At 69.5% G+C, this 114,684-nt stretch carries 103 protein-coding genes and 1 riboswitch (2 of these 104 cut by a window edge); of the genes, 78 read left to right on the top strand and 25 right to left on the bottom strand.

Going from position 1 to position 114,684, the window contains the following annotated elements; all coding sequences use genetic code 11:
- Both AB0M87_RS01300 and AB0M87_RS01295 read right to left on the bottom strand, forming a co-directional pair.
- A protein-coding gene (locus AB0M87_RS01300) for an ABC transporter ATP-binding protein (RefSeq protein ID WP_365849144.1) crosses the window boundary here: on the bottom strand, window positions 1–520 show its 5' portion. The gene continues 1,412 nt to the left of window position 1, outside the view; the window shows 520 of its 1,932 coding nt (coding positions 1–520); it begins with the start codon at window positions 518–520; the stop codon falls past the left edge of the window.
- Window positions 517–2,298 carry an ABC transporter ATP-binding protein gene (locus AB0M87_RS01295; protein WP_365849143.1) on the bottom strand — a complete coding sequence of 594 codons (1,782 nt, stop codon included), beginning with the start codon at window positions 2,296–2,298 and terminating at the stop codon, window positions 517–519. Before AB0M87_RS01295 ends, AB0M87_RS01300 begins: the two co-directional genes overlap by 4 nt.
- A 209-nt stretch (window positions 2,299–2,507) precedes the next feature.
- On the opposite strand from AB0M87_RS01295, the gene AB0M87_RS01290 reads away from it, so the two are divergent.
- The 4 genes from AB0M87_RS01290 to AB0M87_RS01275 all read left to right on the top strand — a co-directional run bounded on the left by AB0M87_RS01290 (window position 2,508) and on the right by AB0M87_RS01275 (window position 6,229).
- Window positions 2,508–3,410 carry an ABC transporter ATP-binding protein gene (locus tag AB0M87_RS01290; protein WP_365849141.1) on the top strand — a complete coding sequence of 301 codons (903 nt, stop codon included), beginning with the start codon at window positions 2,508–2,510 and terminating at the stop codon, window positions 3,408–3,410.
- Window positions 3,407–4,186, top strand: coding sequence for an ABC transporter permease (locus AB0M87_RS01285; RefSeq protein WP_365849140.1), 780 nt, complete (start codon window positions 3,407–3,409; stop codon window positions 4,184–4,186). Before AB0M87_RS01290 ends, AB0M87_RS01285 begins: the two co-directional genes overlap by 4 nt.
- Before the next feature lie 152 nt (window positions 4,187–4,338).
- On the top strand, window positions 4,339–5,577 hold the full coding sequence (locus AB0M87_RS01280) for a sensor histidine kinase (RefSeq protein ID WP_365849854.1): 1,239 nt from the start codon (window positions 4,339–4,341) through the stop codon (window positions 5,575–5,577).
- Window positions 5,570–6,229, top strand: a complete 660-nt coding sequence (locus AB0M87_RS01275; RefSeq protein ID WP_365849853.1) for a response regulator transcription factor — start codon at window positions 5,570–5,572, stop codon at window positions 6,227–6,229. Before AB0M87_RS01280 ends, AB0M87_RS01275 begins: the two co-directional genes overlap by 8 nt.
- 76 nt (window positions 6,230–6,305) lie before the next feature.
- On the opposite strand, the gene glgX is transcribed toward AB0M87_RS01275, so the two are convergent.
- Window positions 6,306–8,546 (bottom strand): glycogen debranching protein GlgX, encoded by a 2,241-nt coding sequence (glgX, locus tag AB0M87_RS01270; RefSeq protein ID WP_365849139.1) that lies wholly within the window; start codon window positions 8,544–8,546, stop codon window positions 6,306–6,308.
- A 204-nt stretch (window positions 8,547–8,750) separates the two neighbouring features.
- Between glgX and AB0M87_RS01265 the strand changes: the two genes are divergently transcribed.
- The 6 genes from AB0M87_RS01265 (at window position 8,751) to AB0M87_RS01240 (ending at window position 15,114) form a co-directional block, all read left to right on the top strand.
- On the top strand, window positions 8,751–9,929 hold the full coding sequence (locus tag AB0M87_RS01265; RefSeq protein ID WP_365849138.1) for an Ig-like domain-containing protein: 1,179 nt from the start codon (window positions 8,751–8,753) through the stop codon (window positions 9,927–9,929).
- A gap of 178 nt (window positions 9,930–10,107) precedes the next feature.
- Entirely contained in the window at window positions 10,108–11,370 is a 1,263-nt protein-coding gene (locus AB0M87_RS01260) for an Ig-like domain-containing protein (protein WP_365849137.1), read from the top strand.
- Between the two features lie 19 nt (window positions 11,371–11,389).
- Window positions 11,390–12,157, top strand: a complete 768-nt coding sequence (locus AB0M87_RS01255; RefSeq protein ID WP_365849135.1) for an enoyl-CoA hydratase-related protein — start codon at window positions 11,390–11,392, stop codon at window positions 12,155–12,157.
- A gap of 221 nt (window positions 12,158–12,378) precedes the next feature.
- Window positions 12,379–12,903, top strand: coding sequence for an ATP-binding protein (locus AB0M87_RS01250; RefSeq protein WP_365849134.1), 525 nt, complete (start codon window positions 12,379–12,381; stop codon window positions 12,901–12,903).
- 190 nt (window positions 12,904–13,093) lie between these two features.
- Window positions 13,094–13,924, top strand: a complete 831-nt coding sequence (locus AB0M87_RS01245; protein WP_365849852.1) for a polysaccharide deacetylase family protein — start codon at window positions 13,094–13,096, stop codon at window positions 13,922–13,924.
- Window positions 13,921–15,114 (top strand): hypothetical protein, encoded by a 1,194-nt coding sequence (locus AB0M87_RS01240; RefSeq protein WP_365849133.1) that lies wholly within the window; start codon window positions 13,921–13,923, stop codon window positions 15,112–15,114. The genes AB0M87_RS01245 and AB0M87_RS01240 overlap by 4 nt, the downstream gene beginning before the upstream one ends.
- A gap of 9 nt (window positions 15,115–15,123) precedes the next feature.
- Here AB0M87_RS01240 and AB0M87_RS01235 read toward each other — a convergent pair whose 3' ends face one another.
- A complete protein-coding gene (locus AB0M87_RS01235; protein ID WP_365849131.1) occupies window positions 15,124–15,762 on the bottom strand; it encodes a GNAT family N-acetyltransferase in 639 nt (212 codons plus the stop codon).
- Between the two features lie 102 nt (window positions 15,763–15,864).
- On the opposite strand from AB0M87_RS01235, the gene AB0M87_RS01230 reads away from it, so the two are divergent.
- The 3 genes from AB0M87_RS01230 to AB0M87_RS01220 all read left to right on the top strand — a co-directional run bounded on the left by AB0M87_RS01230 (window position 15,865) and on the right by AB0M87_RS01220 (window position 17,604).
- Window positions 15,865–16,077, top strand: coding sequence for an EF-hand domain-containing protein (locus AB0M87_RS01230; RefSeq protein WP_365849129.1), 213 nt, complete (start codon window positions 15,865–15,867; stop codon window positions 16,075–16,077).
- A 110-nt stretch (window positions 16,078–16,187) separates the two neighbouring features.
- A complete protein-coding gene (locus AB0M87_RS01225) occupies window positions 16,188–16,838 on the top strand; it encodes an ANTAR domain-containing protein (RefSeq protein WP_365849128.1) in 651 nt (216 codons plus the stop codon).
- Window positions 16,839–16,848: 10 nt separating this feature from the next.
- Entirely contained in the window at window positions 16,849–17,604 is a 756-nt protein-coding gene (locus AB0M87_RS01220; protein WP_365849850.1) for an NAD(P)-binding domain-containing protein, read from the top strand.
- Window positions 17,605–17,656: 52 nt separating this feature from the next.
- On the opposite strand, the gene AB0M87_RS01215 is transcribed toward AB0M87_RS01220, so the two are convergent.
- Together AB0M87_RS01215 and AB0M87_RS01210 are read right to left on the bottom strand one after the other, a co-directional pair.
- Complete coding sequence (locus AB0M87_RS01215) at window positions 17,657–18,211, bottom strand: glycoside hydrolase family 25 protein (protein WP_365849127.1); 555 nt, start codon at window positions 18,209–18,211, stop codon at window positions 17,657–17,659.
- 256 nt (window positions 18,212–18,467) lie between these two features.
- Window positions 18,468–18,863, bottom strand: coding sequence for a hypothetical protein (locus AB0M87_RS01210; protein WP_365849125.1), 396 nt, complete (start codon window positions 18,861–18,863; stop codon window positions 18,468–18,470).
- Between AB0M87_RS01210 and AB0M87_RS01205 the strand changes: the two genes are divergently transcribed.
- A complete protein-coding gene (locus tag AB0M87_RS01205; protein WP_365849124.1) occupies window positions 18,837–19,850 on the top strand; it encodes a DNA topoisomerase IB in 1,014 nt (337 codons plus the stop codon). The two genes, AB0M87_RS01210 and AB0M87_RS01205, sit on opposite strands and share 27 nt — an antisense overlap.
- 49 nt (window positions 19,851–19,899) lie before the next feature.
- On the opposite strand, the gene AB0M87_RS01200 is transcribed toward AB0M87_RS01205, so the two are convergent.
- Window positions 19,900–21,570, bottom strand: a complete 1,671-nt coding sequence (locus tag AB0M87_RS01200; RefSeq protein ID WP_365849123.1) for an APC family permease — start codon at window positions 21,568–21,570, stop codon at window positions 19,900–19,902.
- Between the two features lie 422 nt (window positions 21,571–21,992).
- Here AB0M87_RS01200 and AB0M87_RS01195 point away from each other — a divergent pair, with 422 nt between their 5' ends.
- Window positions 21,993–22,766 (top strand): VOC family protein, encoded by a 774-nt coding sequence (locus tag AB0M87_RS01195; protein ID WP_365849121.1) that lies wholly within the window; start codon window positions 21,993–21,995, stop codon window positions 22,764–22,766.
- 23 nt (window positions 22,767–22,789) lie between these two features.
- On the opposite strand, the gene AB0M87_RS01190 is transcribed toward AB0M87_RS01195, so the two are convergent.
- From AB0M87_RS01190 to gcvT, 5 genes are all read right to left on the bottom strand, one after another.
- On the bottom strand, window positions 22,790–22,996 hold the full coding sequence (locus AB0M87_RS01190; RefSeq protein WP_365849119.1) for a hypothetical protein: 207 nt from the start codon (window positions 22,994–22,996) through the stop codon (window positions 22,790–22,792).
- A 133-nt stretch (window positions 22,997–23,129) separates the two neighbouring features.
- Window positions 23,130–24,497 carry an L-serine ammonia-lyase gene (locus AB0M87_RS01185; protein ID WP_365849117.1) on the bottom strand — a complete coding sequence of 456 codons (1,368 nt, stop codon included), beginning with the start codon at window positions 24,495–24,497 and terminating at the stop codon, window positions 23,130–23,132.
- A gap of 152 nt (window positions 24,498–24,649) precedes the next feature.
- Window positions 24,650–25,912, bottom strand: a complete 1,263-nt coding sequence (glyA, locus tag AB0M87_RS01180) for a serine hydroxymethyltransferase (protein WP_365849116.1) — start codon at window positions 25,910–25,912, stop codon at window positions 24,650–24,652.
- Between the two features lie 9 nt (window positions 25,913–25,921).
- Complete coding sequence (gene gcvH, locus AB0M87_RS01175; protein ID WP_365849114.1) at window positions 25,922–26,302, bottom strand: glycine cleavage system protein GcvH; 381 nt, start codon at window positions 26,300–26,302, stop codon at window positions 25,922–25,924.
- Window positions 26,303–26,390: 88 nt separating this feature from the next.
- Window positions 26,391–27,569, bottom strand: coding sequence for a glycine cleavage system aminomethyltransferase GcvT (gene gcvT, locus AB0M87_RS01170; protein WP_365849112.1), 1,179 nt, complete (start codon window positions 27,567–27,569; stop codon window positions 26,391–26,393).
- 145 nt (window positions 27,570–27,714) lie between these two features.
- Window positions 27,715–27,810: riboswitch (glycine riboswitch) on the bottom strand.
- 163 nt (window positions 27,811–27,973) lie between these two features.
- On the opposite strand from gcvT, the gene AB0M87_RS01165 reads away from it, so the two are divergent.
- From AB0M87_RS01165 to AB0M87_RS01115, 11 genes are all read left to right on the top strand, one after another.
- Window positions 27,974–28,747, top strand: coding sequence for an AAA family ATPase (locus AB0M87_RS01165; protein ID WP_365849110.1), 774 nt, complete (start codon window positions 27,974–27,976; stop codon window positions 28,745–28,747).
- 45 nt (window positions 28,748–28,792) lie between these two features.
- Window positions 28,793–29,536 (top strand): enhanced serine sensitivity protein SseB, encoded by a 744-nt coding sequence (locus tag AB0M87_RS01160; RefSeq protein WP_365849109.1) that lies wholly within the window; start codon window positions 28,793–28,795, stop codon window positions 29,534–29,536.
- A gap of 359 nt (window positions 29,537–29,895) precedes the next feature.
- Window positions 29,896–30,669 carry an enhanced serine sensitivity protein SseB C-terminal domain-containing protein gene (locus tag AB0M87_RS01155; RefSeq protein ID WP_365849107.1) on the top strand — a complete coding sequence of 258 codons (774 nt, stop codon included), beginning with the start codon at window positions 29,896–29,898 and terminating at the stop codon, window positions 30,667–30,669.
- 350 nt (window positions 30,670–31,019) lie between these two features.
- Window positions 31,020–32,018, top strand: coding sequence for an ABC transporter permease (locus tag AB0M87_RS01150; RefSeq protein WP_365849106.1), 999 nt, complete (start codon window positions 31,020–31,022; stop codon window positions 32,016–32,018).
- Between the two features lie 44 nt (window positions 32,019–32,062).
- The gene (locus AB0M87_RS01145) at window positions 32,063–33,814 is read left to right on the top strand and encodes an ABC transporter substrate-binding protein (RefSeq protein ID WP_365849104.1); all 1,752 of its coding nucleotides are present in this window, start codon (window positions 32,063–32,065) and stop codon (window positions 33,812–33,814) included.
- 95 nt (window positions 33,815–33,909) lie between these two features.
- Window positions 33,910–34,920, top strand: coding sequence for an ABC transporter permease (locus tag AB0M87_RS01140; RefSeq protein WP_365849103.1), 1,011 nt, complete (start codon window positions 33,910–33,912; stop codon window positions 34,918–34,920).
- Window positions 34,917–36,008: an ABC transporter ATP-binding protein gene (locus tag AB0M87_RS01135; RefSeq protein WP_365849102.1), complete on the top strand. Its 1,092-nt coding sequence runs from the start codon at window positions 34,917–34,919 to the stop codon at window positions 36,006–36,008. Before AB0M87_RS01140 ends, AB0M87_RS01135 begins: the two co-directional genes overlap by 4 nt.
- A complete protein-coding gene (locus AB0M87_RS01130; RefSeq protein WP_365849100.1) occupies window positions 36,005–37,276 on the top strand; it encodes a dipeptide ABC transporter ATP-binding protein in 1,272 nt (423 codons plus the stop codon). The genes AB0M87_RS01135 and AB0M87_RS01130 overlap by 4 nt, the downstream gene beginning before the upstream one ends.
- Before the next feature lie 107 nt (window positions 37,277–37,383).
- Window positions 37,384–38,775: a M1 family metallopeptidase gene (locus AB0M87_RS01125; RefSeq protein WP_365849099.1), complete on the top strand. Its 1,392-nt coding sequence runs from the start codon at window positions 37,384–37,386 to the stop codon at window positions 38,773–38,775.
- A gap of 55 nt (window positions 38,776–38,830) precedes the next feature.
- Window positions 38,831–39,493, top strand: coding sequence for a trimeric intracellular cation channel family protein (locus AB0M87_RS01120; RefSeq protein ID WP_365849098.1), 663 nt, complete (start codon window positions 38,831–38,833; stop codon window positions 39,491–39,493).
- 22 nt (window positions 39,494–39,515) lie between these two features.
- Window positions 39,516–40,355, top strand: a complete 840-nt coding sequence (locus tag AB0M87_RS01115) for a thioesterase family protein (RefSeq protein WP_365849097.1) — start codon at window positions 39,516–39,518, stop codon at window positions 40,353–40,355.
- 44 nt (window positions 40,356–40,399) lie between these two features.
- Here the strand turns inward: AB0M87_RS01115 and AB0M87_RS01110 are convergent, their stop codons facing one another.
- A complete protein-coding gene (locus tag AB0M87_RS01110) occupies window positions 40,400–41,026 on the bottom strand; it encodes a TetR family transcriptional regulator (protein ID WP_365849095.1) in 627 nt (208 codons plus the stop codon).
- Between the two features lie 104 nt (window positions 41,027–41,130).
- Here AB0M87_RS01110 and AB0M87_RS01105 point away from each other — a divergent pair, with 104 nt between their 5' ends.
- The 3 genes from AB0M87_RS01105 to AB0M87_RS01095 all read left to right on the top strand — a co-directional run bounded on the left by AB0M87_RS01105 (window position 41,131) and on the right by AB0M87_RS01095 (window position 42,822).
- Window positions 41,131–41,304 carry a hypothetical protein gene (locus AB0M87_RS01105; protein ID WP_365849904.1) on the top strand — a complete coding sequence of 58 codons (174 nt, stop codon included), beginning with the start codon at window positions 41,131–41,133 and terminating at the stop codon, window positions 41,302–41,304.
- Between the two features lie 14 nt (window positions 41,305–41,318).
- Window positions 41,319–41,594, top strand: coding sequence for a DUF4190 domain-containing protein (locus AB0M87_RS01100; RefSeq protein WP_365849094.1), 276 nt, complete (start codon window positions 41,319–41,321; stop codon window positions 41,592–41,594).
- A gap of 64 nt (window positions 41,595–41,658) precedes the next feature.
- Window positions 41,659–42,822: a cysteine desulfurase family protein gene (locus AB0M87_RS01095; protein ID WP_365849092.1), complete on the top strand. Its 1,164-nt coding sequence runs from the start codon at window positions 41,659–41,661 to the stop codon at window positions 42,820–42,822.
- A 64-nt stretch (window positions 42,823–42,886) separates the two neighbouring features.
- On the opposite strand, the gene AB0M87_RS01090 is transcribed toward AB0M87_RS01095, so the two are convergent.
- On the bottom strand, window positions 42,887–43,549 hold the full coding sequence (locus AB0M87_RS01090; RefSeq protein WP_365849090.1) for an N-acetylmuramoyl-L-alanine amidase: 663 nt from the start codon (window positions 43,547–43,549) through the stop codon (window positions 42,887–42,889).
- 226 nt (window positions 43,550–43,775) lie between these two features.
- Here AB0M87_RS01090 and mnmA point away from each other — a divergent pair, with 226 nt between their 5' ends.
- From mnmA to AB0M87_RS01075, 3 genes are all read left to right on the top strand, one after another.
- Entirely contained in the window at window positions 43,776–44,903 is a 1,128-nt protein-coding gene (mnmA, locus tag AB0M87_RS01085; protein WP_365849088.1) for a tRNA 2-thiouridine(34) synthase MnmA, read from the top strand.
- 179 nt (window positions 44,904–45,082) lie between these two features.
- Window positions 45,083–45,511, top strand: coding sequence for a hypothetical protein (locus AB0M87_RS01080; RefSeq protein WP_365849087.1), 429 nt, complete (start codon window positions 45,083–45,085; stop codon window positions 45,509–45,511).
- 195 nt (window positions 45,512–45,706) lie between these two features.
- A complete protein-coding gene (locus AB0M87_RS01075) occupies window positions 45,707–45,907 on the top strand; it encodes a hypothetical protein (protein WP_365849085.1) in 201 nt (66 codons plus the stop codon).
- A gap of 74 nt (window positions 45,908–45,981) precedes the next feature.
- Here the strand turns inward: AB0M87_RS01075 and AB0M87_RS01070 are convergent, their stop codons facing one another.
- The gene (locus tag AB0M87_RS01070; RefSeq protein WP_365849084.1) at window positions 45,982–46,305 is read right to left on the bottom strand and encodes a DUF427 domain-containing protein; all 324 of its coding nucleotides are present in this window, start codon (window positions 46,303–46,305) and stop codon (window positions 45,982–45,984) included.
- A 62-nt stretch (window positions 46,306–46,367) separates the two neighbouring features.
- Here AB0M87_RS01070 and AB0M87_RS01065 point away from each other — a divergent pair, with 62 nt between their 5' ends.
- Together AB0M87_RS01065 and AB0M87_RS01060 are read left to right on the top strand one after the other, a co-directional pair.
- A complete protein-coding gene (locus AB0M87_RS01065) occupies window positions 46,368–46,907 on the top strand; it encodes a TIGR00730 family Rossman fold protein (RefSeq protein WP_365849083.1) in 540 nt (179 codons plus the stop codon).
- A 42-nt stretch (window positions 46,908–46,949) separates the two neighbouring features.
- Window positions 46,950–47,639: an SDR family oxidoreductase gene (locus tag AB0M87_RS01060; protein WP_365849081.1), complete on the top strand. Its 690-nt coding sequence runs from the start codon at window positions 46,950–46,952 to the stop codon at window positions 47,637–47,639.
- Between the two features lie 12 nt (window positions 47,640–47,651).
- Here AB0M87_RS01060 and AB0M87_RS01055 read toward each other — a convergent pair whose 3' ends face one another.
- A complete protein-coding gene (locus AB0M87_RS01055) occupies window positions 47,652–49,025 on the bottom strand; it encodes a PQQ-binding-like beta-propeller repeat protein (RefSeq protein ID WP_365849079.1) in 1,374 nt (457 codons plus the stop codon).
- Window positions 49,026–49,131: 106 nt separating this feature from the next.
- On the opposite strand from AB0M87_RS01055, the gene AB0M87_RS01050 reads away from it, so the two are divergent.
- From AB0M87_RS01050 to AB0M87_RS01015, 8 genes are all read left to right on the top strand, one after another.
- Window positions 49,132–50,136, top strand: coding sequence for a methionine synthase (locus tag AB0M87_RS01050; protein WP_365849077.1), 1,005 nt, complete (start codon window positions 49,132–49,134; stop codon window positions 50,134–50,136).
- Between the two features lie 51 nt (window positions 50,137–50,187).
- Window positions 50,188–52,371, top strand: a complete 2,184-nt coding sequence (ligA, locus tag AB0M87_RS01045) for an NAD-dependent DNA ligase LigA (RefSeq protein ID WP_365849075.1) — start codon at window positions 50,188–50,190, stop codon at window positions 52,369–52,371.
- A 227-nt stretch (window positions 52,372–52,598) separates the two neighbouring features.
- On the top strand, window positions 52,599–54,731 hold the full coding sequence (locus AB0M87_RS01040) for a bifunctional diguanylate cyclase/phosphodiesterase (RefSeq protein ID WP_365849074.1): 2,133 nt from the start codon (window positions 52,599–52,601) through the stop codon (window positions 54,729–54,731).
- Between the two features lie 154 nt (window positions 54,732–54,885).
- Window positions 54,886–55,182: an Asp-tRNA(Asn)/Glu-tRNA(Gln) amidotransferase subunit GatC gene (gene gatC, locus AB0M87_RS01035; RefSeq protein ID WP_282511819.1), complete on the top strand. Its 297-nt coding sequence runs from the start codon at window positions 54,886–54,888 to the stop codon at window positions 55,180–55,182.
- A 3-nt stretch (window positions 55,183–55,185) separates the two neighbouring features.
- Window positions 55,186–56,685, top strand: coding sequence for an Asp-tRNA(Asn)/Glu-tRNA(Gln) amidotransferase subunit GatA (gene gatA, locus AB0M87_RS01030; protein ID WP_365849072.1), 1,500 nt, complete (start codon window positions 55,186–55,188; stop codon window positions 56,683–56,685).
- Between the two features lie 5 nt (window positions 56,686–56,690).
- Entirely contained in the window at window positions 56,691–56,924 is a 234-nt protein-coding gene (locus AB0M87_RS01025) for a hypothetical protein (protein WP_365849849.1), read from the top strand.
- Window positions 56,925–56,940: 16 nt separating this feature from the next.
- A complete protein-coding gene (gene gatB, locus AB0M87_RS01020; RefSeq protein WP_365849071.1) occupies window positions 56,941–58,449 on the top strand; it encodes an Asp-tRNA(Asn)/Glu-tRNA(Gln) amidotransferase subunit GatB in 1,509 nt (502 codons plus the stop codon).
- A gap of 129 nt (window positions 58,450–58,578) precedes the next feature.
- Window positions 58,579–59,829 (top strand): SLC13 family permease, encoded by a 1,251-nt coding sequence (locus AB0M87_RS01015; RefSeq protein ID WP_365849847.1) that lies wholly within the window; start codon window positions 58,579–58,581, stop codon window positions 59,827–59,829.
- Between the two features lie 23 nt (window positions 59,830–59,852).
- On the opposite strand, the gene AB0M87_RS01010 is transcribed toward AB0M87_RS01015, so the two are convergent.
- Entirely contained in the window at window positions 59,853–60,239 is a 387-nt protein-coding gene (locus AB0M87_RS01010) for a S4 domain-containing protein (protein ID WP_365849070.1), read from the bottom strand.
- A gap of 181 nt (window positions 60,240–60,420) precedes the next feature.
- On the opposite strand from AB0M87_RS01010, the gene AB0M87_RS01005 reads away from it, so the two are divergent.
- The 5 genes from AB0M87_RS01005 to AB0M87_RS00985 all read left to right on the top strand — a co-directional run bounded on the left by AB0M87_RS01005 (window position 60,421) and on the right by AB0M87_RS00985 (window position 67,400).
- Window positions 60,421–62,619, top strand: coding sequence for an MMPL family transporter (locus AB0M87_RS01005; RefSeq protein ID WP_365849069.1), 2,199 nt, complete (start codon window positions 60,421–60,423; stop codon window positions 62,617–62,619).
- Complete coding sequence (locus AB0M87_RS01000) at window positions 62,597–63,151, top strand: GNAT family protein (protein WP_365849067.1); 555 nt, start codon at window positions 62,597–62,599, stop codon at window positions 63,149–63,151. Before AB0M87_RS01005 ends, AB0M87_RS01000 begins: the two co-directional genes overlap by 23 nt.
- 35 nt (window positions 63,152–63,186) lie before the next feature.
- Entirely contained in the window at window positions 63,187–63,792 is a 606-nt protein-coding gene (locus tag AB0M87_RS00995) for a hypothetical protein (protein ID WP_365849066.1), read from the top strand.
- Between the two features lie 210 nt (window positions 63,793–64,002).
- The gene (locus AB0M87_RS00990; RefSeq protein ID WP_365849065.1) at window positions 64,003–64,176 is read left to right on the top strand and encodes a hypothetical protein; all 174 of its coding nucleotides are present in this window, start codon (window positions 64,003–64,005) and stop codon (window positions 64,174–64,176) included.
- Window positions 64,177–64,268: 92 nt separating this feature from the next.
- Complete coding sequence (locus AB0M87_RS00985; RefSeq protein ID WP_365849063.1) at window positions 64,269–67,400, top strand: AAA family ATPase; 3,132 nt, start codon at window positions 64,269–64,271, stop codon at window positions 67,398–67,400.
- Here the strand turns inward: AB0M87_RS00985 and AB0M87_RS00980 are convergent.
- The 3 genes from AB0M87_RS00980 to AB0M87_RS00970 all read right to left on the bottom strand — a co-directional run bounded on the left by AB0M87_RS00980 (window position 67,366) and on the right by AB0M87_RS00970 (window position 69,829).
- Window positions 67,366–67,542 carry a DUF6191 domain-containing protein gene (locus AB0M87_RS00980; RefSeq protein WP_365849062.1) on the bottom strand — a complete coding sequence of 59 codons (177 nt, stop codon included), beginning with the start codon at window positions 67,540–67,542 and terminating at the stop codon, window positions 67,366–67,368. The two genes, AB0M87_RS00985 and AB0M87_RS00980, sit on opposite strands and share 35 nt — an antisense overlap.
- 32 nt (window positions 67,543–67,574) lie before the next feature.
- Complete coding sequence (locus AB0M87_RS00975; RefSeq protein WP_365849060.1) at window positions 67,575–68,732, bottom strand: PQQ-dependent sugar dehydrogenase; 1,158 nt, start codon at window positions 68,730–68,732, stop codon at window positions 67,575–67,577.
- 104 nt (window positions 68,733–68,836) lie between these two features.
- The gene (locus AB0M87_RS00970; protein WP_365849059.1) at window positions 68,837–69,829 is read right to left on the bottom strand and encodes an aldo/keto reductase; all 993 of its coding nucleotides are present in this window, start codon (window positions 69,827–69,829) and stop codon (window positions 68,837–68,839) included.
- A 47-nt stretch (window positions 69,830–69,876) separates the two neighbouring features.
- On the opposite strand from AB0M87_RS00970, the gene AB0M87_RS00965 reads away from it, so the two are divergent.
- The 7 genes from AB0M87_RS00965 to AB0M87_RS00935 all read left to right on the top strand — a co-directional run bounded on the left by AB0M87_RS00965 (window position 69,877) and on the right by AB0M87_RS00935 (window position 80,407).
- Window positions 69,877–70,815 (top strand): 2-hydroxyacid dehydrogenase, encoded by a 939-nt coding sequence (locus AB0M87_RS00965; RefSeq protein ID WP_365849058.1) that lies wholly within the window; start codon window positions 69,877–69,879, stop codon window positions 70,813–70,815.
- Window positions 70,816–71,120: 305 nt separating this feature from the next.
- Window positions 71,121–73,967, top strand: coding sequence for an EAL domain-containing protein (locus tag AB0M87_RS00960; protein ID WP_365849057.1), 2,847 nt, complete (start codon window positions 71,121–71,123; stop codon window positions 73,965–73,967).
- 216 nt (window positions 73,968–74,183) lie between these two features.
- Entirely contained in the window at window positions 74,184–76,070 is a 1,887-nt protein-coding gene (locus AB0M87_RS00955) for an acetolactate synthase large subunit (RefSeq protein WP_365849056.1), read from the top strand.
- Window positions 76,071–76,091: 21 nt separating this feature from the next.
- Window positions 76,092–76,619 (top strand): acetolactate synthase small subunit, encoded by a 528-nt coding sequence (gene ilvN / locus AB0M87_RS00950; protein WP_365849054.1) that lies wholly within the window; start codon window positions 76,092–76,094, stop codon window positions 76,617–76,619.
- Between the two features lie 204 nt (window positions 76,620–76,823).
- On the top strand, window positions 76,824–77,825 hold the full coding sequence (gene ilvC, locus AB0M87_RS00945; RefSeq protein ID WP_365849052.1) for a ketol-acid reductoisomerase: 1,002 nt from the start codon (window positions 76,824–76,826) through the stop codon (window positions 77,823–77,825).
- A gap of 312 nt (window positions 77,826–78,137) precedes the next feature.
- Complete coding sequence (serA, locus tag AB0M87_RS00940) at window positions 78,138–79,730, top strand: phosphoglycerate dehydrogenase (RefSeq protein WP_365849051.1); 1,593 nt, start codon at window positions 78,138–78,140, stop codon at window positions 79,728–79,730.
- 86 nt (window positions 79,731–79,816) lie between these two features.
- Window positions 79,817–80,407 (top strand): TetR/AcrR family transcriptional regulator, encoded by a 591-nt coding sequence (locus tag AB0M87_RS00935; protein ID WP_365849049.1) that lies wholly within the window; start codon window positions 79,817–79,819, stop codon window positions 80,405–80,407.
- A 32-nt stretch (window positions 80,408–80,439) separates the two neighbouring features.
- Here AB0M87_RS00935 and AB0M87_RS00930 read toward each other — a convergent pair whose 3' ends face one another.
- The gene (locus AB0M87_RS00930; protein WP_365849048.1) at window positions 80,440–81,666 is read right to left on the bottom strand and encodes a helix-turn-helix domain-containing protein; all 1,227 of its coding nucleotides are present in this window, start codon (window positions 81,664–81,666) and stop codon (window positions 80,440–80,442) included.
- Window positions 81,667–81,822: 156 nt separating this feature from the next.
- Here AB0M87_RS00930 and AB0M87_RS00925 point away from each other — a divergent pair, with 156 nt between their 5' ends.
- The 5 genes from AB0M87_RS00925 to AB0M87_RS00905 all read left to right on the top strand — a co-directional run bounded on the left by AB0M87_RS00925 (window position 81,823) and on the right by AB0M87_RS00905 (window position 86,222).
- A complete protein-coding gene (locus AB0M87_RS00925; protein ID WP_365849047.1) occupies window positions 81,823–82,749 on the top strand; it encodes a proline dehydrogenase family protein in 927 nt (308 codons plus the stop codon).
- A 33-nt stretch (window positions 82,750–82,782) separates the two neighbouring features.
- Window positions 82,783–84,414 carry an L-glutamate gamma-semialdehyde dehydrogenase gene (gene pruA / locus AB0M87_RS00920; RefSeq protein WP_365849844.1) on the top strand — a complete coding sequence of 544 codons (1,632 nt, stop codon included), beginning with the start codon at window positions 82,783–82,785 and terminating at the stop codon, window positions 84,412–84,414.
- Between the two features lie 150 nt (window positions 84,415–84,564).
- Entirely contained in the window at window positions 84,565–85,212 is a 648-nt protein-coding gene (locus AB0M87_RS00915) for a DUF4291 domain-containing protein (protein ID WP_365849045.1), read from the top strand.
- 24 nt (window positions 85,213–85,236) lie between these two features.
- Window positions 85,237–85,770 carry a sigma-70 family RNA polymerase sigma factor gene (locus AB0M87_RS00910; RefSeq protein ID WP_365849044.1) on the top strand — a complete coding sequence of 178 codons (534 nt, stop codon included), beginning with the start codon at window positions 85,237–85,239 and terminating at the stop codon, window positions 85,768–85,770.
- Window positions 85,767–86,222, top strand: a complete 456-nt coding sequence (locus AB0M87_RS00905) for a hypothetical protein (RefSeq protein WP_365849043.1) — start codon at window positions 85,767–85,769, stop codon at window positions 86,220–86,222. The genes AB0M87_RS00910 and AB0M87_RS00905 overlap by 4 nt, the downstream gene beginning before the upstream one ends.
- On the opposite strand, the gene AB0M87_RS00900 is transcribed toward AB0M87_RS00905, so the two are convergent.
- Entirely contained in the window at window positions 86,188–87,063 is an 876-nt protein-coding gene (locus AB0M87_RS00900; RefSeq protein WP_365849042.1) for an alpha/beta hydrolase, read from the bottom strand. The two genes, AB0M87_RS00905 and AB0M87_RS00900, sit on opposite strands and share 35 nt — an antisense overlap.
- A gap of 291 nt (window positions 87,064–87,354) precedes the next feature.
- Between AB0M87_RS00900 and AB0M87_RS00895 the strand changes: the two genes are divergently transcribed.
- Complete coding sequence (locus AB0M87_RS00895; protein WP_365849040.1) at window positions 87,355–89,943, top strand: NACHT domain-containing protein; 2,589 nt, start codon at window positions 87,355–87,357, stop codon at window positions 89,941–89,943.
- Window positions 89,944–90,044: 101 nt separating this feature from the next.
- Complete coding sequence (locus AB0M87_RS00890) at window positions 90,045–90,461, top strand: hypothetical protein (RefSeq protein WP_365849038.1); 417 nt, start codon at window positions 90,045–90,047, stop codon at window positions 90,459–90,461.
- Between the two features lie 59 nt (window positions 90,462–90,520).
- Here AB0M87_RS00890 and AB0M87_RS00885 read toward each other — a convergent pair whose 3' ends face one another.
- Complete coding sequence (locus AB0M87_RS00885; protein WP_365849037.1) at window positions 90,521–90,664, bottom strand: hypothetical protein; 144 nt, start codon at window positions 90,662–90,664, stop codon at window positions 90,521–90,523.
- 207 nt (window positions 90,665–90,871) lie between these two features.
- On the opposite strand from AB0M87_RS00885, the gene AB0M87_RS00880 reads away from it, so the two are divergent.
- The 3 genes from AB0M87_RS00880 (at window position 90,872) to AB0M87_RS00870 (ending at window position 93,426) form a co-directional block, all read left to right on the top strand.
- Window positions 90,872–91,009 carry a hypothetical protein gene (locus AB0M87_RS00880; protein WP_365849035.1) on the top strand — a complete coding sequence of 46 codons (138 nt, stop codon included), beginning with the start codon at window positions 90,872–90,874 and terminating at the stop codon, window positions 91,007–91,009.
- 62 nt (window positions 91,010–91,071) lie between these two features.
- A complete protein-coding gene (locus tag AB0M87_RS00875) occupies window positions 91,072–92,112 on the top strand; it encodes a 3-isopropylmalate dehydrogenase (protein ID WP_365849034.1) in 1,041 nt (346 codons plus the stop codon).
- 225 nt (window positions 92,113–92,337) lie between these two features.
- Entirely contained in the window at window positions 92,338–93,426 is a 1,089-nt protein-coding gene (locus AB0M87_RS00870) for a branched-chain amino acid aminotransferase (RefSeq protein ID WP_365849033.1), read from the top strand.
- 51 nt (window positions 93,427–93,477) lie between these two features.
- On the opposite strand, the gene AB0M87_RS00865 is transcribed toward AB0M87_RS00870, so the two are convergent.
- Both AB0M87_RS00865 and AB0M87_RS00860 read right to left on the bottom strand, forming a co-directional pair.
- Window positions 93,478–94,668: an amidase gene (locus AB0M87_RS00865; RefSeq protein WP_365849031.1), complete on the bottom strand. Its 1,191-nt coding sequence runs from the start codon at window positions 94,666–94,668 to the stop codon at window positions 93,478–93,480.
- A gap of 11 nt (window positions 94,669–94,679) precedes the next feature.
- On the bottom strand, window positions 94,680–96,107 hold the full coding sequence (locus AB0M87_RS00860) for a cytosine permease (protein WP_365849030.1): 1,428 nt from the start codon (window positions 96,105–96,107) through the stop codon (window positions 94,680–94,682).
- A 155-nt stretch (window positions 96,108–96,262) separates the two neighbouring features.
- Between AB0M87_RS00860 and ureA the strand changes: the two genes are divergently transcribed.
- The 14 genes from ureA to AB0M87_RS00790 form a co-directional block, all read left to right on the top strand.
- The gene (ureA, locus tag AB0M87_RS00855) at window positions 96,263–96,958 is read left to right on the top strand and encodes an urease subunit gamma (protein ID WP_365849029.1); all 696 of its coding nucleotides are present in this window, start codon (window positions 96,263–96,265) and stop codon (window positions 96,956–96,958) included.
- The gene (locus AB0M87_RS00850) at window positions 96,955–98,619 is read left to right on the top strand and encodes an urease subunit alpha (RefSeq protein ID WP_365849027.1); all 1,665 of its coding nucleotides are present in this window, start codon (window positions 96,955–96,957) and stop codon (window positions 98,617–98,619) included. The genes ureA and AB0M87_RS00850 overlap by 4 nt, the downstream gene beginning before the upstream one ends.
- Before the next feature lie 67 nt (window positions 98,620–98,686).
- Entirely contained in the window at window positions 98,687–99,700 is a 1,014-nt protein-coding gene (locus tag AB0M87_RS00845) for an agmatine deiminase family protein (RefSeq protein ID WP_365849026.1), read from the top strand.
- A 37-nt stretch (window positions 99,701–99,737) separates the two neighbouring features.
- On the top strand, window positions 99,738–100,340 hold the full coding sequence (locus AB0M87_RS00840; RefSeq protein WP_365849024.1) for a TetR/AcrR family transcriptional regulator: 603 nt from the start codon (window positions 99,738–99,740) through the stop codon (window positions 100,338–100,340).
- Window positions 100,341–100,434: 94 nt separating this feature from the next.
- Window positions 100,435–101,748, top strand: a complete 1,314-nt coding sequence (locus AB0M87_RS00835) for an MFS transporter (RefSeq protein WP_365849023.1) — start codon at window positions 100,435–100,437, stop codon at window positions 101,746–101,748.
- 426 nt (window positions 101,749–102,174) lie between these two features.
- The gene (cimA, locus tag AB0M87_RS00830) at window positions 102,175–103,782 is read left to right on the top strand and encodes a citramalate synthase (protein WP_365849022.1); all 1,608 of its coding nucleotides are present in this window, start codon (window positions 102,175–102,177) and stop codon (window positions 103,780–103,782) included.
- 532 nt (window positions 103,783–104,314) lie between these two features.
- A complete protein-coding gene (locus AB0M87_RS00825) occupies window positions 104,315–105,289 on the top strand; it encodes a LacI family DNA-binding transcriptional regulator (RefSeq protein ID WP_365849020.1) in 975 nt (324 codons plus the stop codon).
- A gap of 82 nt (window positions 105,290–105,371) precedes the next feature.
- Window positions 105,372–107,057: an ABC transporter substrate-binding protein gene (locus AB0M87_RS00820; protein WP_365849018.1), complete on the top strand. Its 1,686-nt coding sequence runs from the start codon at window positions 105,372–105,374 to the stop codon at window positions 107,055–107,057.
- A 14-nt stretch (window positions 107,058–107,071) separates the two neighbouring features.
- Entirely contained in the window at window positions 107,072–108,178 is a 1,107-nt protein-coding gene (locus AB0M87_RS00815) for an ABC transporter ATP-binding protein (protein WP_365849016.1), read from the top strand.
- Window positions 108,175–109,155 (top strand): ABC transporter permease, encoded by a 981-nt coding sequence (locus AB0M87_RS00810; RefSeq protein ID WP_365849015.1) that lies wholly within the window; start codon window positions 108,175–108,177, stop codon window positions 109,153–109,155. Before AB0M87_RS00815 ends, AB0M87_RS00810 begins: the two co-directional genes overlap by 4 nt.
- Before the next feature lie 5 nt (window positions 109,156–109,160).
- On the top strand, window positions 109,161–110,210 hold the full coding sequence (locus tag AB0M87_RS00805; RefSeq protein WP_365849013.1) for an ABC transporter permease: 1,050 nt from the start codon (window positions 109,161–109,163) through the stop codon (window positions 110,208–110,210).
- Window positions 110,207–111,217 carry an ABC transporter ATP-binding protein gene (locus tag AB0M87_RS00800; RefSeq protein ID WP_365849012.1) on the top strand — a complete coding sequence of 337 codons (1,011 nt, stop codon included), beginning with the start codon at window positions 110,207–110,209 and terminating at the stop codon, window positions 111,215–111,217. The genes AB0M87_RS00805 and AB0M87_RS00800 overlap by 4 nt, the downstream gene beginning before the upstream one ends.
- Window positions 111,218–111,332: 115 nt before the next feature.
- Window positions 111,333–112,754: a GH1 family beta-glucosidase gene (locus AB0M87_RS00795; protein WP_365849010.1), complete on the top strand. Its 1,422-nt coding sequence runs from the start codon at window positions 111,333–111,335 to the stop codon at window positions 112,752–112,754.
- 51 nt (window positions 112,755–112,805) lie between these two features.
- On the top strand, window positions 112,806–114,684 hold the 5' portion of the coding sequence (locus AB0M87_RS00790) for a glycoside hydrolase family 3 N-terminal domain-containing protein (RefSeq protein ID WP_365849008.1). 1,187 nt of this gene lie beyond the right edge of the window; 1,879 of the gene's 3,066 nt are visible here — the first part of the coding sequence; the start codon lies at window positions 112,806–112,808; its stop codon lies beyond the right edge, outside the window.

Genomic DNA, 114,684 nt, shown 5'->3' with positions numbered 1-114,684 from the left:
ACGTGTAGCGCTCGTGGAAGTCCACGCTCAGTGCCTGGGCATGGCGGAAGATCCGGCCGCGGAGGTCGAGCAGGGCGCCCTGGTTGACCCGCGCCGAGACCTGCACGAAGGAGAACTGCAACACCCCGGACACCAGCGCGCAGCCGAGGTAACCGGCACCGAGCGCGATCAGCGGCCCGTTGTCGTGGTGGCGGAAGGCGGGCACCCCACGGTCGATGGCGTACGCGACGAGCAGCGGGCCGGCCTGGACCGCGGCCTGTTGGATCAGGACGAGGACCGCGGAGACGACGACCAGAGTCCGGTGCGGTGCGAGGAGCGAGCGCAGCAGGGCGCCCCTGGCTCCGGGCGGGGCGGGCAGCTTGTCCTTGTCGAACGAGTCGTCACCGGACCCGTCGGGCGGGGCTCCGGCGGGGGACCGGCCGTCGGTCCCCTCATCCCCGGGCGTGGTGCCGGGCCCGGTGCCGCCGGACTCCGACCCGGGTTCGGGGACCGGTTGCCGGCCGTCGACAGTGCTGGTCATCGGGTCTCGTCCCCTTCGGCGCCGGACATCAGCCAGGCGTACTCGGCGTTGCTGCGCAGCAGGTCGTGATGGGTGCCGACGGCCGCGATCCGTCCCTCGGACAGCAGGGCGACGCGGTCGGCGAGCAACACGGTGGAAGGCCGGTGCGCGATGACCAGTGCGGTGGTCTCCGCGAGTACCCGGCGCAGAGCCGCCTCGACCAGCGCCTCCGTGTGCACGTCGAGCGCCGACAGCGGATCGTCCAGCACCAGGAAACGGGGTCGGCCGACGACGGCACGGGCCAGCGCGAGTCGCTGACGCTGGCCGCCCGACAGACTCAGCCCCTGTTCACCGACCTGCGTCCCGGTGCCGAGCGGCAGTTCGTGTACGAAGTCCGCCTGAGCGGTGGAGAGCGCACGCAGCAGCGCCTCCTCGTCGGCTCCCGCATCACCCATCAGTACGTTCTCTCCGACGCTCGCCGAGAAGAGGGTGGGTTCCTCGAAGGCCACCGACACCAGTTCGCGCAGCTGCCGGCGCGGCATGGTGGTGATGTCCGCGCCGTCCAGGGTGATCCGGCCGCCGGTGATCTCGTGCAGCCGCGGTACCAGCGAGGTGAGCGTGGTCTTGCCGGAACCTGTGGCGCCGACGAGGGCCAGTGTCTCGCCGGAGCGGATGTGCAGATCGATCCCCGCGAGGACCGGCGGGGTGTCCGGGGCGGCATCGGGATAGCGGAATGCGACGTCCTCGAAACGCAGCCCGCTGCCCTCCGCGGGGACCGCGGCGGGGCCCGGCCCGGCCGGCTCGGACTCCTCGGCCACGTCCAGCACCTCGAAGTAGCGCTGGGTGGCGGTGGCCGCGTCCTGGCTGATGGCCAGCAGGAAGCCGATCGACTCCACCGGCCACCGCAGGGCCAGCGCCGTCGAGAGGAAGGCGACCAGGGTGCCCGCCGACAGATCACCGTCGGCGACCTGGACGGTGCCCAGCACCAGCGCCGCACCGATCGCCAGTTCCGGAATCGTGGTGATCAGGGCCCAGATGCCCGCCAGCAGACGGGCTTTGACCAGCTCGGTGGCGCGCAGTTCCTCGGACAGCTCGCGGAACGCCAGGGCCTGGCTGCGGTGGCGGCCGAAGCCCTTGATGATGCGGATGCCGAGCACGCTCTCCTCGACCACCGTGGTGAGGTCGCCGACCTGGTCCTGGGAGCGCCGGGCAACCTGGGAGTACTTCGTCTCAAAGATCTCGCACAGGATCACCAGGGGGACGACCGGGGCCAGCAACACCAGACCGAGCGACCACTGCTGGACCAGCAGAATGACGAACCCGACCACGATCGTCACCCCGTTGACCAGGAGGAACGTCAGTGGGAAGGCGAGGAACATGCGGAGCAGCATGAGGTCCGTGGTGCCGCGCGAGAGCAACTGCCCGGAGGGCCAGCGGTCGTGGAAAGCCACCGGGAGCCGCTGCAGATGCCGGTAGAGATCGGCACGCATGGACGCTTCGACCCCGGCGAGCGGCCGGGCGACCAGCCAGCGCCGCAGACCGAAGAGCAGCGCTTCCGCGATGCCGAGCCCGAAGAGCATCAGCGCGCCGAGCCGGACGCCGCCGGTGTCCCGGTCGGTGACCGGGCCGTCCACGATCCACTTCAGCACCAGCGGGATGACCAGCCCCAGACAGGATGCCAGGATCGCGACGAACGCCGCGCCGGCCAGCCGTCTTCGTACCGGGAGCACGTACGGCCGCAGCCGCAGCAGGGAACGGACTGCGGACTGGTGCTTGGTCGCTGCATGTTTCTCGGGCATCGATGGCGAGCCTACGGTTCAGCACTGACAGTGCCCACTGACTTTTGCGGCACTTCAGGCGACACTCCCGGGCGGAAGTCCCGGCGGCAGGCCTTGTGGGGGGAGGCGTGGCAGCCGCGGGTCGTAGCCGGGCATCAACCGATCGGCTGATGCCGGTTCGAGCGCGATGGCCGATGCCGCGGAGCGCCGCTTCCCGCGAGTCTGTGAGCATGGCAATCATCGAAGTGGACGGACTGCGGAAGGCCTACGGCGGCAAACCCGCCGTGGACGGGGTTTCCTTCTCCGTCGAGGTGGGGGAGATCTTCGGGATTCTCGGGCCGAACGGCGCCGGGAAGACGACAACCGTCGAGTGCATCGGCGGACTGCGGGTGCCCGACGACGGCACCGTGCGGGTGGCCGGATTCGATCCGGTCGCCGACCACACACGGGTGGCGAAGATCCTCGGCGCGCAGCTCCAGGAGAGCGAGCTCCAGCCGAAGATCACGGTGCGCGAGGCGCTCGAGCTCTACTCCTCCTTCTACCCGAGCCCCGCCGACTGGCGGCAGCTCGTCGAGCGCCTCGGCCTGGCGGACAGGACCGAGGCCCGCTTCGCCAAGCTCTCCGGCGGCCAGAAGCAACGGCTGTCCATCGCCCTGGCCCTGATCGGCAGCCCGAAGGTGGTGGTGCTCGACGAGCTGACGACCGGGCTCGACCCGCGGGCCCGCCGGGACACCTGGCAGCTGATCGAGGAGGTGCGGGAGAGCGGGGTGACGGTCCTGCTGGTCACCCACTTCATGGAGGAGGCGCAGCGCCTCTGCGACCGGATCGCGGTGATCGACAAGGGCCGGGTCGCGGCCCTCGACACCCCGGCCGGCCTGGTCCGCCGGTCGTCGAGTTCCACGGTCATCTCCTTCACTCCCTCGCAGCCGCTGGCCGCCGGCGATCTCGACGCGCTGCCCGGCGTCGTCTCCCGGCAGGAGCGGGACGGCGGGCTCGTCATCAACGGCACGGACGAGACCGTCAACGCGCTGCTCACCCTGCTGGCCAGGCATCACATCACGGCCCACCAACTCCGGGTGGCCGATGCCACGCTGGACGACGCGTTCCTCGACCTGACGGGAGCCACCGCATGACCACCCTGACCGCGCCGGCCGGCGCACAGCGGAGGGCCGGCGCATCGGCCACCGTGCTGAGGACCGAGACCGGGCTCTTCCGCCGCGAACCCGCCACCCTCTTCTGGGTGCTGGTGTTCCCCACCGCACTGCTGGGGATCCTCGGCTCCATCCCCTCCTTCCGGCACCACGATCCCTCGCTCGGCGGCGAACGGCTGGTCGACGCCTACGTCCCGGTCGCCGTGCTGCTCACCATGATCATGGCCGGGCTGCAGGCGATGCCCCCGGTGATCACCGGCTACCGCGAACGCGGCATCCTCCGCCGGATGTCCACCACCCCGGTCCGGCCGCACGCGCTGCTCGGCGCGCAGATGGGACTGCACGGCGCGGCTGCGCTGCTCTCCGCGCTGCTCTCGTTGGCCGTCGGCCGCATCGTCTTCGCGGTACCACTGCCGCGGCAGGCCTTCGGCTACGTACTCGCCTTGCTCCTGGCGATCCTGGCCGCGCTGGCTCTCGGAGCCCTGGTCTCCGCGGTGTCCCGCAACTCGAAGGTCGTCAACGCGATCGGCTCGGTGGTCTTCTTCCCGATGATGTTCTCGGCGGGAGTCTGGCTGCCGGTACAGGCCATGCCCGACTCGCTCGCCCGCATCGTGGAGCTCACCCCGTTCGGCGCGGCGGCCAGGGCCCTCGACCAGGCCGCCGCCGGTGACTGGCCGGGCTGGGCCCACCTGGGTGTGCTCGCCGCGTGGGCCGTGGTCCTGTCGGCCGGCGCCAACCGCTGGTTCCGCTGGGAGTGAGGACGGCTGTGCTCGGCTCCGGGCAGACTGGGTGCATGACACCGGAACCGCCCGGCGCCCGCTTTCCGGCGGCGGCCGGCCCCGTGCAGCAGTCCGGCCCCGTGCAGCAGTCCGGCCTCGAGAGGGCCGCCGGCGTCACGGAGGCCGCCGCCATGGGTGTCGAGCAGCGCTGGGCGGCGTTCTTCAGATGGGGGCCGTACGCACTTCTCCTGATCGCCACCCTGGTCGCCGTCTCGACCGTCCGTCTGGTCGGCATGACGGTCGGCGGGATGTACGCGACCGGTGGCCTGATCCTCGGCGCGGTCGCGCTGCAGCTCTGGTGGGGCGCGGCAGGCGCAGCCCGCCCCGGCCCTTCCGTCGCGGGCACCGTCTACTACTTCCTGCGCTGGGCGGTCGCCTTCGCCCTGACCTGGCTGAATCCGTTCTTCGCCTTCTACGCGGCCGTCGGGTACTTCGGGGCCGAGCGGCTGCTGCCCCGCCGGCTGGTACGGATCGGCCTGCTGGCGAGTGCGGTCACCATGGCGGGCTCCCAGTCGGGCGGCCTGCCGCCGCACGGGCCCATCGGCTGGGTGGTTTTCGGAGCGGTGTTCGCGGTCAACGTCGCTCTGCTGACCGTCTTCAGCCATCTCGCCGCCCAGGAGGACGAGCGGGCCCGTGTGCAGGCCGCCACCATCATCGAACTGGGGCTCACCAACGACCGGCTGCAGGCCGCCCTCGACGAGAACGCCGCCCTGCACGCCCAGCTCCTCGTGCAGGCACGGGAGGCGGGCGTCGCGGACGAGCGCCGGAGGCTGGCCGCCGAGATCCACGACACCATCGCGCAGGGGCTGACCGGCATCATCACCCAGCTCGAGGTGGTGTCGCTCGCCAACGGCCAGGAGACAGCACGGGAGCATCTGGCCCGCGCGCAGGAGCTCGCCCGGCACAGTCTGGGCGAGGCCCGCCGCTCGGTGCAGAACCTCAGTCCCGTCGCCCTGGCCGACGACTGCCTCCCCGAAGCCCTGAAGAAGCTCGTCGACGCGTGGTCGGCGGCGGCAGGCGTACCGGCGGAGCTCACGGTCACCGGCACCGTCGAACCGCTGCACGACGAGGTGGAGGCCACCCTGCTGCGTATCGCCCAGGAGGCACTCGCCAACACCGCTCGGCACGCCGGGGCGGGCCGGGCCGGCGTCACCCTCTCCTTCATGGACGACGAGATGACGCTCGACGTCCGCGATGACGGCCAGGGCTTCGACCCGCTCGCGGTGGCCCCGCGCAGCACCGCCGGCGGATTCGGTCTGGGCGGAATGCGCGCGCGGGCCGAGCGGATCGCGGGCACCGTGGTGGTCGAGTCGGAGCCGGGGTACGGCACAGCGGTGTCGGCTCGCGTACCTTTGGTGCGCCATCCCTGAAGGAGGAGTCACGGGACCTGAACGCATCACGCTGCTGATCATCGACGACCACCCCGTGGTCAGGGACGGTCTGCGGGGCATGTTCGCGGAGGCTCCCGGTTTCGAGGTGCTCGGCGAGGCCGCCGACGGTGGCCAGGGCGTCGAACTGGCCGAGCAACTCGACCCGGACGTGGTCCTGATGGACCTGCGGATGCCCGGCGGCGGCGGAGTCGCGGCCATCGCGGAGCTCGTCCGCCGGGGCGCCCGTGCCAGGGTGCTGGTCCTGACGACGTACGACACGGACTCGGACACCCTGCCGGCCATCGAGGCCGGCGCCACCGGGTATCTGCTCAAGGACGCACCGCGGGACGAGCTCTTCACCGCGGTCCGCGCGGCCGCCGCCGGCCGCACGGTGCTCTCCCCGGCGGTCGCCTCCCGACTGGTCTCCCGGGTCCGCACCCCCCGGCCGGCCGGCCACGACGCGCTGAGCACCCGGGAGCGTGAGGTCCTGCTGCTGGTCTCCAAGGGCACATCCAACCGCGACATCGCCCGAGAGCTCTTCATCAGCGAGGCGACGGTCAAGACACACCTCACCCACATCTACGGGAAGTTGGACGTCAAGGACCGCGCGGCCGCGGTCGCCGTGGCGTACGACCGCAAGATTCTCGGCTGAGTCCGTGCCGCCGACGACCTGACGTCAGCGACCGGCCTCGCGCCTGACCCTCAGCAACCGGCCTCCGCCCCTGACCTCAGCACCGGACCTTCAGCAGCAGCACCGACCGCGCCGGCACGGTGAGCGGCGCGTCGCCGGGGTGCAGGGTGCCCGGCGCCCGGCGCTGGTCCTCCAGGGAGGTGTCGACGAGGAGTTCGTAGGTGTCGGCCCAGGGCGCCCCCGGCAGCATGAAACTCGCCGGCCGCTCGCCCGCGTGCAGAATCGTCAGAAAGCTGTCGTCGGTCACCTTCTCGCCCCGGTCGTCCCGACCGGGGATGTCCCGCCCGGAGAGGTAGACGCCGAGGGTGGCCGTGGGGGTGTACCAGTCCCGCTCGGTCATCTCGCCGCCGAACGGGGTGAACCACGCCAGGTCCCGCAGACCGTCCGTGGCCTGCGCCCGGCCGGAGAAGAAGGCGCGGCGGCGCAGCACCGGGTGGGCGTGGCGCAGCGCGAGCAACCGCGCGGTGAGGTCGAGCAGCATCCGTGGCCCCGGCTCGTCGAGCAGCGACCAGTCGATCCAGCTGACCTCGTTGTCCTGGCAGTACGCGTTGTTGTTGCCGCCCTGGGTCCGCCCCATCTCGTCGCCGGCCACCAGCATCGGCACCCCGGTCGACACCAGCAGCGTGGTCAGCAGCGAGCGCAGTCGTCGCCGGCGCAGTGCGCCGATGTCCGGGTCGTCGGTCTCGCCCTCGGCGCCGGAGTTCCAGGACCGGTTGTCGTTGGTGCCGTCCCGGTTGCCCTCGCCGTTGGCCTCGTTGTGCTTGTGGTCGTACGAGACCAGGTCGCGCAGCGTGAAGCCGTCGTGAGCGGTGATGAAGTTGACGGAGGCCTGCGGGCGGCGGCCGCCCCAGGCGTAGAGGTCGCTCGATCCGGAGAGCCGGTAGCCCAGATCGCGTACGTCGGGCAGCGCTCCCCGCCAGAAGTCGCGCACCGCGTCCCGGTAGCGGTCGTTCCACTCGGTCCACAGCGGCGGAAAGGAACCGACCTGGTACCCGCCGTTGCCCACGTCCCACGGCTCGGCGATCAGCTTCACCCGCCGCAGGACCGGGTCCTGCGCGATCACCGCCAGAAAGGGCGAGAGCATGTCGACGTCGTGGAACGACCTGGCCAGCGCGGCCGCCAGATCGAAGCGGAAACCGTCGACACCCATCTCGGTGACCCAGTAGCGCAGCGAGTCGGTGATCAGCCGCAGCACCTGCGGCTGCACCACATGCAGGGTGTTGCCGCAGCCGGTGTAGTCCGCGTACCGGCGTGCGTCGTCCTGCAACCGGTAGTAGCCACGGTTGTCGACACCCCGCAGCGACAGCGTCGGACCGAGCTCGCTCGCCTCGGCCGTGTGGTTGTAGACGACGTCCAGGATCACCTCGATGCCGGCCGCGTGCAGGGCCTGCACCATCCGCTTGAACTCGCCGACCTGTTGGCCGTTGGTGCCCGAAGCGGCGTAGCCGGCATGCGGGGCGAAGTAGCCGACCGAGTTGTAGCCCCAGTAGTTCTTCAGTCCGCGCCGCAGCAGATGGTCCTCGTGCGCGAACTGGTGCACCGGCAGCAGTTCGACTGCGGTCACACCGAGCCGTACGAGATGGCCGATCGCCGCGGGGTGCGCAAGACCGGCGTACGTGCCCCGCAGCCCCTCAGGGATGCCCGGGTGCCGTTGGGTGAAGCCGCGCACATGGAGCTCGTAGATGACGGTGTCCGCCCAGGGGGTTTTGGGCCGGTGGTCGTCCTCCCAGGGATCGCCGGGCGCGTCGTCGTGCACCACCACGCCCTTGGGCACGTACGGGGCGGAATCCCGCTCGTCGCGTACGGTGTCCGCGATCTCCTGCTGCGGCCAGTCACGTACATGCCCGTACACGGCGGGTGGCAGCGAGAACTCGCCGTCCACGGCGCGTGCGTAGGGGTCGAGCAGCAGTTTCGCCGGGTTCCAGCGGGCGCCGGTCCACGGGTCCCAGCGTCCGCCGACCCGGTAGCCGTACCGCTGCCCCGGATGCACGCCGGGCAGAAAGCCGTGCCAGATCTCGTGGGTCAGCTCGGTCAGTTCACAGCGGGTCTCCTGGCCGTCCTCGTCGAAGAGACAGAGCTCGACGGATTCAGCACCGCCCGCCCACAGTGCGAAGTTGGTGCCCGCGACCCCGTCCGGCCCCACCCGGTAACGCGCCCCCAGCGGCGTCGGCGCGCCGGGCCACACGGGCCGTGGCGCCGGAACGTCCACGGTGGTCGCCTGCTGCACGGCCGCCGGTATGGCGGGCCGTACGGAATCCTGCTCGGCTTCGCTCGACACCTGTCGGCCTCCTGCGGCTCATCGGGACCGGCGTCACGAGGGCGCACGGCGTCCCGGCCGCGGCTCCCCTCGTGCACCAGGCGTGAGGTCCTTCCCTCTGTTCTGCCCGCAACAGACGTCGATCTCACGTTTCCCCGGAAGGGGGTGGTCGTTGAGCAGGTTGTGAGGAAACTGGCAAAACGGACGGGTGCGTGCATCGCGGCCATGCTGGCATGGGCGGCTCTGGCGACCGGGGCGGCCGGTTGCAGCTCCGGGACCACGGGTGACAGCGCCAAGGAGAGTTCGCCCGGACAGGTGATCCGGGTGGTTCCCGACGATGGGGAGAAGGGCGTCGCCGCGGACCGGAACGTCGAGGTCGCGGTGCGCGCGGGCAGACTGGAGCGGGTCAGCGTCGTCGGAGTCACGAAAGGGCGCAGGCAGCGGCTCCCGGGGAGCATCTCGGACGACGGCCTGCGCTGGAGATCGGCCGGTGGGCGGCTGGTCGGCGGTGCCGCCTACACGGTGGACGCCACGGCGACGGACGGCCACAGCCGGCGGGTGGCCCGGCGGACCGGCTTCACCACCCGTGCCCTCAAGCCGAGCTTCATCGGCTACTTCACGCCGGAGAACCGGTCCACGGTCGGCACCGGAATGATCGTGTCCTTCCGCTTCAACCGGCCCGTCGGGAGCCGCGAGCGCCGCGCGGCCGTGGAGCGCGCCATCAAGGTGACCGCCCGTCCGCCGGTGCCGGTCACCGGCCACTGGTTCGGCGGGAGCCGGCTCGACTTCCGCCCGCGCGCCTACTGGAAACCCGGCACGGCGGTCACCGTCGCGATGCGGCTGCGCCATCTGAAGGTGGCACCGGGCGTGTACGGAACCCAGCAGAAGACCGTCGGGTTCACCGTGGGCCGCTCCCAGACGTCCCTGGTCGACGCGGAGGCACACACCCTGGTCGTGCACCGCGACGGCGTACTGCTGACCACGCTGCCGGTCACCGCGGGCGCCCCCGACCACACCACGTACAACGGGAAGATGGTGATCTCGGAGAAGTACCCGGTGACCAGGATGAACGGCAGCACGGTCGGTTTCGGCGGCGAGTACGACATCCCGGACGTGCCGCACGCGTTGCGGCTGACCCGCTCAGGAACGTTCCTGCACGGCAACTACTGGGCGCCGCCGGACGTGTTCGGCACCACGAACACCAGCCACGGCTGCGTCGGCCTGCGCGATGCGCGGGGCGGCAGTCCGCACTCCCCGGCCGGCTGGTTCTACGACCAGGCGCTGATCGGCGATGTGGTCGAGGTGGTCAACTCCCACGACCGACAGGTCGCCCCGGACAACGGCCTCGGCGGCTGGAACCTCGACTGGGCCCGATGGCAGGCCGGTTCGGCGCTCGGCCACTGAGAAGCTTGCCCGACCCGCATGACCTGCGCAGGTGCCGCCGAGTTGGGACGGAACGGTGACATATCCGGGGGCCCGCGGACGCCTGCGGTGTGATTGTCTGGCGCAGGCGCGCGGAACCCGCGCGCGGGGGGTACGTGCTTCGGCGGGGCCGGGCCGTGCGCGAGGGGAGACCACCATCTTGAACGGGCGACCGATACCGGGGACATCGGCCGGTGGGCGGCAGCGGAAGTACCGGCAGCACGGCGGTTCCGGACTGCCGGCGCTGCTCCTGGTGGCGATGCTGCTGCTGGTCGGCGCGTGCGGCGGGAGCGGCAGCGCGGAGAGCGGCGGGGGCAAGACGAAGCCGGGCTCGGGCCGGACGGCGGAGGACACCGCGGCCTCGGAGGCGGTGGTGACGGTCGCGCCGAAGGACGGCGCGGACTCGGTCGCCACCAGCGGTGCGCTGAAGGTGACCGCGGACCAGGGCAAGCTGACCGCGGTCAGCGTCCAGGACGCCAAGGGCAACAAGGTCGACGGCCGGATCGCGCCCGGCGGACTCAGCTGGGAGCCGCTCCAGCATCTGCCCGCGGCCACCAGGTTCAAGGTGCACGCGGTCGCCAAGGACGCCAAGGGCCGTGAGTCGGCGAAGGACACGACCTTCACCACGCTGGTCCCGAAGAACACCTTCATCGGCCAGTACACGCCGGAGAACGGTTCCACCGTCGGTGTCGGCATGCCGGTCTCGATCCACTTCACCCGCGGCATCACGCATCCCGACGACGTCGAGAACGCCGTCAAGGTGACCGCCGACCCGCCGGTACCGGTCGAGGGCCACTGGTTCGGCAACGACCGGCTGGACTTCCGGCCGGAGAAGTACTGGGCGGCCGGCACCAAGGTGACCGTGAAGCTGACGCTCGACGGGGTCGAGGGCCGGCCGGGGGTGTACGGCAAGCAGACCAAAACGGTGAAGTTCACGATCGGCCGGTCGATGGTCTCCACGGTGGACGCCGACGCGCACACCATGAAGGTCGTCAAGGACGGCAAGCGGATCAGGACCATCCCGATCAGTGCCGGCGCCCCGGCGACGACCACGTACAACGGCCAGATGGTCATCAGCGAGAAGTACGCGGTGACCCGGATGAACGGTGACACCGTCGGTTTCGGGGGCGAGTACGACATCAAGGACGTGCCGCACGCGATGCGCCTGTCCAACTCCGGGACCTTCGTGCACGGCAACTACTGGGCGTCCACCGGCACCTTCGGCGCGGCCAACACCAGCCACGGCTGCATCGGCCTGCACGATGTGCGGGGCGGTTGGAGCAAGCAGACGCCGGCCGCCTGGTACTACAACCAGTCGATCATCGGCGATGTGCTGATCGTGAAGAACTCCCACGACAAGACGATTGCGCCGGACAACGGGCTCAACGGCTGGAACATGTCCTGGGCGGACTGGACCCGTTAACGGAAGTTAACCTGCTGGCATGACAGTCACTCTGGAAGTCTCCGAAGGCGTCGGCACCATCCGCCTTGACCGCCCCCCGTTGAACGCGCTGAACGTCGCCATCCAGGACCGGTTGCGGGAGCTCGCCGAAGAGGCGGCCCGCCGTGACGACGTGCGAGCCGTGGTGCTCTACGGCGGCGAGAAGGTGTTCGCGGCCGGCGCGGACATCAAGGAAATGCAGGCCATGGACCATGCGGCCATGGTCGTACGCTCCCGGGGCCTGCAGGACTCCTTCACCGCGGTGGCCCGGATCCCCAAGCCGGTCGTCGCCGCGGTGACCGGCTACGCGCTGGGCGGCGGCTGCGAACTGGCGCTCTGCGCGGACTTCCGGATCGCGGGCGAGAACGCCAAGCTCGGCCAGCCCGAGATCCTGCTGGGGCTGATCCCCGGAGCGGGTGGCACCCAGCGACTCTCCCGGCTGGTCGGTCCTTCCCGGGCCAAGGACCTGATCTTCACCGGCCGTCAGGTGAAGGCGGCCGAGGCGCTGGCTCTCGGTCTGGTCGACCGGGTCGTCCCGCCGGCCGAGGTGTACGAAGCAGCGCACGCCTGGGCCGCACGCCTCGCGCAGGGCCCGGCCATCGCGCTGCGGGCCGCCAAGGAATCCATCGACGCGGGCCTGGAGACGGACCTCGACACCGGGCTCGCGATCGAACGCACCTGGTTCGCCGGTCTGTTCGCCACCGAGGACCGTGAGACGGGCATGCGCAGCTTCGTCGAAGAGGGCCCCGGCAAGGCCAAATTCCGCTGAGTGATCACCGGTTGGGTGGATTAGCTACGCCTTAAGGCAACCTTAAGGCGTAGTCGATCACCACGGTCGGTGATCGACCGGGAACGGGCCGTCGTCGCAGCTCAACACGGTTGCAGCGGGTGCTGAACTGCCCTAGGCATATGCCAACCCGGGGGGAGTGCCCGCCGGATTCCCGGTCGTGGATTACCCGGGAACGGCCCCGGAAGGCGCTCCGGGCGGCCATGATGGGGGGCATGGCGGGTCTGGAGGGCGTGGAGCAACCGCGGCAGCGCGCTGCCGCGAACGCTTCGCGGTGGTTACCCATTGCCGAGGACGAACAGGGCCTCAAGGCGCTCGAGTTGTTCGGCAATCCCGCCGAGGGCGAGGTTCGTCTGCCGTCCCGCCCGGAGTCCGCGGCCACCGCGCGCCGGCTCGCCCAATGCGTCCTGCTCCGTCAGTGGGGGCTCTCCCCACAGATCACCGAACATGCCGTGCTGCTCGTCTCGGAACTCGTCGGTAACGCCGTCCGGCACACCGGCGCCCGCGTCTTCGGACTGCGCATGCTGCGCCGCCGTGGCTGGATTCGGATCGAGGTGCGCGATCCCTCCCGCGGGCTGCCGTGTCTGATGCCGGTGCGCCCGATGGACACCAGCGGCCGCGGCCTCTTCCTGGTGGAAAAGCTCTCCGACCGCTGGGGAGTGGACCTGCTGCCCCGCGGCAAGGACACCTGGTTCGAGATGCGCATCGCGGACCGCCAGCCTTCCTGAGGGCCTGTCGGGCGACCTCCGGTCCGGCGCCCGAAACCTGGCACGCACTTCCCCCAGGCCCCAAAAGGCCACGGGCGCCCCACCGAGGACGCTTCGGCGCCTTGCGACAGGCTCTGAGACGGCCGACCGGCAGCGCGGACGGCGCACCGGCAAAAATGACCGGTATGGCACCTTCGTCATGTCAATCAGTATGTTTGCGGCTATTCGCCCCTTAAATGGTTGGGTGACTGAGATCGACCGCCGCAGCGCGCTGCGGGCAGGAGCGGGCGCGGCCATCGCCGGGGCTCTCGCCGCGGGCTGTTCGGGTGGCAGACCCGCCGCCGCCCCGCCGTCCGCTCCCGCAACGCCCGCCGGTCCGTCCGGAGCGGCGAAGTCCGCCGCCCCCCGGCCCGCTCCCGCGCCCCGCGCGTTCGCCGGGCAGCCCGTGCAGATCGACCACGGCCCCCGCGACCGCCCCCGGGTGGCACTCACCTTCCACGGTCAGGGCGACCCCGCCATCGCCACCTCCGTACTTGCCGAGGCCGAGCGGGCCGGCGCCCGGGTGACCGTGCTCGCGGTCGGCACCTGGCTGGACGCATATCCGCGGATGGCCCGCCGGATCCTCGACGGCGGCCACGATCTCGGCAACCACACCCTTCACCACACCTCCATCTCGACGATGGGGGAACAACAGGCGTACGCCGAGATCACCGGCTGCGCCGACCGGCTGCGCAAGCTCACCGGCTCCATCGGCAGCTGGTTCCGCCCCTCCCGCACCCCGGACGCGACCCCGCTCGTCCGGCAACTCGCCGGCCGGGCCGGCTATCCGCACGTCCTCTCGTACGACGTCGACTCCCTCGACTACACCTCGCCCGGCCCCACCGCCGTCACCCGCAACGTCACCACCGCCGTCCGCAACGGATCCGTGGTCTCGCTGCACTTCGGCTACGCGGACACCGTTGCCGCGCTGCCTGCCCTGCTCGACGTCCTCGACCGCCGCGGGCTGCACGCGGTGACCACCACGGAGCTGCTGACCCCATGACCCCTGTCCCCGCAATCACCGGAAAGCGCACCGCGGTGCTGCTCTCCGCCGTCCTGCTCGCCGCTCTCTCCGCCTGCGGGTCGCCGGGGAAGAAAAGCGCCCCGCAGCACCCGAACACCGAGGCCGCGGCGCCGGCAGCCAAACAGAAGACGGTCCCCGCCGGACTGCCCGGCATGCCGCCGGTGCTCGACCCGAAGGACCTCTACACCGCCGACCGGCCGAACCGGCTCTCGCCGGTCGTCAAGGACTTCCCGTCCCTGGTCTACGTACCGAACACCAAGTCCGACACGGTGACCGTGATCGATCCGAAGACCTACAAGGTCGTCCGCACCATCCCGGTCGGGGTCCAGCCGCAGCACGTCGTCCCGTCCTGGGACCTGAAGACGCTCTGGGTCAACAACGACAAGGGCAATTCGCTGACGCCCATCGACCCCGCCACCGGCAAGGTCGGCAAGCCCGTCGACGTCCACGACCCGTACAACCTCTACTTCACGCCCAACGGCAAGTACGCCATCGTCATGGCCTCGCTCGACCGTCAACTCGTCTTCCGCGATCCGCACACCATGAAGATCGCCAAAACCGTCCCGGTCACCTGCTACGGCGTCAACCACGCGGACTTCTCCGCCGACGGCCGGTACTTCATCGTGTCCTGCGAGTTCTCCGGCGAGTTGCTCAAGGTCGACACCGAGAAGATGAAGGTGATCGGCCAGCAGAAGCTCCCGCTGGACGGTGCGATGCCGCAGGACGTCAAGATCTCGCCGGACGGCAAGACCTTCTACATCGCCGACATGAAGGCCGACGGAATGTGGGTGCTGAACGGGGACACGTTCACCACCCCGAAGCTGCTGCCCACCGGCAAGGGCGCGCATGGTCTGTACATCAGCCGCGACTCCCGGGAGATGTACGTCTCCAACCGGGAAGAGGGCACCATTTCGATCTTCGACTTCCCGAAGAACAAGCTCACCGAGAAATGGATCCTGCCGCACGGCGGCAGCCCCGACATGGGCGGGGTCTCGGCCGACGGGAAGGTGCTCTGGCTCTCCGGCCGCTACGACTCCGAGGTGTACGCCATCGACACCGCCACCGGGAAGCAACTCGCCCGTATCCCGGTCGGCGACGGCCCGCACGGCCTCGCCGTGTACCCGCAGCCGGGGCGGTACTCGCTGGGCCACACCGGGGTCTTCCGCTGACCGACCGACTCACCGCACCACCAACAGCGCCTCCGAACCCACCGGCCGGTATCCCGCCGCCTGGAACGCCCGCACGCTGCGGGCGTTCCCCGGCGACTGCTGGGCCCACACCACGCCGTCCTCGACCAGGTGCCGTGCCGCCACCGCGAGACGCGGCCCGAGACCTTGGCCGCGCGCCGCCTCGTCCACCTCGATCGCTGCTTCCCAGCGGCCCGCGACGCCCCGGCCGAGCACCAGCACCCCGCCGTCGGCGGTCCACACCCGCACCTCGTCGCGGAACGTCACCGACCGCGCCACCCTCGGATGTCCGGGGTCCTCGATCTCCCGCAACCGCAGCGGCGGCTCACCCGGCAGCGCGGGGGCGGCCGTCAGCAGATCGATGGTGTTCATCCGCCGGCCGGTACGCGCCATCAGCCCGGCCAGGAACCCCGGGTTCATCGCCGCCGCCAGCGGGTCCGACTCCGCGGCGGCGAGGGCGGCCCGCACCCACGCGGGATCCTCGTCCAGGAAGACCACCGCGTGCGCCGTGAAGGCCAGCACACCGGCGTCCCTGACGTTCGGCTGGGCGATCACCGTGGTGGAACCGTCCGGCGGGGGGAAGACCCCTCGGGCCGCCGCTGCGAGGATGTCTGCCAATGCGCTGCTCACGTCCGGTCCTCCCGTGTGTCTTCGGTCAGCACGAGTCTCCACTAATCTGACCTCCGACTAATCTGACCTCCGTCAGACAAGCACCAAGAAGGGGTGGACCCAGTGGCGGACATCGAAGAGGCGCGTAAGGCGTTCGGACGTCTCGATGTGGACGGCGACGGCCGGATCACGGCGAGCGAGTACAAGAGCGTCATGGCGCAGCTCGGTGACTTCCATGTGACCGAGACGGTGGCCCAGTCCCTCATCAAGTCCAAGGACGCCAACGGCGACGGCAAGCTCTCCTTCGACGAGTTCTGGGCCGCGCTCAACAAGTAGGCGCTCAACGCGTGGGCGCCGCTCTTCGGCAGGCGTGCCGGTGGGTGCCGTACGAGCCCGAACGGCGGTACGGCACCCACCGGCACGCAGGCTCGGTAACCTGGCCCGGCATGGAGCGGCAACATGAGTGGTTGCGCAGCGCCCTGCGCCTGGCGGCCGCCTCCGCCGATGAGGCGACGGCGCCCCACCTGATGCGTCAGCTGTGCCATGACTGCGCGGAACTGCTCCGGCTGCCGGAGTCCGGAGTGCGGCTCGCTGAACTCGCGTCGCCGGATGAGCACTCGGGTCTCGCAGGTGACCGCGCCCTGATCAACGTCGAGCTGCGGGCGGCGCGTCAGCGCCGGCCCGGCTTCACCGTCCGCGTACCCGCGGAAGGTCACACCCTGGTGACCCTGCTGCCGCTGCACGGCGGCGATGCCCGCCCCCGAGCCGTGCTCCAACTGATCAGCGGGCAACGGAAGTTGACTGCTGAGGAGGTCGAATCGGCCCAGCTGCTGGGGGGCCTCGCGATCCTGCTGCAGGCACAGAGCGAGGAACTGCGGCACCGGCGGGCGACCGCCGACCAGCTGAGCCGGGCGCTCGACAGCCGGGTCGTCATCGAGCAGGCCAAGGGCATGCTCGCCGAACAGCTGCGCACCGATACCGGCGAGGCCTTCGACGTGCTGCGTGGCCATGCCCGCTCGAACCGGCTGAAACTGGCGGATGTCGCCAGGGCGGTCCTGGACCGGCAGCTGACCCTGGGCGCCGGACCGCCGGGCTGACGGGCGCCGGATACGGGTCTGCCGCACCGAGCAGCATCCGGAATACCGCGCCCGCCCCAGGGGTTGCCGCCGACGCGAGGACACATCAGCACCCGGAGGGCAAGTCATGAAGATCGGCATCATCGGCGCCGGCCAGATCGGCGGCAATCTCACCCGGCGGCTCACCACCCTGGGACATCAGGTGTCCGTGGCCAACTCGCGCGGACCGCAGACGCTGGGCGCGCTTGCCGAGGAGACCGGCGCCACCCCGGTCACGGTCGCCGACGCGGCGCGCGGCGCGCAGGTCGTCGTGATCACCATTCCGTTGAAGGCCGTGCCCGAACTCCCCTCCGGGCTGCTCGACGAGGCCGCCGAGGGCGTCGCCGTGATCGACACCGGCAACTACTACCCGCAGCAGCGTGACGGCCGTATCGCCGCGATCGAGGAGGGGCAGCCGGAGAGCGGCTGGACGGCCGAACAGATCGGCCACCCGGTCATCAAGGCGTTCAACGGCATTTACGCCCACAACATCATCGACCAGCATCTCCCGCCCGGTGCCCCCGGCCGCTACGCCCTGCCGGTGGCCGGCGACGACGAGGCCGGCAAGCAGGTCGTACGGGACCTCATCGACGAGATCGGCTTCGACACGGTGGACGCCGGCGGCCTCGACGAGTCCTGGCGTCAGCAGCCCGGCACACCGGTGTACGGCCTTTCCGGCAGCGTGGACGACGTACGCAAGGCCCTGGAGGCGGCCTCGCCGGAGCGAACGGCCGCCTGGCGGGCGTAACGAACCGGTGGCAGGGGAGCGTTGCGAGGCGCCCTCTGCCACCGGCCCCCTGCTACCCGACCTTGGCCCACGCGCGCAGCGCGGCCTTGCTGGAGAAGTCGGCCACGCTCTTGTCGAGCGGATGGTCGGTGTACTGGTGGAATCGCCACTTCGCCTTGATGCGGGGCTTTCCCGCGGTCACGTAGTCGGCGATCCAGAGCCCGTCACCCGCGTACGAGGTGGTGTCGACGTTCAGCCAGAAGTTGCGGTTCGCGTACAGCAGCACCCGGTGATGCGGGCGCAGCCGCTTGACCTCGCGGATGAAGTGGTCCTTCTCGGAGTTGCTCGCGTGAGTGCCCTCCCCGGTGCTCTCCCAGTCCACTGCGAGCAGGTCGGAGCCCTGTTCCGGGGCTTTGCCGACGAAGTACTCGGCCTGGGTCGTGATGTTGCCCGGCCACAGAAAATGGTAGAAGCCGACGACACAACCGCCGTCCCGGGCCTGCTTGGTCTGCGCGGTCAGCCGCGGATTGACGTACGTGTGACCCTCGGTGGCCTTGATGAACACGAAGCTGACACCGTCGGTGTCGAACGACGTTTGGTACGTACTCACATCGATGCCGTGCAGCATTGGCATCGCCTCCTCGCGGCTCGTGGGGGTCCCTCGGTATTCCACTTACCCGTTCGGAAGGCAGAACCAGCACTCGAACGTGTTACCGGGCCGCCGTCCGCGTTCGTTCCACCCCTCGTTGGTGACGACGAGCGACCCGTTTGTGCCCTCCGAACCCGAACGAGTTCGCCGGTGCGGCTTCCCACCGCCCGGTACGGGCCTCTCCCGTGAACCACCTCCAACGCGACCCGCTCGTCGACCCGTTGGACATGGCGAGTCATCGGCACCGCCCCGCCCCGCCCCGCAACGCCACGATCGCCACTGTTGCCCCCAAAGCCCCGGAGACGCCCGGCAGATGGCCGGTCGTGGACCGGGTCGCGGTGACTACCGGATCCGTACCGATGGTGCCGGCGATCGCTCCCGCTCCGGCCGGGTCGCCGTGCGGAGTGAGGTGGCATGGGCGGTTACGTGACCGATGATCCGGGCCGGGACCGGCGTCCCCGCACGCAAGCCACGGTGACGGCGAATGCCGTGGGGGACCGGGGGCACACGCCTGTCGGAGCTCAAGGGCCGGGCAGGCTCGTGAGCAGACGTCCGATCTGGTGAATCGGATCGGTCCTTGTCGGTCGGAGGGGGCGGGCCCGCATTGCGACTGAGATCCAGTGACCCCCACCAACCGGGCTGGCGGCGGGTACGGCAGGGCCGGGGTTTCCGCTATCTCGACCGGCAGGGAGACACGCTCCGCGACAGGGAACAGCTGGACCGCCTGCGCGGCCTCGCCATCCCGCCGGCCTGGACGGATGTCTGGATCTGCCCCTGGCCCAACGGTCACCTCCAGGCAGTCGGCACGGACGCTGCCGGACGACGGCAGTACCTCTACCACCCGGAGGCGCGGACCCGCCAGGAGCAGGCCAAGCACGAGCGGGTCCGGGAGGTCGCGGCCGCTCTGCCGGATCTCAGGCTCCGGGTGGCCGCTCACCTGTCGGCGCGCGGACTCGGCAGGGACCGGGTGCTGGCCTGCGCCGCCCGTCTGCTGGATCTGGGCTTCTTCCGGGTCGGAAACGAGAGCTACACCCGCGACCACCACACCTACGGGCTGACGACGATGCGCCGGAATCACGCGCTCTGCCGACGGGGAGAGATCGAATTCTGCTACCCGGCCAAGGGCGGCAAGCAGCTGGTGCGCGCGGTGGTCGACGAGCAGGCGTACGAGACGGTGCGGGCGTTGCTGCGCCGGCGCGGTGGCGGCGACCAGCTCTTCGAGTACTGGGAGTCCCGCGCCTGGCACGAGGTGCGCAGCACCGAGCTCAACGACTGTCTGCGCAGCCTCTCGGGCGTGGACATCACGGCCAAGGACTTCCGGACCTGGCACGCCACGGTACTTGCGGCGGTGGGCCTGGCGGTGTCCGCACCTGTGGCGGCGCGGTCCGAGACAGCCCGGCGCCGGGCTGTTGCCCGGGTGGTGAGGGAAGTGAGCGACTACCTGGGCAACACCCCGGCGGTCTGCCGCGCCTCGTACATCAACCCGCGTCTCTTCGAGCTCTTCGACGAGGGCCGCACCATCGCTGTGGACCTCGAACGTCTCGGTGAGGTGGCGAGCTACGGCAGCCCGGCGACTCAGGGGCCCGTCGAAGAGGCGGTACGGAGACTGCTCGGGTGAGCCGCATCCGTACCGCCTTCTCGACGGGCCGCCGACCGGGAGTGCCCGGCTAGATCATTTCTCCCAGCTCGTCTTCCTCGATTCGGGCTTCCCTGCGGGCCTCCTCGACATGCTCCTCCACCTCGGCCGTCGGCAGCTTCGACCGCAGGGCCAGCACATAGACGATCGCTGCCAGAGCCAGGTTGACGACGAAGCCCCAGCCGAGCCCGATGTAGCCCCGGCCCCCGTCGTAATCGCCCACCCAGCTGATGATGGCCAGGCCGCCCAGCCACGGCACGACCCAGGGCGCGCCCGCTTTCCAGTCCATCTTCGGCGAGCGGCCCTTGTCGAGCGCCTCGAAGATCGCCAGAAAGACGAATCCGATGCAGATCGTCACGAACAGCTTCCAGTTCGTCTTCCAGCCGGCCCAGTAGACGATCAGATTCGCGGAGTACAGGGCGAGGAACGGAATGATGTCTCCGCCCGGCACTCGGAACGGCCGCTCCTGGTCCGGGATCTGGCGCCGCATGGCGGCCAGGACGAGCGGGCCGGCGCCGAACGACAGCACCGTCGCCGAGGTGATGAAACCGACCAGCTGCTGCCAGCTCGGGAAGGGCAGGAAGACGATCAGACCCAGCACGAAGGTGACGACCAGGCTCACCATCGGCGCCCCCCGCGATGTCGTCTTGGTGAGGGATTCCGGCGCGTTCCGGTTCTGCCCCATCGCGTAGGAGATGCGCGCGGTGACCGTGGTGTAGATCAAGCCGGTGTCCGCGGGAGAGATCACCGCATCGACGTACAGGATGTAGGCCAACCAGCCCAACCCGATCGCGCTCGCGATCGCGGCCAGCGGGCCGAAGTCGTCCGCGAACGAGAGGCTGAGCCAGCCGCCCGAATGCGTCAGGTCATGGCCCGGAACCGCACCGATGAAAGCGACCTCGAGAAGAATGTAGATCACCGCGGTGAGCAGCACCGAACCGATGATCGCGAACGGCACGTTCCGCTTCGGATTGCTCGTCTCGCCGGCCAGCTCCACGCCCTGCCGGAAGCCCAGGAAGGAGAACGTGATCCCCGCCGTGGAGATGGCGGTGAAGACGCCCTTCGCCCCGCCCGGCGAGAACCCGCCGAAACTGGCGGTCGAGAAGTTGCTGCCGTGGAAGGCGGTGACGAAGAAGGCCGCGATCACCATGAGGATGACGCCCAGCTTCCACCACACCAGGACGTTGTTCACCCGGGCGAACCAGCGGATACCGAAGTAGTTCAGCGCCACGAAGCAGGCCATGGCGATGACCGCCACGACGTATCCGAGCCCGGTGAGCGTGTGTGTGCCGGTCGACGGATGGGAAACGGTGAAGTCGGCCCACTTGGTGGCGTACTGCAGGGCTCCCTCCACCTCGATGGGAGCCACGGTCGCCGCGGCGATCCAGGTGATCCAGCCCATGGTGTAGCTGGCGAACGACCCGAACGACAGGTGCGGGAACCGCACCACACCGCCGGACAGCGGGAACATCGTGCCCAACTCCGCATAACAGAGCCCGATGAGCAGGATCATCACCGCGGCGATCGCCCAGGAGAAGATCGAGGCGGGCCCCGCCTCCCGCGCCGCGTTCAGCGCTCCGAACAGCCAGCCCGAACCGATGATCGAGCCGACGCCCGCGAACAGCAGGCTGATCCGGCCCATGTCCCGGCGCAGTCTGGGCTCCTCCGCAGGCTCTCCGGGAGGCCTGGAAATCGTTGTCATGAGACCAACCCCTGTCGTCTCTCTGCCCTAGCCTCCTGGGGGGCTTTCTTCTCTCGTGTTTTCACAGCCCACCCCTGCCCAGCAACATGACTGTCATGTCAGGCGAAAGGTGAGGAGAAGCGCCGCCCGGCTGCTCACGCGGCATGCTGGCTCCGGTCCGCCCGGCTCCGGTCCTGCGGAGCGTAGTACAAGCGGGAGTGGATCGGCAGGGTCGACGCGGACGCGGCTCCGCTCACTCGGACGGCTCCACGAAAGGGGCAGGAGCTCGAGGAACGGACCCCGAGCGGACCACTGCGGTTGCCGGGGCGGACGGGTGGCGGAAGCCTGGCCCTTGGCTGAACAGGGTCCTCGCACCCGCGTCACCGCAACCCCACGAAACCACCACCCCAACGCCACCGCCCCGGAGGGTGACCGTGCCCAGGATGACCGAGTACAGCAATGGAACGCCGTGTTGGATCACTCTGTCGGCGCCCGATCTCGACGAAGCCAAGGATTTCTACGGGCAGGTGTTCGGCTGGGACTTCGATGACATGGGGGAGGAGTTCGGCCACTATCAGATCGCGAAGCGCCACGGGGAACCGGTCGCCGGGATCGGCCCGCACGTGTCCGGATACGGGGACCCCGCGTGGATGACTTTTCTGTCGACGAACGATCTGGACGCCATCGCCAAGAAGATCCCGGACGCGGGTGGTGCCGTGGTGACCGAGCCGATGGACGTCCCCGGCCAGGGCCGCATGGTGGTGGCCTCCGACGCCGCCGGGGCGCCCTTCGGGCTGTGGCAGGGCACCGGCATGCACGGTGCGGGGCTGGCCAACGAAACCGGCACGTTCATCTGGAACGAGAACCTGTCCACCGACCCGGCCCGCGCCCGCGAGTTCTACCAGCAGGTCTTCGGCTACACCTACGAAAAACCGGAAGGTATGGACACGTCCGAAATCGCCGAGTACCACATGGTCAAGATTGACGGCCGGCCGGTCGGCGGCATCGGCTCGCAGCCACGCATGCTTCCCCCGGGCACACCGTCGTTCTGGAACACCTACTTCTGCGTCGACGACACCGATCAGTCGGCGGCCACGATCAGGCAGCAGGGCGGAGAGATCCTCGTGGAACCGCAGGACGCGCCGTTCGGCCGGTTCGCTGTCGCCCGGGACAAGGGCGGAGCCAGCTTCGCCGTCGTGACCCCGCCGGCCGGCTGACGGGGATACGGGCCTTTCGGCCTTCAGGCCCGTACGTCGAGGGGGCGCGGCCCGTCCGTGCTCCGCATGAGGATGGCGTAGAGGGTGGCGGAGGCGACGATTCCGGCCAGTGCCCCCGCCCTGTTGGCGCCGGCGGTGTACCAGAAGGCGCTGCCGGGGGTTTCGTCCATCAGGGCGGGGGCGTCGCAACGGTTGCGGCGCAGCAGGATGTCCGTGGCGCAGATGGCCATGGCCGGGCCGAGCAGGGCAAACGCCGACAGCTGTTCTGCCCGTACACGTGCTTGCCCGAGCCCAGCGGTCTGCCGGGGCGGAACACCACCTGGTGCAGTCAGTTCCGCTCCGCTCAGCACCGCTGAAGTCGGATCAGCACTCGATGATGTTCACCGCGAGCCCGCCGCGCGCGGTCTCCTTGTACTTGACCGACATGTCGGCGCCGGTCTCCTTCATGGTCTTGATGACCTTGTCCAGCGACACCTTGTGGCTGCCGTCGCCGCGCATCGCCATCTTCGCCGCGGTGACCGCCTTGACCGCGGCCATGCCGTTCCGCTCGATGCACGGGATCTGGACCAGGCCGCCGACCGGGTCGCAGGTCAGGCCGAGGTTGTGTTCCATGCCGATCTCGGCGGCGTTCTCCACCTGCTCGGGGGAGCCGCCGAGCACCTCGGCCAGCGCGCCGGCCGCCATGGAGCAGGCGGAGCCGACTTCCCCCTGGCACCCGACCTCGGCGCCCGAGATGGAGGCGTTCTCCTTGAAGAGCATGCCGATGGCGCCCGCGGAGAGCAGGAAACGGACCACGCCCTCCTCGTCGGCGCCGGGGACGAAGTTGATGTAGTAGTGCAGTACGGCGGGGATGATGCCGGCCGCGCCGTTGGTCGGGGCGGTGACGACGCGGCCGCCCGCGGCGTTCTCCTCGTTCACGGCCATCGCGTAGAGGGTGATCCACTCCATGGCGCGCGCCAGCGGATCGCCCTCGGCGCGCAGCTGGCGGGCCGAGTGGGCGGCGCGGCGGCGGACCTTGAGGCCGCCGGGAAGGATGCCCTCACTGGATATGCCGCGGGAGACGCAGGACCGCATGACCGCCCAGATGTCGAGCAGCCCTTCGCGGATCTCGGCCTCGGTGCGCCAGGCCATCTCGTTCTCGAGCATCAGGGCGGAGATCGACAGGCCGGTCTCGCGGGTCAGCCGCAGCAGCTCGTCGCCGGTGCGGAAGGGGTGCTTGAGGACGGTGTCGTCGAGGACGATGCGGTCCTCGCCGACGGCGTCCTCGTCCACGACGAAGCCGCCGCCCACCGAGTAGTACGTCTTCTCGAGCAGCGGGGCGCCCTGCTGGTCGTACGCGAAGACCGTCATGCCGTTGGCGTGGTAAGGCAGCGCCTTGCGGCGGTGCAGGATCAGGTCCGCGTCGTAGTCGAAGGCGACGTCGTGCGCGCCGAGGAGATTGATCCGGCCCTCGCTGCGGATCGCGTCGATCCGCTGGTCGGCGTGTTCGACGTCCACCGTACGCGGCGACTCGCCCTCCAGCCCGAGGAGCACCGCCTTCGGGGTGCCGTGCCCGTGGCCGGTCGCGCCCAGCGAGCCGAAGAGTTCGGCTCGCACCGACGTGGTGTGGGCCAGCAGACCCTCGTTCTTCAGGCGGCGGGCGAACATCCGGGCGGCCCGCATGGGGCCTACCGTATGGGAGCTGGACGGGCCGATGCCGATCGAGAACAGGTCGAAGACCGAGATGGCCACGGAGAACTCCTAGCTGGTTGGTAGACGCCGTTGTCTGCCGGGGTGGTGCAGATGCGTGAGCGACGTACACGGTGCGGGGCACCGCGCGCACGGTCCAGTGTGCGCGGTGCCCCGTGGTTCGTACAAAAACCGTGCGAAAAGGTACGGAACTGCTACTTCAGGCCGGGGTACAGCGGGTGCTTCGCCGCGAGGGCGGTGACCCGGGCGGCCAGTGCCTCCCGGTCGTAGGTCGGCTTCAGCGCGGCCGCGATGATGTCCGCGACCTCGGTGAAGTCCGCCGCCTGGAATCCGCGGGTGGCCAGGGCCGGCGTACCGATCCGCAGGCCCGATGTGACCATCGGCGGGCGGGGGTCGTTCGGGATGGCGTTGCGGTTGACCGTGATGCCGACCTCGTGGAGGCGGTCCTCGGCCTGCTGGCCATCCAGTTCGGAGTTGCGCAGGTCGACGAGGACCAGGTGCACGTCCGTACCGCCGGAGAGCACCGAGACGCCGTGTTCGGTGACGTCGGCCTGCACCAGGCGCTCAGCCAGGATGCGGGCGCCGTCCAGGGTGCGCTGCTGGCGGTCCTTGAAGTCGTCGGTCGCCGCGACCTTGAAGGAGACAGCCTTGGCCGCGATCACATGCTCCAGCGGGCCACCCTGCTGACCCGGGAAGACCGCGGAGTTGATCTTCTTGGCGAGCTCGGCGGTGGACAGGATCACGCCACCGCGCGGGCCGCCGAGGGTCTTGTGCGTGGTGGTGGTGACGACGTGCGCGTGCGGGACGGGGGAGGGGTGCAGACCCGCGGCCACCAGGCCGGCGAAGTGCGCCATGTCGACCATCAGGTACGCGCCGACCTCGTCGGCGATCTTCCGGAACGCGGCGAAGTCCAGCTGCCGGGGGTAGGCGGACCAGCCGGCCACGATCAGCTTCGGCTGGGACTCCTTGGCGAGGCGGGCGACCTCGGCCATGTCGACCTCACCGGTCTGCTCGTCGACGTGATAGGCGACCACGTTGTAGAGCTTGCCGGAGAAGTTGATCTTCATGCCGTGGGTCAGGTGCCCGCCGTGCGCGAGGTTCAGGCCCATGATCGTGTCACCGGGCTTGAGCAGCGCGAACATGGCGGCGGCGTTGGCCTGGGCGCCCGAGTGCGGCTGTACGTTCGCGTGCTCGGCGCCGAAGAGCGCCTTCACCCGGTCGATGGCGATCTGCTCGATGACATCGACGTGCTCGCAGCCGCCGTAGTAGCGGCGGCCGGGGTAGCCCTCGGCGTACTTGTTGGTGAGGACCGAGCCCTGGGCCTCCATTACGGCGACCGGAGCGAAGTTCTCCGAGGCGATCATTTCGAGGGTGGACTGCTGGCGGTCCAGCTCGGCGTCGACAGCGGCGGCGACGTCCGGGTCGAGCTCATGGAGGGAGGAGTTCAGAAGCGACATCAAAAGTCCCTAGTTGCCGGCGGAGAGAGCGTCGTACTCGTCGGCGGAGAGCAGATCGTCCGGCTCACCGGTGACGCGCACCTTGAACAGCCAACCGCCCTCGAAGGGGGCGGTGTTCACCAGCGACGGGTCGTCGATGACGTCCTGATTGACCTCGGTGATCTCACCGGAGACCGGTGCGTACAGGTCGCTGACCGACTTGGTCGACTCCAGCTCACCGCAGGTCTCGCCCGCGGTCACCGTGGAGCCGGCCTCAGGGAGCTGCGCGTAGACGACATCGCCGAGCGCGTTGGCCGCGAACTCGGTGATGCCGACCGTCGAGACGCCGTCCTCGGCGCCCGACAGCCACTCGTGCTCCTTGCTGTAACGCAGCTGCTGGGGGTTGCTCATGACCTGATTCTCCCGGATGCGGTGGAGTGCTGATGAACGGATGTCTTGAGTGCTGAGATGAAGGCGGGACCCGGAGGGGTGGGCTGGGTCACTTCTGACGCTTGTAGAAGGGGAGCGCCACGACCTCGTACGGCTCATGCGTACCGCGAATGTCCACGCCCACCCCGGAGGTACCCGGCTCGGCGTGTGCCGCGTCGACGTAGGCCATGGCGATCGGCTTGCCGATGGTGGGTGAGGGGGCGCCCGAGGTGACCTCGCCGATCACCCGGCCTTCGGCGACGACCGGATAGCCCGCCCGGGGTACCCGGCGGCCCTCGGCGATCAGGCCGACCAGCTTGCGCGGCGGGTTCGAGGACGCCCGCTCGGCGGCGGCCTCCAGGGCCGTGCGCCCGACGAAGTCGCCCTCCTTCTCGAACTTGACGACGCGGCCGAGACCGGCGTCGAAAGGCGTCAGCGCGGTGGTCAGCTCGTGCCCGTACAGCGGCATGCCCGCCTCCAGGCGCAGCGTGTCGCGGCAGGAGAGACCACAGGGCACCAGACCCACCGGGGCGCCGGCATCGGTGAGTGCCTGCCACACCTTCTCGGCGTCGGACGGGGCGACGAACAACTCGAAGCCATCCTCGCCGGTGTAACCGGTACGGGCGATCAGCGCGGGGACGCCGGCGACCGTGCCGGGCAGACCGGCGTAGTACTTCAGCCCGTCCAGGTCGGCGTCGGTCACCGACTTCAGGATGCCGGGGGACTCCGGCCCCTGCACCGCGATCAGGGCGTATGCGTCGCGGTCGTCCCGTACCTCGGCGTCGAAGCCCGACGAACGCTCCGCCAGTGCGTCCAGCACGGTCTGCGCGTTGCCCGCATTGGCCACGACCAGGTATTCGGTTTCGGCCAGCCGGTAGACGATCAGGTCGTCGAGGATCCCGCCGTCCTCCCGGCAGATCATCGTGTAGCGGGCCCGGCCCGCGCCGACGGTGCCGATGTTGCCGACCAGGGCGTGGTTCAGCAGGTCCACGGCCTGCGCGCCGGTGACGGTGATCTCGCCCATGTGCGAGAGGTCGAAGAGTCCGGCGCGGGTCCGTACGGCGTTGTGCTCGTCGCGTTCGCTGGCGTATCGCAGCGGCATGTCCCAGCCGGCGAAGTCGGTCATCGTGGCACCCAGCGAACGGTGCAGGGCTCGAAGAGGGCTGTGGTGCGAAGCGCCATCAGGTAGGGCGGTGGTGGGCGACGGGTGGGCGGTGTGGCGCGGGGTGGGGTCGGGGGTGGTGCTCATATGTGGGGCTCCCGGGGCATGACAGGCGAGGGTGATTCCTCCCCATCTGTCATCGGAACCTGAGAGGTTCGCCGGCGCCTGTTGAGAAGGCTCGGCTTGCACCTTGGGTGGGACCGCACGGCGGCGGCCCGCTTTTCAGATCTGCCTCGTCCGCGCGGTACGGGGCCTGAGAGATTACAAGGGAGGGACTTGCTCCTTCGGCGCCCCGGCAACTGGCCGGGGACTCTCCCGCGCGGATTCGAACGGCCTGTATGGAGTTGGCGCGCACATCATCGCACGGCGGGTGCGACCGGCAAATCACTTGTCCCGCATTACCGTTTCTTTACACTTCTTGGGCAGAGGGTCACTGCGGGACGGGCGGTCTGACGGGGGACCCGACGGGCGTCCTTACGGGGGGAGCGGTCATGACGGGGCAGACGCGGGGCGCGGTGGCACCGTTGAGGAGTCCTGCTTTACCGGCCGGCGGGCCGGGCGCGTCGGTGCGGGAGGCGATCGGCTGTCCGCCCGGCGCGGCGACAGCGCCCACCGTCCGCGATCTGCGGGAGCGGGCCGGCCACAGCCCGCACGGCCTGCACTTCGCGTCGGGGGACCTGGTGGTCGTTTCAGGTCTGCCCGGCAGCGGCAAGTCCACCCTGCTGAACCGGGCCGCCGCGGCCCACCGCATCGACTCGCAGGACGCACGGGAGCGCTGGCAGCGCCGGATGCCCCGCTTCCTGCCCTACTGGAGCTACCGCCCGCTGGTGCGGACCGCGCACTACGCGGGGCTGTGGCGGGCGCTGCGTTCCGGCGAGAGCGTCGTCGTGCACGACTGCGGCACCCAGGCGTGGGTGCGCGGCCGGCTCGCCCGCGCGGCGCGGCGGCGCGGCCGCGCTCTGCATCTGCTGCTGCTCGACGTGACACCCGATGTGGCGCGGGCCGGACAGGCCGAGCGGGGCCGGGGCGTCTCCGCGTACGCCTTCGCCAGGCACCAGCGGGCGATCGGCCGGCTGGTGCGCGACGCGGAGAGCGAACGGCTGCCCGCCGGCTGCGGTTCGGCGGTGCTGCTCGACCGTGCGGCGGCGGAGGTGCTGAGCCGGATCGGCTTCGGGGACGGGCCCGGTTACGCGGGTGGACCCGGGTACTCGGCCGGGCCCGGTTACGCAGGAGGGCGAAGCCACGACGGGTCGCCGGGTCGTTAGGGTCGTTCGGTACACGACAGGTAAGAAGGGGATATCTCGGTGGACATGGCATGGCCGGGCAATGAGCTCGAAGAGGTACTGACGGCCTCGGTCGGTAACCCCGCCGCGGGCGGCCGGTTGATCGAGGTGCTCGGGCGCAGCAGCCTCTGGGTGCCGCTGCCCAACGGTGGCAGCAACGACAGCCGTGCTCTCGACCTGCCCACCCTCGACGTGGACGGCGGCGCGTACGTGCCGGCCTTCAGTTCCGAGGCGGAGTTCCTGCGATGCGTCGGCTCGCACCTCTCCTTCACTGTGGCGCCCGCCGTCGAATTCGCCCGGGGGCTTCCACCGCAGCTGGGCATAGCCGTGAACCCGGGCGGCGCGGTCGGTATGCCGCTTCCGCCGCCCGCCGTCGCCGAGCTCTGCCGGGCCGGGCGCACCTTGCTGGACGGGCCGGCGAGCGGCGGACGGGTGCGGCTCTTCGAGCCGGACTGGCAGGAGGACCCGGTGGACTTCCTCTCGGTGGCCGCCGGCGAGTTCGACCAGATCGGCGTGGTCCGTTCGGCCCGCAGAGCGCTCGCGTCGATCGAGGGCGGCGATCCGGTTCTCTTCGTGGGCATCGAGTTCGCGACCTGGGACGGCGCGGGGCGGGATGCCCCGATGGACGCGCTCGGCCGGGCACTCGGCCGGGTCGAGGTGCGCTGGCCGGTCAATCTCCTGCTGCTCGACGTGGCACAGGATCCGGTCGTCGACTGGATGCTGGAGAAGATACGGCCCTTCTACGTCAGGGACGCGCTGATGCCCTCCTAGTGGGTGCCGACGCCTCCGCCCGCCTCAGGACCGGGTGCGCGGCGGACGGCGGACCTGCGACGCCGGCCACGGAACCCCCCACTGTCTTGAGCGCGGGAGAGGGTCCGCACGCCGCGTGGGCGAAACGCCCGAACAGCTCCTCCCCGAGGCCTCAAGGGCCCGGGGGTGCCCCCACGGAGAGCGCTCCGCCGCCTTGCGATGCACCGCATCCGATGCCGCAGGCTGATCCACCGCCTGCCGCGCACCAGGCCGTAAGCTGGTGCAATGCACGGCACGACCGACCGGCGAGCGACTGGCCGACGGGGGGACCTCCCAGCGACTGCTGGGGGAGGGCGGATCGACGAGGGGCGGGACAGCGAGTGAGTGCGTCGGGCACGGCGGCGGCCGGGCAGGTCGAGCACATGCTGCGGCAGGTGACCCCCGGGCGCTACGACGCCTATGAGGCGTTGCTGCACGCGCTGGCCGACAGCCACCTCTGGATGCTCCTCTGGCACGGCCAGGCCGGGTCGGCCGACGCGCAGTACGGGAACATGGAAGTCGCCGGACTCGGCTACGCCCCGTGTGTGACCTCTGCCCAGGAACTGGCGGTCAGTGGCTGGAATCGTTCGCACGAGGTGATCACCGGCCGCGATCTGGCCCGCTCGCTCTACCCGGACCGCTGGGGCGTCTGGTTGAACCCGCACGCGCCCGGCGGTGGCGTCGGTATCCCGTGGACCGATCTGCGGCGGATCGCCACCGGACTCGACCGGATGCCGGCCGGTCCGCTGCGGCTGTCCGAACCCGCCCTCGACATTCCGCAGTTCTACGCGCTGCTCGGCCAGAACGCCCACCGCACCCCCGCGGTCCGCTCGCTGCGCCGTGTCTGGGTGCAGCCCGCCCTCGGTACCCCGTATCTGGCCATCGGTCTGGATCTGTACGACACCGGTCAGCAATCCGTCGACTCCGTACGGGCGATGATGCAGCAGTCGATCGCCGCGGTGCCCGACGGGCTCCCCGTGTCGACGGTCGCGATGTCCGACGAGTACGACCCGGTCGGGATGTGGCTGCGGGCCAACTCCCGCCCTTTCTACGACCGCGAGGCGCAGGTGGCCCCGTCGCCTGCAGCCGGCTATGGCTACCCGCCAGTAGGCTGACCGCCGACCAAAGGGCCCATAGCGCCCGTTGGGGATCATGTCCGGCCTGATTCGTTGAGCGGCGCACCAACCGCTCACGCGATCCGCCCGTCCGGATAACGGAGTGTCGCTGACCGCATCACGGTTGCGCAAACATTCACCGTGAGGTCTGGCGGGTGATCACAACCGCGATGAAGACTCCCCGCTAACGAGCATCGCCGTGCCTTCTGCACGACGCGTTCTACGAACAACTTTCGAAGTTCAGACGTCACATCAGCACAGTGGCATCACCCGATGCGCTTGATGCACTGCAGCCGCCACCGCGGCAGGTATGGGCCGGCCACCGCCGGCCGGGAGGGGTCAAAGGCACTGTGACCGCACCGATCGAGACCACCGGATCGACTGCCTCAGCGCAGCCGGAGGCAGTACTCACGGGGGCCGCGCAGAGCCAGATCGAGGGCCGCTCGCTCGGCCGGATCGCCTGGACGCGCTTCAAGCGGGACAAGGTCGCCATGGCGGGCGCGGTCGTCGTGATCCTGCTGATCCTGGTCGCCGCACTGTCCAAGCCGATCCAGGCGCTGTTCGGGCTCGACCCGAACGCCTTCCACCAGAGCCTCGTCGACCCGACCCTGCTGGCGCCCAAGGGCAGCTTCGGCGGTATCAGTTGGAGCCACCCGCTGGGCGTCGAACCGCAGACCGGCCGGGATGTCCTGGCGCGCATCATCGAGGGCTCCTGGGTCTCGCTGGTGGTCGCCGCGGGTTCCACCCTCCTGTCCGTCGTCATCGGCGTCGTGATGGGTGTGGTGGCCGGCTTCTACGGCGGCTGGGTGGACAGCGGCATCAGCCGGCTGATGGACACCTTCCTGGCGTTCCCGCTGCTGCTCTTCGCGATCTCGATCTCGGCTTCCCTGCAGGGCCATGCGTTCGGCATGGACGGCCTCACGCTCCGGATCGCCGTACTGATCTTCGTCATCGGCTTCTTCAACTGGCCCTACATGGGCCGGATCGTCCGTGCGCAGACGCTGAGCTTGCGCGAGAGGGAGTTCGTGGAGGCATCCCGATCGCTGGGTGCGCGCGGTCCCTTCATTCTGTTCCGCGAGCTGCTTCCCAACCTGGTCGCGCCGATCCTCGTGTACTCGACGCTGCTGATTCCCACCAACATCCTCTTCGAGGCATCCCTGAGCTTCCTCGGCGTGGGCATCGCGCCGCCGCAGGCGTCCTGGGGCGGCATGCTGTCCGCCGCGGTCGACCTCTACCAGGTCGACCCGATGTTCATGGTCATTCCTGGCATGGCGATCTTCATCACCGTGCTGGCCTTCAATCTGCTGGGGGACGGGCTGCGCGACGCACTCGACCCCCGTGGCAAGTAATCGCGGCCGTGCCGCACCGGACAACCGAGGGGGCTTTCCTCAGGATGAACAGCAGGAAGACGGCAGCGGCGATAGCCGCGACGGTAGCGTTGGGGCTCGCTGCCACCGCATGCGGCAGCAGCGACAGCGGCAGCGGCAGCAGCAACGCCAAGGCCGACGCAGGCCTGACCAGCATCGTCAACAAGTCCGACAAGAAGGGGGGGACGGTCACCTACGAGCACTCCAGTGGTCCCGACTCCCTCGACCCCGGTAACACGTACTACGGCTGGGTGCAGAACTTCGCCCGCCTCTACGCGCGTTCTCTGGTGACGTTCAAGCCGGCCGCCGGCAAGGACGGCCTGACGATCGTGCCCGACCTGGCCACCGGTCTCGGCAAGGCCAGCCCGGACGCCAAGACCTGGACGTACACGCTCCGCAAGGGCGTGAAGTTCGAGGACGGCACCGAGATCACCTCGAAGGACGTCAAGTACGCCATCGAGCGCAGCAACTTCGCGCCCGAGGCGCTGTCCAACGGGCCCACCTACTTCAAGGCGTACCTCGAGGGCGGCGACAAGTACAAGGGTCCCTACAAGGACAAGAGCCCGGACGGGCTCAAGTCCATCGAGACCCCGGACGACTCGACGATCGTCTTCCACCTGAACAAGCCGTTCGCGGACATGGACTACCTGGCGGCCTTCTCGCAGACGGCCCCCGTGCCGGCGAAGTCCGACAAGGGCGCCTCCTACGTCCAGCACATCGTGTCCTCGGGCCCGTACAAGTTCTCGGCTTACAGCGAGAGCCGCGGCGCCACGCTGGTCCGTAACCCGCAGTGGGAGCCGAAGAGCGACCCGATCCGCAAGGCGCTGCCGGACAAGATCGTCCTGAAGCTCAACGTCAACCCCACCACGGTCGACGAGCACCTGCTCAACAACACGACCACGACGGACATCGCGGGTACGGGTCTGCAGTCGAAGACACAGCCGAAGGTCCTGAGCAAGGCGTCGGAGAAGGCGCACACCGACAACCCGTACGCCGGCGCCCTTCAGTATCTGGCGCTGAACGTCAACGTGAAGCCGTTCGACAACATCGAGTGCCGCAAGGCCGTGCAGTACGTCACGGACAAGGCCGGCATGGTCGACTCGATCGGCGGCAACGTCAAGGGCGCCCCGGCGACGACGGTGATCCCGCCGACCGTGGCCGGTTACAAGAAGTTCGACCTGTACCCGAGCGCGGGCAACAAGGGCGACGTCGCGAAGGCCAAGGAGCACCTGGCCAAGTGTGGTCACCCGAAGGGCTTCAAGACGACGCTGACCGCGCGCTCCGACCGTCCCGACGAGGTCACCGCCGCAACCCAGCTGCAGCAGAGCCTGAAGAAGATCGGCATCACCGCCGACATCAAGACCTTCCCGGCGGACAAGTACTTCACCGACTTCGCCGGCGTCCCGGCCTGGGTCCACAAGAACAACGCCGGAATGATGATGATGGCGTGGGGTGCCGACTGGCCCACCGGCTACGGCTTCCTCGACCAGATCGTCGACGGCACCGCCATCAAGCCGTCCGGTGGCACCAACCTGATGGAGCTCAACGACAAGGCGATCAACGCCGAGCTGGTCAAGGGCATCGGGACCATCGACACCACGGCGCGCAACGCCATCTGGGGCGACGTCGACCAGAAGGTCATGGAGAACGCGTCCCTCGTGCCGCTCTACTACCGCAAGAACCTGCTCTACCGCCCGGACAACGCGGAGAACGTCACGGTCACGGACGCATACCTCGGTATGTACGACTACGTGCTGATGACTTCGTCCAACAAGTAACAACACCTGTTCAACGACAGCACCCCCTGAAAGGCAGGTGAAGGCGCTGGGTCGGACGGGCTTACCCCGTCCGACCGACCCGGCGCCGCACGGCTGTGGCTGCGTACATCATCCGACGCGTATTCGCCGCGGTGTTGCTGCTGCTGGTGGTCAGCGCAGTCACATTCGCGATCTTCTTCCTTGTTCCCCGTCTCGGCGGGCAGACGACCGACTCGATGGCCGCTCAGTACGTCGGCAAGAGTCCGGACCCGGATGTCATCGCCGCCGTCAAGCAGAACCTGGGGCTGGACCAGCCCCTCTACCTGCAGTACTGGCACTTCATCAAGGGCATCGTCGTCGGCGCCACCTACCACTTCGGGCCCGACCCGGCGGTGTGCCACGCGCCGTGCTTCGGCTACTCCTTCAAGACCCACTCGGCCATCTGGCCCGAGATCAAGCAGCGCATACCGGTGACGCTGTCGCTGGCCGTCGGTGCGGCGGTCATCTGGGTCATCTCCGGTGTGGCCACCGGTGTCGTCTCGGCACTCAAGCGCGGAACGATCATCGACCGGCTGGCCATGGGCGTCGCCCTTGCCGGTGTCTCGCTGCCAATGTTCTTCACCGGCCTGGCTTCGAGCGCGCTGTTCAGCTTCCACTGGGCCATCTGGGGCAATATCGAGTTCGTACCCTTCACGACGAACCCGGCCGACTGGGCCTGGAATCTGGTCCTCCCCTGGTGCACGCTGGCGTTCCTCTATTCAGCGCTCTACGCCCGTCTCACCCGAGCCGGGATGCTGGAGACCATGGGTGAGGACTACATCAGAACCGCCCGGGCCAAGGGCCTGCGGGAGCGGAACGTGATCGTTAAGCATGGCCTGCGGGCCGCGCTGACCCCGCTGGTGACCATCTTCGGAATGGACTTCGCGCTGCTCGTCGGCGGCGCTGTCATCACCGAGACGGTCTTCAACTTCCAGGGGATGGGCGCTTACGCCATCCAGGGCGTGACCAAGGCCGACCTGCCCGTCGTCATGGGCGTGACGCTGGTCGCCGCGTTCTTCATCGTTGTCTGCAACCTGCTGGTGGACCTTGTGTACGCCGCGATCGACCCCCGGGTGAGGCTCTCATGAGCGACGTGCACAAGAAGGACCCGGCCGAGCCCGCGAGCACCGCTGCGGCCGCCTCGTCCGGCGACGAGAAGAGCTTCCTCTCGGTCCGGGACCTCCGCATCCACTTCGACACCGACGACGGCCTGGTCAAGTCCGTGGACGGGGTCAGCTTCGACCTGAAGGCCGGACAGACCCTGGGGATAGTCGGCGAGTCGGGTTCGGGCAAGTCGGTGACCTCCCTCGGGGTCATGGGTCTGCACACCTCCGACCGCGCCCGGATCTCCGGTGAGATCTGGCTCGATGGCGAGGAACTGATCGGCGCCGGCCCCGAGCGGGTGCGCAAGCTGCGCGGGCAGAAGATGGCGATGATCTTCCAGGACCCGCTGTCCGCCCTGCACCCGTACTACAGCATCGGCGCGCAGATCGTGGAGGCGTACCGGGTCCATAACCACGTGGACAAGAAGACGGCCAGAACCCGTGCCATCGACATGCTCGACCGGGTCGGCATCCCCGAACCCGCGCAGCGTTTCCACGACTACCCGCACCAGTTCTCCGGCGGTATGCGCCAGCGCGCCATGATCGCCATGGCCCTGGTCAACAACCCCGAGCTGCTCATCGCGGACGAGCCGACGACCGCGCTGGACGTGACCGTCCAGGCGCAGATCCTGGACCTCATCCGTGATCTGCAGAAGGAGTTCGGGTCGGCGGTCGTCATCATCACCCACGACCTCGGCGTGGTCGCCGAGATCGCGGACAACCTCCTGGTGATGTACGCGGGCCGGTGCATCGAACGAGGCAGCGCCGAGCAGGTCTTCTACCAGCCGCAGCACCCCTACACCTGGGGTCTGCTCGGTTCGATGCCACGTATCGACCGCGAACAGACCGAGCGTCTGGTTCCGGTCAAGGGCTCACCGCCCAGCCTGATCAACGTCCCGTCCGGCTGCGCCTTCCATCCGCGTTGCCCGTACGCCGACGTCCCGAAGGACAACATCACCCGCACCGAGCGTCCAGAACTGCGGCAGATCACGGACGGCCATGTCTCGGCGTGCCACATGACGCAGGCTCAGCGGGAAAAGATCTGGACCGAAGAGATTGCGCCGAAGCTGTGACTGATCAGAAGAAGCAGGATCCGCAGAAGGACGCGCCGAAGGGGCCGGCGGCCGAGCCGCTTCTCAAGGTCACCGACCTGGTCAAGCACTTCCCGATCACCAAGGGCGTGCTGAAACGCAAGGTGGGGGCGGTCCAGGCGGTCGACGGACTGTCCTTCGACGTGTACCCGGGGGAGACTCTGGGCGTCGTCGGCGAGTCCGGCTGCGGCAAGTCGACGATGGGCCGGCTGATCACCCGGCTGCTGGAGCCGACCGGCGGCAAGGTCGAGTTCGAGGGCCGGGACATCACTCATCTCTCGGCGGGGAAGATGCGGCCGATGCGCCGTGACGTCCAGATGATCTTCCAGGATCCGTATGGCTCGCTGAACCCCCGGCACACCGTCGGTGGCATCGTCGGCACCCCCTTCAGGCTCCAGGGCGTCGAGCCCGACGGCGGTGTCAAGAAGACCGTCCAGGGCCTCCTCGAGCTGGTCGGTCTCAACCCCGAGCACTACAACCGCTACCCGCACGAGTTCTCCGGCGGTCAGCGCCAGCGCATCGGCATCGCCCGCGCGCTCGCCCTGCGGCCCAAGCTCGTCGTCGCCGACGAGCCGGTGTCCGCCCTGGACGTGTCGATCCAGGCGCAGGTGGTCAACCTGCTGGACGACCTGCAGAGCGAGCTCGGTCTGACCTACGTGATCATCGCGCACGACCTCTCGGTCATCCGCCATGTCTCGGACCGCATCGCGGTGATGTACCTCGGCAAGATCGTCGAGCTGGCCGACCGCAAGTCGCTCTACGAGTCGCCGATGCACCCGTACACCAAGGCGCTGCTCTCCGCGGTGCCGGTACCCGACCCGCGGCGCAAGGGGGCCAAGAGCGACCGGATCCGGCTGGAGGGTGACGTCCCTTCGCCGATCTCGCCGCCGAGCGGCTGCCGTTTCCACACCCGGTGCTGGAAGGCCACGGAGGTCTGCGCGGTGCAGGAGCCGCCGCTGGTCGCACTGGCGACCGGGCACCAGGTGGCCTGCCATCACCCGGAGAACGCGCCCGACCAGGTGCCCGGGCAGGAGCGGCTGCCGAGAGCGAGGGAATCGGCCGAGGTCATCTCCATCGCCGAGGCAGCCCCAGCGGCCGACGCGGCACCGAAGACGGCGAACGAGCAGGATCCGCCCGAGCAGGAGTCGGCCGAACACGAGGCGGCCGAACACGAGTCGACCGAGCAGGAGACACCTGGGCAGGACACCCCGGCGCAGGAGTCACCTGAGCAGGAGTCAACTGAGCGGTAGCCATGACAAGTTCGTAAAGTCATAGTGCACAGTCATGTACATGCCGCCTCGGGAGAGTGCAGAGTCTGCGTGTCCGTACCCACGGCGCACGTATGAAGGGCAGACTCTTGTCACTCTCCCGTTCGGCACGTCTGGCCGCCCTCACCACAGCGATGGCGTCCTTCTGTCTGATCGCAGCTGGTCCGGCGCCCGCACCGGGGTCCCCGGGAATCGGCGATCCGTACTTCCCCGAGTTGGGTAACGGCGGTTTCGACGCCTTGCACTACGGCCTCGATGTCGCCTACAACCCGGACACCGACCGGCTCGACGGCCGTACCACCCTCACGGCCCGCGCCACCCAGAACCTTTCTTCCTTCGACCTCGACCTGCAGAAGCTCACGGTCGCTTCGGTCGAGGTGAACGGCCGGAACGCGAGTTTCACCCGCTCCGGTGACGAGATACTCATCAACCCCGGGGGGACCCTGCGCAAGGGCCGCACGTTCGCCGTCACCGTGGTCTACGGCGGGGTGCCCCAGGCGCTCAGCGGACCCATCGTCTTCGGCTCCGACTACGGCTGGATGAAGACGACGGACGGCGTGTTCGTCGCCTGCGAACCCAACGCCGCGTCCACCTGGTTCCCTTCCAGTGACCACCCCTCCGACAAGGCCGCCTTCGACATCACGATCACGGCACCCAAGGGCCTGACCGGTGTCTCCAACGGCCGGCTGGTCTCCACCCGGACCCGGCACGGCTCGACCACCGCGCACTGGCGCGAGTCGAAGCAGATGGCCACCTACCTCGCCACCGCCTCCATCGGCAAGTTCGATGTGAAGACCGGCCGGACGCCCGGCGGAACCCCGATCTACGTGGCCATCGATCCGGTCCTCGCCAACAGCAACGCCGTCGACGTGTACGCGGTGACCGCCGAAGCCACCGACTACTGGTCCAAACTCTTCGGCCCTTACCCGTTCGAGGAGACGGGCGCGGTGGTCGACGACATGCCGCAGGCGGGCTTCTCGCTGGAGACCGAGTCCAAGCCCAGCTATTCGGCCGTACGCGACGAGTCGACCATCGTGCATGAGCTCGCCCATCAGTGGTTCGGCGACTCGGTCTCCGTCGAGCAGTGGAAGAACATCTGGCTCAACGAGGGCTTCGCCACCTACGCGCAGTGGCTGTGGGACGAGCACCGGGGCACCCGCTCCGCGCACGACGCCTTCCTGGCCGGCTACAACGCACGCCCCGCCACCTCCTCCTTCTGGCAGACCAAGGTCGCTGACCCGCAACGCGACACGATGTTCGCCTCGGCGGTCTACCAGCGCGGGGCGATGACCCTCCAGGCGCTCCGCGAGCGGATCGGCGACAAGGCGTTCTTCGAGCTGCTGCCGGCCTGGGCGAAGACGCATCGCTACGGGAATGCCAACACCGAGGAGTTCACCGCGCTCGCCGAGAAGGTGTCCGGGCAGCAGCTGGACGATCTCTTCGACAAGTGGCTCTACACCACGGGCAAGCCCGCACTCTGACCGCTGCCGCTGCCGGCCGTCGATTTCGGGAGCACTCGGCAGGTAGAACTGTCGAGTGCTCCACGAACTCTTCAACGCATCGGTCCAGCACTCCCTGGACCTCGCCGGCATCTTCGTCTTCGCGATCTCCGGCGCGCTGCTCGCCGTACGGAAGAACTTCGACGTCTTCGGCATCGTGGTGTTCGCCGAGGTCACATCGCTGGGCGGCGGCCTGTTCCGGGACATCGTCATTGGCGCGGTGCCGCCCGCCGCCTTCACCGACCTCGGCTATTTCACCACCCCGCTGTTCGCTGCAGTGCTGGTCTTCTTCCTGCATCCCGAGGTGGAGCGGATCCAGGTGGCGGTGAACGTCTTCGACGCGGCGGGTCTCGGGCTCTTCTGCGTGACGGGCACCACCAAGGCGTACGACTACGGACTCGGGCTCACCGCGTCCGCCGTGCTGGGCCTCGCCACCGCCGTCGGCGGCGGGGTGCTGCGTGACGTGCTCGCCAACGAGACGCCCTCACTGGTGCGCTGGGACCGTGACCTCTATGCGGTGCCCGCCATGGTGGGGGCGGCCATGGTCGCCCTGTTCATTCGCTTCGACATCCTGAACGGCGCCACCATCGGCCTGGCCGCGCTGACCTGCATCGCTGTCCGGCTGCTGGCGATGCGCTTCCACTGGAGGGCGCCCCGGGCCTGGAACCGTCGTTCCGCGACCCTCTCTACCGACGAGTAACTTCTCGGTGTACGGTGCTCCCATGGCAGAGGCAACCATCGGGGACAGCGAGTTCGACCGCGACACCGCAATCACCCTGCGCGAAGAAGGCGTCTACGACACGGAACTCTCCGCGGGCTGGACCATCTTCGGGGCGGTCAACGGCGGCTATCTGCTGGCCGTGGTCGGCCGCGCGCTCGCCGACGCCCTGCCGCACGGCGACCCGTTCTCCGTCTCGGCGCACTATCTGTCGGCATCCGACCCGGGCCCCGCGGTGATCCGCACCGAGACTGTGCGCAGCGGACGCACCCTTGCCACCGGCCAGGCCTCGCTCCTGCAGACTGCCGACGACGGCACCGAGGTCGAACGGATCCGGGTGCTCGCCACCTACGGCGACCTGGACGCCCTCTCCGACGAGGTGCACACCACGGCGAAGCCGCCGGCCATCCCGCCGATCGAGCACTGCCTGGGCGCCGAGGACAGCCCGGCGCCGCCGGTGGCCGGCACCGCGGCCATCACCGAACGGCTGCGGCTGAAGCTCGACCCGGCCACCTGCGGCTGGGCCGTCGGAGCACCGTCCGGGAAGGGCGAGATGCGGGCCTGGTTCGAGCTCGCGGACCACCGTGACGCGGACCCGCTGTCGCTGCTCCTGACGGTGGACGCGCTGCCGCCGACCGCATTCGAGCTCGGCATCAGGGGCTGGGTGCCGACGGTGGAGCTGACCGTCCACGTCCGGTGCCGGCCGGCACCGGGACCGCTCCGGGTGTCCATCACCACGCGGAATCCTGCCGGGGGATTCCTGGAGGAGGACGCGGAGGTCTGGGACAGCGCGGACCGGCTGGTCGCCCAGTCCCGCCAACTGGCCCTGGCTCCACGGGGGTAGCTGCCGACGGCAGACCCTCTCGGTCGTCCGGTGTCCGCGCCGGCTCAGTCCAGCCAGTGCCTGCGCCCCAGGCTGACCAGGCGCATCTGACGCCGGGCCGTGTCGCGGGCGCGTTCCGCCCGGCCGGGACCGGCCTCCTCCGCCTCGAGCAGCACGGACGCGGTCGTCACCATCTGATCCACATACAGGCTCGCCAGCATCAGCAGGTCGTCCTCGCTCCAGCCCTCGGATTGCGGCTCGCGGGCGAACGCGGCCGCCACCTCCTCCGCGAACAGCCGCAGTTGGGTACCTATGGCGTCCCGGACCGGCTGCACGCCGCCGTGCCGTTCACGGGCGATGAAGCGGATATGAGCCGGGCGCGTCCGCACCAGATCGGCGATGAGGTCGACGGTGGTGTGGATCCGGGTGGCACTGTCGCCGTTGTCCGCGAGGGTCGACGCGATCAGGCCGTGCAGCGAGTCCAGGGCCTCCTCGACCAGCGCGACACCGAGGTCTGCGGTGTCCCTGAAGTGGCGGTAGAAGGCCGTCGGGGCCACCCCCACGGCGCGGGTCACCTCGCGCAGCCCCAGGCTGGAGAGGCTCTGCTCCTCCAGTAGTCCGAGGGCCGAGTCGAGCAGGGCCCGGCGGGTCTTCTGTTTCTGGGCCTGGCGTATGCCGACGGTGTGACTCATGCCATTCAGTAAACAACCGTTCTCCGTCTGAGGGAAGCGTAGACTCAAAGTCAGTGAACAGTCGTACTTACAACCGTTCACTGAACCAGACGGAGCAACCGCCCTTGAAAGGTAGGACAGTGATGATCGCTCTCGCCGCGCTTCTCCTTCTGTTCGGAATCGTGCTGGGGGCCGTAGCCCATTTCCCCCTCTCCGTATCCCTCGTCGCCGCTGCCGTCATCGGTGGCTGGCTCGTCGTGTTCGCCGTCCGCGAGCGTTTCAGCAAGCTCAGCAAGTAAGGGAGCCGACCGCCATGGAAATCACCGCAACCGCAACCGCCCCGAGGCGCACCGGCAGCCGGGACGCCGACGGCATGTCCGTCGCCGCGTTCGTGCTCGGACTGCTCGGCCTGCTCGTGATGAACATCGTGCTCGGTCCGACCGCGATCGTGCTCGCCGCCATCGCCCTCTGGCGCGGCACCGCCCGTCGGGGTCGCGCGCTGCTCGGCATGGCACTCGGCGTGGCCGACCTGGTGGTCCTGGCCGTGCTGCTCACCGTCGGCGGCGGCGTGATCTGGAACTTCGGCTGACGAACGGCCTGCGGGAGCCGCGCGGCGAAGAGGTCGCACCCGGGCTCGTAGAATCGTGGTCACCATGGCTTATCTCGACCACGCTGCGACCACCCCGATGCTCCCGGAGGCGGTCGAGGCGATGACCGCCCAGCTCGCCGTCACCGGCAATGCCTCCTCGCTGCACGCCGCCGGACGACGGGCTCGGCGTACCGTCGAAGAAGCCCGTGAGGCCCTCGCCGAATCGCTCGGCGCGCGCCCCAGCGAAATCGTCTTCACCGGCGGTGGCACCGAAGCGGACAACCTCGCGGTCAAGGGCCTCTACTGGGCCCGCCGAGCCGCCGACGCCCGCCGGATCCGGGTGCTGGTCAGCCCCGTCGAGCACCATGCCGTGCTGGACGCCGTCGACTGGCTGGCCGAGCACGAGGGGGCCACCGTCGAATACCTGCCGGTCGACGGCTACGGCCGGGTGCGCCCCGGCTCCCTGCGTGCAGCGATCGAGCGGGACCCGACCGACGTCGCCCTGGCCACCGTGATGTGGGCCAACAACGAGATCGGCACCATCCTGCCGGTCCGTGAACTCGCCGACGTGGCCGCAGAGTTCGACATCCCCCTGCACGCCGACGCGGTGCAGGCCTACGGCCAGGTCCCGCTGGACTTCGCCGCATCGGGCCTGGCAGCGATGACCGTCTCCGGACACAAGATCGGCGGGCCGTACGGGGTGGGCGCCCTGTTGCTCGGCCGCGAGTACACCCCCGTACCCCTGCTGCACGGTGGCGGCCAGGAACGTCATGTGCGCTCGGGAACGCTCGATGTGCCCGCCATCGCCTCGTTCGCCGTCGCGGGGGCGCTGGCCGCCGAACGGCGTGAGGAGTTCGCCCGCGACATCGGCGGCTTGCGCGACGAGCTGATCGCCGCCGTGCGCGCCTCGGTTCCCGAGGCGATCCTCGGCGGCGACCCGGTCGACCGGCTCCCCGCCAACGCCCACTTCACCTTCCCCGGCTGCGAGGGCGACTCGCTGCTGCTGCTCCTGGACGCCCAGGGGATCGAGTGCTCGACGGGATCCGCCTGCACGGCCGGGGTGGCGCAGCCCAGCCACGTACTCCTCGCCACCGGCACGGACCCGGACCTCGCGCGGGGCACGCTGCGGTTCTCACTGGGGCACACCTCGACCAAGGCCGATGTGGAGGCGGTCGCCGAGGCGATCGGTCCGGCGGTTGCCCGAGCCCGCTCGGCGGGGCTCAGCTGACCGCCCGGGCCCCTACGGCCCCGGGTGGCCCCCCCGACACGGATTCCTCCCGCGCCGTCCGTACTCACGCCGGCGAAGCCGCCCGCACCAGCCGCAGATAGTGCCCCCAGTCCCAGTACCGCCCCGGATCGGTGTGGTCCGCCCCCGGTACTTCCGCATGCGCGATGATGTGTTTCCGGTCCACCGGAATCCCGTACCGCGCGCAGATCCCGGCTGTCAGCCGCGCCGACGACCGGTACATGGCGTCGGTGAAGGAAGCGGGCACGTCCACCCACCCCTCGTGTTCGATGCCGATGCTGCGCTCGTTGTAGTCACGGTTACCGGCGTGGAAGGCCACATCCAGCTCCCGGACGGTCTGCGCCACCTCTCCCTGTTTGCCGACCACATAGTGCGCGGACGCTCCGTGCGCCGGATCCCGGAACACCTTCAGCGCCACCGCGTAGCTGCCCTGGACGACATGGATCACCACCCGGTCGATGGGATAGTCGTCCGGCCGGTCGGCCCGTCGGTAGTTGGCGGGGGATGCCGCTGCCCACAGCGCGCCGGCGAAATCGACCGCGCCCTCCTCGCGGGGTTTCTCGTTTCCGGGCAGCCGCCACCAGATGTGTGCCAGTTCGCTCCTGGCCAGAGCCGCCGCACCGGCCGCCGCCCCCAGCCCGCCGACCAGCAGCGCCCGCCGACCGACCCGCCGGTCCGTTTCCCTGCTCGTGCCGCCCGTACTCCCCATGTGATCGTCAACGCATACTCACGAGCGTCCGGTTCCCTCATGCCCTTACGGCCTGGTGCGCGATAGGCGGCGGGTCTGCGACGCCGGCTACGGCACCTCGCCGCGTTGGCGAAACGCCCCAATAGCTCCGCTATGAGGGCGCTCCGCCGCCTTGCGATGCACCGCATCCGACGCCGCAGACTGATCCGCCGCCTATCGCGCACCAGGCCGTTACCCTGGTAGGGCTATGACTCAGACACCCCAGCGCCCTCTCCGCGTCCTCGCTGCCATGTCCGGGGGCGTGGACTCCGCAGTCGCCGCCGCCCGCGCCGCCGAAGCCGGGCACGATGTGACCGGTGTGCACCTGGCGCTCTCCGCCAATCCGCAGTCGTTCCGCACCGGCGCACGCGGCTGTTGCACCATCGAGGACTCGCGGGATGCCCGCAGGGCCGCTGACGTCATCGGCATCCCCTTCTACATCTGGGACCTGGCCGAGCGTTTCCGCGAGGACGTGGTGGACGACTTCGTCGCGGAGTACGAGGCGGGGCGCACCCCGAACCCGTGCCTGCGCTGCAACGAGAAGATCAAGTTCGCGGCGCTGCTGGACAAGGCACTGGCGCTCGGGTTCGACGCGGTGTGCACCGGTCACTACGCCACCGTCGTGGTGAACGAGGACGGCACCCGGGAGATGCACCGCGCCTCCGACATGGCCAAGGACCAGTCGTACGTCCTCGGCGTCCTGGACGAGCGCCAGCTCGCCCACGCCATGTTCCCGCTCGGCGACACCCTCACCACCAAGGACGAGATCCGCGCCGAGGCCGAGCGCCGTGGCCTGGCCGTCGCCAAGAAGCCCGACAGCCATGACATCTGCTTCATCGCGGACGGCGACACCCAGGGGTTCCTCGCCTCCCGTCTCGGCGGCAAGGCGGAGGGCGACATCGTCGACGAGTCCGGTACGAAGGTTGGCAACCACGACGGCGCCTTCGGCTTCACCATCGGCCAGCGCAAGGGCCTGCGCATCGGTCACCCGGCCCCGGACGGGAAGCCGCGCTACGTCCTCGACATCTCACCGGTGAACAACACCGTCACCGTCGGCCCCGTCGAGGCCCTGGACGTCACGTCGCTCACCGCGATCAAGCCCCGCTGGTGCGGAGACGCCCCGGCGGGCCCGGGAACGTACACCGCCCAGCTCCGTGCGCACGGCGGCGAGACGCCGGTCGCGGCCGAGCTGGTCGGCAACGAGCTGCGGGTCTCCTTCGACGAGCCGGTCCGGGGCGTCGCCCCCGGTCAGGCGATCGTGCTCTACGACGGCAGCCGCGTCGTCGGATCGGCCACGATCGCGACCACCGAACGGGTGGCGACCGCTCTCGCCTAGGCGATCTTCAGGGTTGGCCGGCACCAGGCCCGCTACTCAGTACGGGCCCCGGAGGGAGGGTCGGTCGTACGTGGGAGGCACCCCACGAGCGTTCGCCGACAGCGTGCGGGGTAACCACCGCGGGCCCGCCGGCGGCCTGTCGGAGCATGGTGTGAACGTTCCGGACGGAGCTGAACGCGTTGAGTATGCCGGAAAGCATTCTGGGCCGTGAGATCTTCGGTCCGCTCGGCGGGATGGTGGAAATCGGCGCGGTGGTCGCACAGGGGGCATGGACTCTGTCCGATGTCTCCGTGGGCGAATTCGTGGCACGACGCAGGGGAGAGCTGGACCAACTCCTGAGAGTCGTTCGGGACATCGGGGACTTCGCCCCGGCGACGATGGGCATCGTCGACGAGCTGGGATATGTGCGGGACCACGAGGTGACAGCACCTTCCTTGCTGCTGTGGTCGGGCGGCTATGAGAACGTCTCGCCGCGCCTTGGCGAGGCCGTTGCCGTGCGCCGGATGAGCCGCACGGGTGGTGATCTGCAAGTGACGAATTTCCTCCACGCACTCGTCAACGCCGCCATCGAAAGGGGGAGCCGGGAGTCGAGCAAGGCTCTGAACTGATTGCCGAGGCGCTGGGTAGCGGCGTGGCATTGCTGAGTCATGACGAGAATGCGGCAGAAAACGCTGTGCGGATGTGGCGTGCCGGCCACCTTTCCAGTCTTCTGCTGCCGAATTCCACGGCCTCCCATACTGCCAGGGTGAGTTTCAGGCAGTACGCCCATGCGTTGGACGACTTGCTCGGGTTGTGATGCCGCGATGCTCTCGCTCGGCGACACCCTCACCGCCGAGGGGCAGCCAGGCACTCTCGGCTTCAGTCTCGGACGGCAGGTCGCACCAGGTCCTCGACATCTCCACGGTGAACGCACCGGGACGCTCGGGCCGGCCGAGGAGCTGGACGTCACCGCACTCGCCGTGATCGCACCCCGCTGGAGCAGGGAGACCCCGGGGGCCGTTTGATCGGCGACGATCGCGCCCGCCGAGCGGGTGGCCGCGGCAGGCGCTCCTCGGGCCACCCGGGTCGCGCAGAAGCTTCAGACCACTTCGGTGTCGTAGAAGCAGAAGTGGTCCTTGATCTCGGCGACATCCGGCTTCGGCTCGGGGTACGCCCAGACCAGGTCGGTCGCGTCCGGCAGCGACCAGTACGAGGCGTCGCCCTTGAACGGGCAGTGGGTGTGGGTCTCGGAAGGCGTCAGCAGCTCGGTGCTCACATCTTCCGGCGGGAAGTAGTAGCGCACCGGCAGGCCGGTCTCGTGCAGCAGCAGGGGGCGCCGGCTCTCCGCGAGGATCCGGCCCTCGCGGACGACCCGTACATGGTCGGTGCCCTGCTCGATGGTGATGCGGTGTCCAGTCGTCATGTGTGGTTCAGCACCCACGGTCCGGAACTTCTTCCCGCTGCGGCGACCCCTACCGTGTACGCATGAACATCTGCGTCTTTCTCTCCGCTGCCGACCTCGACGAGCGCTATACCCGTCCCGCCCGTGAATTCGCCGAACTGCTCGGCAAGGGCGGCCACACCCTCGTCTGGGGCGGGTCCGAGAGCGGACTGATGAAAGTCGTCGCGGACGGGGTGCAGGAGGCGGGCGGGCGGCTCGTCGGGGTTTCGGTGGACTTTCTGGCCGCCAAGGCGCGTGCCGATGCCGACGAGATGGTGATCGCCGCCGATCTGGCCGAGCGCAAGGCACTTCTGCTGGCCAAGGCCGACGCCGTGGTGATCATGGTCGGTGGCACCGGGACCCTCGATGAGGCCACCGACATCCTGGAGCTGAAGAAGCACGGGAGGACCACCAAGCCGGTGGTGCTGCTCAACACGGCGGGCTTCTACGACGGGCTCAAGCAGCAGTTCCAGCGGATGGAGGACGAGGGCTTCCTGCCCGTGCCCCTCACCGACCTGGTCTTCTTCGCCGAAGACGGGGTGGCCGCACTGGCCTACCTGGAGGAGTCGCAGGGCGTGCAGTGAGGGTGTGCGGGAGAGGCGAGCGGTAATGCGACGATGGGGCCCATGGCAACTCATGTGATCACCGGTGCGGGTTCCGGCATCGGCGCGGCCGTCGCGCGCCGCCTCCACGAGCGCGGTGACGACCTCGTCATCGTGGCGCGCGACGCGGGACGCGCCAAGGAACTCGCCGGCCGGTACCCGGGGGCGGGCACGCTCGTCGCGGACCTGGCGAACCCGGACAGGATCTCCTGGGCCCTCGGCAAGCAGCCGCTGCCCGAACGAGTCGACTCGCTGCTGCACATCGCGGGCGTCGTCGACCTCTCGCCGGTCGCCGAACTCCGGCCCCCGACCTGGCACGCGCAGCTCAACACCAACCTGATCGCGCCCGCCGAACTGACCCGGCTGATGCTGCCGCAGCTCAGGATGGACCACGGCCAGGTGATCTTCGTGAACTCCGGCTCGGGGCTGAACGCGCACGCCGAGTGGGCCGCCTACGCCGCGTCCAAGCACGGCCTGAAGGCACTGGCCGACGCGCTGCGCCACGAGGAGCACGGAAACGGTGTGCGCGTGACGTCGGTGTACCCGGGGCGAACGGCCAGCCCGATGCAGGCCAAGGTGCACTCGCAGGAGGGCAAGGAATACCGCCCGGAGGGCCTGATCGACCCCGAGTCGGTCGCCACCACGATCCTGATGGCGCTGGACCTGCCGCGCGATGCGGAGGTCAACGACCTGACGGTGCGGCCGGGGCGCTGAGAGCTGTAAGGCTCAGTCGAAGAGCGCGAGTTCCGTTGACGACAGCGCTATGTCGTTCCAGCCGATCAGGACGACCCCGGACCCCACCCCCCGTATCGCGGGACTCTGCGTCCAGAAATCATCTTCGGTGAAGAGGGACTCCGGCAGTGGGGACCGGTGCAGCTCCCGGCCGGAGTGGGAGTCCAGCACGAGGAGCCGGCCGTCGCCGGGCAGGTGCTTGCGGCGCGCGTCGACCGGCGCCCTGCTCTGCACGACGTACACCCGGCCGTCTGCGATGCCCGGGTTGCCGAATTGGCGTCCCCCGTCGGCTTTCCGGGTCCAGATGACCTTGCTGCTGCCGTCGCTGTTCACTCGTCTGGCCATGAGGGACGTGCTGTCGTCGGTGTCGAGCAGGACCGTGTCATCGCCCATACCGCGGAGGGCCACCTCATTCGACAGTTGCGTCGAACGGCTCCGGGGCCGGTCGTCCGAAACATCGGTCACCACCAGCGAGCTCCGCACGGTGAGTGCGGCCAGCGTGTGATCATCCAGCCGCCCGTACCCGGTCACCGGGTCCGTGATGTGCCAGCGTATGCGTCCGGTGTCCCTGCCCAGCCCGAACAGGGTGCTGTCGCGCTCGCTCCCCTGGGAACAGCGAACTGCGTCGAACGCCAGCACGTCCTTGAGATAGATGGGGGCTCGGTCGTCCCATGAACGACAGCCTTTCGGCGGCGGCGCCGACCAAAGTCGTTCACCGTCGCGCACCGAGAGGCCGATCACGGAGTCCGGCCTGCCGAGAAGAACGGTTCCCTCGGTGTACCAGCTCCGGCTTTCGTTGCGGTCCGTCTCTCCCGGGACCTTCACATGCCAGCGGGGCTTCCCACTGCGCAGATCCACACCGACGACGACTCCGTCGCCGAACCACAGGACCGCGGTGTCCTCGGAGGCGGTCGCTGTGAGGAGTTCGGTGTCCTTGCGCGCGTAATGCCAGTAGCTCTTGTCGGTACGGAGACCGCGCGCGGTGAGCCCTCTGCCGGACATGTCCTTGTACAGGGACAGCCCTCCGGAAACCCACTCCGGAGTGGCGCTGAACCGGGTCGAGTGAGCGGGCCGCAGCGGCGCACTGCTGCCGAGCGCCGCCGGGAAGTCGCCGTGCGGCCCGCTCATCTGCTCGTGGTAGCGGGTGAGGTACGTGTAGGTCTGCCAGCCGCCGATGGCGAGGGCAAGCACGACCAGGACGGTGGTCAGTTTGATCCACTTGGCCCGGAACCAGGCCGCCGTGGCACGCGCCGACTCGGCCGGGGTGCGCCGGGGGACCACCCACGGCCGGTTCGTACGGGGCGGGACCTCGGTCTCCGCCTCGCTGTCGGCGGACTTCCATGTCCAGCCGTCACGTTTGTCGTTCATCGCTCTCCCCCGAGATGTTGATGCTCTGCGCGATGCTAGACCCGGTCACTGACAGTGCCCGGGGCGGCCCTCGTCCGCCGGGGCCGGCACCTCGTACCCTTCGTGGGTGAGCGAGAAGAGCAAGTTCAGCTGGGGCCCGGCCACCGGAATCGGTTCGATGCCGGGCGGCGACGCGCGGGAGGCCGCCAAGACGGTGGTCGGGTCGTTCGAGGACTTTCCGTATCTGGCCGAGCTGCCCGCACGCGGCCCGGGCGCCGACATGCTGGGGCGGACCATCGGGCTGCTCGTCGAGATGTACGCGCATGTGGAGCCCAGTGGCTGGCGCATCAGTGACCGGCCGGGCCGCGACACCCGGCGGGGGCGCTCGTGGCTCGGCGAGGACCTGGACGCGCTGGAGGAGTTCACCCAGGGGTACGAGGGGCCGCTGAAGGTACAGGCGGTGGGGCCCTGGACGCTGGCCGCTGGGCTCGAACTGCGGGGCGGCGAGGCCGTGCTCGGGGATACGGGGGCCCGCCGGGACCTCGCGGAATCGCTCGCCGAGGGGCTCCGCGGGCATCTCGCCGAGGTGCGCCGCCGGGTGCCGGGCGCGCAGGTGGTGCTGCAGCTGGACGAGCCGTCGCTCGTGGCGGTGCTGCGCGGGCAGATCAGGACGGCGAGCGGCTACCGGACCCACCGGGCCGTCGACCGGCAGATCGTCGAAGGCAGCCTGCGGGATCTGGTCGCGGTCAGCGAGGGACCGGTGATCGTGCACAGTTGCGCGCCGGACGTGCCGTTCGCACTGCTGCGGCGGGCGGGAGCGGCCGGTGTCTCGTTCGATTTCGGACTTCTCACCGAGCGTGATGAGGAGGGCATCGGTGAGGCGGTGGAGGGCGGCACCCAGCTCTTCGCCGGAGTCGTGCCCGGCACTGACACCGCATTGTCAGACCCTGCCGGTAGCGTCATGGGTGTCAGGACGCTGTGGCGCAGGCTGGGGCTGAAACCGGAGACTCTTGCGGAGTCCTTGGTCCTCACCCCCTCGTGCGGGCTGGCGGGCGCTTCGCCCGCCTACGCCCGGGCGGCGCTCGCCCACTGCGCCCGTGCGGCAAGGTCGCTCGCGGACAACCCTGAGTGACGGGCCGGCCTGACTGACGGGGCTGAGTTGTATCAACGGGAGGACGAGACGGTGGCTGTCGAACAGCAAGGTGCTGCGCCCGCGGAGGCACGGGAGAGTCACTCCCAGCTGGCCGAGCAGATCGAGGAGCACCGCTTCCGGTACTACGTGAAGGACCAGCCGGTCGTCAGCGACGCCGAGTTCGACACTCTGCTGCGCTCGCTGCAGGCCCTGGAGGAGGAGTACCCCGAGCTCCGGACCCCGGACTCGCCGACCCAGAAGGTGGCCGGGGCCTACGAGACGGAGTTCACGTCGGTCCAGCACCGGGACCGGATGCTGTCCCTGGACAACGCCTTCGACGAAGAGGAGCTGTCCACCTGGGCCGAACGGCTCGCCCGTGACGTCGGTTCCGCCAAGTACCACTTCCTCTGCGAGCTCAAGGTGGACGGTCTCGCCGTGAACCTCACCTATGAGAACGGCCGGCTGACCCGCGCGGCCACCCGGGGCGACGGCCGCACCGGCGAGGACATCACCCCCAACGTGCTGACGATCGCGGGCATCCCGCACCGGCTGAAGGGCGAGCGGATCCCCGCACTCGTCGAGATCCGCGGCGAGGTGTATTTCCCGATGGAGGCCTTCGAGGGTCTCAACGCCCGGCTGGTGGAGGCCGGTGACAAACCCTTCGCCAACCCGCGCAACGCCGCGGCCGGTTCCCTGCGGCAGAAGGACCCCAAGGTCACCGCCACCCGGCCGCTGCACATGGTGGTGCACGGCATCGGTGCCCGCGAGGGCTTCGACATCGACTGCCTCTCGCACGCGTATGAACTGCTGCACGCATGGGGTCTGCCGACCGCCAAGCACAACAAGGTCGTCGACGACCTGGCCGGCGCCCGGGACTTCATCGCCTACTTCGGCGAGAACCGGCACTCCGTGGAGCACGAGATCGACGGCGTCGTCATCAAGCTCGACGAGATCCCGCTCCAGGGGCGGCTCGGCTCCACCTCGCGGGCCCCGCGCTGGGCCATCGCCTGGAAGTACGCCCCCGAGGAGGTCAACACCAAGCTGCTGAACATCCGCGTCGGCGTGGGCCGCACCGGCAGAGTCACGCCGTATGCCCAGGTCGAACCGGTCACCGTGGCCGGCTCCGAGGTCGAATTCGCCACCCTGCACAACCAGGCCGTGGTGAAGGCCAAGGGTGTGCTGATCGGTGACACGGTGGTGCTCCGCAAGGCCGGAGATGTCATTCCGGAGATCCTCGGCCCGGTCGCCGATCTGCGGGACGGCAGCGAGCGGGAGTTCGTGATGCCGACCGAATGCCCCGAGTGCGGGACACCGCTGCGCCCGATGAAGGAGGGCGACATCGACCTGCGCTGTCCCAACTCCCGGGCCTGCCCCGCACAGTTGCGCGAGCGGCTGTTCTATCTCGCGGGCCGCAAAGCGCTGGACATCGAGAACTTCGGCTATGTGGCCGCCGCCGCGCTCACCCAGCCACTGGAGCCCGCCGAGCCACCGCTGCGGGATGAGAGCGAACTCTTCGACCTCACCATCGAGCAACTGCTTCCGATCAAGGCCTACGTACTCGACCAGGACAGCGGGCTGCCCAAGCGGGACCCGAAGACCGGCGAGGAGAAGATCGCAACCGTCTTCGCCAACCAGCAGGGCGAACCGAGGAAGAACGCCCTCGCGATGCTGGACAACATCGCGGCGGCCAAGGAGCGGCCGCTCGCCCGGTTCATCACGGGCCTCTCGATCCGTCATGTGGGGCCGGTCGCGGCCGAGGCGCTGGCCCGCGAATTCCGTTCGATCGAGCGGATCGAGCAGGCGACCGAGGAGGAGCTGGCCGCCGTCGAGGGGGTCGGACCGACCATCGCCGTCTCGCTCAAGCAGTGGTTCGAGGAGGAGTGGCACCGCGAGATCCTGCGCAAGTGGCGTGCCGCGGGGGCTCGGATGGAGGAGGAGGGCGCCAGCGAGGACCAAGGACCGAGGCCGCTCGACGGGCTGACCGTGGTGGTCACCGGGACCCTGGAGCACCACACCAGGGATGGCGCGAAAGAAGCGCTGCAGAGCCTCGGAGCGAAGGTCACCGGCTCCGTCTCCAAGAAGACCGCCTTCGTCGTGGTGGGTGACAGCCCCGGTTCCAAGTACGACAAGGCGATGCAGCTGAAGGTCCCCGTGCTCAACGAGGAGGGGTTTGCCGTGCTGCTCGAGCAGGGGCCGGACGCGGCTCGCGAAGCGGCGGTGCCACCGGCGGAGTAACCGGCCGGGCAACAGTTCAAGTTCACCCGTACGGCGCATAGCAGATGGTTACGGATGCCGGGGTCGCATTCGGGCAAGACCAGCAGAGCGCTGCCCGTGGGAGCTGTCCGCGGCCTACTGTTGAGGGGTGCGCCTGTCGTGCACGGCTGCGTGGTCAATTTCAGTCGTGGTGGCATGACAAAGGCCATCGCGTGGCACGGGCACCGCCGGCTGTGAGAGGGACGGGCATGAAACCGACCGAGAGGGCCGTTGCGGACTCAGGAATGCGCGGTTTCGCGCGGCTCGCCGCACCGTTGCCTGCCTTCCCCCTGGTGGTGGGCGCGGCCGCCGTCGTCCTGACGGGCGGTGTATACCACGCCCTGCGGGCAGGTAGCGCGCTGTTTCCGGACGGCGGGACGGGCTGGGCCCTTGCCGTGCTCACCGGCATCATCGTGGGCCATCTGGTCGCGCTCGGCCGCGACCGCTGGTGGGGCGGCACCGGATCCGGTGCGGCTCTCACCCTCGCGGTACTCCTGCTCTACGGCTGGCTGCCGGCCGCACTGGTCAGCCTGGCCGTCGTGGTACTGGTCGCCGGCGCCCGCAGCCATCGCTGGCGGCAGGGACTGCTGCACGGATCGTCCGACATCCTGGGAATCGGCGCCGCCGCACTCGTGCTCGCCGCCTTCGGCGAGACGCCGAGCGTGCGCGACCCCTGGCAGCCACTCGACTGGGGGATCGGTGCAGCATGCGAAATCGTGCTGGCCGCCGCCGTCTATCTCGCCGTGTCCAGGCTGCTGCTGCACATGCTGCTCGCGCCGCAGGGCGCCGGACTGCCGACGGTCTCCCGCCCGGCCCTGGCCAGACAGGGGCTGGTCGGCGTCGCACTGCTCGGTATCGCCCCGCTGATCTGCGTGGTGGCGATGACACTGCCGGTGCTGCTGCCGCTCTTCGCGGTACCCCTGATCGCGCTGGACTCCACCCTGTGGATCGCCAGGGCACGTGCGGAAGAGCAGTTGCGCGACCCCCTCACCGGACTGCCCAACCGCCAGTGGCTGCTGGAGCGGACCTGGTCCGCCCTGGAGGACGCGGAGCAGAGCGGGTTACGGTCCGCGCTGGTGCTGATCGACCTGGACCGGTTCCGCTCGGTCAATGACACGCTGGGCCATCTCGCGGGCGACCGGCTGCTGTTGCAGATCGCGGACCGGCTGCGGCTGGCGCTGCCCCGCGGGGCGGAGGCCGCGCGGCTGGGCGGTGACGAGTTCGCGGTGCTGCTGCCGGTGGCCGACTCGGCGACCAGCGTGATGCGGATCGCCCGCCACCTGGTGGCCGAGCTGGGCTCCCCGCTCGACCTCGACGGACTGACGCTGGTGCTCGAGGCGAGCGCCGGCGTCGCTGTCTTCCCCGACCACGCGCTGGACGCGGAGGGCTTGCTGCGCAGAGCCGACGTGGCGATGTACCAGGCCAAGCGCGACCGCACCGGCGTGGAGGTGTACGAGTACAAGCGCGACTCCAACACGCCCGACCGGCTCGGTCTGCTGGGCGACCTCAGGCGGGCACTGGACGCGGGTGAAGTGGAGCTCCACTACCAGCCGAAGGTCAGGTTCGACGGTCAGGTCGCGGGGCTCGAGGCGCTGGTCCGCTGGGTTCATCCGGAGCGCGGCAGTGTCCCCCCGGACGAGTTCATAGCCATCGCGGAGTCGTCCGGGCTGATGCCCCACCTGACGGAGTACGTACTGGAGACGGCGCTCGCCCAGGTCGCCATCTGGCGTGAGCAGGGACTGAAGGTTCCGGTCGCCGTCAACGTCTCGCCGCGTGATGTCCACACGCCCGGCTTCGCGGGCGCGGTGGCCGCCCGGCTGGCTCGGCACGGGGTACCCCCGGGAGCGCTGCAACTGGAGATAACCGAGCACGTCCTCCTCGAGGACCCGCAGCGAGCCGCCGACACACTGGCCGGCCTCACCGCACACGGGGTGAAGATGTCGCTGGACGACTTCGGCACCGGTTACTCCTCCCTGGTCCACCTGCGCCGGCTGCCGGTCAGTGAACTGAAGATCGATCGGTCGTTCGTGGCCCGGCTCGCCATCGACAACGAGGACGCCGAGATCGTCCGGTGCACGATCGACCTGGCGCACTCCCTGGGACTGGTCGTGGTGGCCGAGGGCGTGGAGGACGACGAGACCTGGGAGCGCCTGCGCGACCTGCGCTGCGATGCGGTGCAGGGCTGGCTGGTGGCCGCCGCGATGCCCCCGCAGGAGGCCACGGCATGGCTGTTGGCGCGCGGCTCGCAGGGGTGGCAGCGGCCGGTACGCCGGAAGGAGCTCGGGCCGGCTTCGGCACCCGGGCAGGTCGTGCTGCACAGCAGGTCGGAGCCGCTGTCGTAACGCGTGCCCCCGGCCAGGACACGGGAAATGGACGCGCAGCCCCGAGGCGGTAGGGCCTCGCGATGCCACAGCGGAAAGGGGCGGCTAGGGGAACGGCCCCGAGCCCCATAGGATTGGGGGCAAAATCCGCACACTCACCCCTGAGGATCGCTGCATGCCTGGCATTACGCGCGAGGAGGTCGCCCACCTCGCACGGCTGGCACGTCTGGAGCTGAAGGACGAAGAGCTCGACCACTTCGCCGGACAGCTCGACGACATTCTCGGCGCGGTCGCCCGCGTCTCCGAGGTCGCCGACCAAGACGTTCCGCCGACCTCCCACCCGCTGCCGCTGACGAATGTCATGCGCGCGGACGAGGTCCGTCCGTCGCTCACCCCGGAGCAGGCCCTCTCCGGCGCCCCCGCTCAGGAACAGCAGCGTTTCAAGGTGCCGCAGATCCTGGGGGAGGACTAACCCATGTCGGACAGCAACATCATCAAGCTCACCGCTGCGGAGACCGCCGCACGGATCGCATCCGGTGAGCTGACGGCCGTCGAGGTCGCCGAGGCCCATCTGGCCCGGATCGAAGCCGTCGACGAGAAGGTCAATGCCTTTCTGCACGTCGACCGGGAGGGAGCGCTCGCGCAGGCCCGCTCCGTGGACGCGAAGCGGGCGAAGGGCGAAAAGCTGGGACCGCTGGCCGGAGTCCCGCTTGCCCTCAAGGACATCTTCACCACCGAGGGCGTCCCGACGACCGTCGGCTCGAAGATCCTCGAAGGCTGGCTCCCGCCGTACGACGCGACGCTCACCAAGCGCCTCAAGGCCGCTGACGTGGTGATCCTCGGCAAGACCAACATGGACGAGTTCGCCATGGGGTCGTCGACCGAGAACAGCGCTTACGGACCCACCGGAAACCCCTGGGACCTCACCCGCATCCCCGGCGGTTCCGGTGGCGGATCGAGCGCCGCGCTCGCCTCGTACCAGGCGCCCCTGGCCATCGGCACGGACACCGGCGGCTCGATCCGGCAGCCCGCCGCCGTCACCGGCACCGTCGGCGTCAAGCCCACCTACGGCGCGGTCTCCCGCTACGGCATGGTGGCCTTCTCCTCCTCCCTCGACCAGGGTGGCCCCTGCGCCCGTACGGTCCTGGACGCGGCCCTGCTGCACGAGGTCATCGCCGGCCACGACCCGCTCGACTCGACCTCCATCGACGCGCCGGTCCCGCCGGTCGTCGAAGCCGCCCGCAACGGCTCGGTCACCGGACTGCGCGTCGGCGTCGTCAAGCAGTTCCGCGGTGAGGGCTACCAGGCCGGCGTCCTCCAGCGCTTCGACGAGTCGGTCGAGCTCCTCAGGGGGCTCGGCGCCGAGATCGTGGAGCTCGACTGCCCGTCCTTCGACCTGGCGCTCTCCGCGTACTACCTGATCGCGCCGTCCGAGTGCAGTTCCAACCTGGCCCGCTTCGACGCCATGCGGTACGGGCTGCGGGTCGGCGACGACGGTACGAAGTCCGCCGAGGACGTCACCGCGCTCTCCCGCGAGGCGGGCTTCGGCGATGAGGTCAAGCGCCGCATCATCCTCGGTACCTACGCGCTCAGCTCCGGCTACTACGACGCGTACTACGGCAGCGCCCAGAAGGTCCGCACCCTCATCAGCCAGGACTTCGAGAAGGCCTTCGAGCAGGTCGACGTGATCGTGTCGCCGACCACGCCCACCACGGCGTTCCCGATCGGCGAGCGTGCCGACGACCCGCTCGCGATGTACCTTGCGGACCTGTGCACCATTCCGACCAACCTGGCCGGCAACGCGGCCATGTCGCTGCCTTGCGGTCTGGCCCCGGAGGACGGTCTCCCGGTCGGCCTGCAGATCATCGCCCCCGCCATGAAGGACGACCGGCTGTACAAGGTCGGAGCAGCCGTAGAGGCCGCCTTCGTGGAAAAGTGGGGACACCCGCTGCTTGAGGAGGCTCCGTCGTTGTGAGTGCGATGACCAAGAAGGCCAAGAACTTCAAGAAGTCCAAGTCCGGCATCTACCTGTCTCTCGGTACAACCGCCTTCGGCGCCCTCAGCGTCGCCAAGCAGGCGAAGCTCGCCCGCCAGGAGAACGACACGCTCCGGTTGATGGACGCCGCGGTATCGGCGGCGGCGATCGTCACCGGTCTTGCGATCCTCTACCGCGAACTGAAGCGCCTGGGCGACGACGACGTCCTGCTGGGCTGAGAGGGAAAGTTTCAACGTGACCGTCACTGAACTTGCGTCGTACGAGGAAGCCCTCACGACGTACGACCCCGTCATGGGCCTCGAAGTCCATGTCGAGCTCGGCACCAGGACCAAGATGTTCTGCGGCTGCTCCACCGAGCTGGGTGCCGAGCCCAACTCGCAGACCTGCCCGACCTGCCTCGGCCTGCCGGGCTCGCTCCCCGTCGTCAACGCGATCGGTGTCGAGTCCGCCGTCAAGATCGGCCTCGCGCTGAACTGCGAGATCGCCGAGTGGTGCCGCTTCGCCCGGAAGAACTACTTCTATCCGGACATGCCGAAGAACTTCCAGACCTCCCAGTACGACGAACCGATCGCCTTCAACGGCTATCTGGACGTCCAACTGGAGGACGGCGAGGTCTTCCGGGTGCACATCGAGCGCGCCCACATGGAGGAGGACACCGGTAAGTCGCTGCACGTCGGCGGCGCCACCGGCCGTATCCACGGTGCTTCGCACTCGCTGCTCGACTACAACCGTGCCGGTATCCCGCTCATCGAGATCGTCACCAAGCCGATCGAGGGCGCCGGCGAGCGAGCCCCCGAGGTCGCCAAGGCGTACGTCGCCGAGCTGCGGGAACTCATCAAGGCGCTCGGTGTCTCCGAGGCCCGGATGGAACAGGGCCAGATGCGCTGCGACGTGAACCTGTCGCTGCGTCTGCACGGTGTCGAGAAGCTCGGCACTCGCTCCGAGACGAAGAACGTCAACTCGCTGCGGTCGGTGGAGCGCGCCGCCCGCTTCGAGATCCAGCGCCATGCCGCGGTGCTGAACTCCGGCGGAACGATCGTGCAGGAGACCCGGCACTTCCATGAGGAGGACGGCTCCACCACGGCCGGCCGAATCAAGGACAACGCCGAGGACTACCGGTACTTCCCGGAGCCCGACCTGGTCCCCGTCGCGCCCGCGCGCGACTGGGTCGAGGAGCTGCGCGCCGGACTCCCCGAGATGCCTCGCGCGCGCCGCAACAGGCTGCGCGAGGAGTGGGGCGTCTCCGAATTCGACATGCAGTCGATCCTCAACGCCGGTGCGATCGAACCGATCGTCGCCACGATCAAGGCCGGTGCCCCCGCCGACCAGGCCCGTAAGTGGTGGATGGGCGAACTGGCCCGCAACGCCAACGAGTCGGGCCGCGAGCTCGCCGCGCTGCCGATCACACCCGAGCAGGTCGCCCGGGTGTCCGCGCTCGTCGCGTCCGGCGACCTCAACGACAAGCTGGCCCGTCAGGTCATCGACGGCGTGCTCGCCGGTGAGGGCGGCCCCGACGAGGTCGTCGAGAAGCGCGGCCTGAAGGTCGTCTCCGACGACAGCGCGCTCGGCGCCGCCGTGGACGAGGCGATCGCCTCCAACGCGGCGATCGCCGACAAGATCCGCAGCGGGAAGGTGGCTGCGGCCGGGGCGCTGGTCGGAGCCGTCATGAAGGCCACCCGCGGTCAGGCGGACGCGGCACGCGTCCGGGAGCTGATCCTGGAGAAGCTCGGCGCCGAGGGCTGACGCGACGGGTCCGCTGCGCGGGACTTGTTCCTCTGCCCCCTTTCCCCGGCCTCCGGCCAGGGGAAAGGGGGCAGTTCCGGCACAGGCGCACCCCCTCCGTTTCTCCACCCCGCCCCCTCGGAGCACCCCCTGAACACCGTCCCCGCCGAGGTCCTCTCCGCAGCCCTGCTCCTCGGGGTCATCGCCTTCGCAGTCGCCCGCCCGCGGGGCAGCCCGGAAGCCGCCGCGGCAATCCCCGCGGCCGCGCTCGTGGTCGCGCTCGGTGCCCTCCCGCCCTCCGAGGCGTGGCAGCAGACCCGCACCCTGTTGCCGGTCGTCGGGTTCCTGGCGGCCGTGCTCGTGCTCTCCCAGCTCTGCGCCGACGACGGACTGTTCGCCGCGGCGGGCGACTTCGTGGCGCGGTTCTGCGCCGGGCGGCCGGTTCGGCTGCTCGGTGGGGTGTTCGGTGTTGCCGCGGTCGTCACCGCCGTGCTCAGCCTGGACGCCACGGTGGTGCTGCTCACCCCGGTGATCTTCGCGACGGCCGCGCGGGTCGGCGCCCGCCCGCGACCACACGTGTACGCCTGCGCCCATCTCGCGAACTCCGCCTCGTTGTTGCTGCCGGTGTCCAACCTCACCAATCTGCTGGCGTTCGCCGCGAGCGGGCTGAGCTTCACCCGGTTCGCCGGGCTGATGGCGCTGCCCTGGCTGGCTGCCATCGCGGTCGAGTACGCGGTGTTCCGCCGCTTCTTCGCCGCCGATCTGGCCGCGGGCGCCCACCCACCCGCGGAGGGGAAGCGGACCGCGCTGCCGAAGTTCACCCTGGTGGTGGTGGGGGTGACGCTGGCCGGTTTCGTACTCACCTCGTTCGCGGGTGTCGAACCGGTCTGGGCCGCGCTCGCCGGGACACTGGTGCTGGGCGGCCGCGCACTCCTGCGCAAACGGACCACGGGGACCGCCCTGGTGCGCGATGCCAACCCGTTGTTCTGCCTCTTCGTGCTGGCGCTCGGCGTGGTGGTCAAGGCGGTCGTCGACAACGGGCTCGGGGACGGGATCGGGCGGCTGCTGCCGGGCGGTGCCTCGTTGCCGGCGCTGCTCGCGGTGGCCGCGGTGGCCGCCGCACTGGCCAACGCGATCAACAATCTGCCGGCGATCCTGGCGCTGCTGCCCGTCGTCGGGCCTGCTGGACCGGGGCCGGTGCTCGCCGCGCTGATCGGCGTGAACCTGGGCCCCAACCTGACCTATGTCGGGTCGCTCGCCACCCTGCTGTGGCGCCGGATCATGAACGAGCACGGGAACGAGCCGGAACTCGCCACGTTCTCCCGGATCGGCCTGCTGACCGTACCGGTGACGCTGGCCGTCTCGACGGTGGCGCTGTGGGGAGCGCTGCACCTCGGTTGAACCGGCGCCGGTCGACGGGCCGTTCAGCGCGCCCGGAGGTCGGCGCGCAGCTGCTCCATCTCGCGTCGGTCCCGCTTGGTGGGCCGTCCCGCGCCCCGGTCGCGGACCGGGATGTCGAGGATGGCCTCGCGCGGCGGGGGCGGCGGGCTGTGGTCGGCGTAGCACTCCGCGGCGACCGGCGGGCCGACCCTCTTGCGTACCAGCCGGGACACCTCGACGATCCGCTCACGGCCTGCGTGGAACAGCCGGACCTCGTCGCCCGTCTGTACGGCATGAGCCGGCTTCACCCGCTCGCCGTTGAGCCGGGCATGTCCCGCGCGGCACGCCGCAGCGGCCTGCGAACGGGTCTTGGTGAGCCGCACCGACCAGATCCAGGTGTCGAGCCGTACGGTCCCCTCTTCTGCAGCCATGTCTCGACCCTACGGCCGCTCGTGCCGCTGTGACGAGTACTGCCGTGACGACGAGCCCCTGTGACCAACCCCACGAAAGGGGCTATTGATCTCTATTTGATGTCATAGTGACGCGTCGCAGGTCATGTGCTCTTTACGGGCTATTCCCGGTAAAGGTCCAGAACCACCAGGGAGCAGTCCGTTGGCAGCCATCGCTCGCTGGTGCGTCAAGCACCGCCTCCTTGCCGTTCTCCTCTGGCTCCTCGCCCTGGGTGGTACCGCGACCGCTGCCGGCATCGCCGGGTCCGCGTACACGAACAACTACGACGTGCCCGGGACCGAAGCGGGCCGGGCTGCCGATCTGCTCCACGAGGGCTTTCACGGCGAGGGCGGCGACACCGACACCATCGTCTGGCACACCGCCCGTGGCAGCGTCCGCGCACCGGGCGTCGAGCAGCGGATGACGCAGACCCTCAACCGGATCGACGACCTCCCGGGGATCGCCTCCGTCGGCGCGTCGCACAGAAGCGAGGACGGGCACACCGGCTACGCCACGATCACCTTCCGCGCGGAGACCGACGACATCCCGGTGGCCCAGGTCGAGGCCGTCGTCGACACCGCGAAGTCGGCGCAGGCTCGCGGACTGCAGGTCGAACTCGGCGGCAGCGCGATCTCCCTGACCCGGACCACCAGCGCGCACACCAGCGAGATCGTCGGGGTGGCAGTGGCTGCCGCTGTGCTCTTCGTGGCGTTCGGCACCCTTGCCGCCAGCCTGCTGCCCCTTGCCACCGCCCTGGTGAGCGTCGGTACGGCCTACGCGGGGATCGAGCTCCTCGGACACACCATGACGGTCGCCGACTTCGCCCCGATGCTGGGCATGCTGATCGGCCTCGGCGTCGGGATCGACTACGCGTTGTTCATCGTGACCCGACACCGCAAGGGACTGCGCAGTGGGCTTTCGGTCACCGAAGCGGCCATCGAGGCGGTGCGTACCACCGGACGGGCGGTGGTGTTCGCCGGCGCGACCGTCTGCGTCGCGCTCCTCGGCATGCTGATACTGCGACTGAGCTTCCTCAACGGTGTCGCCGTCGCCGCGTCGCTGACAGTGATGCTGACGGTGGCCGCCTCGGTCACCATGCTGCCCGCCCTGCTGTCGTTCATCGGTACGCGGGCGCTGAGCCGCCGGGAGCGCCGGGCACTCGCCGATCGCGGCCCGCAGCCGGAGCTGGCCACCGGTCCGGCCGCCCGCTGGTCGGCTTTGGTGGAACGGCATCCCAAGCTGCTCGGGTCCGTGGCCGCGACCGTGATGCTGCTGCTCGCCGTGCCCACCTTCGGCCTCCACCTGGGCACGTCCGACCAGGGCAACGATCCGTCAGGTTCGACCACACGGCAGGCCTACGACCTGCTTGCCGTGGGGTTCGGGCCCGGAGCCAACGGTCCGCTCACCGTGGTGGCCCGGCTCGACGGTGCCGGCGATCGGCTCGCCCTCGACCCGCTCCCCGCGCAGTTGCGGGCGACCGCGGGTGTGTCATCGGTCAGCGCGATCACGTACAACGGCAGTGGCGACACGGCCGTCATCACCGTCGTACCCGACTCAGCTCCGCAGTCGCAGAAGACCAGTGACCTCGTCGACCGGCTGCGCAGCGACGTCCTGCCGCAGGCCGAGGACCGCACCACCCTCGACCTTCACGTCGGCGGAGTCACCGCGGGCTACGACGACTTCGCCCGGGTCATCGTCGGCAAGCTGCCGCTCTTCATCGGCGTGGTCATCGGTCTCGGCTCCCTGCTCCTGCTGGTGGCCTTCCGGTCCGTCGGTATCCCGCTCAAGGCCGCAGGGATGAATGTGGCTGCCGTGGCCGCCACCTTCGGAGTCGTGGTCGCGGTCTTCCAGTGGGGGTGGGGGAGCGAACTGCTCGGACTCGGCCGTGCCGGCCCGATCGAGCCCTTCCTCCCCGTCATCATGGTGTCGGTGCTTTTCGGGCTCTCCATGGACTATCAGGTGTTCCTGGTCAGCCGGATGTACGAGGAATGGCTCGAGACCGGAGACAACCGGCGGGCCGTACGGGTCGGCCTCGCCGAAACCAGCCGGGTGATCAACTCGGCGGCCGTCATCATGATCTCCGTCTTCCTCGCTTTCGTCCTCAGCGGCGACCGGGTCATCGCCATGTTCGGCATCGCACTCGCCGCGGCGGTCGGTCTCGACGCCTTCGTGCTGCGTACCCTCCTGGTCCCGGCCCTGATGCATCTGCTGGGCGGGGCCAACTGGTGGCTGCCGGGCTGGCTCGACCGCCGTCTGCCACGCATCAGCATCGAGCCTCCGGTGTCCGGCACCCGTGCGAGGATCCCCGCACAGAATGCCGCCGTGCCGGAGGAGACGTATGTACGTGATATCGCTGGGTGACGGTGCGGAGCTGCGCCCCCTGGAGCCCTGGCAGGCGCAGGAGTACCTGGCGCACATCGACCGCGGACGGGAGTACATCGGCCGGTACATCGCGCTGGCCGACGTCTGCACCGACCTCGATTCGGCCCGCTCCTTCCTCCAGTCGTACGCGGAGAAGCAGGCCGCCGACGCGGGCCGGATCTACGGCATCCGGCTGGACGGCACCCTCGTCGGCGGGGTGCTCTTCCCGCGCTTCGACGCGGCCACCGGCGCCTGCGAGGTCGGCTGCTGGCTCGAGCCCGCGGGTACCGGCCGGGGCCTGGTCACCCGGGCCGTACGGGTGCTGATCGACTGGGCGGTGGACGAGCGGGGCATACACCGCGTGGAGTGGCGGGCAGCCGCCGCGAACACCGGAAGCATCAGCGTCGCCCGCCGGCTCGGCATGACCCACGAGGGAACACTGCGGGAGAGCTACCCGTACCGAGGGAGACGGCACGACATGCAGATCTGGGCAGTCCTGGCGCCCGAGTGGCGGGCGCACAGAAAGCGTTAAGGGCACTCTCAGAAAGCCCCTCTAGCGTGCGCCGTATGAACGCCACCACCAAGTCCGACACGACCGACGACTCCACCACCGCCCGGGCGCAGGACGCCGAGGCCGAGGAGGCCGCGGCGGGCTCCCGCACCGACGCGGACGCCGATATGAACGCGGACGAGGCAGAAGCCGAGGCAGAAGCGGAAGACGTGGAACCGGAGGCGGACATCCACGGCGGCGACCGGCCCGGGATCGGTGCGGGGGCGGCTGCCGTGGTCGCGGCTGCGCTCGGTTTCGTAGCCCTCAGCGGCAGCTGGATGGGCAAGGTGCTCTCCGAGCGTGAAACCCTGACCGGCCAGCTGAAGCTCCCCCAGGGGGCGTCCACCTCCCAGCAGATCCACGAGGTCTACGGCGACTCCTGGCACACCACCGCCCTGATCAACGGAGGCTTCGCCCTGCTGGCCCTGATCGTCGGCCTGGTGGTGCTGGCGGTGCCGTACTTCGGTGCGCCCGGCAGGACCCAGGCGGTGTGGGTGCGCGCCGTGGCATGGGGCGCCGTTGCCATCGCCGTCATCGGCCTGCTGATCTCCCTCGGCATGTACTTCGACCTGTTCGCCTCGCTGCCCAGCGCACCCGCTGCCGCGTCGACGGCGACGCAGTAGGGCCGACCGGGACGCGACCCCACCCACCGATCACGCCGCTGAGGCACCCCCGAGGGGGCCCTGGGCCGTACGTAAGCATCCGCGTGCGTCGCCTAAGGCCCCCTCCGTCATTCAGATGCGGCACATGACCGATGTGGCGGATCCCCCTGGGAGATCAGAGTTGAGGCATCGCAAGAGGCCACAACCGGCCTCCGGACAAGGGAGAACGCGATGTTCCGGTACGAGCTCCAGAAGATCCACACGGCCGAACTCATCCGGGCGGCAGACGCCCAGCGGCTCGTCGCCGAGGTCCGCAAGGAGCGGCGGACGGCCCGCCGGTCCAGGAAGCACGAAGCGCAAGGGCCGGTGAGTTCGCTGCGGGCCCGGTTCGTCCGCGCTGCCTGATGACCCGCGCTCCGGCAGCCGAGCCGATGAGAAGGGGCTTGCCGGCGAGTGGCCCCCGGATAACGGGTGCCACTCCGGCGGACGGCTGTGCGATGCTCTCGCCTGTGGAGTTCACGTCGGTCAGCCCGGTGTTCGTCGGTCGCGCAGAAGAGCTGACCATGCTCGGCGACGCGTTGTCCCGCGCCACCGCGGGGGAACCCCAGGCGCTGCTGATCGGCGGCGAGGCCGGTGTCGGCAAGACCCGGCTGGTCGAGGAATTCCTCGACGATGCGTGCCGGCGCAGAACCGTCGTCGCCGTCGGCGGCTGCGTGGAGATCGGCGCCGACGGGCTGCCCTACGCCCCCTTCTCCACCGCCCTGCGGGCACTGCGCCGGCAACTGCCCGACGAGATGGCGGACGCCGTCGAGGGACAGGCGGGCGAACTGGCCAGACTGCTGCCCGAACTCGGCGACACCACCCCGCAGGCCCACCATGAGGACAGCACCGCCCGGCTCTTCGAACTGACGGCCCGCCTGCTGGAACGCATCGCGGCCGATCGCACGGTGGTGCTGATCCTGGAGGACCTGCACTGGGCGGACGCATCGACGCGGCACCTGCTCGCCTACCTCTTGCGCACCCTGAACCGAGGCCGGCTGGTCCTGGTCGCCACCTACCGTTCCGACGACATACACCGCCGCCATCCGCTGCGTCCGCTGCTCGCCGAGCTGGATCGGCTGCGTACGCTGCGGCGTATCGAACTGTCCCGTTTCACCCGCACCGAGGTGCGCCGCCAACTGACCGGCATTCTGTCCGCCGAGCCCGACCCGACGCTGGTCGACGAGATCTTCAGCCGCTCCGACGGGAACGCCTTCTTCGTCGAGGAACTGGCCGTCTGCAGTGGACGCGGCTCGGTCCCGGTCCCCGGGATCAGCGACTCGCTGCGTGATCTGTTGCTGGTCAGGGTCGAGGCGCTGCCCGAGGACGCGCAACGGGTGGTGCGGTTTGTCGCCGAGGGCGGCTCGACGGTCGAATACCCGCTGCTCGCGGCAGTCACCGGTCTCGCCGAGGACGACCTGATCGAAGCGCTGCGGACCGCCGTGGGAGCCAACATCCTGATCGCTACCACGGACGGTGACGGCTACCGGTTCCGCCACTCACTGGTACGTGAAGCGGTCAGCGACGATCTGCTGCCCGGCGAACGCTCCCAGATCAACCGGCGCTGTGCCGAAACGCTGGAGGCGGATCCCAGCCTCGTCAGACCGGACGCCCGCTCGACCAGACTCGCCGGTTACTGGTACTACGCGCACGATGCGGCGAAGACGCTGCCCGCCGTACTCCTGGCCTCCGCCGAGGCGCGGCGGCGGCACGCCTACTCCGAACAACTCCGTCTCCTGGAACGGGCCATGGAGGTGTGGGACAGCGCGCCGTCCGAGGTGCGGGAGGCCCTGCGGCCGATGGACTACGCCGACGCCTATCCTGCCTGCGGCTGCGAACCGGATGCTCCGGCGCTGCGCTATCTCGACCTGCTTGCCGAGGCGGCGGTGGCGGCGCGCTTCTGCGGAGAGCGTGAGCGGGCCCTCAAGATCACCAAGAAGGCGCTGCGCATCATCGATGCCGGTGCCTGTGATGCCAACCCCGGCTCCGGTGGGAGAGACCCCCTGCGCGCCGCCTGGTTCTGGACCGAGCGCGCAAAACTGGTGCAGACGCTGGCCCGTGGCGACGGCTGGACGGAGATCGCCAACGCCCAGGAGCTGGTACGCGGCCTGCCGCCGTCCGCCGTCCACGCCCAGGTACTCGCCACTGCGGCAGGCTGGGGCATGCTCCATGAGCCGGGCCCCGACAGCCTGGCTGCCGGCGAACGCGCCGTGGACTACGCCCGCCTGGTCAAGGCGGAGGAGATCGAACTCCACGCCCGGCTCACCCTGGGCAGCCTGATGGTCGATTCCGGCGACATCGAGGCGGGCCTCGCCACGATGTACTCCATCCTGCGCCGCACCGCCGAACTCGGCCTGGTCAGCGAGAACTGCCGCGCACACACCAACCTGGCGTCGAACCTGGAGTCGGTCGGCCGCTCGGCGGAGGCGGTAGCGGTGGCCACCGAGGGCGCCGAGGTCACCCGGAAGTACGGCCTGCGTGACCAGGAGGCATGGGTCGTGGCCAATCTGAGCGAGTCGCTCTTCGCCCTCGGGCGCTGGGACGAGGCAGCGGTCTGCGCCGAACAGGTGCTGCGAGCCGCGCTGAGCGCGAAGCCGCGTGGCAACGCGACCCTGCGGCTGGCCGAGCTCGCACTGGTCCGAGGCGAGACGGACACGGCCGCAGCGCATCTGGCCTCGGCGACCGGCCACTTCGGCACTCACGATCCCATGCCCCAGCACGCCATCCCCGTCGCCCGGTGCGCGCTGGCGATCGCAGCTGTACACGGGCGTATCGATGAGGCCCGGGCCGAACTCGTCCGCGCGGTCGAGGCAGGATTCCCGCCGGGCACCCAGCGCTACGCCTGGCCCCTGCTGCTCGCCGCCACCACCATCGAGGCCAACACCCGGGGACTGCCTTCGGCGGAGACCGGACGCGCTGACGCCCTGGCGCTGATCCGTACGACCGCGAAGCGGCTCGCCACCCCCGTGCCACTCTGGCGTGCCTACGCCCTCCACGTCACCGCCGAACTCGAGCGGGCCGCGGGCCAGGACCGCCCGGGCCACTGGTCCGAAGCGGCCACCGCCCTGGAGCCGCTGGAGCGCCCGTACGAGCTCGCTCAGGCCCGCCTGCACTGGGCGGCCGCGCTTCTCGCGCGCAGTAGTACGGTCGGCTCCGGCCGGGAGCAGGCGACCGAGCTGCTGCGCCTGAGCCACGACACGTCCGTCGCCCTGGGCGCCCGACCGCTGCGCGAAGAGACCGAGCTGCTGGCGCAGCGGGCCAGAATCTCCCTCACCGAAGCGGCGTCCGAATCCCGCTTCAGCGCACCGGGGGGCACCGGCAGCGGCACCGGTGACACCGACGGCTTCGGACTCACCAGCCGTGAACGGGACGTGCTGCGCCTGGTCGCCGCGGGACGCACCAACCGTCAGATCGCCGAGGAACTCTTCATTTCACCGAAAACAGCCAGCGTGCATGTCTCGAACATCCTGGCGAAGCTCGGCGTCCCGAGCCGGGGGGAAGCAGCGGCGCTCGCCCATCGCCTGCACCTCTTTTCGGACCTGGGCACGGAACTCGTCACGGCGGCGGAGACTGCGTCCCCGGCCGGATGACCACTTTTCCGGAAGTGAGGTCTATCGGGCCGCGCCCCGGGTCGTTGTCATTGAGGTCGACCCGGGAGAGCTCCAGCCGCTTGTTCTCGTCCTCGGTGTGCTTGCGTCCCGGCGCAAACAGCTCCTCGATCAGATTGAACATACGCACCCCCTCCTGAGGAAGCGTAACTCTGCTTACGTCACCTCCAGTTGGAGGATCCGGTCGTCACCTGGGCCGGGCGTCCCGCGGGAATCCGTCTCGCTGGTGACCAGCCACAGCTTGTTCCCGCCGGCCGAGACCACCGTGCGAAGTCGTCCGTACTTGCCCTGCAGGAACGCCTGCGGCTTCGCGGACGGCTTGTCACCGTTCAGTGGGATCCGCCACAGGCGCTCACCACGGAGCGCAGCCATCCAGATCGAGCCCTCGGCAAAGGCGATGCCACTCGGAGAGGCCTCCGAGGTGCTCCACTGCTCCACCGGATCGACGAAGCCCGCCTTGCCCTGCTTGCCTTCCACGACGGGCCAGCCGTAGTTCTTGCCGGGCTTGATGAGGTTCAGCTCGTCCCAGGTGTCCTGGCCGAATTCGTCAGCCCAGAGACGGCCGTCCGTGTCCCAGGCCAGGCCCTGCACATTGCGGTGCCCGTAGCTGTAGACGACGGAACCCGCCCACGGGTCGCCGTGGGCCGGCCGGCCGTCCGGCGTCATGCGGAGGATCTTTCCGCCCAGCGACTTCTTGTCCTGGGCCATGCCTCGCTCGCCGGACTCGCCCGTCCCGACGTAGAGCATCCTGTCGGGGCCGAAAGCGATGCGCCCACCGTTGTGGATCGTACCCTTGGGAATGCCTTTGAAAATGGTGTCGGGTGCTCCCAGCTGCCGCCCGGCGGGCTGCTTCTCGTCATAGAACATCCGTGCTATCCGGTTGTCGGACGCGGTGGTGAAATACGCATAGATCAGGTGGTCCGTGCCGTACGACGGGGAGAGCGCGATCCCGAGCAGTCCGCCCTCACCGGCCGGAGCCACCCCGGCCACCTTCCCCAGCAATGTTTTCTTGCCGTTCTTCGCGTCGATTCGAGTGATCGTCCCCGTGTCCCGGGAGGAAACCAGCAGATCGCCCTCCGGGAGCACCGCGACCCCCCAGGGAGATGCGAGACCGGTGGTCAGGGTCGAAACGACCTTCACCGATCCCTTGGCCGGTGGCACATCGGGTGACGGCGCCGCGGCTGCGGCCGAGGAGGAGTGCGCGCCCGGACTACGGGCGGCGGCAGACTGCCCCCCGCTGTCTCCCGAGGAGCATCCGGCCACCGATACCAGTACGGCTACGGCCAACACCGCTGTCACAGACGGACGTTTCACGGCCTTGTTCCCTTCGACGACGGCACAGCTACTTCTCTTACACCGCGGCTCCACCGAAGGTTCCCACCCGGCTGTCCGGCCAGGTCGTCACTGTCCGCACCGGGTCACTCCCACGAGCCCCGGGCGGGCGGCAGTTCGGCGATCTCCTTAAGATCCTGTGCCGTCATCACCAGATCCGCAGCGCGGGCGTTCTCCGTCGCCCATCTTTCCTGCTTCGCACCCGCCACCGGCACCACCTGAGGGCCCCTGCTCAGGACCCAGGCCAGAGCCACCTGGGCGGGTGTCGCCCCGTGCCGCTCGGCGATCCGCCGGAGCCCGGCCACCACCGGTTGGTTGGCCGCCATCATCTCGGCCGTGAACCGGGGATGCCTGGCTCGCAGGTCATCGGGCTCGAAGCCCTGCCCCGGGGTGAGCGTTCCGGTGAGAAAGCCGTTGCCCAAGGGCATCGCGGCCAGGAATCCGATCCCGCGCGCCCGGCACCACGGCAGCAGCGTGTCCAGCGCCTCCGGGGACCATACGGAGAGCTCGGCCTCCACCGCGCTCACCGGGAACACCTGCTGCACCCGCTCCAGCTGCCGCACGGTCGCGTCGTGCAGCCGCGCGCCGGAGCGTCGTGACGCCCGCGCCCCCACCGCACAGAATCCCAGGGCCCGCACCTTCCCGGCGGACACCAGGTCGGCCATCGCACCCCAGGTCTCCTCCACCGGTACCTCCGGATCCGCCCGGTGCAGCTGGTAGAGGTCGATGACATCGGTCTGCAGCCGTCGCAGCGAAGCGTCGCACGCCCTCCGTATGTAACCGGGCCGGCCGTTGGCGACGATGTGCTGCTCGCCCGCGAGCAGACCGCACTTGGTGGAGAGGAAGGCATCCGCCCGCCGTTCCTTCAGGACCCGCCCGAGCAGCAGCTCGTTCGTGAACGGGCCGTACATGTCGGCGGTGTCGAGCAGGGTCGAGCCGGCGTCGAGTGCGGCGTGCACGGTACGCAGCGAACGTTCCCCCCGCTGCTGTGAGCCGGTGTACGCCCAGCTCATCGGCATGCAACCCAGCCCGATAGCGCCCACTTCGAGCGCTGCCGCCCCGATTGTCCTGCGCTCCACCTGGCCGGATCCTCCCTCTTCGCGTCCCTCAAACTAACCTCCTGCTCATGACTGCTGATGTGTGGCTCCCCATCCCACCCGACGAGATCGCCGGGCTTCCCGAAGGACCGCGCTACCTGTTCTGGGACGGCGGCGACGCGTACCCCGCCGACCCCGCGGACTGCGCCTATTACGTGGTGCCCTACATGAAGGGCATGAAGGTCGCTCTGCGCCCGCTCGCGGCGATGACGTCGCTGCGCGTCGTGCAGACCCTGTCCGCCGGAACCGACCACGTGCAGAGCGGACTTGACGACCTGCACCCGGGCGTCCAGCTCTGCAACGCGCGGGGAGTCCATGAGGCCTCGACCGCCGAGTTGGCGCTGGCCCTGATCCTCGCCTCGCTGCGCGGCATCCCCGATTTTGTGGTGGGCCAGCAACAGGAGGAGTGGCGCTCCGGATTCCGCCCCGCGCTCGCCGACCGGAACGTACTGATCGTCGGATACGGCTCGATCGGCTCCGCCATCGAGGACCGGCTCGTTCCGTTCGAGTGCGCGCGGGTGACGCGCGTCGCGCGCTCGGCGCGCACAGCGGAGCGCGGGCCCGTGCACGTATTCACCGATCTGCCCGCCCTGCTGCCGGACGCCGACGTGGTCGTCATCTCCACGCCGCTCACCGAGGACACGAAGGGCCTGGTGAGCACTGGATTCCTGGGCGGGATGAAGGAGGGCGCGTTGCTGGTGAACGTCGCGCGCGGAGCCGTCGTCGACACCAAGGCGCTTCTCGTCGAACTCGAGTCCGGGCGGCTACGTGCGGCACTCGATGTCACCGACCCCGAACCGCTCCCGGCCGGGCACCCGTTGTGGCATGCCCCCGGCTGCCTCATCAGCCCTCATGTCGGTGGGCCGACGTCCGCGTTCCTGCCACGAGCCAAGCGGCTGCTGTCCGCGCAACTCACCCGATTCGCCGCCGGGGAACCACTGGAGAATGTCGTCCTGACCACCGAATAGCCTGCGTTTCAGGCGCCTTTGCCCGTTTCCGGAAGACCGGACGCCGACCATCCACTGCCGTCACGCAGAGTAGAGAAGGTATGTCCCTGAGTGACGATACTGGTGTATCGTCCGGATGGGGGCTGCGCCGCACATGGTGACGGCGCGGGGATCATACAGATCTGGAGGGGGCGACGGACGATGTACGGCCAATGGACCGACCGACCGGCGTGGCGGGGCCACCGACGACGACCTCGCCCCATGCCGGCCCATCACCTCGGCTCTCGCTGGGTGATGCTCCGGACGGCGACGCCTGGGAAGGACCGGTGAGTGCGCCGGGAGCGCTCCTCGCGCGGCGGTCGGTCTCCGGCGGCTCCTCGGGCCTGCTCTCCCAACTGCTCCTCGCCGCACTGTGCGGCGGCTATGCCGGCGCATCGGCGCTCGGCTGGGGCTCCGAGGAACTCGCGCTCATCATGGGCGACTTCGGCCTCAGCTTTGCCGCAGCGCTCGCCGCGGTTTCGTGCTTCTTCTATGCGCGCACCCAGGAGAGTCTGTTCCGGACCGCCTGGCTGCTCCTCTCCCTGTCATCCGCAATGGCCGCCTGCGGAAACGCGGTCTGGGGTTGGTATGAGGTGGTGCTCCGGACCCCCGTCCCGAGCATCTCGCTCGCTGACATGTTCTTCCTCTGCTTCGCACCGCCCGCCATCATCGGACTGCTGGTTCTCGCCAAGCGGCCGGCCACCCGGGCCGGCTGGATCTGTCTGGCGCTGGACTCCTGGCTCATCGGCGGATCGCTGCTCACGCTGGCCTGGAGCCTCGCTCTCGCGCACACGGCCCGACTGGAGGGCGGTGGCGAGAGCGTCGCCCGCGCAGCGCTCCCGCTCGCCTACCCGCTGCTGGACATCGTGCTGGTGTCCATGGTGCTCGCGCTGCACTTCCGCCGCTCGAAGACCAACCGCTCCGCCATCAACACCGCCATCGCCGGGCTCGCACTGACCGTGCTTTCCGACGCTCTGTTCACCTCGCCGCTGCTCCGCGCCCACTACGAGTCCGGCCGGCTGCTGGACGCCGGTTGGTTCGCGGGTTCGCTGCTCCTCGCCTATGCGCCGTGGGGCGGCCGGCTGGGAGCAGCCGGATTCGCCACAGGTACCGAGGCGGAGCCCGCAGCAGGCGGAAGCAAGGCACCGAGCCGCCCGATCGCCGGCTCGCTGGCCGCGCTCACCCCGTATCTCGCCGCGGCCGTCTGCACCCTCGGCATCCTGCACAACGTGGTCGCCGGCCGTCGAGTGGACCGGGTGGTCCTCTTCACCGGATGCACGGTCGCCCTGGCGCTTGTGGTCCGCCAGGGCATCATGCTCCTCGACAACATCGCCCTCACCCACGAACTGGCGCAGAAGGAGAACCACTTCCGCTCCCTGGTCCAGGGGTCCAGCGATGTCATCATGATCGCTGCACCGACCGGAACGCTGCGTTACGTGAGCCCTGCCGCCGCGGGGGTCTATGGCCGGGACGCCGAGGAGCTCATCGGCTCCCAGCTCGCCTCGCTGATCCATCCGGACGACCTGGGACGCGTGGTTCATGAGGTGCGGCGTTTTCTGGCCGCCTCTCCGGCCGCGGAGCCCACGACCCGGATCGAGTGCCGCTTCCGGTCGGGCGCCGGAGAGTGGCTCAATGTCGAGTCCACCGTCAAACGGCACCAGGGCGGCCTGATCTTCAACAGCCGGGATGTGACCGAGCGGGTCCGCCTCCAGGCGCAGTTGCAGCACAACGCCGAACACGACTCGCTCACCGATCTGCCCAACCGCGCGCTATTCACCAGCCGGGTCCGCCAGGCGCTGGGCGGCCGCAGGGCCACCGATCGGGACACGGCCGTACTCTTCATCGATCTCGACGGTTTCAAGGCAGTGAACGACTCCATCGGCCACCAGGCAGGCGATGAACTGCTGGTCCAGGCGGCCCGACGGCTGCGGGAATCGGTCAGAGCCGGAGACACCGCGGCTCGGCTCGGCGGTGACGAGTTCGCGGCTCTCATCGTCGGTAGCGGCCGGCAGCACAAGCGGATCCGCGAGGATCAGGTGCACGAGATCGCCGACCGGCTGCGGCTCCAGCTCTCCCAGCCCTACCGCATCGACGGCAGCGAGGTGCGCGTCGCGGCATCCATCGGGGTGGCGTTCGCCGAGGCGGGTATGTCCCCGAATGATCTGATGCGCAATGCGGATCTCGCCATGTATCGGGCGAAGGCCGCCGGTAAGAACCGCGTGGAGCTGTACGCCCCGCAGATGCGGGCCGAGGTGACCCGCCGATCCGCGCTGACGGTCCGGCTGCGCGCCGCCCTGCACGACGGCGAATTCGCGCTGCTGCACCAGCCCGTGGTGCATCTCGCGACCGGCCGGATCGCCGCTGTCGCCGCCCATGCCCGCTGGCGTTCCTCCCAGGGAATCCTCTTCACGCCTGCCGAGTTCCTTCGGGTCCAGGAGGCGGGCAGCATCGAGGAGAACGCCCGTACCGCCGAGCTGGGCCGCTGGCTTCTGGAGGAGGCCGTGGAACAGGCCGCGGAGCGGCACAGGGCCGGACATCAGGTGCCGGTGGCGGTGCGGCTCTCGGCCCGCAGGCTGCTCGACAAATCGATGCCGCTCGAATCCGTCGAAGAACTCCTCACCCAGCACGCGCTGCCCTCCGGCGCTCTGATCATCGAGCTCGCCGACAGTGATCCATGGATCGCCTTCGAAGAGCTGGAACGCCGGCTGATGGCCCTGCGCAGGCTCGGTGTACGGATCGTGCTGGACGGCTTCGGACGCGGCCACGCCGCGATAAGCAGCCTGCGTCGGCTCCCCGCCGACGTGCTCAGACTGGACCGCGGCCTGGTGGAGGGAGTGGTCGAATCGGCCCGGCTGCACAAAATCACCAGCGGGCTGCTGCGGATCGCCTGTGACCTGGGAATGCAGTCGGTCGCGGACGGTGTGGACGTACCCGAACAGGTGCTGGCTCTGCGCGCCATGGGATGTACCTACGGACAGGGGATGGCCTTCTCCGGACCGCTGGACGAGTACCGGCTGCGGCGTTCCCTGCACCGCTCGCAGTTCCCCCTTCCGGGGGGCGCCGCACGGCCGGCGCTGCTGGCCACCAGGTCATTCGCCGGCTCATATAATGAGACGCCGGTCCCACCCACTTGACAGTCACTACGCACTGGGGAGAGGGTCAATGCCATGCACACCCGAATTCTCGTACTTGGAAAGCGCGTCGGCTGAAGCAGAGCTCCTCACCAGCTCCGCTCCATCACACCGACGCGCTCCCCTCGCTTGCCTCACGGCACGGGGGGTTTTTTGTTGCACCGGCACCACCCGAACACCGCTCAAATCCACGCAAAAACCCTCAGCTTCGAGAAGAGAATGCCGATGACCGAGCAGGCCACCGGGGCCCACCACCCGCAGCCGCGCGCCCGTAACGGCGGACCCTCGTCCGCAACCGTCGAGCACGTCACGGGCGCCCAGTCCCTCATCCGTTCTCTCGAGGAAGTCGGGGCCGACACGGTATTCGGCATTCCCGGTGGTGCGATTCTCCCGGCGTACGACCCGATGATGGATTCGAGCCGGGTGCGGCACATCCTGGTCCGGCATGAGCAGGGCGCGGGGCACGCGGCCACGGGGTATGCGCAGGCGACCGGGAAGGTCGGGGTGTGCATGGCGACGTCCGGTCCGGGTGCGACGAATCTGGTCACCCCGATCGCGGATGCGCACATGGACTCGGTGCCGCTGGTCGCGATCACCGGCCAGGTGGCCGCCGCTTCGATCGGTACGGACGCCTTCCAGGAGGCGGATATCTGCGGCATCACGATGCCGGTGACCAAACACAACTGGCTGGTGACCGACGCGGACGACATTCCGCGGGTCATCTGCGAGGCGTTCCACGTCGCGTCGACGGGCCGTCCCGGCCCCGTGCTGGTGGACATCGCCAAGGACGCGCTGCAGGCGAAAACGACGTTCTCCTGGCCGCCGCAGATGGAGCTGCCGGGATACCGGCCGGTGACCAAGCCGCACGCCAAGCAGATCCGGGAGGCCGCGCGGCTCATCACCCAGGCCAAGCGCCCGGTGCTGTACGTCGGCGGCGGGGTCATCAAGGCGGGTGCGACCGCGGAGCTGAAGGTGCTCGCGGAGCTGACGGGGGCACCGGTGACCACGACGTTGATGGCACTGGGCGCCTTCCCCGACAGCCACCGCCAGCATGTGGGCATGCCCGGTATGCACGGCGCGGTGACCGCGGTGACCGCTCTGCAGAAGGCGGATCTGCTGATCGCGCTGGGTACCCGCTTCGACGACCGGGTGACCGGCAAGCTGGACAGCTTCGCGCCGTACGCCCGGGTCATCCACGCCGATGTCGACCCGGCGGAGATCGGCAAGAACCGCCAGGTGGACGTCCCGATCGTCGGGGACGCCCGTGAGGTCATCGCCGACCTGGTCCAGGCGGTGCAGGCCGAGCACACCGCGGGCACCGTGGGCGCCGCGGCCAAGGACCGTTATGCGGCCTGGTGGAAGGACCTCGACCGCTGGCGCGACACCTACCCGCTGGGGTACGACCTCCCCGAGGACGGCAGCCTCTCTCCGCAGCAGGTCATCGAGCGGATCGGGCAGGCCGCCGACGCCGACACGATCTTCGCCGCGGGCGTCGGACAGCACCAGATGTGGGCGTCACACTTCGTCCAGTACGAGCAGCCCGCGACCTGGCTGAACTCCGGCGGCGCCGGCACGATGGGCTACGCGGTGCCCGCCGCGATGGGCGCCAAGGCAGGGATGCCGGACCGGATGGTCTGGGCGATCGACGGCGACGGCTGCTTCCAGATGACCAATCAGGAACTGACCACCTGCGCGCTGAACAACATCCCGATCAAGGTCGCGATCATCAACAACGGCGCGCTCGGGATGGTCCGCCAGTGGCAGACCCTCTTCTACAACCAGCGCTACTCCAACACGGTGTTGCATTCCGGTCCCGGGGCCGACGGCATCGCGGTGGACGGTAAGGGCAGCGGTGGCACCCGGATCCCGGACTTCGTGAAACTGTCCGAGGCGATGGGCTGTGTCGCCCTGCGGTGCGAGCGTCCGGAGGACCTCGACAAGGTCATCGCCGAGGCGAACGCGATCAACGACCGCCCCGTCGTGGTCGACTTCATCGTGCACGAGGACGCCATGGTCTGGCCGATGGTGGCCGCCGGCACCTCCAACGACGAGGTCATGGCCGCCCGCGGAATCCGCCCCGACTTCGGCGACAACGAAGAGAACTGAGAGCAGAGAGAGACCGACGACATGTCCACCAAGCACACGCTCTCCGTCCTGGTCGAGAACACGCCGGGCATTCTCGCCCGGATCGCCGCCCTGTTCTCCCGCCGCGGCTTCAACATCGACTCCCTTGCCGTGGGCGTCACCGAACATCCCGACATCTCCCGCATCACCATTGTGGTCAGTGTCGAAGACCTGCCGCTGGAGCAGGTGACGAAGCAGCTCAACAAGCTGGTCAACGTCCTGAAGATCGTCGAACTCGAGCCCGGCGCTGCGATCCAGCGCGAGCTCGTGCTGGTGAAGGTCCGCGCCGACAACGAGACCCGTTCCCAGATCGTCGAGATCGTCCAGTTGTTCCGCGCCAAGACCGTGGACGTCTCCCCGGAAGCCGTGACCATCGAGGCCACCGGGGGCGCCGACAAGCTGGAGGCGATGCTCAAGATGCTCGAGCAGTACGGCATCAAGGAGCTCGTCCAGTCCGGGTCGATCGCCATAGGCCGAGGCGCCCGGTCGATCACCGACCGCAGCCTGCGGGCGCTCGACCGCAGCGCCTGAGCGGCACCGGCACATCCCGCGGCCGTTGCTCGCACACCGTTGTGGCACAGGCTCGCGCGGCGTTGTGGCACTTGCTCGCGCAGCGCTGAGGCACAAGCTCGCATGGCGCTGTGACATCTGCTCGCATGGCGAGACCGAGAAACCTTTCCCGCCCCACCCGCCGTACGGTGGGCCGTAACACCTGCACACCAAGGAGATATCCCAGTGGCCGAGCTTTTCTACGACGACGATGCCGACCTGTCGATCATCCAGGGCCGCAAGGTCGCCGTCATCGGATACGGCAGCCAGGGCCACGCCCACGCGCTGTCCCTGCGTGACTCGGGTGTGGACGTCCGCGTCGGGCTCCACGAGGGCTCCAGGTCCAAGGCGAAGGCCGAGGAGCAGGGCCTGCGTGTGGTGACTCCGGCCCAGGCGTCCGCCGAGGCCGACGTGATCATGATCCTCGTCCCGGACCCGATCCAGGCCCAGGTCTACGAGGAGTCCATCAAGGACAACCTCAAGGACGGCGACGCGCTGTTCTTCGGCCACGGTCTGAACATCCGTTTCGACTTCATCAAGCCGCCGGCCAACGTCGACGTCTGCATGGTCGCCCCCAAGGGCCCGGGTCACCTGGTGCGCCGTCAGTACGAGGAGGGCCGCGGCGTTCCGTGCATCGTGGCCGTCGAGCAGGACCCCTCGGGCAACGGTCTGGCGCTGGCCCTGTCGTATGCGAAGGGCATCGGCGGCACCCGCGCGGGCGTCATCAAGACGACGTTCACCGAGGAGACCGAGACCGACCTGTTCGGTGAGCAGGCAGTGCTCTGTGGTGGTACGGCCGCGCTGGTGAAGGCGGGCTTCGAGACGCTGACCGAGGCCGGTTACCAGCCGGAGATCGCGTACTTCGAGTGCCTGCACGAGCTGAAGCTGATCGTCGACCTCATGTACGAGGGCGGCCTGGAGAAGATGCGCTGGTCGATCTCGGAGACCGCCGAGTGGGGCGACTACGTCAGCGGCCCGCGGATCATCACCGACCAGACCAAGGCCGAGATGAAGAAGATCCTCGGCGAGATCCAGGACGGCACGTTCGCCAAGAACTGGATGGACGAGTACCACGGCGGTCTGAAGAAGTACAACGAGTACAAGAAGGCCGACGAGGACCACCTGCTGGAGACCACCGGCAAGGAGCTCCGCAAGCTCATGAGCTGGGTCGCCAACGACGACGCGTAACGGCATGCCAGCCAGGTCCTGTCCGGCGAAGCGCCGGACAGGACCCAGGCGGCTGCTCGAACGGAGCAGCTCCCTGGCGCTCGCTCGCCCCGCGTTGTCCGCCTCGTCCAACCACGGACGGGTGATCCTTCCGCTTCGGCGGATGGAGCACCGCGCAACGCCACTACACTGCTCAGAACATACGCGTCAGGCCCACAGCGTCGTGCGTCTTCCACGCGCCCAGACCCTCCGCCTGCGGCCGTCGGGACGGCCGTCCTCCCCCACTGCCTGCAGGGAGTGGGAGGGGCTCCCATCGGACTTGTGAGGACTCACGTGAGCTCGAAACCTGTCGTACTCATCGCTGAAGAGCTTTCGCCCGCCACCGTCGACGCGCTGGGCCCGGACTTCGAGGTCCGGCACTGCAACGGCGCGGACCGCGCCGAGCTGCTGCCCGCCATCGCCGACGTGGACGCGATCCTGGTGCGCTCGGCGACCAAGGTCGACGCCGAGGCGATCGCCGCGGCCAAGAAGCTGAAGATCGTCGCCCGTGCCGGTGTCGGCCTGGACAATGTCGACGTCTCCGCCGCCACGAAGGCCGGCGTGATGGTGGTCAACGCCCCCACGTCCAACATCGTGACCGCCGCCGAGCTGGCCTGTGGTCTGCTGATCGGAACGGCCCGGAACATCCCGCAGGCCAACAGCGCCCTCAAGAACGGCGAGTGGAAGCGTTCCAAGTACACCGGCGTCGAGCTGAGCGAGAAGACGCTCGGTGTCGTCGGTCTCGGCCGTATCGGTGTCCTGGTCGCGCAGCGCATGTCGGCCTTCGGCATGAAGATCGTCGCGTACGACCCCTACGTACAGCCCGCCCGCGCCGCCCAGATGGGGGTCAAGCTGCTGACCCTCGACGAGTTGCTCGAGGTCGCCGACTTCATCACCGTCCACCTCCCCAAGACGCCCGAGACGATCGGCCTGATCGGCGACGAGGCGCTCCACAAGGTGCAGCCGCACGTCCGGATCGTCAACGCCGCGCGCGGCGGCATCGTCGACGAGGAGGCGCTGGCTTCCGCCCTCAAGGAGGGCCGGGTCGCCGGCGCGGGTCTGGACGTGTACTCGAAGGAGCCGTGCACCGACTCCCCGCTCTTCCAGTTCGACCAGGTCGTCTGCACCCCGCACCTCGGCGCTTCCACGGACGAGGCGCAGGAGAAGGCCGGCATCGCGGTCGCGAAGTCGGTGCGCCTGGCGCTCGCCGGTGAGCTCGTACCGGACGCGGTCAACGTCCAGGGCGGGGTCATCGCCGAGGACGTGCGCCCCGGGCTGCCGCTCGCCGAGAAGCTCGGCCGGATCTTCACCGCCCTCGCCGGTGAGGTCGCGGTGCGGCTCGACGTCGAGGTGTACGGGGAGATCACCCAGCACGACGTCAAGGTGCTGGAACTCTCCGCGCTCAAAGGCGTCTTCGAGGATGTCGTCGACGAGACCGTGTCGTACGTCAACGCCCCGCTGTTCGCGCAGGAGCGCGGCGTCGAGGTCCGGCTGACGACCAGCTCGGAGTCCCCGGACCACCGCAATGTCGTCACCGTCCGCGGCACCCTCGCGGATGGCGAGGAGGTTTCGGTGTCCGGCACGCTGGCCGGACCCAAGCACCTCCGGAAGATCGTCGCGGTAGGTGAGTACGACGTCGACGTCGCCCTCTCCGATCACATGGTCGTGCTCCGCTACACCGACCGCCCCGGTGTGGTCGGCGCGGTCGGCAAGATCCTCGGGGAGGCCGGCCTCAACATCGCCGGCATGCAGGTGTCCCGCGCCGACGTGGGCGGCGAGGCGCTGGTCGTTCTCACCGTCGACGACACCGTGCCCCCGGCGGTCCTGGCGGAGATCTCCGAGGAGATCGGCGCCGTGTCGGCCCGTTCGGTGGACCTGACCGACTGATTGCGCCGAAACCTCATGTCAGCCGCGTACCCGGCGCGTAGACGATCGTCTTACACGAACGTCTGCACGCCGGGTACGCTGCTGTGATGGGACACCGTGAGGATCTGCTCGAAGGCGCCAAGCGCTGCCTGTTGGACAAGGGCTACGCCCGGACGACCGCCCGCGACATCGTCGCCGCCTCCGGTACCAACCTGGCCTCCATCGGCTACCACTACGGCTCCAAGGAAGCGCTGCTCAACCAGGCGTTCCTCGAGGTGACCGAGGAGTGGGGCGACGCGATCGGCGAGTCGTCCGGCGTCGAACCCTCCGCCTACGCAGACGCCTTCGAGCGTTTCGAAGCGGTCTGGGGCCAGGTCATCGGCACGTACGAGACCAGCCGCTCACTCTGGAAGCTGCAACTCGAGGTCATCTCCCGCATCGACGACGACCCGGAACTGCGCAAGGCGATCGCCGGACCGCAGCAGGAGGGCCGCAAGGGTCTCGCGGAGAACTTCCAGAGCCTCGACCCGGAGACCGATCCGGAGAAGACCCGCACGGCCGGCCTGGTCTACCAGGCGCTGCTCGCGGGCGTGATGATGCAGTGGCTGGTGGACCCTGAGACGGCTCCCTCGGCGCGGGACCTGACGGACGGCCTGCGGGTGATCCTGGAGAACGGCTCCCCCCGCAAGGACGGTTGAGCCCTGAGGCGGCCGACGCTGCGGGGTCCGGGCTACAGCCGTGTCCCCTTCAGCGCCATGTGCAGCAGCAGCCGGTCCTCGCCCTCGTCGAGGTCGAGGCCGGTCAGCGCTTCGATGCGGGAGAGCCGGTAGTAGAGCGTCTGACGGTGGATGCCCAGGGCGGCCGCGGTGCGGCCCGCCTGACCGGCGCAGTCGAGGAACACCTCCGCGGTACGCGCCAGTTCGGTGTGGGTGGCGGTCAGTAGATCCCGTACCACCGCGTCGTGCGCCACCGACCGGGGGAGCGCGGTCAGCATCCGGTAGGGGCCGATGGACGCCCATTCGGCGATCGGGCCCAGCCCGGGCTGGGCCGCCGCCGCGCGGGCCGCCGCTGAGGCCTCGTGCCAGGAGTCGGGCAGTTCGCTCAGGCCCCGGCGGGCGGTCGCGATACCCGCGGTGGATCCGCTGCCCGCCATGTCGCGGAGCCTGCTGGCAGCGGTCAGTGCCGGGTCCAGGGCGTGCGCCGAGCGCAGGCGGATCAACGCGGCCACGGTGGGCACGGCGGCCACCCCGGAGCCGGATCCGGAGCCGCTGACGGTGCCCGCGCCCGGGTCCGCATCGGAACCGGCGCCGAGGTCCGGCCCTCCCTCGGGGATGCCGAGCGGCACCGTGCACAGGGCCGCGGTGGCTGCCACCGGCCGGGCCGGCGGATCCTCGTCCGGCCAGCGGGTCACACACACCAGCGCGTGCAGGCCGTCCGCGCTGGGGCCCAGAGCCGTACGCAGGGCGGCGACCGTCATATCGCGTTGCCAGCCCCGTTCGGCGGTGAGCACAGCACGGAATTCCCGGGACAGGTCCGCGCCGGCCTGCGCCTCGTCGGACAGCAGGTCGCCGATGCGGGCGGCCACCTCCATGGCCGCCGCCAGCTGACGGTCCGTGGGGCCGGGGTCGGTGTCGAGCAGCCAGACATAGCCGTACACGGTGGAGCGATGGCGGACCGGCAGACAGATCCTGCCCCGGTTCACCCCCGCGTCCGGGGTCGCCGGGATCCGCACCGGGCCCGTCGCACGGGTGATGCCGAAATCCTCGAACCAGGCGCGGACCGCCGGGGTGGACCGCCTGGTCAGGATCGAGCGGGTGCGCACCGGGTCCATCGCGGTGTCGTCCTCGCTGTCGTGCGCGCCGAACGCGATCAGCCCGAAGTCCCGGTTCTCCAGGGTCGCAGGCGCGCCGAGCAGCACCGAGATCTCATCGACCAGTTCCTGGTAATCACCCTTCACTCCCTCATTCTCCCACCTCCTCAGACATCTGTCTGAGATCCAGGGCACGGATGCGTGACAGCTGTCGATGGCCGACGATCGGAGCAATCCTTAGGTTTCACGGTGGTTCTCCGTGCCGCCCAGGCGGCTTGTCCTCACTCCCCGTGGAGGTGCCCCGTGCTGGGTCCCGTGCTTCTCGCCGCCGCGCGCAGCGACAGCATTCGCCGTGTCGTATCGGCTGCCCCGGTCACCAAGCCGGTGGTCACCCGCTTCATCGCCGGCGAGTCCGTCGGCGAGACGATGCCCGTGGTTCAGGAGATGGCCGACCGCGGCCTCGAGGTGACCCTCGATGTGCTCGGTGAGGACATCACCGACCCGGCGGAAGCCCTGCGTGCCCGGGATGCGTACCTCCGACTGGTGGATGCCCTGAAGCCGCTCGGTCTCGGCGCGGGCGCCGAGATGTCGGTGAAGCTGTCCTCCTTCGGCCAGGCGCTGCCCGGCGGTCATGACCTGGCACTGGCGAATGTACGGACGGTAGTCGAAGCCGCCGCCGAGATCGGCACCACGGTCACCCTCGACATGGAGGACCACACCACGGTGGACTCCACCCTGGCGATCCACTCCGAGCTGCGCGAAACCTTCCCGCAGACCGGCGCGGTCGTGCAGTCGTACCTCTTCCGTACCGAGGACGACTGCCGCGCCCTCGCCGCCGCGGGTTCGCGGGTACGGTTGGTGAAGGGCGCCTACAAGGAGCCCGCGACCGTGGCCTACCAGGACAAGGCCGAGGTCGACAAGGCGTACGTCCGCTGCTTGAAGATTCTGATGGCCGGCGAGGGCTATCCGATGATCGGGTCCCACGACCCGCGGATCATCGCCATCGGCCAGGAGCTCGCCCGCCGGGCAGGCCGCAAGCTCGACGACTACGAGTTCCAGATGCTCTACGGCATCCGGGCCGAGGAGCACGACCGGCTGGCAGCCGAGGGCCACCGGATGCGTGTCTACATCGCCTACGGCACCGACTGGTACGGATACTTCATGCGCCGCCTCGCCGAGCGCCCGGCCAACCTCGCGTTCTTCCTGCGTTCGCTCGCCACGCGCGGCTGAACCACCCCTCAGATTAAGGAGATTCGGCAAATGATGGACGCTGTAACCCAGGTCCCCGCGCCGGTCAACGAGCCGGTTCACTCCTACGCCCCCGGCACCCCCGAGCGCGCGCGTCTGGAGGCCCAGCTCAAGGAGCTGGCCGAGAACCCCATCGACCTCACGATGACGATCAACGGTGAGAAGCGGATGGGTGGCGGCGAGACCTTCACCGTGGTCCAGCCGCACAACCACAAGTCCGTGATCGGCACCGGCGCCGCCGCCACGCGCGAGGACGCGCAGGACGCCATCGACGCCGCGCTGGCCGCCGCCCCGGCCTGGCGCGCGATGTCCTTCGACGACCGCGCCGCGATCATCCTGCGCGCCGCCGAACTGCTGTCCGGCCCCTGGCGCGAGACGCTGGCCGCTTCGACCATGCTGGGCCAGGGCAAGACCGCCCAGCAGGCCGAGATCGACTGCCCGTGCGAGCTCGTCGACTTCTGGCGGTTCAACGTCAAGTACGCCCGTGACCTGCTCGCCGAGCAGCCGGTGGCGAACGCCCCGGGCGTCTGGAACCGCCTCGACCACCGCCCGCTCGAGGGCTTCGTCTACGCGATCACCCCGTTCAACTTCAGCGCCATCGCGGCGAACCTGCCGACCGCCCCCGCCCTGATGGGCAACGTGGTCGTGTGGAAGCCGTCCCCGACGCAGACCCACGCGGCCGTCCTGCTGATGAAGCTGCTGGAGGAGGCCGGCCTGCCCAAGGGCGTCATCAACCTGGTGACCGGCGACGGCATCGCGGTCTCCGAGGTCGCGCTGCACCACCGCGACCTGGCCGGCATCCACTTCACCGGCTCCACACCCACCTTCCAGTACCTGTGGAAGACGGTCGGCGAGAACATCGGCAAGTACCGCACCTACCCGCGACTGGTCGGCGAGACCGGCGGCAAGGACTTCGTGGTCGCGCACCCCAGCGCCGACCGCGCCGTGCTGAAGACCGCGCTGACCCGTGGCTCGTTCGAGTACCAGGGCCAGAAGTGCTCGGCGACCTCTCGCGCGTACATTCCGGCCTCGATCTGGAACAGCGGCTTCCGCGAGGAGTTCGCCGCCGAGGTCGACCGGATCACCATGGGTGACGTCACGGACCTGTCGCACTTCATGGGCGCCGTCATCGACGAGCGTTCCTTCGCGAAGAACAAGGCCGCGATCGACCGTGCCAAGTCCGACCCGAGCTGCACGATCCACGCGGGCGGCACCTACGACGACTCGGTCGGCTACTTCGTCCGCCCGACCGTCATCGAGTGCTCCGACCCGGCGAACGAGGTCTTCACCACCGAGTACTTCGGCCCGATCCTCGCGGTCCACGTCTACGAGGACGCCGAGTACGACGCGATGCTGGACCAGATGGAGTCGGTCTCCGACTACGCCCTGACCGGCTCGGTCATCGCGTCCGACCGCGCGGCGGCCGCGCACACGATGGAAAAGCTCCGCTACGCGGCGGGCAACTTCTACATCAACGACAAGTCGACCGGCGCCGTGGTCGGCCAGCAGCCGTTCGGCGGCGGCCGTGGCTCCGGCACCAACGACAAGGCCGGCGCCCCGCAGAACCTCCAGCGCTGGACCCTGACCCGGTCCATCAAGGAGACCCTGGTCCCGGCGACCGAGTACACCTACCCGCACCAGGGCTGACAGCCACCCGCCCCGGGCCGACACCTGGCGCACCCCGGCCCGTCCGCCGCGAAACCCGCCCTCACCCGTCCCGCCGGGAGAGGGCGGTTTCGCGTCCGGGCCGGCGGAATCCAGTGGCCCGGACGCGAACCGGTCGCGCACTCTGTAGCGATGGAACAGCCCCGAGCCGCCGAGCCGGCCCACCGCATCCGCGCCCTGCGCACCGACTCGACGATCACCGTGTACCAGGCGTACCCACCGGCCATCGGCCTTCCCGCAGCCCGCGACGGACGCTTCCCCGCGGCCTGGAAGCGGGACCGGATGACCTGGATCAAGCCCTCGTTCCTGTGGATGATGTACCGCTGCGGCTGGGCGGCAAAAGAGGGCCAGGAAACGGTACTGGCTGTGGAGATCGACCGCGCGGGATTCGACTGGGCGCTGCGGCACGCCTGCCTCTCCGCCTACGACCGGCGGCTGCACCCCGACCGGGCCACCTGGCAGCGGGACCTGAAGCGCGCCCCGGCCCGAGTGCAGTGGGACCCGGAACGCGACCTGCTGCTGCGGCCGCTTCCGCACCGCTCGTTGCAGCTCGGGCTCTCCGGCGAAGCGGCCCGGCGGTACGCGGACCAGTGGACGGTCGCCATCACCGATGTGACCCCGCTGGTGCACCGCATCCACGAGTCGGTCCGCGAGGGTGACGAAGCGGCCGCCCGCGCACTGCTTCCGCAGGAACGCCCCTATCCGGCAACCGCCGAGCTCCTCACCGCGGTGCTGCCCGAGGGCGTACCGGCCGGAGCCGCCCCGTACCGGCCGCGCTGAGAACACGAGGGTACGGTGGCCGCGATGGACACCCCCGCACTTCCCTGGGACGTGGCCGCGCCGCTCGTGCGGGCCGCGCAGCGGGGCGACGCGCTTGCCATGGACGACCTGCTGAAGCTGGTGACGCCCTATGTCACCCGGCTCTGTACGCCCATCGCGCCGCGGGACAGCGCGGATGCCGTACAGGAATCACTGATCGCGGTGTTCCGGGGGCTGCGCGGGCTCCGGGATCCACAGGCGTTCTACGGGTGGGTGCGGGCGATCACCGTACGGGAGGCCGTCCGGGTGGCCGGGCGGGGCGCGGGGGAGACGCCCATCGGGGCCGACGAGATGGCCCGGCTGACGGACCTGCTGCCCGCGGCCTCCGGAGAACTCGGCGCCGAGGTGCGGGACCTGCTCGGGCGGCTGCCCGTGCAGCACCGGGCGGTGCTGGTACTGCGGGAACTCGAAGGGCTGGACGAGCGGACCGTCGCCGCCCTGCTCGACGTACCGGAGGGCACGGTGAAGTCCCGGCTGCACAGGGCTCGTTCCACCTTCAGGAAGGCGTGGTCACGGTGAACGAACCGGATTCGATCGCCAGGTTGCGGGTGCTGTCCGCCGGACTGCGCGCCCCGATGTACGCGGAGCGCCGGATCGAGCTGCCCATCGAGCGGGTGTGGCCGGTGGTGGCGGATCTGCAGGGCGAGCTGCCGCACCTCATCTCGTTCGTACGGGAGTTCCGGGTCGCGCCGGGTGACAGCGAGCGCAAGCCGGCGCGGGCGGTGGACACACTCGGCATCCGCGGGTCGTTCGACGTGCGGCTCGCTCCCGGCTGGTGCCTGATGCAGTCGCGCCTGGTCACGATGGGGATGGCCGCTGTTCCCGAGGGCGCCGGGACCCGGTTCGCGGTGTGCGGGGCCATCAGGCCCGCCGCCCTCGGCCCGGTGCAGCGCGCCTACCGACGCTGGCTGGGGGCGCGCCGCACCGAGGCGTTCTTCAGCGAGGTGGAGCGGCGGGCCGCGCTGCGCTGAGGTCACGCACCGCCTGCGCCACCAGCTCCGGGCGTTCCTCGTGCAGATGATGGCCCGCACCGGGGATAACGCGGACCGTGAGGTCGTCGGCGTGGGCCTCACCGCCCCGCAACAGCGCGGGCGGTATCACCGGGTCGAGCTCGCCGCCGAGGACCATGGTGCGGACGGTGAGCCGGGCGCGGCGGTGGGTGCCGAGGAAACCCGCGGGGATGTCCCGCACCACGTACTGCCAGAACATCGACTGGCCGGCATGCGCCGAGACCTGGGTCGCCTCGGCGAACTCCGTCAGTTCACTTTCCTGCCACTGCCCCGGGTCGGCCACCGCGCGGCGCAGCAGGTAGCGGGTGAACGCCGGTCTGTGCCGCAGTACCCAGCGGCCCACCACCGGATACTCGATGAACGCGGTGAACCACATCCGCCACAGATTCGGCAGGATGCTGCGGTGCGGGGTCCAGGGGTGCGCCATGTTCAGCCCGAGAAAGGCGCTGAACCGCTCGGGCGCCCGCAGGCACAGCCGGAAGCCCACCCCGGCGCCCCAGTTGTGCCCGACCAGCGTCACCCGCTCCAGGCCGAGTGCGTCGAGCAGCGCCAGGATGTCGCCGGCCGCGCTGTCGGTGTCGTAACCACGCCGGGTCTGCTCCGACCAGCCGAAGCCCCGCAGATCGACACAGACCAACCGGTGGTCGGCGGCGAGCAGCGGCACGAGCCTGCGCCAGGCGTACCAGTGCTGCGGAAAGCCGTGCAGCAGTACGACCGGGTGACCGGCGCCGAACTCCGCGATGTGCAGCCGGACATCGCCGGCCGTGACGCAACGGTGCACCGCGCCGTCGAGGGTGGGCATGGGACGTTCGCTGGTGGGGGAGGCAGCTGGAGTGGACGTGGATGGTGTGGACACAGGGATCCCTTCGCCGGATGCAGCGTTCTGTTGCCGCGTTCATCCGGCCAGGAGGCGCACCGCCCGCAGAAGGTTCCCTCCGGTTCTTCGCCGTAGGCCCGGTCCCGGTCGTGCAGTCCGAGAACCGCCCGGCAGCCCGGTGCGTCACTCCAAGCGGCCGCCCTACGTTCATGCGCCCCGACCAGGCAATCCGCTCATGCAACCCACCCGCGCAACACGCTCAGGGGGAAGACCACCGTGGATCCCGCAACTCTCGCCGCCCGACTCGCTTCGAGTGTCGTCGTCCCTCTCGTCAAGAAGCTGTTCGTCCAGGAGGGAGCGGGCGCCGGCGTCGTCGACCGTCCGGTCCGGATCTCCGGTCTGATCTCCTTCCGCGGCGAGAAGCGCATTCTCGACGAGCGGGATCTCGCCAAGCTCGGAGACACCCTGGTGGAGCGGGCGCTGCGGACGTGCGGACCGGGTGAACAACCCATCGCGCAGGACGAACGCATCGCCGTCGCGGAGGCCGTGGCCCGGACGCTGCACGCCCTGGGCGGTATCGACATCGACGATCTGCACGCGGTGCGGCTCGGCACCCGGGAGTTCGCGGCGCTGCTCTTCACCGCGGCGCCGGACGCGGACCGCGGGCTCTCGGCCGACGGAGCACGGTTTCATGCGGCACTGGTGGAGACCGCCTGCCTGCACATCCTGCACTTCTTCACCCAGCGGTCCACTTTCGTCGCCGCGACCCTCGTCGAGCAGACCCGCCAACTCGCCGAGCTGAGCGCCCGGATGGACGCACTGGCACGCCGCTTCCCCGGTCGGCCCTCCGAGGACGCCGCATTCGAGGAGCGGTACGCGCGGGACGTCATCGCCGGTCACAACCACCTCACCATCTACGGGATCGAACTGGCGCACTCCCCGGACAGCTGGCCGCTGGACACCGCCTACCTCAGCCTGCAGGCCGAGTTCGGTGCGGTCCCCGACGACACCGGCCCGCCCCAGCCGGCGCTCCCCGCCGAACTGGCGCTCGCCGGTCGCGACCGGGTCCTGCTGCGCGGCGTGGCGGGGTCCGGGAAGACCACGCTGGTGCAGTGGCTGGCCGTCGCGATCGCCCGCGACGCGCTGCCCGGGAAGCTGGATGGGCTACGCGGCCGGGTGCCGTTCGTGCTGCCCGTACGACGGTTCGGAGCGGCCGGGTTCCCCGTACCCGACGAGTTCCTCTCGGCCGCCCGTTACCCGCGAGCGGGCTCCCAACCGAGCGGCTGGGCCGACCGTGTCATGTCCGCAGGACGCGGGCTGCTGCTGGTCGACGGCATCGACGAGTCCTCCGAGGACGAACGCGAACAACTGCGCCACGGACTGCGCCGGCTCCTCGCGCTCTATCCGGGCAATGTGTGGCTGCTGACGTCCAGGCCGTCCGCCGTGCGGGAGAACTGGCTGACCGCCGAGGGTTTCACCGAGCTGATGCTCTCGCCGCTCAGCCATGAGGGGGTCGCCGCGTTCATCCAGCGCTGGCACGCGGCCGCACGCGAGGGCGCCACCGATCTGGACCGGCTCGATCAGTACGAGCAGACCCTGCTCGGCGCCGTCCGGATCAACCGGGATCTGGGCCGACTGGCCACCAACCCGCTGATGTGCGGGCTGATCTGCGCCCTGCACCGGGACAGGCGCGGCTACCTGCCGCGGGGGCGCAGGGCTCTCTACGACGCGGCGCTGTCCATGCTCCTGGAGCGGCGCGACCGCGAACGCGACATGCAGATCACGGACGGCATCGACCTCACCCAGGAACCGAAGGTCCAGCTGCTCCAGAAACTCGCCCACTGGATGCTGGTGAACGGCCGCTCCGAAATGGACCGCGAGGTCGCCGTCAGCACGCTCGCCCAGCATCTGCCCGCCATACCGAACGCGGCGGAGCAGGGCGGTCCCGAGGACATCTACCGCCACCTGCTCAACCGCACCGGATTGCTGCGCGAGCCGGCCCCCGGCTCGGTGGACTTCGTGCACCGGACCTTTCAGGACTACCTGGCTGCCCGGGCGGCCGTCGAGCGTCACGACTTCGATTTCCTGATCAATCACGCCCACCAGGACGAGTGGGAAGAGGTGATCAGAATGTCGGTCGCGCTGGCCAGGCCCGACGAGTGCGCCTATCTGCTGGACGGGCTGCTCGCCGCCCGTAAGGGCGCCCGGCCGGTGGAATCCCAGCATCGCAAACTGCTGGCGGCAGCCAGCCTGGAACACGCCACCGAACTCGACCCCGCCGTACGCGCCCGGGTGCACCGCTACACTCGCGACCTGGTCCGCCCCACCACCCTCGAAGGGGCCCGCGCGCTCGGCTGGATAGGGCCGATCGTGCTGGAGTTGCTGCCCGACCCCACACACGTGTCCGACACCGAGGCGCACCGTCTCGCGGTCACCGCCACCTCGGTGGCCGACGACCGCGCGATCGAGTACCTCACCCGGATGCGAGACCGCCCATCGGTGGCGGTGCGCGCCCAACTCGCGTACGCCTGGCGGCGTTACGACACCGAACGGTACGCCGACGAGATCATCGCCCACCTCGACGAGGACGCCCTGTACTTCCCCGTCTCGAACGTGTCGGAACTGCACGCCCTGCGCCGGCTCGGCGGACGGCCCCGCATGCAGGTCTCCGGCATGTTCACCCCGAAGGAGCTCATCGAAGGCATCGTCGCCGAACGACTGACGCATCTGTGGCTGGCCTACGACCTCGGGGGCAGCCTGGCGTGGCTGAGCGCCTTTCCGCGGCTCAGAACGGTCCGGGTGAGCGGCCGGGTGGTCGGTGCCTGCACGGGTGTCCCGGCGGGCATCGAGGTCGTCACCGTGTAGTCGTCACCGTGTAGTCATCACGGTGCGGTCGTGGAGGGGCTTCGTGCTCAAGCATCAAGGACGCCGCGAAGGACACCACGGGCGAGGTCAGGGCGACCTCGGTGTACGACATTCACCCGTCCGTCGACAACAACCCCGCCGATGACAAGGCCCGGCTCGCGATTCACGTGACCGGCTCGGGCTCCGGCTCGGCGGGCGGAACGGGCGGCGGCTCGTCGCCGGGCTCGGCCTCCGGTTCGACCGGTGGCGCGACGACCGGCTCCACCGGAACCGGTACGGGCGGCCTGCACGCCCGGTCCACCGGCGGCGCGGGCACCACCGTCACCACCCCGTCCACCACGTCCTCCACGACCGGCGGTGCCGCCCCCGGCACCATGGCGTCCACCGGCGCGGGCAACGCCCCCTGGTGGCCGACATCGCGGCGGCCGCCGTCGCACTGGGTGGAGGTCTCGTGTTTGCTCTTCGCCGCCGCACCGCAGCGCAGGCCGGCTCACCGCGCAGAAGCCCGTGGTGAGTGATCGCGACTCGGCGCACGCGCCCCGGAGCGGCCCGCCGGGCAGCGGCGCGTCGTCCTCGGTCAGCGGGCGGCCACGCCCGGCACCGAGGCCCACGAACGGCTGTGACTGCTGCGGGTACTGAGGCTCCAGGACCTCGCGCCGCGGGTTTCCTGACTGCCGAGGCCGGCGGGGCCGGGCAACAGCTCCTCGGGGCCGCTGCTCATGATCGCGTCTCAGATAGTAGGAAGTCCGAGTAAATCTAGAGACAGGCGGGCTCACCTCGCTTAGCTTGAAAGAAGCCGAACGTCTCGCTCGACCCAGCGATCGGCGGTCGTGAGCTGCGCATCGAGGCAGGTAACCCCTGCGGCGCCCGCTCCCCGCCCCCTCCGGCGTATCGATATCCCCCTTGGTCTTCAAAGGAGTCGATCACCATGGCCGAGACGACTGTCCGCCGAGTCCGCCACACCACCCGCGCTTCCCGTGCGGGCGAATCCGACCGCAAGAACGCAGCTGCGGCCCTCCAGCGCGCCCTCGACCGCCGGGACAACGGCGGCTCCACCGGTCACTAGCCCGACTGTCCGCATGGCGGACGGTGCGTGTCATTCCCTGGGACGCGCAGTAGGGTGCCGACATGTCTCGCAGCCTCAATCTCGCAGTGATCCCCGGTGACGGTATCGGCCAGGAGGTCGTGGCCCAGGGCCTCAAGGTCCTGAACGCGGTCCTTCCGCCCGATGTGAAGCTGGAGACCCGCCCGTACGATCTCGGCGCCCAGCGCTGGCACCGCACGGGTGAGACCCTCCCCGACGAGGAGCTGGAATCGCTGAAGCAGCACGACGCGATTCTGCTCGGTGCGATCGGCGATCCCTCCGTGCCGTCGGGCGTCCTCGAGCGCGGTCTGCTGCTGAAGCTCCGCTTCGCGTTCGACCACTTCGTCAACCTGCGCCCGTCGAAGCTGTTCCCGAACACCGTCAGTCCGCTGGCCGGCAGCCCGGAGATCGACTTCGTCGTCGTCCGAGAGGGCACCGAAGGCCCGTACACGGGCAACGGCGGCAGCCTGCGTACCGGCACCCCGGCCGAGATCGCGACCGAGGTCAGCGTCAATACCGCATACGGCGTGGAGCGCGTGGTCCGCGACGCCTTTGCCCGGGCCCAGGCGCGGCCGCGCAAGAAGCTGACGCTGGTGCACAAGAACAACGTCCTGGTGTACGCCGGGCACATGTGGAAGAACATCTTCGACAAGGTCGCCCAGGAATTCCCGGACGTGACCACCGACTACCTGCACGTCGACGCCGCGACGATCTTCTTCGTCACGCAGCCCGAGCGGTTCGACGTGATCGTCACCGACAACCTCTTCGGTGACATTCTCACCGACCTCGCCGCTGCCGTGACCGGCGGCATCGGCCTGGCGGCCTCCGGCAACATCAACCCGACGGGTGACTTCCCGTCGATGTTCGAGCCGGTGCACGGCTCGGCGCCCGACATCGCGGGCACCGGCAAGGCCGACCCGACGGCCACGATTCTTTCCGTCGCCCTCCTCCTGCGGCACCTCGGCTACGAGACCGAGGCCGCGCGTATCGAGGACGCCGTCTCCGCCGACCTGGCGGAGCGCGACAGCACCCCGCGAACCACCGACGAGATCGGCGACGCGCTCGCGGTACGAGTAGCGGGCTGACCCGTCGACTGACACCACACAGCCGTCGGGTCGTACAGACACCCGGCGGCTGTGTTTTGCGGTCTCCGGGTGCGACCATCGACCCCCGGACCGCTTTCACGCTTCATCCACGGCCTGCCACGCGCGATAATCGAACACGGGCCGCGGTCTGAAGGGAAGCTCGGACGTCCTAGTAGTGGCGTGAGCGCGGTCCGTTCACAACAACCGGTGAAGGACAGATCACTCATGACGACGCCCACGATCGAGCTCAAGCCCTCCTCGAACCCGCTGTCCGATGCGGAACGGGAGGCGATTCTGGCCAATCCCGGATTCGGCCGCCACTTCACCGACAACATGGTGACGATCAAGTGGACGGAGGGACGCGGCTGGCACGATGCCCAGCTCGGCCCCTACGCACCGCTGTCCATCGACCCGGCGACGAACGTCCTGCACTACGGCCAGGAGATCTTCGAGGGTCTTAAGGCATATCGCCAGCCCGATGGTTCCGTCGCCACTTTCCGCCCGGAGGCCAACGCCAAGCGTTTCCAGGCTTCCGCCCGGCGGCTGGCCATGGCCGAGCTGCCCGTCGAGACGTTCATCGCGGCCTGCGATGCGCTGGTTCAGCAGGACGAGGCATGGGTCCCCGCGCACGGCGGCGAGGAGTCGCTCTATCTGCGTCCGTTCATGATCGCGACCGAGGTCGGGCTCGGCGTGAAGCCGTCCAACGAGTACCTGTTCGTTGTGATCGCTTCGCCGGCCGGTGCGTACTTCGCGGGCGGCCTCAAGCCGGTCTCGATCTGGCTGTCCGAAAACCGGGTCCGCGCCGTTCCCGGTGGCGTGGGCGACGCGAAGACCGGCGGCAACTACGCCGCCTCCCTGCTGGCCCAGGCCGAGGCCGCCGCCGAGGGCTGCGACCAGGTGGCCTACCTCGACGCCCTGGAGCACAAGTGGGTCGAGGAGCTGGGCGGGATGAACCTGTACTTCGTGTACGGGAACAAGATCATCACGCCGGAACTCACCGGTTCGCTGCTGGCCGGCATCACACGTGACTCATTGCTCTCGGTCGCCGCCGACCTCGGTTACGAGACGGAGGAGGGCCGGGTCTCCATCGACCAGTGGCGCCGCGACACGGAGAACGGCACCCTCAGCGAGGTCTTCGCCTGCGGCACCGCCGCGGTCATCACGCCGGTCGGTACGGTCAAGTCGCGTGGGGGCGAGTGGCAGCAGGGGACCGGGGAGTCGGGCGAGGTGACAGTGCGGCTGCGTAAGGCGCTGCTCGACATCCAGCGCGGTGTGGGCGCGGACAAGCACGGGTGGATGCACCCGCTGGGCTGAGGCGTTCACGAGTGCCGGGTGGCGGGTAGTGCCGGGCACCCGTCCAGCCGCTCACCGCGTGTGGAACACCGCCTCGACCCCCGGTGCCCACGCCATCAGTTCCTCGTCCCGCCCCGGCGCGGCGACGCACTGCACGCCCAGCGGAAGCCCGTTGGCGGCGAGGCCGGCCGGCACCGTCAGCGACGGCAGACCCGCGTTGCTCCAGGGCAGGCACATCACCGAGCTGCCGGTGGTGGCCAGCCCCCGGGGGGCCGGGCCGGTGGCTGACGGGGTGATCCAGAGGTCGATGGAGGCCATCGCCTCGTCGAGGCGATCGCGGAAGGCCACTCGTTCGCGTTGGGCGCGGACGTACTCCAGTTCGGTGATGGATCGGCCCTGGGCGATCGCCCGCGCCGTCTCGGGGCGGTAGCGTTCGCCGTACCGCGCGAACCAGTCGGCGTGCGTCCGGGCCACCTCGTAGCGGTTCATGGTGAAGAGCTGAGCCCTGATCCGTTCGAAGTCGGCCATGACCGGCACCGGCAGCACCGGGTAGCCCGCCGCCCGCAGCCGGTCCGTGTGGACGGCGAAGGCATCCAGCGCCTCGGGCTCGGCGCACCGCAGATACGGGCCTTCGGGGATGCCGAGCAGCGGGAGACGCGCCGGGGGCCGGAGCGGCCGCCAGATGTCGCAGAGTGCCGCGACCGCCGGAGCGAGCCCGGCCACATCCGCGGCGAAGACGCCGAGGGTGTCGAAGCTCGGGGCGTTCGCGATCACCCCGTCGACCGGGATGCGCCCGTACGTCGGTTTGAAGGCGGCCACGCCGCAGTACGCGGCCGGACGGATCATCGAACCGACGGTCTGGGTGCCCACGGCCAGCGGGATCATCCCGGCGGCGACGGCGGCCGCCGAACCGCTGCTCGAGCCGCCGGGGGTGTGCTCCGGGTTGCGCGGGTTGCGGGTGGGACCCGGCGCCAGTACGGCGAATTCCGCGGTCACCGTCTTGCCGGCGACCACCGCCCCGGCGGCGCGCAGCCGGTCGACGACAGCGGCCTGTGGGCCGGCCAGCACGTCCGGGGGCAGCGCCGAACCGGCCCTGGTGGGCAGGCCGTCGACGTGGATGATGTCCTTGATGCCGACCTGGACGCCGTACAGCGGAGGCCGGTCGGCGGGCTCCGGCCAGCGGGCGGCGATCGCCGCGGTTTCGGCGGCCAGCCGCTCGGCGCGGCCGGGTTCGGGTACGAAAGCCTGTATGTCGCGGTCCATGGACGGGGACGCTACAGCTCGGCGAGCGCTTCGGAGGGGCTCTCGGCAGGGGCCCCGGTGCGGACCGTGCTCGCGGTCAGCGCTGCGTAGACCAGTCCGCCGACCAGGCCGGAGAAGATGAAGCTGCAGTCCACCCCACCGGTGAGGTGCAGCAGTGGGCCCTCGTAGAGCGGGGTGGACACCGCGGCGAGGCCGACCGCGGCACCGATCGCCCAGGCCACCGCGGCACGCACGTTCCAGCCGGCGCGGTACCAGTACATCCCGCCCCTGGCACGGCGGTTGAAGACCTGGAGGGCGTCAGGGTCGTACTCGCCACGGCAGCGGACATGGCCGATGACGGTGATGACCGCCCACGGAGTGCCGATGGCGGTGAGCAGGAGCACGAAGGACGTCATCGCCGACTGCGCGTCCCAGGCGAAGTGACCGGCGAAGACGAAGAGCGTGGCAACCGCCGCGACGACCATGGTGGCCCGCGCCCGGGTGGCGCGCGGCAGGATCGCGTCGAGGTCCAGGCCCATCGAGTACAGCATGAGACCTGCGTTGCCGACCGAACCTGCCGACGCTGCCAGCAGCAGCGGAACCAGGTACCAGGCGGGGGACGCGGCGACGAGCGGCCCGGCGTAGTCGACCGCCGAACGGGCCGCGAGCGCGGTGTAGGTACCGAACAACTGGGGGACCAGCAGCCCGAGGACGAGGCCGACGCAGGTGGCCCGCAGCACCGAAGCCGTGCTGTGACGGCGGGGTGAGACGTAGCGGGTGTAGTCGCCGAGGAGAGTGATGAAGGCGATCGGACCGCTCAGCCCGGCGGCGACCGCGGACAGCAGCCAGGTGGGCCAGAACGAGCCGAGCAGATACGGGGTGTGCGGCGCGGCAGCGGTGGTGAAGTCGGGGGCGTACGCGAAGAGGCCGATGACCAGCAACAGCGTCATGGCGACGGCCAGTGCCTTGCTGAGCCGCAGCAGTATCCGGTAGCCGTACACGGCGCCGGTGACCGTGAGGGCCGCGAGCAGGGCGTAGACGACGGAGTGGATCAGGCCGTTGTCCGGCAGGCCGGTGAGCCGGGCGAGTGTCCCGATCATCACATCACCACCGATCCACAGGGTCAGCGCGGTGTAGCCGAGCGAGAGCAGCAGGCCGACGACCGAGCCGATGAGCCGGCCGCGCACGCCGAACTGGGCGCCGCTGGAGGTGGAGAGGTTGGTCCCGGTGCGCAGTGAGACCAGGGCGAGCGGGGCGGTCAGCAGGGTGCCGACGATCGTACCGGCGACCACCGAGGTGACGGAGGGCCACAGACCGAGGCCGAAGGACACCGGGAGCCAGCCGAAGACGATCACCCCCAGACACAGGTTGGAGCCCAGCAGGATGCTGATGAGATCGCGTGGACCGCTGGTGCGTTCCCCGTCCGGGATGGTGTCGACTCCGCGCTGTTCGATCGGCATATGGCATGCCCTCCACTCGACTATTTGAGTGGCGCTCAATGTGCTGTACGCCATGGTGAGCTGTCAATGCTTTCGCTCACACGGATCAATGGTTAGAGTAACGCTCAAAGCGTTGCTCAAGGTGCCGCGCCGAACGAGGAGGAGGTGGGTGGGACGTGCGACTGACCCCGACCGAACGAGACCGGCTGCTGCTGTTCGGCGCGGCCGAGCTGGCCCGGGCGCGCCGGGCGCGTGGCCTGAAGCTCAACGTCCCGGAGGCGACCGCGCTGATAGCCGACACGGTCTGTGAGGCCGCCCGTGACGGGCGCCGGCTCGCCGAGGCGATCGAAGCGGCGCGCGCCGTGCTGGGTCCGGGCGATGTGCTGCCCGGGGTTGCGGACGTGGTCACCGAGGTTCATGTCGAGGCGGTCTTCGACGACGGTTCCCGGCTGGCCGTGGTGGCCGACCCGATCGGCGGCGGATCCCTGGGCGCCGATGCGCCGGGGGCCGTACTGGCCGGTCCCGGACACCCCGAGCTGGTCCCCGCGCTGACCGTGACCGTACTCAACACCGCCTCCGTGCCGGTCAGCGTCACTTCGCACTTCCACTTCTTCGAGGCGAACCCGCGGCTGGACTTCGACCGGGCGGCCGGTTACGGAATGCGGCTGTGCGTACCGGCCGGGTCATCCGTGCGGTTCGGCCCGGGCGAGAGCGCCGAGGTCGGTCTCGTCCCGATCGGTGGCGACCGGATAGCGATCGGCTTCGCGGGCCTGGTCGACGGACCGCTCGACGCGCCGGGCGCGAAGGAAGAGGCCATGCGGCGCGCCGCGGCCTGCGGATACCTGGGAGCGGACCGAGGAGCTGACCGATGAGTGAATACGCAGCCGTGCACGGCCCGCGGGCGGGCGACCGGGTCCGCCTCGGTGACTCGGGGCTGACCGTCCGGGTCGAGTCCGACGCACAGAAGCCGGGCGACGAGTTCCTGGCCGGATTCGGCAAGACCGCCCGCGACGGACTGCACCTCAAGGCGGCAGCGGTCCGCGACACCTGCGATGTGGTGATCAGCAACGTGCTGCTGATGGACTCCGTGCAGGGCATCCGCAAGGTGTCCATCGGCATCCGGGAGGGCCGTATCTCGGCCATCGGCAGGGCCGGCAACCCGGACACCCTCGACGGGGTCGACGTGGTCGTCGGGACCGGCACCTCGATCGTCTCCGGTGAGGGGCTGATCGCCACCGCCGGCGCCGTGGACACCCACGTCCACCTGCTCTCGCCGCGCATCATGGAGGCCTCGCTGGCCTCCGGCGTCACCACGATCATCGGCCAGGAGTTCGGACCGGTGTGGGGCGTCGGCGTCAACTCGCCGTGGGCGCTGCGCCACGCCTTCAACGCGTTCGACGCCTGGCCGGTCAACATCGGCTTCCTGGCGCGCGGCTCGTCGTCCGACCCGGCCCCGCTGGTGGAAGCGCTTGCCGAGGGCGGTGCGTCCGGGTTCAAGGTGCACGAGGACATGGGCGCGCACACCCGGGCCCTGGACACCGCGCTGCGGGTGGCCGAGGAGCACGACGTGCAGGTGGCCCTGCACAGCGACGGGCTCAACGAATGCCTGTCGGTCGAGGACACCCTGCGGGTGCTGGAAGGCCGGACGATCCACGCCTTCCACATCGAGGGCTGCGGCGGCGGACATGTGCCCAACGTCCTCAAGATGGCCGGCATACCGAATGTCATCGGCTCGTCCACCAACCCGACGCTGCCGTTCGGCCGGGACGCGGTCGCCGAGCACTACGGGATGATCGTTTCTGTACACGACCTCAAGACCGACCTGCCCGGCGACGCGGCCATGGCCCGCGACCGGATCCGCGCCGGAACCATGGGCGCCGAGGACGTGCTGCATGATCTGGGCGCCATCGGGATCACCTCCTCGGACGCGCAGGGGATGGGCCGCGCGGGGGAGACGGTGCGCAGGACCTTCGCCATGGCCGGAAAGATGAAGGCCGAGCGAGGCGCCGACGGCGACGACGACAACGCGCGGGTGCTGCGCTATCTGGCCAAGCTGACCATCAACCCCGCCATCGCCCACGGCCTGGCCCACGAGGTCGGCTCGGTCGAGGTCGGCAAGCTCGCCGACATCGTGCTGTGGCGGCCGGATTCCTTCGGCGCGAAACCACAACTCGTCCTCAAGTCGGGCTTCCCGGCCTACGGGGTGACCGGCGACCCGAACGCCGCCACCGACACCTGCGAGCCGCTCGTCCTCGGCCCCCTGTTCGGGGCCCATGGAGCGACCGCGGCCGATCTGTCGGTCGCCTTCGTCGCGCAGGCCGCCCTGGACGCCGACCATGACCGGATGCCGACCCGGCGCCGGCGCGTAGCGGTGCGCGGCACGCGCGGGATCGGACCCGCGGACCTGCGGCTCAACTCGCGTACCGGCGCGGTGGATGTGAACCAGCGCACCGGGCTCGTCACGCTCGACGGGGAGCCGCTGGAGTCACCGGCCGCGGAGTCCGTCTCCCTGAACCGTCTCTACTTCTTGTAAAAGCACAGTCTGTAAGAATCGCCGGCCCTTCCGGTACGCCCCCCATCAGCAGCCCCGAGGACTCACCATGTTCCGAATGCCCCCCGAGTGGGCACCGCACGAGCGCACCTGGATGGCCTGGCCGGGCCCCAATCCCACCTTCGACGACGCGGTCGGCCTGGCCGAGGCGCGCCGCGCCTGGGCGGCCGTGGCGCGCGCCGTCCGCCGCTTCGAACCGGTGACGATGGTGGTGGGGGTCGGCGAATCGGCCGGCGCCCGCGCCCTGCTCGGCACCGGCATCGAGCTGGTCGAGCGCGAACTCGACGACGCCTGGATGCGCGACATCGGCCCGACCTTCCTCACCGACGGCACCGAACTCGCCGCGGTCGACTGGACGTTCAACGGCTGGGGCGCGCAGGAATGGGCCCGCTGGGAACACGACGCGAAGATCGGCGGCGTCGTCAGCGACCTGGCCGGCGCCCGCACCTTCACCTCGGAGCTGGTCAACGAGGGCGGCGCCATCCATGTCGACGGCGAGGGTACGGTGCTGCTCACCGACACCGTCCAGCTCGGCCCCGAGCGCAACCCGCACTGGACGCGCGAGCAGGTCGAGACGGAGATCCACACGCGGCTCGGCACCACCCGGGCGATCTGGCTGCCGCGCGGACTCAGCGGTGACTACGGCGAGTTCGGGACCCGCGGTCATGTGGACATCGTCGCTGCGTTCGTCCGGCCCGGTGTGGTGGTCGCGCACACCCAGCCCGACCCGGCCCACCCCGACCACGAGATCTGCCGGCAGATCGTGGACCTGCTCAGGTCGGAGAAGGACGCGAAGGGACGCCCACTGGAGGTGGTGGAGGTCCCCGCGCCGACCGTCCTCGAGGTCGACGGGACATGGGCCGACTACTCCTACATCAACCACTATCTCTGCAACGACGGCGTGGTGCTCTGCTCGTTCGACGATCCGCGGGACGACACGGCGGCCGAGATCTTCCGCGGTCTCTTCCCCGACCGGACGGTGGTGCAGGTGGACGCCCGTACGGTCTTCGCCGGCGGCGGCGGCATCCACTGCATCACGCAGCAGCAACCCGTGGTGTGCTGATGCCGGGCCGCCCCGGGCACCCCATATTCTGGGCCCCATGAACGAACCGGCGGCCCGCGCGCGCAAGAACGCCCCGCCTCGCGAGAGCGTGCTGGCCGCCGCCATGGCGAGCATCGCCGAGCGCGGCCTGGAAAAGCTCACCATGGCGGGGCTCGGCCGCGAGGTCGGGATGAGCAGTGGGCACCTCCTGTACTACTTCCGCACCAAGGACGAGCTGCTGCTGCAAACGCTGGAGTGGAGCGAGGAGCAGCTCGGCATGGACCGCCGCTCGGCGCTCGCCCGGCAGGTCCCGGTCCGTGAGCGGCTGGACTCCTTCGTCGATCTCTACATCCCCGCCGGCCCGCGCGACCCGCACTGGTCGCTCTGGCTGGAGCTGTGGAACCGGGCACACGGCGTCGACGACGACACCCGGGCCAGGCTGCTCGACATCGAGCTGTCCTGGCACCGCGATCTGGTCGCCCTGCTGGTCGAGGGCGCGTCCCGCGGTGAACTGCGGGCCGTCGACGCGGAACGGTTCGCGACCCGGATACGAGCCCTGCTCGACGGCTTCAGTACCCATGTCGCGATGGCTCTCCCCGGTTCCGACCGGGACCAAGTGCTGGTTCATGTCCGTGACTTCATCGACGAGGCGCTCGGCTGACGCCGAGCCGTGAACGCAACGCACGCAAGTACCCTTGATCGTTGCCGTAGGTCCTCTTGTGGCGCGTCGGGCCGTTCGGTCACCGTGGACGACCATGGGACGAGAGCAGTGGAAGAAGATCTGGGTCGGCTCCGCCGGCAACATGGTCGAGTGGTTCGACTGGTTCGTGTACGCGACCTTCGCGGTGTACTTCGCTGACGCGTTCTTCCCGAAAGGGAACGAAACCGCGAACCTGATGAACACCATGGGCATCTTCGCCGTCGGCTTCTTCATGCGGCCCGTCGGCGGCTGGCTGCTCGGCCGCATCGGCGACCGCCGGGGCCGCAAGGCCGCCCTGACCCTCACGGTCACCCTGATGTCGGCCTCCGCGATCCTGATCGCGATCGCGCCCACGTACCAGGTCGCGGGATACGGCGGCGTCGCGGTCCTGCTGGTCGCCAGGCTGCTCCAGGGGCTGTCGGTCGGCGGCGAGTACGCGGCCAGCGCGACCTACCTCACCGAGGCCTCGGCCCCCGCGAAGCGGGGATTCGCCTCCAGCTTCCAGTACGTCTCGATGACCGCCGGCCAACTCGTGGGCCTGGGCCTGCAGATCACACTGCAGCGCACCATGTCCGACGACGCACTGCACAGTTGGGGCTGGCGGATCCCGTTCATCGTGGGAGCGGTCGGCGCCGGCATCGTCTTCTATCTGCGACGCTCCATGCTGGAGACCGAGGTGTACGCGGAGTCCGGCGCCGCGGTGGACGAGGACCGCGGCACCCTCAAGGTGCTGTGGGTCCACCGGCGGGAGGCGTTCCTGGTGATGGCGCTGACCATGGGCGGCACCGTCGCGTACTACACGTACACCACCTACCTCACGAAGTTTCTCTCCTCCAGCGCCGGCATGGCCAAGCCGACCGCCTCGCTGGTGAGCTTCTGTGCGCTGTTCCTCTTCATGTGCCTGCAGCCGCTGGCCGGCATGCTCTCCGACCGGATCGGGCGGCGGCCGATGCTGATCACCTTCGCCGTGGGCTCGACGTTTCTGACCGTACCGATCATGACGATGCTCAAGCACGCGGGGACCTTCTGGCCGGCCTTCGGTCTGGCGATCCTCGCGCTGGTCATCGTCACCGGATACACGTCGATCAACGCCTGTGTGAAGGCCGAACTGTTCCCGACCGGGATCCGGGCGCTGGGGATCGCGCTGCCGTATGCCCTCGCCAACGCGCTCTTCGGGGGCACGGCGGAGTACGTGGCGCTGTGGTTCAAGAAGGCGGGGGTGGAGTCCGGGTTCTACTGGTACGTGGCGGGGTGCGCGGCGGTTTCGCTGGTGGTGTATCTCACGATGCGAGAGACGCGGGACATCGACCTGAACCGCGCGGAGCGGCTCCCGGGCGCCGCCCCCGCCCCGTCCCGCACCCCGGCGTAGCCGCGCCCCCGTGCGCGGCGCCATGGAGCGCATCGGACTGGCGCGCGTCCAAGCCGACGCCGGCAAAATCAAGCCCGTCCGGCGATTGAGGGCCGGGGCCCGGGGCGGGGCCCCGGCTCGGGCCCCCGCCTCCCGACCGCATCGTGAGACCCCCTCCACCCCCCGCTCCCCGTGTGGCAGACTGCCACCGTGTCCTCGTTCGCCATGATTATCGGCAGCAGGCGCGCCGGTCCGCAGTGACCGCTCCCGTACCACCATGTACGGCGCGGCCACCGTGCCCCAGACCCGCGCGCTAACCTCTCGCACCCGCGAGGGGTTTTTTCGTTTCCAGGCCCCACCTCGGCCAGGAGCGAGGTGCGCGCGAAGATGGGGGCAAGTGGAGCCAGACATTCCGGGATCCACCCATCCGACAGGAGCCAGATCAGCATGACCACAGACGACAAGGCCACGGACGACAGTTTCCATGTCTTCGACACAACGCTGCGCGACGGCGCTCAGCGCGAAGGCATCAACCTCACCGTCTCGGACAAGCTGACGATTGCCCGGCACCTGGACGACTTCGGCGTCGGGTTCATCGAGGGCGGCTGGCCGGGGGCGAACCCGCGGGACACCGAGTTCTTCGCCCGTGCCCAGCAGGAGATCGAATTCAAGCACGCGCAACTGGTCGCTTTCGGGGCCACCCGCCGGCCGAACACCCGCGCCGAGGACGATCCCCAGGTCAAGGCGCTGCTGGACTCCGGCGCCGCGGTGATCACCCTGGTGGCCAAGTCCCACGACCGCCATGTAGAGCTGGCGCTGCGTACCACCCTCGAGGAGAACCTCGCCATGGTGCGGGACTCGGTCTCGCACCTGGTGGGACAGGGCCGCCGGGTCTTCGTAGACTGCGAGCACTTCTTCGACGGTTACAAGGCGAACCCGGAGTATGCGAAGTCCGTGGTGCGGGCCGCTTCCGAGGCCGGCGCCGACGTGGTCATCCTCTGCGACACCAACGGCGGGATGCTCCCCGCCCAGATCCAGGCCGTGGTCGCCACCGTCCTCGCCGACACCGGTGCCCGGCTCGGTATGCACGCCCAGGACGACACCGGTTGCGCCGTGGCCAACACGCTGGCCGCGGTGGACGCGGGCGCGACCCATGTGCAGTGCACGGCGAACGGTTACGGAGAGCGCGTCGGCAATGCCAACCTCTTCCCGGTCGTGGCCGCCCTGCAGCTGAAGTACGGCAAGCAGGTCATCCCGGAGGGCGCACTGGCCGAGATGACCCGGATCTCGCACGCCATCGCCGAGGTCGTGAACCTCACGCCCTCCACGCACCAGCCGTATGTGGGGGTGTCCGCCTTCGCGCACAAGGCCGGTCTGCACGCCTCCGCGATCAAGGTCGACCCCGACCTCTACCAGCACATCGACCCCGAGCAGGTCGGCAACACCATGCGGATGCTGGTCTCCGACATGGCGGGCCGCGCGTCCATCGAGCTCAAGGGCAAGGAACTGGGCATCGACCTCGGCGGTGACCGCGAGCTGGTCGGCCGGGTCGTCGAGCGGGTGAAGGAGCGCGAACTCCAGGGCTACACCTACGAGGCCGCCGACGCGTCCTTCGAGTTGCTGCTCCGGGAAGAGGCCGAGGGCAGGGCCCGGCGCTACTTCCGTATCGAGTCCTGGCGCGCGATCGTCGAGGACCGCCCCGACGGTACGCACGCGAACGAGGCGACCGTGAAGCTGTGGGCGAAGAGCGAACGCATCGTGGCGACCGCGGAGGGCAACGGCCCGGTCAACGCGCTGGACCGGGCCCTGCGGGTCGGGCTGGAGCGGATCTATCCACAGCTCGCGAAGCTGCAGCTGACCGACTACAAGGTCCGCATCCTGGAGGGCAAGCACGGCACGGACTCCACCACCCGGGTGCTGATCACCACGAGTGACGGCCAGGGCGAGTGGTCGACGGTGGGAGTCGCGGAGAACGTGATCGCCGCCTCGTGGCAGTCGCTGGAGGACGCGTACACCTACGGTCTGCTGCGGGCGGGTGTCGAACCGGCGGAGTAGGCCGTGAGCCGGTGGATGGGGGTCGGCGGGGGGTGCCCGTCCCCCCGCCCCGTACGCCGGACCGGGTGACGTTGGCGGACGTCTTGCCCGCCGGCGAGCAAGTGGCGTGCTCGCCGCCCCGGTTGAGGGTGATCTGCCGCGCGGACGTGGCGCCGTTGGGTACGTGATGAGTGCCGTTGTGCACGTGATGAGTGCCTTCGAGCCGTCCGGTCGCGCCGAGCGCACCGTGACGTACCCGTCCCAGCACCGCAGCCGCCGCTGAGCGGCCGGCACCGGTGAGCCCCGCGATCGCTCGGCGATCGATGCGTGAGTGAACCGTGGTTACGTGCACGCGTCAAGGGTCTGGCTGTTCAAAACCTGAACGAATGGTGCCTCCTGCCTGCGCTGAAACCCGGTCCGGACCAATGTCGGTGTGAAGTATTGACGGCACTTCGGGCGTGGGCTTTACTCACGCCTCAACGCCGGTACCGGTTCCGGAACCGGTACCGGACGTTCGTCCCCAGACCACCGCCGACATCGTCGTGGAGGCCCGATGCGTGTCACCATCGCCGATGTCGCACGTGAGGCCGGCGTCAGCAAGACGACCGTTTCGCGGGTCATCAACACCAAGGGCGAGGTGGACGGTTCGACCGCCGCCCGGGTCCGGGAGGTGATCGCCCAGCTGGGTTACGTACCGAGCTCGGGGGCCGTCGGTCTGGCCCGCGGAAACAGCCGGACGGTGGGCATGCTGGTGCCCTCGCTCGCCTGGCCCTGGATGGCCGAGGTGCTCCAAGGGGTCGTCGACACGGTGGAGGCGGCCGGCTATGGGCTGTTGCTCTTCACGGTCAGCCGGGGCGCCGAGTCGGTGGAGCACTTCATCGGCCAGGTCTCGGCCCGTGCCTTCGACGGGCTCCTTGTCGTCGAACCCGAGAACACCCTGCACAGAATCACCGAACTGCACCGAAAGGGCCTGCCGGTCGTGTTGATCGACGACCGGGGGCACCACCCCGAATTCCCCTCCGTCGTGACCACCAACCGCGAGGGAGGAGCATCCGCCGCCCGCCATCTGCTGGCGGCTGGACGCACAAAGCCCCTGGTCATCACCGGCCCGCTGCACTTCGGGTGCACACGGGAACGCAGCGCCGGGTTCTGTGCCCTGCAGCCCGGAGCCATCGTCGCCACGGGCGACTTCACCGAACCGGCCGGCTACCGCGCGGTCGACGAACTCATCGCGTCCGGTACCGCCTTCGACTCGGTCTTCGCACACAACGACATCAGCGCGGCGGGGGCGCTGCGGGCGTTGCGTGCCGCGGGCCGGAGCGTTCCGGACGACGTGGCGGTCGTGGGATTCGACGACATCCCGATGGCCGAGCACACCGTGCCCCCGCTCACCACCGTCCGCCAGCCCACCCGGCGGATGGGCGAGACGGCGGCGCGGATGCTGCTCGGGCACCTCGGCGGGGTGCCCACACCGGCCGAACCGGTCGTGCTGCCCACCGAGTTGGTCGTCCGCAGCTCGGCGCCTTAAAGCATCGAAGCCTTCTCCTCGCACTCTCTCCTCTCGCCTCGTTCTTCACCTCCTCCCTTCGCAGTCCCTCGATGGAGTCGCCATGTCCGTAATCAGGCCGAACCGGAAAGTCCGGGCGCTCACCGCAGCGATCGCTGTGGTCGCGCTTGCCGCAGGCTGCTCAGACGCCAACAGCAAGAACAACTCGAAGGGCGGGGCGGGCGCCGCATCGGGGGTCCTCACCATCGGCATGCCGAACGGACCGCAGACCGACAACAGCAACCCGTTCCTGGGCACGTCGGCAGGCGCCTCGCTCGGCTACCGCTTCCAGATCTATGAGCCGCTGGTCATGACGAACGGGATACGGCCCAGCGAGAAGGGCAAGCCCTGGCTGGCCTCCGCCTGGAAGTGGGAGTCCAACTTCACCAAGGTCACCTTCACCATCGACGCCAGGGCCAAGTGGTCCGACGGCAAGCCGCTCACCGCCCAGGATGTGGCCTTCACCTTCAACCTGATCAAGAAGAACAAGGCACTGAACGGCAACGCGATCCCCTTTGACGGCATCCGGACCCAGGGCGACAAGGTCGTGCTGACCTTCAAGGAATCGCAGTTCGTCAACCAGAACAAGATCGTCAACACCTACATCGTCCCCCAGCACATCTGGTCCACGGTCAAGGACCCGGCGACCTTCGCCAACCGCAAGCCGATCGGTTCCGGCCCGTACGTCCTCAAGTCGTTCACCCCGCAGACCACGACGCTCACCGCGGCGCCCACGTACTGGAAGGGCAAGACGCAGGTCAAAGAGTTGCGCTACACGTCGTACAACGACAACAGCGCGCAGACCACGGCGCTGGCCGGTGGCAAGTCCGAGTGGTCCTTCGTCTTCATGCCGGACTACAAGAAGCTGTACGTCGCCAAGGATCCCGAGAACAACAAGCTGTGGTTCCCCTCCGGGCTCGGCATCCACGGACTGTGGTTCAACACCGCCCGCAAGCCGTTCGACAACCCGGCGCTGCGCAAGGCCATGGCGATGGTCATCGACCGTAAGGCGATCTACGTCCAGGCCGAGTCGACGCTCTACCCGGAGATCACCAACCCGACCGGTATACCGCTGCCCGCCGGCACGTCCTTCCTGGCTCCCGCCTACCAGGACGCCACCACGAAACCCGATCTGGCGGGGGCCAAGAAGCTTCTCTCCGACGCCGGGTTCAAGCTCAGCGGCGGTGTACTCAAGGATCCGAGCGGCAAGGCCGTCAAGCTGACGATGAGCGACCCGGCCGGCTGGAACGACTACATCACCGGTCTGTCGATCATCAAGGACAACGTCAAGCAGCTCGGAATCGACGCCACGGTCAAGACCCAGACCGCCGACGCCTGGACCGCCGACGTCTCCAACGGCAACTTCGACGCCGTACTGCACTGGACCAACAGCGGTCCGACCCCCTACGACATGTACCAGAACATCATGGACGGCGCCCTGCTCCAGCCCGTCGGCAAGTCCTCGCCGCTCGGCAACTTCGGCCGCTTCGACAGCCCGGAAGCGACGAAGGCGCTCAAGGAGTACGCCAACGCGACCACCGATGCGGCCCGCACCACGGCCATGAACACGCTGCAGAAGATCATGGTCGACAAGGCGCCGATGGTGCCCACCGCGGCCGCACCCATCGGGGCCGAGTACTCGACCAGGAACTGGGTGGGCTGGCCCACCGAATCCGACCCGTACGGCCCGCCGCAGCCCACCCAGCCGAACGCGCTGGACGTCGTGCTGCACCTCAAGCCCGCCAAGTAACACGGGGACCGGCCATGACCGAACAGACCGAAACACCGCCCCCGGCGAATGACGTCGCGCGTGACGTCGTGCTCGAGGCGCGCGGAGTCTCCAAGCACTTCCGGGTACGCCGCAACGGCGGCGATCTCCTCGCCCGCAGGCAGCGCGCCGTCCACGCCGTCGACGATGTCTCGCTGCAGCTCCGGCGCGGCACCGTCACGGCCCTGGTGGGGGAGTCGGGCTCCGGGAAGTCCACCGTCGCCAGGCTGCTCGCGCAGTTGTATCCGCTGACCGGGGGCGAGATACACCTGGAGGGCAAGGCGGTGAAGGCCGGAAGCGGTCGGTCCTTCCGCAGATACGTACGCCGGGTCCAGCTGATCTTCCAGGACCCCTTCGCCTCACTGAACCCGGTGCACACCGTGCGCTACCACCTCACCAGATCGCTGAAGATCCACGGCAGGGCGGGCCGTGGCGACGCGGAGCTCGAAGCCGGACTGACAACTCTGCTCGAACGCGTACAGCTCACGCCTCCCCAGCGGTTCCTGGACAAGTTCCCGCACGAGTTGTCGGGCGGTCAGCGCCAGCGCGTGGCCATCGCCCGCGCGCTGGGCGCCGATCCGCAGGTACTGCTCGCCGACGAACCGGTGTCGATGCTCGACGTGTCGATCCGCCTCGGGGTCCTCAACCTGCTCAAAGACCTCAAGGACCGGTTGCACCTCGCCATTCTCTACATCACCCACGACATCGCGTCGGCCCGCTACTTCGCGGACACCACCCTGGTGATGTACGCGGGCCGGATCGTCGAGGGCGGTGACAGCGAGACCGTCACCCAGCACCCCGCCCATCCCTACACCCAGCTGCTCATCGCATCGGCACCCGACCCCGACCGGGCCGTCGCGCCGGAGGAACAGCAGGAAACCGGTAGCGGCGAGCCTCCCTCGCTCATCGCACCGCCGGCCGGCTGCCGCTTCCATCCCCGCTGCCCCCGGGCGATGGCGCGCTGCCGCACCGAACTGCCGCCGCGCTTCGACCTCGACGACGGCCAGTGGGCGGCCTGCTGGCTGTACGCCGAGGCGGCCGTCACTGCCGAGGCGCCCGGCACTTCCGAGGGGCCCGGTACGAAGGAGGCGACGGCGCCGTGAAGTATCTGCTGCAACGGCTCGCCTTCTACACCGTCACCGCCTGGGCAGCGATCACCATCAACTTCTTCATCCCGCGGCTGATGCCCGGCGACCCCGTGCAGTCCCTGATCGCCCGCTTCCAGGGCCAGCTCGACACCAAGGCCATCGATTCGCTCCGGGCGCTCTTCGGTCTCGACAAGCACCAGACGCTCTGGCAGCAGTACACCAGCTACTGGTCGCATCTGCTCGACGGCGACCTCGGACTCTCCTTCACGTTCTTCCCGACACCGGTGAGCGACGTCATCGCACAGTCGCTGCCCTGGACCCTGGCCCTCGTCGGCGTCACCACGCTGATCAGCTTCGTGCTCGGGACCGGTATCGGCGTCTTCTCCGGCTGGCGGCGCGGCTCCTGGATGGACAGCCTGCTGCCCGTCACCACCTTCATCTCCGCCATACCGTACTTCTGGCTCGGCCTGATCGCCATCGCGTTGTTCGCGGTCAAGTGGCCGTGGTTCCCGGCGGCCGGCGGTTATGACTCCTCGCTGATCCCCGCCTTCGACTGGCCGTTCGTCTCCAGCGCGCTCTACCACGCGGCTCTGCCCGGACTCACCATCGTGCTCAGTGCGGTGGCCGGCTGGATCCTCGGCATGCGCAACATGATGGTGACGGTGTCCTCCGAGGACTACGTGATGGTCGCCCAGGCCAAGGGGCTCCCGGAGCGACGGGTGATGTTCAGCTATGCCGCCCGCAACGCGATCCTCCCCAACATCTCCGGCTTCGCCCTCTCGCTCGGTTTCATCGTCGGCGGCACGCTCCTGGTGGAGATGGTCTTCTCCTATCCGGGCATCGGCTTCCAGCTCTTCCAGGCCGTCGGCGCCAAGGACTATCCGCTCATGCAGGGCGTCTTCCTGATCATCACGCTCTCGGTTCTCGCGGCGAACCTGCTCGCCGACGTGATCTACATGGTCCTCGACCCCCGCACCCGAAGGGAGGCCTGAGGGACATGGCCGTCACCGCTGCCGAGGTCGCCGTGCTCGACGCGACCGATACCCCGGCGTCCAACAAGCGCAGGCTCCGCTTCCTGCGGGGCCGCAAGACCGTCGTCGGGCTGGCGATCCTGGCCTTCTTCGTGCTGCTCGCCATCGCGGGGCCGTGGCTCGCGCCGTACGACCCGGACAAGATGAGCAACGCGATCCTGCAATCACCTTCCGGCGCCCACTGGTTCGGCACCACCCAGACCGGCCAGGACGTGCTCTCACAGATCCTGGTCGGCACCCGCGGCGTGCTGGTGGTGGGGTTCATCGCCGGGATCTTCGCGACGGTGTTCTCGGTACTGATCGGGGTCAGTGCCGGCTTTCTCGGGGGAGTCGCCGACGAGCTCCTCTCGGCGCTCTCCAATGTCTTCCTGGTCATCCCCGGACTACCGCTGATCATCATCATCGCCAGCTTCGTCTCCGACGCCGGTGACCTGCTCATCGCCGGGGTCATCGCCCTGACCTCATGGGCCTGGGGAGCGCGGGTGCTGCGCGCCCAGACCCTGTCGCTGCGCCGCAGGGACTACGTCGAGGCGGCCCGCGCCACCGGGGAGTCCACCTGGCGGATCATCCTCTTCGAGGTCCTGCCGAACCTGACCGCCGTCATCGCCTCCGGCTTCGTCGGCACGGTCATCTTCGCCATCCTCTCCGAGATCACCCTCGCCTTCATCGGCGTCGCCGACATCTCGGACTGGAACTGGGGGACCGTCCTCTTCTGGGCCCAGTCCAGCCAGGCCCTGGCCCAGGGCGCCTGGTGGTGGTTCGTGCCCGCGGGACTGTGTATCGCGCTGCTCGGCATGTCGCTCGCGCTGATCAACTTCGGCATCGACGAGTTCGTCAACCCGCGCCTGCGTACGGAGACCGGCGCGACGAAGCACGTGCGGATGCGGGTCGGCTTCACGCCCGTCGTGCGCGGAACGCACGACGGGCGGTCGTCCGGCCCGGCCGCGCCCGGGCCCGAACCCGATCCCGTGGCTCCCGCGGTACGCGCCACGCACGACAAGGAGCCCAGCTCATGAGCGAGCCCGTCCTCACCATCAGCGACCTCCATGTCGACTACGGCACCGGCGACGACGCCGTGCACGCGCTGCGCGCCATCGACCTCACCCTGCACCGGGGTGAAGTACTCGGTCTGGCGGGCGAGTCGGGGTCGGGCAAGTCCACGCTGGCCTATGCGGTGACCCGGCTGCTCTCACCGCCGGGCGTCATCACCGGGGGCGACGTCCACTACCACCGGCGCGACGGCGAGAAGGTCGACATCCTGTCGCTCTCCGCGCCCGAACTGCGGGCCTTCCGATGGGCCGAGCTGTCGATCGTCTTCCAGGGCGCGATGAACTCGCTCAATCCGGTGCACACGGTCCGCAGTCAGCTCACGGACGTACTCAAGGCCCACCGCCCCGAGATGAAACGGGCCGAACGCACCGACCGCGCCAAGGAGTTGCTCGCCCTGGTCGGAATTTCGGCGGACCGGCTCGGCGCCTATCCGCACCAGCTCTCCGGCGGCATGCGACAGCGGGTGATGATCGCGATGGCGCTGGCCCTGGAGCCGGAGATCGTGATCATGGACGAGCCGACGACGGCGCTCGATGTCGTCATGCAGCGCCAGATCCTGCGCCAACTGGTCAAGCTGCGCGAACAACTGGGCTTCTCCGTCGTCTTCATCACCCACGACATATCGCTGCTGATCGAGTTCTCCGACCGCATCGCGATCATGTACGGCGGCCGCATCGTCGAGGAGGCCGGCGCGGCCGACATCTACCGGGACGCACGTCATCCGTACAGCGACGGCCTGCTGCACTCGTTCCCCGCTCTGCACGGTCCGCGCCGGGAACTCGCCGGAATCCCCGGATCGCCGCCGCACCTGGCGGCGATGCCGGCCGGATGCGCGTTCCACCCCCGCTGCCCCCGGGCGTTCGATCCCTGTGCGAGCCGGGTACCGATGCTCACGCGGCCGGCCGGCGAGACGGCTGAGCCCCGCACGGTGGCGTGCTGGCTGCATCACGCAGCGCCGACGGGGGTGAGGTGACCGCGGCCCGGTTTCTGCCGGATCGGCCCCTGCCCGCCCATGGGCAGTCGTTGCTCTCCGGGCTCCGGCCCGATTCGTTGCCGGGCCCGTGCCCGGCACCCCTCTCAGGAGACTCATGAAGCTCATCACCCCCCAGGCCTACGCCCGCTCGATCACCCCTGGAGCGGTCACCGGTCTGCCCGCCGATTTCCGCTGGGGTGTCGCCACGGCCGCCTACCAGATCGAGGGCGCGGCCGCCGAGGACGGACGGACCGCTTCGATCTGGGACACCTACTGCCGGGTGCCCGGCGCGGTGGTGCGCGGTGAGAACGGTGACGTCGCCTGCGATCACTACCACCGGATGCCCGAGGACGTGCAGCTCATCGCCGACCTCGGGGTCGACACCTACCGGTTCTCGCTCGCCTGGCCACGCATCCAGCCCGGCGGTCGCGGGCCCGTGAACCAGCGAGGCCTCGACTTCTACAAGCGGCTGATCGACGAGCTGGACGCCAAGGGCGTCACCCCGTGGATCACCCTCTACCACTGGGACCTCCCGCAGGAGTTGGAGGACGCCGGGGGCTGGCCGGCCCGCGACACCGCGTACCGCTTCGCCGAGTACGCCCAACTCGCCTACGACGCGCTGGGCGACCGCGTCACCCACTGGACCACGCTGAACGAGCCGTGGTGCTCCGCCATGCTCGGGTACGCCTACGGTGTCCAGGCCCCCGGCCGCAAGGACTTCGGCCAGGCGCTGGATGCCGTACACCACCTGCTGCTCGGCCACGGACTCGCCGCGCGGTACCTGCGGGGCGCCGCGGGAGACCGCCCTCTCGAACTCGGCATCACCCTCAACCTCGGCACCGCCACCCCCGAGACCGACAGCGAGGCCGACCTCGGGGCGTGCCGGCGGGCCGACGGGCTCGGCAGACGGCTCTATCTGGACCCCATCGTGTACGGCCGTTACCCCGAGGACGTGCTCGACGACCTGGCCGCCGCGGGCGTCCAACTGCCGGTCCAGGACGGCGACCTGGAGGCGATCTCCACGCCGCTGGACGTTCTCGGCGTCAACTTCTACCGGGGAACCCTCTTCTCCGGCGCCGACGAGAGCGGCTCACCGGTGGACGCCCAGGGGCGGCCCGTCACCCGGGCGGTGGAGCGCGACCTGCCGCGTACCGACATGGGCTGGGAGATCATCCCGTCCGAGCTCACCGAAGTCCTGCTGCGTCTGGAGGACGACTACCACCTGCCGACCGTGATCACCGAGAACGGCGCGGCCTTCGCGGACACCGTCGCCGAGGACGGCGCCGTGCACGACGCGGACCGCACCACCTATCTCGCCGACCACATCGACGCGGTGGCTGCCGCACGCGCCCAGGGAGCCGATGTGCGCGGCTACTTCGCCTGGTCGCTGATGGACAACTTCGAGTGGTCCTACGGCTACGACAAGCGCTTCGGCATCGTCCGCGTCGACTACGCCACCCAGCAGCGCACCCTCAAGGACAGCGCCAAGTGGTACCGCGACACCATCCGCCTCACCAGGAACGGCGCGACCCAGTAGCTCTCCCCAGCAAGACTTCCGCACGTTTTCCCTGCGACCAAGGAGCCGTAAGTGCCTCGTGCCCGGACACGTACAGGAGTGAGACCCAGAACCGCGGCGCTCGCCGCAGCCGCCGTACTCGCCGCGCTGCTGCCGCTCGCCGGAGCGGGGGCGAGTGCCGCAGCCGACGACCCGCCGCCCGTCCCGGTCGACCGTTTCGAGGGTGAAGTGCCCTTCGCCGGCCAGCCGGCCGACGGCATCTTCACCTGGGGTGGTGACAGCGACGACAGCCCCACCCTGGCCCTGACGGACCGCAGCGACGCCCCCGAGGGCGCCAAGGTCCTCGAAGGCTCCTACGACATCAGCGGATACGGCGGCTTCTCGCACGACTTCGCGGCCGCCGAACCCGCCCACGACTGGTCGGCCAGCAAGGGCATCCGCTTCTGGTGGTACGGCCAGAACACCGCGCCGCTGCCGCCCGGCTCCGGCAAGAAGATCTCCTTCGAGATCAAGGACGGCGGCGCCAACGGCGAGGCGTCCGAACTGTGGACCACATCCTTCACCGACGACTGGGAAGGCTGGCACCAGGTCGAGATCCCCTTCGCGGACTTCACCTACCGCACCGACTACCAGCCGGTCGGCGGCATCGACCAGGTGCTCGGCCTCAACGCGATGTGGGGCTACGCACTCACTCTGCCCACCGGCGTCAAGGGCCGGTTCGCGATGGACGACGTCGAGCTGTACGGCAAGGCCGACCCGGCGCTCTCGGCGAAGGTGACCACCGACGCGGCGGTCTACCCGGTCAAGGAGGGCGGCAGCGCCGCCGTGAAGATCGGGCTGGCCACCACGGCGTCCGCACCGATCACCGAGCCCGTCACCGTCGACTACACCACCGAGGGCGGCACCGCCGAATCCGGCAGGGACTACACACCGGTCTCCGGCACGGTGACCTTCCCCGCCGGTACGCCGTCGGGCGCATCGCAGACCGTCACGGTCGCCACCACGAAGGACAAGGCCGCCGAGCCGGCCGAGACGATCCCGGTCAAGCTCACCGTCACGGGAGCCAAGGCCCCCACGGAGACCCCGCAGGTCGTCATCGACGCCCACGGGCTCCCGTACCTCGATGCCAGGCTGCCGGTGAAGAAGCGCGTCGCAGACCTGCTCTCCCGGATGTCACCCGAGGAGAAGGCCGGTCAGATGACCCAGGCCGAGCGCAACGCGCTCTCCTCGCAGGGTGATATCGCGTCCTACGGACTCGGCTCGCTGCTCTCCGGCGGCGGCTCGGTGCCCACCCCCAACACCCCCGCGGCCTGGGCCAAGATGGTCGACGGCTACCAGTTGCGTGCCCAGGCGACCCGCTTCCAGATTCCGCTGATCTACGGGGTGGACGCGGTGCACGGCCACAACAACGTGGTCGGTTCGACGATCTTCCCGCACAACATCGGCATCGGCGCGACCCGCGACCCCTCGGTCGCCGAGAAGGAGGGCGCGGTCACCGCGTCCGAGGTCCGGGCCACCGGCATCCCCTGGGACTTCGCGCCCTGCCTGTGCGTCTCGCGCGACGAGCGCTGGGGCCGTACCTACGAGTCCTTCGGCGAGGACCCGGCCCTGGTCTCCTCCATGGAGACGGTGATCCAGGGCATGCAGGGCGACGCCTCCGGCAAGGACCTGGACCGCAACGACAAGGTGCTGGCCACCGCCAAGCACTTCGTGGGTGACGGCGGCACCGAGTACGGCTCGTCCACCACCGGTTCGTACACCATCGACCAGGGCGTCACCAAGGTCACCCGGCAGGAGCTGGAAGCCGTCCACCTGGCGCCCTTCGGTGAAGCGGTCAAGCGCGGTATCGGCACCGTGATGCCGTCCTACTCCTCGCTCGACATCATCGGCGACGGCGAGCCCGCGGTGAAGATGCACGCCGACGCGGCGATGATCAACGGCGTCCTCAAGC

This window comes from Streptomyces sp. NPDC051320 (assembly GCF_040682175.1).
Lineage (GTDB): Bacteria > Actinomycetota > Actinomycetes > Streptomycetales > Streptomycetaceae > Streptomyces.
The sequence above is the reverse complement of the archived record's forward strand: the minus strand, read 5'-3'. Positions and strand labels throughout refer to the sequence as shown.

What these genes read in the sequence shown, in the direction of transcription:
- AB0M87_RS01295 (WP_365849143.1), bottom strand. Translation starts at nt 2,298, where the DNA reads ATGCCCGAGAAACATGCAGCGACCAAGCACCAGTCCGCAGTCCGTTCC.
- AB0M87_RS01290 (WP_365849141.1), top strand. Translation starts at nt 2,508, where the DNA reads ATGGCAATCATCGAAGTGGACGGACTGCGGAAGGCCTACGGCGGCAAA.
- AB0M87_RS01285 (WP_365849140.1), top strand. Translation starts at nt 3,407, where the DNA reads ATGACCACCCTGACCGCGCCGGCCGGCGCACAGCGGAGGGCCGGCGCA.
- AB0M87_RS01280 (WP_365849854.1), top strand. Translation starts at nt 4,339, where the DNA reads ATGGGTGTCGAGCAGCGCTGGGCGGCGTTCTTCAGATGGGGGCCGTAC.
- AB0M87_RS01265 (WP_365849138.1), top strand. Translation starts at nt 8,751, where the DNA reads ATGCTGGCATGGGCGGCTCTGGCGACCGGGGCGGCCGGTTGCAGCTCC.
- AB0M87_RS01255 (WP_365849135.1), top strand. Translation starts at nt 11,390, where the DNA reads ATGACAGTCACTCTGGAAGTCTCCGAAGGCGTCGGCACCATCCGCCTT.
- AB0M87_RS01250 (WP_365849134.1), top strand. Translation starts at nt 12,379, where the DNA reads ATGATGGGGGGCATGGCGGGTCTGGAGGGCGTGGAGCAACCGCGGCAG.
- AB0M87_RS01245 (WP_365849852.1), top strand. Translation starts at nt 13,094, where the DNA reads ATGTTTGCGGCTATTCGCCCCTTAAATGGTTGGGTGACTGAGATCGAC.
- AB0M87_RS01240 (WP_365849133.1), top strand. Translation starts at nt 13,921, where the DNA reads ATGACCCCTGTCCCCGCAATCACCGGAAAGCGCACCGCGGTGCTGCTC.
- AB0M87_RS01225 (WP_365849128.1), top strand. Translation starts at nt 16,188, where the DNA reads ATGGAGCGGCAACATGAGTGGTTGCGCAGCGCCCTGCGCCTGGCGGCC.
- AB0M87_RS01215 (WP_365849127.1), bottom strand. Translation starts at nt 18,211, where the DNA reads ATGCTGCACGGCATCGATGTGAGTACGTACCAAACGTCGTTCGACACC.
- AB0M87_RS01200 (WP_365849123.1), bottom strand. Translation starts at nt 21,570, where the DNA reads ATGACAACGATTTCCAGGCCTCCCGGAGAGCCTGCGGAGGAGCCCAGA.
- AB0M87_RS01195 (WP_365849121.1), top strand. Translation starts at nt 21,993, where the DNA reads ATGACCGAGTACAGCAATGGAACGCCGTGTTGGATCACTCTGTCGGCG.
- AB0M87_RS01190 (WP_365849119.1), bottom strand. Translation starts at nt 22,996, where the DNA reads ATGGCCATCTGCGCCACGGACATCCTGCTGCGCCGCAACCGTTGCGAC.
- glyA (WP_365849116.1), bottom strand. Translation starts at nt 25,912, where the DNA reads ATGTCGCTTCTGAACTCCTCCCTCCATGAGCTCGACCCGGACGTCGCC.
- gcvH (WP_365849114.1), bottom strand. Translation starts at nt 26,302, where the DNA reads ATGAGCAACCCCCAGCAGCTGCGTTACAGCAAGGAGCACGAGTGGCTG.
- gcvT (WP_365849112.1), bottom strand. Translation starts at nt 27,569, where the DNA reads ATGAGCACCACCCCCGACCCCACCCCGCGCCACACCGCCCACCCGTCG.
- AB0M87_RS01165 (WP_365849110.1), top strand. Translation starts at nt 27,974, where the DNA reads ATGACGGGGCAGACGCGGGGCGCGGTGGCACCGTTGAGGAGTCCTGCT.
- AB0M87_RS01160 (WP_365849109.1), top strand. Translation starts at nt 28,793, where the DNA reads ATGGCATGGCCGGGCAATGAGCTCGAAGAGGTACTGACGGCCTCGGTC.
- AB0M87_RS01145 (WP_365849104.1), top strand. Translation starts at nt 32,063, where the DNA reads ATGAACAGCAGGAAGACGGCAGCGGCGATAGCCGCGACGGTAGCGTTG.
- AB0M87_RS01135 (WP_365849102.1), top strand. Translation starts at nt 34,917, where the DNA reads ATGAGCGACGTGCACAAGAAGGACCCGGCCGAGCCCGCGAGCACCGCT.
- AB0M87_RS01115 (WP_365849097.1), top strand. Translation starts at nt 39,516, where the DNA reads ATGGCAGAGGCAACCATCGGGGACAGCGAGTTCGACCGCGACACCGCA.
- AB0M87_RS01110 (WP_365849095.1), bottom strand. Translation starts at nt 41,026, where the DNA reads ATGAGTCACACCGTCGGCATACGCCAGGCCCAGAAACAGAAGACCCGC.
- AB0M87_RS01100 (WP_365849094.1), top strand. Translation starts at nt 41,319, where the DNA reads ATGGAAATCACCGCAACCGCAACCGCCCCGAGGCGCACCGGCAGCCGG.
- AB0M87_RS01095 (WP_365849092.1), top strand. Translation starts at nt 41,659, where the DNA reads ATGGCTTATCTCGACCACGCTGCGACCACCCCGATGCTCCCGGAGGCG.
- AB0M87_RS01090 (WP_365849090.1), bottom strand. Translation starts at nt 43,549, where the DNA reads ATGGGGAGTACGGGCGGCACGAGCAGGGAAACGGACCGGCGGGTCGGT.
- mnmA (WP_365849088.1), top strand. Translation starts at nt 43,776, where the DNA reads ATGACTCAGACACCCCAGCGCCCTCTCCGCGTCCTCGCTGCCATGTCC.
- AB0M87_RS01075 (WP_365849085.1), top strand. Translation starts at nt 45,707, where the DNA reads ATGCTCTCGCTCGGCGACACCCTCACCGCCGAGGGGCAGCCAGGCACT.
- AB0M87_RS01070 (WP_365849084.1), bottom strand. Translation starts at nt 46,305, where the DNA reads ATGACGACTGGACACCGCATCACCATCGAGCAGGGCACCGACCATGTA.
- AB0M87_RS01065 (WP_365849083.1), top strand. Translation starts at nt 46,368, where the DNA reads ATGAACATCTGCGTCTTTCTCTCCGCTGCCGACCTCGACGAGCGCTAT.
- AB0M87_RS01060 (WP_365849081.1), top strand. Translation starts at nt 46,950, where the DNA reads ATGGCAACTCATGTGATCACCGGTGCGGGTTCCGGCATCGGCGCGGCC.
- AB0M87_RS01055 (WP_365849079.1), bottom strand. Translation starts at nt 49,025, where the DNA reads ATGAACGACAAACGTGACGGCTGGACATGGAAGTCCGCCGACAGCGAG.
- AB0M87_RS01040 (WP_365849074.1), top strand. Translation starts at nt 52,599, where the DNA reads ATGAAACCGACCGAGAGGGCCGTTGCGGACTCAGGAATGCGCGGTTTC.
- gatC (WP_282511819.1), top strand. Translation starts at nt 54,886, where the DNA reads ATGCCTGGCATTACGCGCGAGGAGGTCGCCCACCTCGCACGGCTGGCA.
- gatA (WP_365849072.1), top strand. Translation starts at nt 55,186, where the DNA reads ATGTCGGACAGCAACATCATCAAGCTCACCGCTGCGGAGACCGCCGCA.
- AB0M87_RS01025 (WP_365849849.1), top strand. Translation starts at nt 56,691, where the DNA reads ATGACCAAGAAGGCCAAGAACTTCAAGAAGTCCAAGTCCGGCATCTAC.
- AB0M87_RS01010 (WP_365849070.1), bottom strand. Translation starts at nt 60,239, where the DNA reads ATGGCTGCAGAAGAGGGGACCGTACGGCTCGACACCTGGATCTGGTCG.
- AB0M87_RS01000 (WP_365849067.1), top strand. Translation starts at nt 62,597, where the DNA reads ATGTACGTGATATCGCTGGGTGACGGTGCGGAGCTGCGCCCCCTGGAG.
- AB0M87_RS00995 (WP_365849066.1), top strand. Translation starts at nt 63,187, where the DNA reads ATGAACGCCACCACCAAGTCCGACACGACCGACGACTCCACCACCGCC.
- AB0M87_RS00990 (WP_365849065.1), top strand. Translation starts at nt 64,003, where the DNA reads ATGTTCCGGTACGAGCTCCAGAAGATCCACACGGCCGAACTCATCCGG.
- AB0M87_RS00985 (WP_365849063.1), top strand. Translation starts at nt 64,269, where the DNA reads ATGCTCTCGCCTGTGGAGTTCACGTCGGTCAGCCCGGTGTTCGTCGGT.
- AB0M87_RS00980 (WP_365849062.1), bottom strand. Translation starts at nt 67,542, where the DNA reads ATGTTCAATCTGATCGAGGAGCTGTTTGCGCCGGGACGCAAGCACACC.
- AB0M87_RS00965 (WP_365849058.1), top strand. Translation starts at nt 69,877, where the DNA reads ATGACTGCTGATGTGTGGCTCCCCATCCCACCCGACGAGATCGCCGGG.
- AB0M87_RS00955 (WP_365849056.1), top strand. Translation starts at nt 74,184, where the DNA reads ATGCCGATGACCGAGCAGGCCACCGGGGCCCACCACCCGCAGCCGCGC.
- ilvN (WP_365849054.1), top strand. Translation starts at nt 76,092, where the DNA reads ATGTCCACCAAGCACACGCTCTCCGTCCTGGTCGAGAACACGCCGGGC.
- AB0M87_RS00935 (WP_365849049.1), top strand. Translation starts at nt 79,817, where the DNA reads ATGGGACACCGTGAGGATCTGCTCGAAGGCGCCAAGCGCTGCCTGTTG.
- pruA (WP_365849844.1), top strand. Translation starts at nt 82,783, where the DNA reads ATGGACGCTGTAACCCAGGTCCCCGCGCCGGTCAACGAGCCGGTTCAC.
- AB0M87_RS00915 (WP_365849045.1), top strand. Translation starts at nt 84,565, where the DNA reads ATGGAACAGCCCCGAGCCGCCGAGCCGGCCCACCGCATCCGCGCCCTG.
- AB0M87_RS00910 (WP_365849044.1), top strand. Translation starts at nt 85,237, where the DNA reads ATGGACACCCCCGCACTTCCCTGGGACGTGGCCGCGCCGCTCGTGCGG.
- AB0M87_RS00900 (WP_365849042.1), bottom strand. Translation starts at nt 87,063, where the DNA reads ATGCCCACCCTCGACGGCGCGGTGCACCGTTGCGTCACGGCCGGCGAT.
- AB0M87_RS00885 (WP_365849037.1), bottom strand. Translation starts at nt 90,664, where the DNA reads ATGAGCAGCGGCCCCGAGGAGCTGTTGCCCGGCCCCGCCGGCCTCGGC.
- AB0M87_RS00880 (WP_365849035.1), top strand. Translation starts at nt 90,872, where the DNA reads ATGGCCGAGACGACTGTCCGCCGAGTCCGCCACACCACCCGCGCTTCC.
- AB0M87_RS00875 (WP_365849034.1), top strand. Translation starts at nt 91,072, where the DNA reads ATGTCTCGCAGCCTCAATCTCGCAGTGATCCCCGGTGACGGTATCGGC.
- AB0M87_RS00870 (WP_365849033.1), top strand. Translation starts at nt 92,338, where the DNA reads ATGACGACGCCCACGATCGAGCTCAAGCCCTCCTCGAACCCGCTGTCC.
- AB0M87_RS00865 (WP_365849031.1), bottom strand. Translation starts at nt 94,668, where the DNA reads ATGGACCGCGACATACAGGCTTTCGTACCCGAACCCGGCCGCGCCGAG.
- AB0M87_RS00860 (WP_365849030.1), bottom strand. Translation starts at nt 96,107, where the DNA reads ATGCCGATCGAACAGCGCGGAGTCGACACCATCCCGGACGGGGAACGC.
- AB0M87_RS00850 (WP_365849027.1), top strand. Translation starts at nt 96,955, where the DNA reads ATGAGTGAATACGCAGCCGTGCACGGCCCGCGGGCGGGCGACCGGGTC.
- AB0M87_RS00845 (WP_365849026.1), top strand. Translation starts at nt 98,687, where the DNA reads ATGTTCCGAATGCCCCCCGAGTGGGCACCGCACGAGCGCACCTGGATG.
- AB0M87_RS00840 (WP_365849024.1), top strand. Translation starts at nt 99,738, where the DNA reads ATGAACGAACCGGCGGCCCGCGCGCGCAAGAACGCCCCGCCTCGCGAG.
- AB0M87_RS00835 (WP_365849023.1), top strand. Translation starts at nt 100,435, where the DNA reads ATGGGACGAGAGCAGTGGAAGAAGATCTGGGTCGGCTCCGCCGGCAAC.
- cimA (WP_365849022.1), top strand. Translation starts at nt 102,175, where the DNA reads ATGACCACAGACGACAAGGCCACGGACGACAGTTTCCATGTCTTCGAC.
- AB0M87_RS00825 (WP_365849020.1), top strand. Translation starts at nt 104,315, where the DNA reads ATGCGTGTCACCATCGCCGATGTCGCACGTGAGGCCGGCGTCAGCAAG.
- AB0M87_RS00820 (WP_365849018.1), top strand. Translation starts at nt 105,372, where the DNA reads ATGTCCGTAATCAGGCCGAACCGGAAAGTCCGGGCGCTCACCGCAGCG.
- AB0M87_RS00815 (WP_365849016.1), top strand. Translation starts at nt 107,072, where the DNA reads ATGACCGAACAGACCGAAACACCGCCCCCGGCGAATGACGTCGCGCGT.
- AB0M87_RS00805 (WP_365849013.1), top strand. Translation starts at nt 109,161, where the DNA reads ATGGCCGTCACCGCTGCCGAGGTCGCCGTGCTCGACGCGACCGATACC.
- AB0M87_RS00800 (WP_365849012.1), top strand. Translation starts at nt 110,207, where the DNA reads ATGAGCGAGCCCGTCCTCACCATCAGCGACCTCCATGTCGACTACGGC.
- AB0M87_RS00795 (WP_365849010.1), top strand. Translation starts at nt 111,333, where the DNA reads ATGAAGCTCATCACCCCCCAGGCCTACGCCCGCTCGATCACCCCTGGA.